This window comes from Acidovorax cavernicola, assembly GCF_003581445.1.
This window is the reverse complement of record NZ_QXMN01000019.1, coordinates 1-114,690: the sequence shown is the minus strand read 5'-3', so window position 1 is coordinate 114,690 and position 114,690 is coordinate 1. Positions and strand designations below refer to the sequence as shown.

Annotated in this window: 98 protein-coding genes (1 of these 98 only partly in view); 50 read left to right on the top strand and 48 right to left on the bottom strand. The window is 68.7% G+C overall.

What is annotated here, in order from left to right; translation table 11 throughout:
- Nucleotides 1-220 carry the 5' end (the start) of an ATP-binding protein gene (locus D3H34_RS16530; protein ID WP_119554846.1) on the bottom strand. Its footprint begins 1,574 nt before the window's first position, so 220 of the gene's 1,794 nt are visible here — the first part of the coding sequence; the start codon lies at nt 218-220; the stop codon falls past the left edge of the window.
- A gap of 395 nt (nt 221-615) precedes the next feature.
- Between D3H34_RS16530 and D3H34_RS16525 the strand changes: the two genes are divergently transcribed.
- The 4 genes from D3H34_RS16525 (at nt 616) to D3H34_RS16510 (ending at nt 4,851) form a co-directional block, all read left to right on the top strand.
- Complete coding sequence (locus tag D3H34_RS16525; protein WP_119554864.1) at nt 616-1,299, top strand: response regulator transcription factor; 684 nt, start codon at nt 616-618, stop codon at nt 1,297-1,299.
- Nucleotides 1,296-2,678, top strand: a complete 1,383-nt coding sequence (locus D3H34_RS16520) for a sensor histidine kinase (RefSeq protein WP_119554843.1) — start codon at nt 1,296-1,298, stop codon at nt 2,676-2,678. Before D3H34_RS16525 ends, D3H34_RS16520 begins: the two co-directional genes overlap by 4 nt.
- Nucleotides 2,679-2,816: 138 nt before the next feature.
- On the top strand, nt 2,817-3,305 hold the full coding sequence (locus tag D3H34_RS16515; protein WP_119554841.1) for a tripartite tricarboxylate transporter TctB family protein: 489 nt from the start codon (nt 2,817-2,819) through the stop codon (nt 3,303-3,305).
- A 34-nt stretch (nt 3,306-3,339) separates the two neighbouring features.
- On the top strand, nt 3,340-4,851 hold the full coding sequence (locus D3H34_RS16510; protein WP_119554839.1) for a tripartite tricarboxylate transporter permease: 1,512 nt from the start codon (nt 3,340-3,342) through the stop codon (nt 4,849-4,851).
- 27 nt (nt 4,852-4,878) lie between these two features.
- On the opposite strand, the gene D3H34_RS16505 is transcribed toward D3H34_RS16510, so the two are convergent.
- Nucleotides 4,879-5,391: a bacteriohemerythrin gene (locus D3H34_RS16505; protein ID WP_119554837.1), complete on the bottom strand. Its 513-nt coding sequence runs from the start codon at nt 5,389-5,391 to the stop codon at nt 4,879-4,881.
- A gap of 118 nt (nt 5,392-5,509) precedes the next feature.
- Between D3H34_RS16505 and D3H34_RS16500 the strand changes: the two genes are divergently transcribed.
- From D3H34_RS16500 to D3H34_RS16465, 8 genes are all read left to right on the top strand, one after another.
- Nucleotides 5,510-5,932, top strand: a complete 423-nt coding sequence (locus D3H34_RS16500; RefSeq protein ID WP_119554835.1) for a YbaN family protein — start codon at nt 5,510-5,512, stop codon at nt 5,930-5,932.
- Nucleotides 5,933-6,082: 150 nt separating this feature from the next.
- Nucleotides 6,083-6,583, top strand: a complete 501-nt coding sequence (locus D3H34_RS16495; protein ID WP_286185813.1) for a sigma-70 family RNA polymerase sigma factor — start codon at nt 6,083-6,085, stop codon at nt 6,581-6,583.
- Complete coding sequence (locus tag D3H34_RS16490; RefSeq protein ID WP_167481224.1) at nt 6,580-7,563, top strand: FecR domain-containing protein; 984 nt, start codon at nt 6,580-6,582, stop codon at nt 7,561-7,563. Before D3H34_RS16495 ends, D3H34_RS16490 begins: the two co-directional genes overlap by 4 nt.
- Before the next feature lie 99 nt (nt 7,564-7,662).
- A complete protein-coding gene (locus tag D3H34_RS16485) occupies nt 7,663-10,227 on the top strand; it encodes a TonB-dependent siderophore receptor (protein ID WP_119554829.1) in 2,565 nt (854 codons plus the stop codon).
- A gap of 26 nt (nt 10,228-10,253) precedes the next feature.
- Nucleotides 10,254-10,592 carry a DUF3649 domain-containing protein gene (locus D3H34_RS16480; protein WP_286185811.1) on the top strand — a complete coding sequence of 113 codons (339 nt, stop codon included), beginning with the start codon at nt 10,254-10,256 and terminating at the stop codon, nt 10,590-10,592.
- Nucleotides 10,589-12,253: a PepSY-associated TM helix domain-containing protein gene (locus tag D3H34_RS16475; protein ID WP_119554827.1), complete on the top strand. Its 1,665-nt coding sequence runs from the start codon at nt 10,589-10,591 to the stop codon at nt 12,251-12,253. Before D3H34_RS16480 ends, D3H34_RS16475 begins: the two co-directional genes overlap by 4 nt.
- Nucleotides 12,250-12,582, top strand: coding sequence for a DUF3325 domain-containing protein (locus D3H34_RS16470; protein ID WP_119554825.1), 333 nt, complete (start codon nt 12,250-12,252; stop codon nt 12,580-12,582). Before D3H34_RS16475 ends, D3H34_RS16470 begins: the two co-directional genes overlap by 4 nt.
- A gap of 53 nt (nt 12,583-12,635) precedes the next feature.
- Nucleotides 12,636-13,445 carry a DUF4198 domain-containing protein gene (locus D3H34_RS16465; protein ID WP_119554823.1) on the top strand — a complete coding sequence of 270 codons (810 nt, stop codon included), beginning with the start codon at nt 12,636-12,638 and terminating at the stop codon, nt 13,443-13,445.
- A gap of 95 nt (nt 13,446-13,540) precedes the next feature.
- On the opposite strand, the gene D3H34_RS16460 is transcribed toward D3H34_RS16465, so the two are convergent.
- The gene (locus D3H34_RS16460; RefSeq protein ID WP_119554821.1) at nt 13,541-13,963 is read right to left on the bottom strand and encodes an outer membrane protein assembly factor BamE; all 423 of its coding nucleotides are present in this window, start codon (nt 13,961-13,963) and stop codon (nt 13,541-13,543) included.
- Nucleotides 13,964-13,992: 29 nt separating this feature from the next.
- Nucleotides 13,993-15,456, bottom strand: a complete 1,464-nt coding sequence (locus D3H34_RS34710; protein WP_119554819.1) for a YadA family autotransporter adhesin — start codon at nt 15,454-15,456, stop codon at nt 13,993-13,995.
- Nucleotides 15,457-15,623: 167 nt separating this feature from the next.
- On the opposite strand from D3H34_RS34710, the gene D3H34_RS16450 reads away from it, so the two are divergent.
- Complete coding sequence (locus D3H34_RS16450; RefSeq protein ID WP_119554817.1) at nt 15,624-16,016, top strand: carboxymuconolactone decarboxylase family protein; 393 nt, start codon at nt 15,624-15,626, stop codon at nt 16,014-16,016.
- 6 nt (nt 16,017-16,022) lie between these two features.
- Here D3H34_RS16450 and putA read toward each other — a convergent pair whose 3' ends face one another.
- Nucleotides 16,023-19,763, bottom strand: coding sequence for a trifunctional transcriptional regulator/proline dehydrogenase/L-glutamate gamma-semialdehyde dehydrogenase (gene putA / locus D3H34_RS16445; RefSeq protein WP_119554815.1), 3,741 nt, complete (start codon nt 19,761-19,763; stop codon nt 16,023-16,025).
- A gap of 160 nt (nt 19,764-19,923) precedes the next feature.
- Between putA and D3H34_RS34705 the strand changes: the two genes are divergently transcribed.
- From D3H34_RS34705 to D3H34_RS16425, 4 genes are read left to right on the top strand one after another with little or no spacing between them, the layout of a single operon-like run.
- Nucleotides 19,924-20,529: a helix-turn-helix domain-containing protein gene (locus D3H34_RS34705; protein WP_286185808.1), complete on the top strand. Its 606-nt coding sequence runs from the start codon at nt 19,924-19,926 to the stop codon at nt 20,527-20,529.
- A 2-nt stretch (nt 20,530-20,531) separates the two neighbouring features.
- A complete protein-coding gene (locus D3H34_RS34700) occupies nt 20,532-21,077 on the top strand; it encodes a GNAT family N-acetyltransferase (RefSeq protein ID WP_286185807.1) in 546 nt (181 codons plus the stop codon).
- Nucleotides 21,074-21,856 (top strand): class I SAM-dependent methyltransferase, encoded by a 783-nt coding sequence (locus D3H34_RS16430; protein WP_119554810.1) that lies wholly within the window; start codon nt 21,074-21,076, stop codon nt 21,854-21,856. The genes D3H34_RS34700 and D3H34_RS16430 overlap by 4 nt, the downstream gene beginning before the upstream one ends.
- Nucleotides 21,857-21,900: 44 nt before the next feature.
- A complete protein-coding gene (locus tag D3H34_RS16425) occupies nt 21,901-22,284 on the top strand; it encodes a PaaI family thioesterase (protein WP_119554808.1) in 384 nt (127 codons plus the stop codon).
- A gap of 7 nt (nt 22,285-22,291) precedes the next feature.
- Here the strand turns inward: D3H34_RS16425 and D3H34_RS16420 are convergent, their stop codons facing one another.
- Entirely contained in the window at nt 22,292-23,266 is a 975-nt protein-coding gene (locus D3H34_RS16420; protein WP_119554806.1) for a DMT family transporter, read from the bottom strand.
- A 142-nt stretch (nt 23,267-23,408) separates the two neighbouring features.
- On the opposite strand from D3H34_RS16420, the gene D3H34_RS16415 reads away from it, so the two are divergent.
- The 4 genes from D3H34_RS16415 (at nt 23,409) to D3H34_RS16400 (ending at nt 31,152) form a co-directional block, all read left to right on the top strand.
- Entirely contained in the window at nt 23,409-24,287 is an 879-nt protein-coding gene (locus tag D3H34_RS16415) for a LysR family transcriptional regulator (protein WP_119554804.1), read from the top strand.
- Between the two features lie 69 nt (nt 24,288-24,356).
- The gene (locus D3H34_RS16410; protein ID WP_119554802.1) at nt 24,357-29,141 is read left to right on the top strand and encodes a CapA family protein; all 4,785 of its coding nucleotides are present in this window, start codon (nt 24,357-24,359) and stop codon (nt 29,139-29,141) included.
- Complete coding sequence (locus D3H34_RS16405; protein ID WP_119554800.1) at nt 29,138-30,100, top strand: alpha/beta hydrolase family protein; 963 nt, start codon at nt 29,138-29,140, stop codon at nt 30,098-30,100. Before D3H34_RS16410 ends, D3H34_RS16405 begins: the two co-directional genes overlap by 4 nt.
- Before the next feature lie 32 nt (nt 30,101-30,132).
- Nucleotides 30,133-31,152 carry an aldose epimerase family protein gene (locus D3H34_RS16400; RefSeq protein WP_434057695.1) on the top strand — a complete coding sequence of 340 codons (1,020 nt, stop codon included), beginning with the start codon at nt 30,133-30,135 and terminating at the stop codon, nt 31,150-31,152.
- Nucleotides 31,153-31,173: 21 nt separating this feature from the next.
- Here D3H34_RS16400 and D3H34_RS16395 read toward each other — a convergent pair whose 3' ends face one another.
- The 6 genes from D3H34_RS16395 to D3H34_RS16370 all read right to left on the bottom strand — a co-directional run bounded on the left by D3H34_RS16395 (nt 31,174) and on the right by D3H34_RS16370 (nt 38,859).
- Complete coding sequence (locus tag D3H34_RS16395; RefSeq protein WP_286185804.1) at nt 31,174-32,112, bottom strand: SMP-30/gluconolactonase/LRE family protein; 939 nt, start codon at nt 32,110-32,112, stop codon at nt 31,174-31,176.
- 210 nt (nt 32,113-32,322) lie between these two features.
- Entirely contained in the window at nt 32,323-32,589 is a 267-nt protein-coding gene (locus tag D3H34_RS16390; protein ID WP_119554796.1) for a hypothetical protein, read from the bottom strand.
- Between the two features lie 166 nt (nt 32,590-32,755).
- Nucleotides 32,756-33,250, bottom strand: coding sequence for a hypothetical protein (locus tag D3H34_RS16385; RefSeq protein WP_119554794.1), 495 nt, complete (start codon nt 33,248-33,250; stop codon nt 32,756-32,758).
- Nucleotides 33,251-33,324: 74 nt separating this feature from the next.
- Nucleotides 33,325-33,741, bottom strand: a complete 417-nt coding sequence (locus tag D3H34_RS16380; protein ID WP_119554792.1) for a hypothetical protein — start codon at nt 33,739-33,741, stop codon at nt 33,325-33,327.
- A 210-nt stretch (nt 33,742-33,951) separates the two neighbouring features.
- On the bottom strand, nt 33,952-36,519 hold the full coding sequence (gene cphA / locus D3H34_RS16375) for a cyanophycin synthetase (RefSeq protein WP_119554790.1): 2,568 nt from the start codon (nt 36,517-36,519) through the stop codon (nt 33,952-33,954).
- Between the two features lie 87 nt (nt 36,520-36,606).
- The gene (locus tag D3H34_RS16370; protein WP_286185803.1) at nt 36,607-38,859 is read right to left on the bottom strand and encodes a cyanophycin synthetase; all 2,253 of its coding nucleotides are present in this window, start codon (nt 38,857-38,859) and stop codon (nt 36,607-36,609) included.
- A 139-nt stretch (nt 38,860-38,998) separates the two neighbouring features.
- Here D3H34_RS16370 and D3H34_RS16365 point away from each other — a divergent pair, with 139 nt between their 5' ends.
- Complete coding sequence (locus tag D3H34_RS16365; RefSeq protein ID WP_119554786.1) at nt 38,999-41,287, top strand: cyanophycin metabolism-associated ABC transporter; 2,289 nt, start codon at nt 38,999-39,001, stop codon at nt 41,285-41,287.
- Nucleotides 41,287-41,769 (top strand): cyanophycin metabolism-associated DUF1854 family protein, encoded by a 483-nt coding sequence (locus D3H34_RS16360; protein ID WP_119554784.1) that lies wholly within the window; start codon nt 41,287-41,289, stop codon nt 41,767-41,769. The genes D3H34_RS16365 and D3H34_RS16360 overlap by 1 nt, the downstream gene beginning before the upstream one ends.
- Nucleotides 41,770-41,779: 10 nt before the next feature.
- On the opposite strand, the gene D3H34_RS16355 is transcribed toward D3H34_RS16360, so the two are convergent.
- Genes D3H34_RS16355 through D3H34_RS16345 form a run of 3 tightly spaced genes read right to left on the bottom strand, consistent with a single transcriptional unit; the run spans nt 41,780 to nt 45,539 of the window.
- Nucleotides 41,780-42,478 (bottom strand): hypothetical protein, encoded by a 699-nt coding sequence (locus D3H34_RS16355; protein ID WP_286185802.1) that lies wholly within the window; start codon nt 42,476-42,478, stop codon nt 41,780-41,782.
- An 8-nt stretch (nt 42,479-42,486) separates the two neighbouring features.
- Nucleotides 42,487-44,016 (bottom strand): alkaline phosphatase, encoded by a 1,530-nt coding sequence (locus tag D3H34_RS16350; protein ID WP_286185801.1) that lies wholly within the window; start codon nt 44,014-44,016, stop codon nt 42,487-42,489.
- Between the two features lie 44 nt (nt 44,017-44,060).
- Nucleotides 44,061-45,539, bottom strand: a complete 1,479-nt coding sequence (locus tag D3H34_RS16345; RefSeq protein WP_119554777.1) for an alkaline phosphatase — start codon at nt 45,537-45,539, stop codon at nt 44,061-44,063.
- 299 nt (nt 45,540-45,838) lie between these two features.
- On the opposite strand from D3H34_RS16345, the gene queC reads away from it, so the two are divergent.
- Nucleotides 45,839-46,552 (top strand): 7-cyano-7-deazaguanine synthase QueC, encoded by a 714-nt coding sequence (gene queC / locus D3H34_RS16340; protein WP_119554775.1) that lies wholly within the window; start codon nt 45,839-45,841, stop codon nt 46,550-46,552.
- Here the strand turns inward: queC and D3H34_RS16335 are convergent.
- Both D3H34_RS16335 and D3H34_RS16330 read right to left on the bottom strand, forming a co-directional pair.
- Nucleotides 46,534-48,351 carry an ABC transporter ATP-binding protein/permease gene (locus D3H34_RS16335; RefSeq protein ID WP_119554773.1) on the bottom strand — a complete coding sequence of 606 codons (1,818 nt, stop codon included), beginning with the start codon at nt 48,349-48,351 and terminating at the stop codon, nt 46,534-46,536. The two genes, queC and D3H34_RS16335, sit on opposite strands and share 19 nt — an antisense overlap.
- A 124-nt stretch (nt 48,352-48,475) precedes the next feature.
- Nucleotides 48,476-49,036: a phosphonate degradation HD-domain oxygenase gene (locus D3H34_RS16330; protein WP_119554771.1), complete on the bottom strand. Its 561-nt coding sequence runs from the start codon at nt 49,034-49,036 to the stop codon at nt 48,476-48,478.
- 206 nt (nt 49,037-49,242) lie between these two features.
- Here D3H34_RS16330 and D3H34_RS16325 point away from each other — a divergent pair, with 206 nt between their 5' ends.
- The 6 genes from D3H34_RS16325 to D3H34_RS34695 all read left to right on the top strand — a co-directional run bounded on the left by D3H34_RS16325 (nt 49,243) and on the right by D3H34_RS34695 (nt 55,311).
- The gene (locus tag D3H34_RS16325) at nt 49,243-50,277 is read left to right on the top strand and encodes a putative 2-aminoethylphosphonate ABC transporter substrate-binding protein (RefSeq protein ID WP_119554769.1); all 1,035 of its coding nucleotides are present in this window, start codon (nt 49,243-49,245) and stop codon (nt 50,275-50,277) included.
- 22 nt (nt 50,278-50,299) lie between these two features.
- On the top strand, nt 50,300-51,373 hold the full coding sequence (locus D3H34_RS16320; RefSeq protein WP_119554767.1) for an ABC transporter ATP-binding protein: 1,074 nt from the start codon (nt 50,300-50,302) through the stop codon (nt 51,371-51,373).
- Between the two features lie 2 nt (nt 51,374-51,375).
- Nucleotides 51,376-53,091, top strand: coding sequence for a putative 2-aminoethylphosphonate ABC transporter permease subunit (locus D3H34_RS16315; protein WP_119554765.1), 1,716 nt, complete (start codon nt 51,376-51,378; stop codon nt 53,089-53,091).
- A gap of 17 nt (nt 53,092-53,108) precedes the next feature.
- Nucleotides 53,109-54,224, top strand: a complete 1,116-nt coding sequence (locus D3H34_RS16310) for a TIGR03364 family FAD-dependent oxidoreductase (RefSeq protein ID WP_119554858.1) — start codon at nt 53,109-53,111, stop codon at nt 54,222-54,224.
- 37 nt (nt 54,225-54,261) lie between these two features.
- A complete protein-coding gene (phnX, locus tag D3H34_RS16305) occupies nt 54,262-55,092 on the top strand; it encodes a phosphonoacetaldehyde hydrolase (protein WP_119554763.1) in 831 nt (276 codons plus the stop codon).
- An 84-nt stretch (nt 55,093-55,176) separates the two neighbouring features.
- Nucleotides 55,177-55,311 (top strand): hypothetical protein, encoded by a 135-nt coding sequence (locus D3H34_RS34695; RefSeq protein WP_286185798.1) that lies wholly within the window; start codon nt 55,177-55,179, stop codon nt 55,309-55,311.
- Nucleotides 55,312-55,326: 15 nt separating this feature from the next.
- On the opposite strand, the gene D3H34_RS16300 is transcribed toward D3H34_RS34695, so the two are convergent.
- Nucleotides 55,327-57,480 carry a tripartite tricarboxylate transporter substrate-binding protein gene (locus tag D3H34_RS16300; RefSeq protein WP_119554761.1) on the bottom strand — a complete coding sequence of 718 codons (2,154 nt, stop codon included), beginning with the start codon at nt 57,478-57,480 and terminating at the stop codon, nt 55,327-55,329.
- A complete protein-coding gene (locus D3H34_RS16295; protein WP_119554760.1) occupies nt 57,480-57,929 on the bottom strand; it encodes a GNAT family N-acetyltransferase in 450 nt (149 codons plus the stop codon). The genes D3H34_RS16300 and D3H34_RS16295 overlap by 1 nt, the downstream gene beginning before the upstream one ends.
- A gap of 103 nt (nt 57,930-58,032) precedes the next feature.
- Here D3H34_RS16295 and D3H34_RS16290 point away from each other — a divergent pair, with 103 nt between their 5' ends.
- Nucleotides 58,033-59,298, top strand: coding sequence for an MFS transporter (locus D3H34_RS16290; RefSeq protein ID WP_119554758.1), 1,266 nt, complete (start codon nt 58,033-58,035; stop codon nt 59,296-59,298).
- A gap of 399 nt (nt 59,299-59,697) precedes the next feature.
- Here the strand turns inward: D3H34_RS16290 and D3H34_RS16280 are convergent, their stop codons facing one another.
- From D3H34_RS16280 to D3H34_RS16275, 3 genes are all read right to left on the bottom strand, one after another.
- Complete coding sequence (locus D3H34_RS16280) at nt 59,698-60,132, bottom strand: hypothetical protein (RefSeq protein WP_147400456.1); 435 nt, start codon at nt 60,130-60,132, stop codon at nt 59,698-59,700.
- Between the two features lie 72 nt (nt 60,133-60,204).
- Nucleotides 60,205-61,839, bottom strand: coding sequence for a WD40/YVTN/BNR-like repeat-containing protein (locus D3H34_RS33995; protein WP_147400455.1), 1,635 nt, complete (start codon nt 61,837-61,839; stop codon nt 60,205-60,207).
- A 121-nt stretch (nt 61,840-61,960) separates the two neighbouring features.
- Nucleotides 61,961-62,344: an energy transducer TonB gene (locus D3H34_RS16275; RefSeq protein WP_286185796.1), complete on the bottom strand. Its 384-nt coding sequence runs from the start codon at nt 62,342-62,344 to the stop codon at nt 61,961-61,963.
- A gap of 265 nt (nt 62,345-62,609) precedes the next feature.
- On the opposite strand from D3H34_RS16275, the gene D3H34_RS16270 reads away from it, so the two are divergent.
- Nucleotides 62,610-62,996, top strand: a complete 387-nt coding sequence (locus D3H34_RS16270) for a tripartite tricarboxylate transporter TctB family protein (protein WP_119554749.1) — start codon at nt 62,610-62,612, stop codon at nt 62,994-62,996.
- A gap of 10 nt (nt 62,997-63,006) precedes the next feature.
- The gene (locus D3H34_RS16265; RefSeq protein ID WP_119554747.1) at nt 63,007-64,530 is read left to right on the top strand and encodes a tripartite tricarboxylate transporter permease; all 1,524 of its coding nucleotides are present in this window, start codon (nt 63,007-63,009) and stop codon (nt 64,528-64,530) included.
- 60 nt (nt 64,531-64,590) lie between these two features.
- Here D3H34_RS16265 and D3H34_RS16260 read toward each other — a convergent pair whose 3' ends face one another.
- A complete protein-coding gene (locus D3H34_RS16260; protein ID WP_119554745.1) occupies nt 64,591-66,009 on the bottom strand; it encodes an aminotransferase-like domain-containing protein in 1,419 nt (472 codons plus the stop codon).
- A gap of 122 nt (nt 66,010-66,131) precedes the next feature.
- Here D3H34_RS16260 and D3H34_RS16255 point away from each other — a divergent pair, with 122 nt between their 5' ends.
- The 3 genes from D3H34_RS16255 to D3H34_RS16245 are packed head-to-tail and all read left to right on the top strand — an operon-like array spanning nt 66,132 to nt 68,348.
- Nucleotides 66,132-66,320 (top strand): DUF2970 domain-containing protein, encoded by a 189-nt coding sequence (locus D3H34_RS16255; protein WP_119554743.1) that lies wholly within the window; start codon nt 66,132-66,134, stop codon nt 66,318-66,320.
- Nucleotides 66,320-67,042: a c-type cytochrome gene (locus tag D3H34_RS16250; RefSeq protein WP_286185795.1), complete on the top strand. Its 723-nt coding sequence runs from the start codon at nt 66,320-66,322 to the stop codon at nt 67,040-67,042. Before D3H34_RS16255 ends, D3H34_RS16250 begins: the two co-directional genes overlap by 1 nt.
- A 7-nt stretch (nt 67,043-67,049) precedes the next feature.
- Nucleotides 67,050-68,348 carry a c-type cytochrome gene (locus D3H34_RS16245; protein WP_119554741.1) on the top strand — a complete coding sequence of 433 codons (1,299 nt, stop codon included), beginning with the start codon at nt 67,050-67,052 and terminating at the stop codon, nt 68,346-68,348.
- A 37-nt stretch (nt 68,349-68,385) separates the two neighbouring features.
- Here the strand turns inward: D3H34_RS16245 and D3H34_RS16240 are convergent, their stop codons facing one another.
- The 21 genes from D3H34_RS16240 to gspG form a co-directional block, all read right to left on the bottom strand.
- The gene (locus D3H34_RS16240) at nt 68,386-70,395 is read right to left on the bottom strand and encodes a lipoxygenase family protein (protein ID WP_119554738.1); all 2,010 of its coding nucleotides are present in this window, start codon (nt 70,393-70,395) and stop codon (nt 68,386-68,388) included.
- 183 nt (nt 70,396-70,578) lie between these two features.
- Nucleotides 70,579-72,018, bottom strand: coding sequence for an 8-oxoguanine deaminase (locus D3H34_RS16235; protein WP_119554736.1), 1,440 nt, complete (start codon nt 72,016-72,018; stop codon nt 70,579-70,581).
- Nucleotides 72,015-73,430 carry a nucleobase:cation symporter-2 family protein gene (locus D3H34_RS16230; RefSeq protein WP_119554734.1) on the bottom strand — a complete coding sequence of 472 codons (1,416 nt, stop codon included), beginning with the start codon at nt 73,428-73,430 and terminating at the stop codon, nt 72,015-72,017. Before D3H34_RS16230 ends, D3H34_RS16235 begins: the two co-directional genes overlap by 4 nt.
- 118 nt (nt 73,431-73,548) lie before the next feature.
- On the bottom strand, nt 73,549-74,451 hold the full coding sequence (locus tag D3H34_RS16225) for a LysR substrate-binding domain-containing protein (protein ID WP_119554732.1): 903 nt from the start codon (nt 74,449-74,451) through the stop codon (nt 73,549-73,551).
- Nucleotides 74,452-74,499: 48 nt separating this feature from the next.
- Entirely contained in the window at nt 74,500-76,761 is a 2,262-nt protein-coding gene (locus D3H34_RS16220; protein WP_119554730.1) for a phosphocholine-specific phospholipase C, read from the bottom strand.
- A gap of 26 nt (nt 76,762-76,787) precedes the next feature.
- Entirely contained in the window at nt 76,788-79,022 is a 2,235-nt protein-coding gene (locus tag D3H34_RS16215; RefSeq protein WP_119554852.1) for a phosphocholine-specific phospholipase C, read from the bottom strand.
- Between the two features lie 32 nt (nt 79,023-79,054).
- Nucleotides 79,055-79,243 carry a hypothetical protein gene (locus D3H34_RS16210; RefSeq protein ID WP_205736735.1) on the bottom strand — a complete coding sequence of 63 codons (189 nt, stop codon included), beginning with the start codon at nt 79,241-79,243 and terminating at the stop codon, nt 79,055-79,057.
- 49 nt (nt 79,244-79,292) lie between these two features.
- Nucleotides 79,293-81,353, bottom strand: coding sequence for a LamG-like jellyroll fold domain-containing protein (locus D3H34_RS16205; protein ID WP_119554728.1), 2,061 nt, complete (start codon nt 81,351-81,353; stop codon nt 79,293-79,295).
- A gap of 240 nt (nt 81,354-81,593) precedes the next feature.
- Nucleotides 81,594-82,493, bottom strand: coding sequence for a 5'-nucleotidase (locus D3H34_RS16200; protein ID WP_119554726.1), 900 nt, complete (start codon nt 82,491-82,493; stop codon nt 81,594-81,596).
- A 25-nt stretch (nt 82,494-82,518) separates the two neighbouring features.
- A complete protein-coding gene (locus D3H34_RS16195; protein ID WP_119554724.1) occupies nt 82,519-83,112 on the bottom strand; it encodes a DUF7822 domain-containing protein in 594 nt (197 codons plus the stop codon).
- 12 nt (nt 83,113-83,124) lie between these two features.
- On the bottom strand, nt 83,125-84,366 hold the full coding sequence (gene gspF, locus D3H34_RS16190; RefSeq protein ID WP_119554721.1) for a type II secretion system inner membrane protein GspF: 1,242 nt from the start codon (nt 84,364-84,366) through the stop codon (nt 83,125-83,127).
- A 9-nt stretch (nt 84,367-84,375) separates the two neighbouring features.
- Nucleotides 84,376-85,767, bottom strand: coding sequence for a GspE/PulE family protein (locus tag D3H34_RS16185; protein WP_119554719.1), 1,392 nt, complete (start codon nt 85,765-85,767; stop codon nt 84,376-84,378).
- A 23-nt stretch (nt 85,768-85,790) separates the two neighbouring features.
- The gene (gene gspD / locus D3H34_RS16180; RefSeq protein ID WP_119554717.1) at nt 85,791-88,130 is read right to left on the bottom strand and encodes a type II secretion system secretin GspD; all 2,340 of its coding nucleotides are present in this window, start codon (nt 88,128-88,130) and stop codon (nt 85,791-85,793) included.
- Nucleotides 88,131-88,137: 7 nt separating this feature from the next.
- A complete protein-coding gene (gene gspN, locus D3H34_RS16175) occupies nt 88,138-88,941 on the bottom strand; it encodes a type II secretion system protein N (protein ID WP_119554715.1) in 804 nt (267 codons plus the stop codon).
- A gap of 20 nt (nt 88,942-88,961) precedes the next feature.
- Nucleotides 88,962-89,513, bottom strand: a complete 552-nt coding sequence (locus D3H34_RS16170; RefSeq protein WP_119554713.1) for a type II secretion system protein M — start codon at nt 89,511-89,513, stop codon at nt 88,962-88,964.
- The gene (gene gspL / locus D3H34_RS16165; RefSeq protein WP_119554711.1) at nt 89,510-90,721 is read right to left on the bottom strand and encodes a type II secretion system protein GspL; all 1,212 of its coding nucleotides are present in this window, start codon (nt 90,719-90,721) and stop codon (nt 89,510-89,512) included. The genes D3H34_RS16170 and gspL overlap by 4 nt, the downstream gene beginning before the upstream one ends.
- A gap of 129 nt (nt 90,722-90,850) precedes the next feature.
- Entirely contained in the window at nt 90,851-91,885 is a 1,035-nt protein-coding gene (gspK, locus tag D3H34_RS16160; RefSeq protein WP_119554709.1) for a type II secretion system minor pseudopilin GspK, read from the bottom strand.
- The gene (locus D3H34_RS16155; protein ID WP_119554707.1) at nt 91,882-92,580 is read right to left on the bottom strand and encodes a PulJ/GspJ family protein; all 699 of its coding nucleotides are present in this window, start codon (nt 92,578-92,580) and stop codon (nt 91,882-91,884) included. The genes gspK and D3H34_RS16155 overlap by 4 nt, the downstream gene beginning before the upstream one ends.
- Nucleotides 92,580-92,960: a type II secretion system minor pseudopilin GspI gene (gspI, locus tag D3H34_RS16150; RefSeq protein ID WP_119554705.1), complete on the bottom strand. Its 381-nt coding sequence runs from the start codon at nt 92,958-92,960 to the stop codon at nt 92,580-92,582. The genes D3H34_RS16155 and gspI overlap by 1 nt, the downstream gene beginning before the upstream one ends.
- A complete protein-coding gene (locus tag D3H34_RS16145) occupies nt 92,957-93,463 on the bottom strand; it encodes a prepilin-type N-terminal cleavage/methylation domain-containing protein (protein ID WP_119554704.1) in 507 nt (168 codons plus the stop codon). Before D3H34_RS16145 ends, gspI begins: the two co-directional genes overlap by 4 nt.
- Nucleotides 93,438-93,878 (bottom strand): type II secretion system major pseudopilin GspG, encoded by a 441-nt coding sequence (gene gspG / locus D3H34_RS16140; RefSeq protein ID WP_119554702.1) that lies wholly within the window; start codon nt 93,876-93,878, stop codon nt 93,438-93,440. The genes D3H34_RS16145 and gspG overlap by 26 nt, the downstream gene beginning before the upstream one ends.
- A gap of 50 nt (nt 93,879-93,928) precedes the next feature.
- Here gspG and D3H34_RS16135 point away from each other — a divergent pair, with 50 nt between their 5' ends.
- Nucleotides 93,929-94,546, top strand: coding sequence for a type II secretion system protein N (locus D3H34_RS16135; protein ID WP_119554700.1), 618 nt, complete (start codon nt 93,929-93,931; stop codon nt 94,544-94,546).
- A gap of 36 nt (nt 94,547-94,582) precedes the next feature.
- Here D3H34_RS16135 and ilvA read toward each other — a convergent pair whose 3' ends face one another.
- Nucleotides 94,583-96,169: a threonine ammonia-lyase, biosynthetic gene (ilvA, locus tag D3H34_RS16130; protein WP_119554698.1), complete on the bottom strand. Its 1,587-nt coding sequence runs from the start codon at nt 96,167-96,169 to the stop codon at nt 94,583-94,585.
- 263 nt (nt 96,170-96,432) lie between these two features.
- Between ilvA and D3H34_RS16125 the strand changes: the two genes are divergently transcribed.
- Nucleotides 96,433-96,882 carry an OsmC family protein gene (locus D3H34_RS16125; protein ID WP_012746235.1) on the top strand — a complete coding sequence of 150 codons (450 nt, stop codon included), beginning with the start codon at nt 96,433-96,435 and terminating at the stop codon, nt 96,880-96,882.
- Nucleotides 96,883-96,908: 26 nt separating this feature from the next.
- Here the strand turns inward: D3H34_RS16125 and coq7 are convergent, their stop codons facing one another.
- Nucleotides 96,909-97,538: a 2-polyprenyl-3-methyl-6-methoxy-1,4-benzoquinone monooxygenase gene (gene coq7 / locus D3H34_RS16120; RefSeq protein ID WP_119554696.1), complete on the bottom strand. Its 630-nt coding sequence runs from the start codon at nt 97,536-97,538 to the stop codon at nt 96,909-96,911.
- Nucleotides 97,539-97,820: 282 nt separating this feature from the next.
- Here coq7 and D3H34_RS16115 point away from each other — a divergent pair, with 282 nt between their 5' ends.
- From D3H34_RS16115 to ygiD, 8 genes are all read left to right on the top strand, one after another.
- Nucleotides 97,821-99,065, top strand: a complete 1,245-nt coding sequence (locus D3H34_RS16115) for a porin (protein ID WP_119554694.1) — start codon at nt 97,821-97,823, stop codon at nt 99,063-99,065.
- A gap of 185 nt (nt 99,066-99,250) precedes the next feature.
- Nucleotides 99,251-100,231, top strand: a complete 981-nt coding sequence (locus D3H34_RS16110) for an ABC transporter permease (protein WP_119554692.1) — start codon at nt 99,251-99,253, stop codon at nt 100,229-100,231.
- A 1-nt stretch (nt 100,232) separates the two neighbouring features.
- Nucleotides 100,233-101,507: a M20 aminoacylase family protein gene (locus D3H34_RS16105; RefSeq protein ID WP_119554690.1), complete on the top strand. Its 1,275-nt coding sequence runs from the start codon at nt 100,233-100,235 to the stop codon at nt 101,505-101,507.
- A 34-nt stretch (nt 101,508-101,541) separates the two neighbouring features.
- A complete protein-coding gene (locus D3H34_RS16100) occupies nt 101,542-103,122 on the top strand; it encodes an ABC transporter substrate-binding protein (RefSeq protein WP_119554689.1) in 1,581 nt (526 codons plus the stop codon).
- 166 nt (nt 103,123-103,288) lie between these two features.
- Nucleotides 103,289-104,200 (top strand): ABC transporter permease, encoded by a 912-nt coding sequence (locus D3H34_RS16095; protein ID WP_119554687.1) that lies wholly within the window; start codon nt 103,289-103,291, stop codon nt 104,198-104,200.
- A 13-nt stretch (nt 104,201-104,213) separates the two neighbouring features.
- Nucleotides 104,214-105,284, top strand: coding sequence for an ABC transporter ATP-binding protein (locus D3H34_RS16090; protein ID WP_119554685.1), 1,071 nt, complete (start codon nt 104,214-104,216; stop codon nt 105,282-105,284).
- On the top strand, nt 105,281-106,318 hold the full coding sequence (locus D3H34_RS16085) for an ABC transporter ATP-binding protein (RefSeq protein WP_119554683.1): 1,038 nt from the start codon (nt 105,281-105,283) through the stop codon (nt 106,316-106,318). The genes D3H34_RS16090 and D3H34_RS16085 overlap by 4 nt, the downstream gene beginning before the upstream one ends.
- 106 nt (nt 106,319-106,424) lie before the next feature.
- A complete protein-coding gene (gene ygiD / locus D3H34_RS16080) occupies nt 106,425-107,345 on the top strand; it encodes a 4,5-DOPA-extradiol-dioxygenase (RefSeq protein ID WP_119554681.1) in 921 nt (306 codons plus the stop codon).
- Between the two features lie 21 nt (nt 107,346-107,366).
- On the opposite strand, the gene zwf is transcribed toward ygiD, so the two are convergent.
- Nucleotides 107,367-108,839 (bottom strand): glucose-6-phosphate dehydrogenase, encoded by a 1,473-nt coding sequence (zwf, locus tag D3H34_RS16075; protein ID WP_119554679.1) that lies wholly within the window; start codon nt 108,837-108,839, stop codon nt 107,367-107,369.
- Between the two features lie 171 nt (nt 108,840-109,010).
- On the opposite strand from zwf, the gene D3H34_RS16070 reads away from it, so the two are divergent.
- From D3H34_RS16070 to D3H34_RS16055, 4 genes are read left to right on the top strand one after another with little or no spacing between them, the layout of a single operon-like run.
- Complete coding sequence (locus D3H34_RS16070) at nt 109,011-110,021, top strand: ABC transporter substrate-binding protein (protein ID WP_119554677.1); 1,011 nt, start codon at nt 109,011-109,013, stop codon at nt 110,019-110,021.
- Entirely contained in the window at nt 110,022-112,301 is a 2,280-nt protein-coding gene (locus D3H34_RS16065; RefSeq protein ID WP_205736734.1) for an ABC transporter permease, read from the top strand.
- Between the two features lie 55 nt (nt 112,302-112,356).
- Nucleotides 112,357-113,397 (top strand): ABC transporter ATP-binding protein, encoded by a 1,041-nt coding sequence (locus D3H34_RS16060; RefSeq protein ID WP_119554675.1) that lies wholly within the window; start codon nt 112,357-112,359, stop codon nt 113,395-113,397.
- Nucleotides 113,398-113,409: 12 nt separating this feature from the next.
- Nucleotides 113,410-114,072: an HAD family hydrolase gene (locus D3H34_RS16055; RefSeq protein ID WP_119554673.1), complete on the top strand. Its 663-nt coding sequence runs from the start codon at nt 113,410-113,412 to the stop codon at nt 114,070-114,072.
- On the opposite strand, the gene D3H34_RS16050 is transcribed toward D3H34_RS16055, so the two are convergent.
- Complete coding sequence (locus D3H34_RS16050) at nt 114,018-114,686, bottom strand: lipocalin family protein (protein WP_119554670.1); 669 nt, start codon at nt 114,684-114,686, stop codon at nt 114,018-114,020. The two genes, D3H34_RS16055 and D3H34_RS16050, sit on opposite strands and share 55 nt — an antisense overlap.
- Nucleotides 114,687-114,690: the final 4 nt, after the last annotated feature.

The window sequence follows — 114,690 nt, the reverse complement described above, 5'->3', positions numbered from 1 at the left end:
GGCAGAACAGGTTGACCGGCAACTGCACCGCGAGCAGCACCGGCACGCGCCAATCCTGGAACTGAAGATAGACGACAGGCGCGACCAGCGCCAGGAACGCCAGCCGCGCTGCGAAGTTGGACGGATAGTTCGCGTAGATCGCTGCCACGCGCCGCTGCAGCACGCGCAGTGTCAGCGTATCGGCGGCAGGGTCTGCAGCGGGTGGTGCGGCAACGCTCATTGCCGCATCAGGCTGTGCGCAAGGGCATCGAACAAGATGATCGCCTCGGGGAGTGTCGACGGGGGTGTCGGGCGAGGATGCTACAGCGATTGCATAGGCGTTGTAGCGTGACTTCGTTGGTTTGCTCCTGTCATCCCCGAGCATGGGCCGCCCAGCTCCTGTGTCGTTGCGTAGACAGCGGTCTCAAGTGCTTGCGGGCATCCCGCAGGGAGACGGGCGCGCGCCCTTCATGGACAAATGGTAATGAAGCGGGGTCCTTCCCCGCTTCCACCTGGGCTAGGATTTGCGCTACAGCCCCCTGCGTTCCAGCGGGCACAACGCGAGTCCAAGAGCACAGCCATCCATGGGTATTTCTTGTCGTGGCCGTACCGACTGACGTGCTCGGCCCCACCGTCATCTGGAACTGCCTCATCGTCGAGGACGATGCCGACAACGCGCGCTACATCGCCGAAGGCTTCCGTTCGCTCGGCCATGTGGCGGTGATCAGCCGCGACGGCGCGGATGCGTTCGCGCGCGCCACGGGCGAGACCTGGGACCTCGTCATCCTCGACCGCATGCTGCCCCACGGCGTGGACGGCCTGTCGATCCTGGCCGCGATGCGCGCCCTCGGCAGGAAGACGCCGGTGCTGCTGCTCAGCGCGTTGAGCGCGCTCGACGAGCGCGTGCGCGGGCTCAAGGCCGGCGGCGACGACTACCTGGCCAAGCCCTTCGCTTTCTCCGAGCTCGCGGCGCGCGCCGAGGCGCTGGTACGGCGCTCGCGCACGGGGCCGGAGATCCGCACGCTGCAGGTGGCCGACCTCACGCTCGACCTGGCGCGCCGCCACGTGGAGCGCGGCGGCCGGCCCATCGCGCTGCAGCCGCGCGAGTTCAGGCTGCTGGCCTATCTCATGATGCATCCGGGGCAGGTGGTCACGCGCACCATGCTGCTCGAGGCCGTGTGGGACTACCAGTTCGACCCGCAGACCAACGTCATCGACGTGCAGGTGAGCCGCCTGCGCGGCAAGCTCGACGCGGGCGGCGCGCCGACCTTGATCCACACCGTGCGCGGCGTGGGCTACACGCTGGCAGCGCCGCAATGATCAAGGCCCTGCGCCAGTTGTGGCGCTCGGTCGGCTTCCGGCTCGCCTTCTACTACGGCCTGCTGGTGGCCATCACCATGCTCGCTGCCCTGGCGATCGTCTACATGCAGACCGTGGGCGTGCTGCAGCAGCGCATGGTGCGGCAGGTGGGCGCCAGCATGCAGCAGCTGATGGTGCGCTACGAAGCGCGCGGCGCCGACGGCGTGGCGGGCGAGATCGGCAACGCGCTGTCCGACGGCCGCAACTCGGACAACGAGATCTACCTGCTCACCGACCGCGAAGGCCACAGGCGCGCGGGCAACCTCGACCAGATGCCCTCGCTGGCGCCCGATGCCGGCGACGGCGTGCACCGCCGCGTGGTGCGCGCGGGCCAGACCGTCATCGCCTACCTCGTGATGCGTCCGCTGCCCGACGGCGGCATGCTCGTGGTGGGGCACGACCTGCGCGACCAGGAATCGATCGAATCGCTGGTGGCGAGCGCCAGCGCGGCGGCGGGCATCGTGGCGGTGCTGCTGCTGATCGGCGGCACCTTCGTGTTCCGTCAGGAGCTGGAGCGCAGCGTGGGCGCGGTGCGGCGCACGGCCGCGCGCATCGCGGCGGGCGAGCTGCAGGAGCGCGTGGCGCCATCCGGGCAGGAGGACGAGTTCGCGCTGCTGGAGCACGACATCAACGCGATGCTCGACCGCATCCAGTCGCTGATGGACGGCGTGCGCCATGTGTCCAACACCATCGCGCACGACCTGCGCACCCCGCTCACGCGCGTGCTGGTGCGCCTGCGCGCGGTGGAGGCGGGGCTCGACGGCGCGAACGCGCCACAGCGCGAATCCGTGGCCACCGCCATCCGCGAACTGGAAGAGTTGGCGGTGATGTTCGAGAAGCTGCTGCAGATCGCCGAGGTCGAGGCCGGTGCGCGGCGCCAGCAGTTCGCGCCGGTGGCGCTGCATGTCATTGCCGACGACGTGGCGGAGCTGTACGAGGCGGTGGCCGAGGCGCAGGGCATCGCGTTGCTGCGCGAGCCCACCGACCATGCCGTCGCGCTGGGCGACCGCGACCTGCTCGCGGGCGCGGCGGCGAACCTGCTCGACAACGCACTGAAGTACGCGGGCAACAGCCGTGCCGGTGCCACCGTGCGCATCGGCACCTGCACGGTCGACGGGCGCGCGCAGCTCTTCGTGCAGGACGACGGGCCCGGCATTCCGAGCGCCGCGTACGAACACCTCGGCGAACGTTTCTACCGGCTGGACCGCAGCACGCCGGGCCATGGCCTGGGGCTTGCGAGCGTGCAGGCGGTGGTGGCGCTGCATGGCGGGCGCCTGCGGTTCGACGACGCCCGCCCGGGTCTGTGCGCCTGCATCGACCTGCCGGTCGCGGACAGCTGAGCCGCTCCTTCGCGGATTCGTCGCGCCTCGAACATTGCCAAACGGCAATGCTTTGTTCATACACACCGCGGCGCTGAATTCCTAGGATCGCTGGCGCACAACCTGTGCCGATCAACGCAGTTCCAGGAGACATCAACGGTGAGAATCAAGAGTCAGAGAGACTTCTGCTCGGGCGTGCTTTTCAGCGCCTTCGGCGTGGCCTTCGCATGGGGCGCCACGACCTACAACGTGGGCACCGGCGCCCGCATGGGCCCCGGCTATTTCCCGCTGATCGTGGGCATCCTCATCGCCTTCATGGGCGTGCTGATCACGTTCAAGGCGCTCACGGTCGAGACCGACGACGGCGAGCCCGTCGGGCGCATCGCATGGAAGCCACTGCTGTTCATCATCGGCGCCAACCTCGTCTTCGGCATCCTGCTTGGCGGCCTGCCGAGCATCGGCCTGCCGTCGATGGGGCTCATCGTTGCGATCTATGCGCTGACCTTCATCGCGAGCCTGGCGGGCGACAGCTTCGGATGGAAGGGCGTGACCCTGCTCGCGACGGTGCTCGCGCTGGGCAGCTACCTGGCCTTCGTGGTGGCGCTGAAGCTGCAGTTCCAGGTGTGGCCCACCTTCATCGCCGGCTGACCCGCGCAGAACAACAAGAAATCCAAAGAAAACAATGGACCTGATTACCAATCTCTCGATCGGCTTCGGCGTGGCCTTCACCGCGCAGAACCTCGTCTATGCCTTCGTGGGCTGCCTGCTGGGCACGCTGATCGGCGTGCTGCCGGGCATCGGCCCGGTCGCGACCATCGCGATGCTGCTGCCCGCCACGTACGCGCTGCCGCCTGTGTCGGCGCTGATCATGCTGGCCGGTATCTACTACGGCGCGCAATACGGTGGCTCGACCACCGCGATTCTGGTGAACCTGCCGGGCGAATCGTCGTCGGTGGTCACGGTGATCGACGGCTACCAGATGGCCCGCAAAGGGAGGGCCGGACCAGCGCTCGCCGCAGCCGGCCTGGGCTCGTTCTTCGCAGGCTGCGTGGGCACGCTGATCCTTGCTGCGTTCGCGCCGCCGCTGACCGAGCTGGCTTTCAAGTTCGGACCCGCCGAGTACTTCTCGCTGATGATCCTGGGCCTGATCGGCGCCGTGGTGCTGGCCTCGGGCTCGCTGCTCAAGGCCATCACGATGATCCTGCTCGGGCTGGCACTGGGTCTGGTGGGCACCGACGTGAACTCCGGCGTGGCGCGCTACAGCTTCGACATTCCCGAGCTGACCGACGGCATCGGCTTCATCGCCATCGCGATGGGCGTGTTCGGCTACGGCGAGATCATCGCCAACCTCGCGGTGCCCGAGCATGAGCGCGAGGTGTTCACCGCCAAGGTCAAGGGCCTGTGGCCCACCAAGGAAGACTTCCGGCGCATGACGCCCGCCGTGCTGCGCGGCACGGCGCTGGGTTCCGCGCTGGGCATCCTGCCGGGCGGCGGCGCGCTGCTGTCGGCCTTCGCGGCCTACACCATCGAGAAGCGGATCAAGCTCAAGCAGGGCGAAGTGCCTTTCGGCAAGGGCAACATCCGTGGCGTGGCGGGGCCGGAGTCGGCCAACAACGCTGGCGCGCAGACCTCGTTCATTCCGCTGCTGACGCTGGGCATTCCGCCCAACGCGGTGATGGCGCTGATGGTGGGTGCGATGACCATCCACAACATCCAGCCCGGCCCGCAGGTGATGACCAGCAACCCCGAACTCTTCTGGGGCCTGATCGCCTCGATGTGGATCGGCAACCTGATGCTCATCGTGCTCAACCTGCCGATGATCGGCATCTGGATCAAGCTGCTGACCATTCCCTACAAGTGGCTCTTTCCATCGATCGTGCTGTTCTGCGCGGTGGGCGTGTACTCCGAGAACAACAACACCTTCGACGTGTGGATGGTCGCGATCTTCGGCATCGTGGGCTACCTGTTCCTCAAGCTGAAGTGCGAGCCCGCGCCGCTGCTGCTGGGCTTCATCCTGGGGCCGATGATGGAAGAGAACCTGCGCCGCGCATTGCTGCTGTCGCGTGGCGACTGGAGCGTGTTCGTCATGCGGCCGCTGTCGGCGGGGCTGCTGGCCGCGGCGGTGTTGCTGCTCATCGTGGTGCTGCTGCCTTCGGTGAAGGCCAAGCGCGAAGAAGCCTTCGTCGAGGACTGACGACGCAACGTGACGCCACCGCGCGCGTCACCCGCCGAACAACCGCCGCATCCACCCCAGCTTGACCTGCCCCGCGGCGCCGCCTTGCTGCACCGCCTGGCGGACCTGGGCGTGGACGAGGTGTTCGGCCGACACATCGTTCGTTCGCAGGTGCGCCTTCACGGTCGGCACATACGCGCCGTCTTCGTGGCGGATGTGATTGAAGAGCCACCGCGAGAGCATGTCGTGCAGCTCCCCCAGCACCTCTTCGCCGCACTCGAAGCGCGCGCGGAACTCGGTGACGCGGCGCACGAAGATCTCGTGCACCTTCCTGTGCGGGCCGGTGAAGGGGTAGCCCGCGTCCTCGATCATGGCCTCCTCGAACGCGAAGTGCGAGGCGGTGTAGTCGATGGTCTCCTCGATGATCCGGCCCACGACCTTGCGGTCGTTGGTGCGCCGGGCGTCGTCCAGGGCATTGATGTACTGGACGATGCGCTGGTGCTGCGTGTCGATCTCATGGATGCCCGTATTGAGTTCGCTCTTCCATACAAGGTGCGCCATGATCTTCAGAACTTTGCAGATGGATGTAAAAGTCCAGTATCGGCAGCCCCCGCTGCTGCGCACTTGATCTGAATCAAGCGCGTCCGTGGGGCGACAGAGAAAGAAAGACAATCGGCCCGTGACCCCCGCCGAAGATCCGCAGAACCCGCCCGCTGTCGAGCCGCGGCCCTTGCCGCTGCTCGTGCGCTGGTTGCTGCTGGTCTTTGCCGCGCTGTGCCTGGTGCTGGCTGCCATCGGCGTGGTCGCGCCCGGCATGCCGACCACGGTCTTCGTGCTGATGGCCGCATGGGCCGCCGCGCGCAGCTCGCCGCGACTGCATCGATGGCTGCTGAACCACCGGCTCTTCGGTCCGCTGCTGCGCAACTGGGAGAACGGCCGCACCGTCAGCCGCCGCGCCAAGTGGAGTGCCACCGCGGCGATGGCGTTCTGCGCGGTCGTGATTCTGTTCACCGCGCACAAGCCGTGGCTCGCAGGCGTTGCCATCGGCTCGATGGCCGTCGTGCTGGCGTGGCTGTGGCGGCGCCCGGAACCGAGGGGCTGAGCGGCGACGCGGGGCGTTTCCGGCCTGTCAGCTGCAACGGGCCGCTCGCGTGGGTGCAGGGGAGGGTGGCGATAGAATGAGAACCAATCTCATTTGAAGCCTCGGCCCATGTCTGCGTCCGCCCCCTCGAATCCTGGAAGCCCGCATCCAGTGCACGTGCTGTATGTGGAGCATCGGGACTGGCTGCAGCGCTGGCTGTGGCGTCGCCTGGGCTGTGCCAACCAAGCGGCGGATCTCTCTCATGACACCTTCGTGCGGGTGCTCGTGTCCGATACGCGGGAGGAGATCCGCGAGCCGCGCGCCTTTCTCACCACGCTGGCGCAGCGCGTGCTCGCCAGCTTCTGGCGACGGCGCAGCCTGGAACAGGCCTGGCTGGAGGCGCTGGCTCACGAACCTCCGGACCTCGTCCCGTCCGCCGAAGACCATGCGCTGGTGCGCGAGGCCGTCGAACGCTTCGACCGGATGCTCGATGGCCTGCCCCGGCGCAGCAAGCAGATCTTTCTCATGAACCGGCTCGAGGGCCACACGCATGCGGCCATCGCGGCCCAGCTCGGTCTTTCAGTGGCGACGATCGAGCGCCATGTGCGGCAGGCCTACATCCATTGCATGGCCGCGGACCTGTCCCTCGATCGGGAGGACAGGGTCTGGTGAGCGCGGTAGCGAGCCGCGCCGCGCTCATTCAGGCGGAACTGCGGCAGGCGATCGACTGGCGCATCCGACTGGATTCGGGCAACGCCACCCCGGACGATCTCGCGGCGCTCGAACGCTGGCTGGCCGCGGACCCGAAGCATCGTGCGGCCTGGGAACGCATCGAGGCCACCTTCATGCGCCCGGCGCGTGACATCCTGGACGCCGAGCGGCAACACGCGGGCATGCTGGCGGCGAGCCGGCATGCCCTGACGCGGCCGCCGGTGTCGCGCCGCAAGCTGGTCGGCGGCGCCGCCGGGCTGGTGCTTGGTGTCGGCGCGACGGCGCTCGTGAACCGCCTGACGCCGGTGTCGACGCTGCTGGCCGAGCTGCGCACGGGCACGCACGAACGCCGCGCTGTCGCCCTGGCCGATGGCACCGAACTGATGCTGGACGCGCGATCCGCCGTCGACAGCGACATGGCTGGCGACGAGCGCCGCTTGCGATTGCTCGGCGGACAGGTGGCCCTGCGGATCGCGCCGGACCGGCAGCGGCCGTTCGTCATCCGGACATCGCACGGCGCCATCGAAGCCACGCACGGCCATCTCACCGTGCAGCAGTCGGAGCGCTTCACGCGGGTCGCGGTGCTCGAGCGCCAGGCCGCCGTACTCACCGGAGAGGGCCTGCGCCGCACCCTCGGGCCAGGTGAATCGGTGAAGTTCGAACGCAATCTCGTCGGCACCCAGGTCTCCGACGCGGCCGCACGCAGTGCCTGGACCGATGGCGTGCTCGACGTGAGCGACGAACCGCTGGGCGAGGTGATCGAGGCATTGCGCTCGTACACGGCGGGCCTGATCCGCATCTCGCCGGAGGCGGGGACGCTGCGTGTCTTCGGCGTGTTCATGCTCGACGACCCGCTGCGTGCGCTGCGCAGCCTGGGCGACACCCTGCCCATCGCGATCCGCCGCGTGGGGCCGTGGCTGACGCTGATCGACAAGCGCTGACCCTGAGGAACCACTGATTTGTAAAGACGTGAGGGGTTCCTCGGCCCTCGCGCGACATGTCTCGGAAACGCCATCAACGCATCCGAGGAATATCTCTCCGTGGTCTTTGCCCGTCCCTCCTTCCTGTCACCCGCCTTCACGCTTTCCACCGTCGCGATCGCCCTTGCCGGTTCGATCGCCATGGCCGCGGCGCATGCGCAGCAGCCCGTCTCTTCCGCGCCGCAGATCTTTCGAATTCCCGCGGGCACCCTCGAGGTCACGCTGCGCAGGATCGCGCGCGAATCGGGCCGCGGCATCTCGGCCGACCCGGCGCTGCTGGCCGACAAGCGCGCCCGCGCCCTCGAAGGCAGCTTCACGCCCGAGCAGGCCGCGCAGCGCGTGCTCGAGGGCAGCGACCTGACCCTCGTCGTCACGCCCGGCGGCGACTGGTCGCTGCGCGCTGCGCCCGCGCCTGCGTCGACCGGCGCGGCCGTGTCCTCCGCGCCCGGCGGCAACCTGGCGACGGTCACGGTCACGGCGGCGAGCGAGCCACCCGCCTACATGGCCGACCGCCCGACCAGCATCGCGACCAAGACGGACATGCTGCCGCGCCTGACGCCCTTCTCGGTCGACCAGGTGAGCGAGGAAATGATCCAGGAGCGTGGCGACGCCAACATCTTCACCACGCTGGAAGGGTTTGCCGGCCTGACGACCAACAGCTCCAACAGCGACGCCGGCGGGGGGCACAGCCGTGCGATCCAGATCCGCGGCTTTTCGAACGGGCAGACACTGGTCAACGGAATTCCTTCGTACGGCAACTCCGCCGGCCTCATCCGCAGCACTGACAGCCTGGAGTCGGTGGAACTGCTGCGTGGCCCGGCGGGGCTCTACTACGGGGCGGCTGAACCCGGTGGTGTCATCAGCTACAACTACAAGCGACCGAAGCAGACGCCGGCCTACGTGTTGCGAACCGACATGGACAACAAGGGGTCCTATGGCGGCATGGCCGACATGACCGGGCCGCTCGATGCCGAAGGCACTCTCCTCTATCGGCTGGTGGGCAGCTACAGGCACCGCAAGGATGACCAGGACCATGTGTGGGCCGCACCGCGCAGCCTGATGGCGGCGCTGAGCTACAAGCCCGACCGGCGCTTCAGCACCACGCTGACCTATGAGCGCTCGAAGGCCACGTCGGTTCCCGAACAGGAAAACAACTTCCGCATTGCTGCAAAGGGTCCACTGAACGGCCAGTACTACCCGGTGTCAAAGGAGTTCTTCTGGGGCAGTCTCAACGACCGCGTCACCCGCGAGACGGACACTCTGATCTGGGACGCCACATGGTCCTCGTCCGAAGCGCTCAAGATACGCGGCGGCCTCAACTACCAGGACTATGCGCAGTCATGGCAGAACACCCGGGTGCGCAATCCGCAGAACGGACCCAACCAGTGGGGCGAAGTGAGCCGATACGTGAGCGGGCGCAGGGAAGAAGGCCGCAGCTATTCGGGCTCGCTGGACATCAGCGGCACGGTGCGGCACGGCAGCTGGCGCAACGACTGGCTGGCCGGCTTCGGCTTCGGGCATTCAGAAAGCAATGCGAGCGGGCGGCAGGTCGCCAACCAGTCGGTCAGTGGCAGCGGCGCGTTCCCGGTGACGCCCCTGAACATCTATCGACCGGCCTACAGCGACTACCTCTACGGCTTTCGCATCTGGGACGATCCACTGGTTCCGATCGCCACGCGCAACGATCGCAGTTTCTACCTGCAGGACATGCTGCACCTGCCGAACGGCCGGACACGGCTGATGCTCGGCATGGGCTGGTCGCGCTACCAGAGCGAACCTCTGACCGGCGCTGCAACCAAGGCGGACAAGTGGTCGCCGCGCCTGGCTGCGATGCACGACATCACGGACGCCACCACCGTGTACGCGAGCTACGGCGAGTCCTTCGTTCCGCAAGGCAGCCTCAGCTACCTGGACACCGGTGGCAACTACATCACCGCTCCCGTGGAAGGGGTGCAGTACGAAGTCGGGGTCAAGCACGACCTGTTCGGCGGTGCGGCGATGCTGACCGGCGCGCTGTTCCGCGTCGACAAGAAGAACGCCGCCACCGAACTCGACGGCCTGGAGTGCGCGCCCGGCCAGCCCGCGGTGCGCACGGCAACGCCCCCACTGGCGGGCGACCAGTGCTATTCGCTCGCGGGCCTCACGCGCGCGCAAGGCTTGGAGCTGCGCCTGTCCGGGCAGATCACGGACGGCTGGACCGCGCAGATCGGCTACTCCTACACCGACGCGAAGTACCTGGAGACCTCGACCCGGGCGAACATCGGGCGCACGGTCGAGTACACGCCCAAGCACAACCTGTCGGTGTGGAACAAGTTCCGCGTGCATCGCAGCGCCGAACTCGGCGAGTTCCACCTGGGCTTGGGACTGCGCGCCTGGTCGAAGGCGCACAGCGCCTGGACCGGCAATGCCGCGCGCGCCACAACCAACTGGAATCCGGGCTACGGCCTGGTCGATCTCGCCTTCTTCTGGGACAAGCCGCTGGCCGGCGGCAAGAAGCTCAAGCTGTCGCTGAACGTCAGCAACGCCTTCAACAAGCAGTACTACGAGCGCCGGCGATTCCCGCCGGAGACGATGCTCTACGGCGACGAACGGCGCGTCTCGCTGGCCGCCCAACTGGCGTTCTAGGACACATGAAGGAAGAGGGAAACACCATGCAAGATCAGTCCGGCGCCATGGCGCCCAGCCGAAAGCCGGAAGTCCCGGTGCGCTACTTCTGGGCCGTCGCATCCCGCGCGATCGCTGCCGTCGGTGGCGGCTATGGACTGTCCGCGAGCGTGGCGGCGGCGCTGAGCATCTTCTTGCCCCTGGCGGGGATGGACCGCGCGAATGCGGTGATGACGGCGACGATGCTCGCGTTCGTCGCGCATGCGGTGGCAGCCCTGTGGGCGTTCGGTTGCGCGACCGCGCTGCGTGCCTGGCTGGGGATCGTGCTGCCGGCAGTGGTGCTGGGCCTGCCCGCCTGGTTCTTCGCATCGAGGGTCGCGGCATGAGGCCCGACGCCAAACCCGAGGGTCTGCGGCAGTCGATGTCGTGGCTCCACACCTGGAGCGGCCTGCTGCTCGGCTGGCTGCTCTACGCGGTCTTCTTCACCGGGACGTTGAGCTATTTCCTCGACGAGATCAACGTGTGGATGAAGCCGGAGCTGCATCGCTCCGTGCCGGATGCGCGGACCCCCGAGCGCGCGCTCGAAGGCATGCAGCGCCTGGCGTCCGACGCCACGACCTGGACGCTGGTGCTGCCCGGCGAGCGCCAGACCGCCGTCTCGGCGAGCTGGCGCGCGCCGGGTGCGGCGCCGGGACGCGCCGGCGTCCAGCGGGCCGAACTCGACGCGGCCACCGGCGAGAAGATCGAGACCCGTGCCACGCGCGGCGGCAGCTTCCTCTACCGGTTCCACTTCGAGCTGCATGGGTTGCCCCGGGTCTGGGCGCGCTGGATCGTGGGCGTCGCCACCATGGTCATGCTGGTGGCCATCCTGAGCGGGGTGATCACGCACAAGAAGATCTTCACCGACTTCTTCACCTTCAGGCCCGGCAAGGGGCAGCGCTCATGGCTCGACGCCCACAACGCGACGGCGGTGCTGGCGTTGCCCTTTCACCTGATGATCACCTTCAGCGGCTTGCTGCTGCTCATGTTCATGCTCATGCCCTGGGGCATCCAGGCCGCCTACAAGGGCGACACGCAGGCCTACCAGGCGGAACGCCGTGCAGCGGGCGGTGGTGGCGGCGGCGCAGCCCCGCAACGCGCCGGCCGAAACGACGCAGGCGCGGCCGCGATGGCGCCCCTGGCGCCGATGCTCGAAGAGGCCGCGCGCCGGTGGCCTGAGCACGGCGTCGGCACCATCGTCGTCAACCAGCCGGGCACCGCTCGAGCCACGGTCGAACTGCGTGAACAAGGCGGGCGCAGCATCGTGAACCGGGGCGCCGGCGAGCGCCTCGTGTTCGATGGCGTCAGTGGGCGCCTGCGCGAATCGCCATCGGTCGTCGCGCCCTCCGCCGCCAACGCGGTCTACAACGTGCTGACCGCGCCGCACCTGGGCCGATTCGCCGGACCGGCGCTGCGCTGGCTGCTGTTTCTCTCCGGCGTCGTCGGCACGGTGATGGCCGCGACCGGCATGGTGCTGTGGGTCGTCAAGCGGCTGCCGGAACGCCGCAAGCGGGGCCGCACGCCATTCGGGCACCGTGTCGTCGAACTGCTGAATGTCGGTTCCATCGCGGGGCTGTCGGTTGCCACGGCCTCGTATTTCTGGTTCAACCGCCTGCTCCCTGCGGACCTCGCGGCGCGGTCCGACTGGGAGATCCGGGGGTTCTTCGCCGTGTGGCTGCTCTGCCTCGTGCATCCCCTGCTGCGTGCGCACAAGCGCGCCTGGCTGGAACAGATGACGGTGGCGGCGGTGCTGTTCATCGGCCTGCCGCTGCTCAATGCCTGGACCGGCGGCGCGGGCCTGCCGCTGAGCATCGCGCGCAGTCAGTGGAGCATCGCGGGCTTCGACCTGGCCGTGCTGGTCCTGGGCGCCCTCCATGCCGTGATCGCGTGGCGGCTGTGGCGCTCGCCGGCGGTCGCCACGCCCCGGCCCGCTTCGCGCGCGGCCTCCGCCGGTGGCGCCGGCGTCGGGGTCCGGCCGATCGCCCAGGCACCGGAGCAGAAGGCATGAACGCGTGGATCGCATTCGCACTCGGCTTGCCGGGCTTCGCGGCCTTGGGCATGGCGATGGAGCGTCATCAAGACGAGCTTTTCGCACGCCCGCTGTCCGACGCCCGGCGATGGCTGTGCCGTCTTGCTGGCGCAGCGCTGCTGTGCGCATCGCTCGGCGCCTGCATCGCGGCCTGGAGCGTCTCGGTCGGCATCCTGGCATGGGCCGGCGCATTGACCGGCGCGTCGATGAGCGTCGGCACGATCCTCACCTACCGTCCGCGCTGGTTGCTGCCGTTGTCGTTCTCGGCCGGCATCGTCGCTTCGTGCGCCTGGGCGTTCGGCCTGTAGCTGCGACCGGTCGGCCGCGCCATCGATCACTCACCCTCTTCAAGACACATCTCATGATTCGTTTTTTCCATCGCCGAACGCTGGCGCTCGCCGTCGGCGCCTTGCTCTCGCTCAGCGCGCAGGCACATCGCTCGTTCCTTGTGCCGTCGTCGACCGTGCTGTCGTCCACGCCCAACCAATGGGTGTCCGTGGATGCGGCGCGCGGCAACGACCTCTTCTTTTTCAACCACAACGCGATGCCGCTCGAAGGCCTGGCCATCACCGCGCCTGATGGCCAGTCCGTCTCGCCGGCGAAACTGGAACGCTTTCGCCATCGCGCGGTCTTCGATTGGCAGTTGACGCAGCCCGGCACCTGGCGCGCCGCCGTCGTCGAGGAAGGCCTGCGTGCCCAATGGGAAGAGGGCGGCAAGCCCAGGCGCTGGTCGGGCGCCCCAGCCAAGTTCGCCGAGGCCGTGCCCGCGGACGCCGCCAAGCTGCAGGTCAACGAAGTGCAGTCGCGCGTGGAGACCTTCGTCACCATGGGGGCGCCGACGCCGCTCGCGCAGACCGGCCGCGGCCTGGAGGCGCACTACCAGCCGCATCCCAACGACCTGACCGCTGGACAGCCCTCGACCCTCACGCTGGTGCTCGACGGCAAGCCCGCGGCAGGCGTGAAGGTCACCATCGTGCCCGGTGGCATCCGGTACCGCAACGACACGCAGCAGATCGAACAGGTCACGGATTCGCAAGGGCGGATCGTGGTCCGCTGGCCGGCGGCAGGCCTCTATTGGCTCAGCGCCAGCCAGCGCGGCGACAGCACGATGGCGCCTGCCAGGCAGCGGCACATCAGCTATGTCGCCACGCTGGAAGTGATGCCGGAGTAGACCGGCACAGCACGCCTGGCGTATCGACCGCGAGGACGCCTTCCGAAGAAACCCCTTCAGGTTCGCGATCCTGGCCTTCTTGACATGGGCGTCGCTCAGCCCTTCTTCACCAGCTCCGCGCAGATCGCCGGGTTCCAATGGAAGCCGCGCGCCTTGTAGTTCGTGTCGAAGATCACTTTGTAGCGGCAACTCGTCACCGCACCGCCCGAGGGGAAGTGGAAGACGTAGTCCCACTCGCGCACGGCCGCCATGCCTTCGTCGAAGTGCGGGCGGCCGATGAGGGCGTAGAGCTGGTCCTTGGTGGCACCGGGGCTGATGGCGCGCAGGTTGTCGCGGTTCGGAAAACTGCCTTCGGTCTGCCAGGTCTGCTGCCGGTCGGCGCCGGGCCAGACCAGTTCGGCGGCCTTGCCGTCGTTGTCGATGCCGCGGCTCACGTACGAGGTGCAGCCGGTGAGCGCGAGCAGGGCGGCAGCGCCGAGCAGGGCGGCGCCGTGTGCGCGGGAGGAGGTGCGTGTCATGAGAGAAGAATTCCTGTGGTTCATGCGGCTCACCACTGGAAGCCCGCGCCGGCCGAGACGCCGACGTTGCCGCGCGAGTTGGCCGAGCCGGTGAACTTCATCACCCACTTGCCGTTGTCCGAGATGCTCGAGAAGCCGACCGCGATCGCGCTCTGGCCTTCGTAGCCCGCCACGCCGGCCGCGACCATGTTCTTGCCGGGCATGTAGGCCTGCGGCATGCCGGCCATCGCCATCGCACCCGCGGTGCCGGCGTTGGCGTCGCGCTGGTTGCGGCGGATCGCATCGCGCCACTGCGTGTTCTGTGCGTTCAGCTGGTTGACGTTGACCGCATCGGTGCCGGCCACGCCGGGCGCCACGTTGGACACGGTGGTGCCGTTCGGTGCCTGCCCGTTGCCCAGCACGATCTGGTTGTGGTTCACGCTGCCGTCCACGTTGGTGACGTAGTTGACCGCGCCGGCCTGCACCGCCTGCAGCTGCCGCACGTTGACCGCGTCGGTCGCCTGCGTGCCGCCTGCCACGTTGGTGATCTGCCGTTCGCCGCCCGCGCTGCCGACGGAGACCGCGCCCTGCGTCGAGCCCACGGCGACGTTCGAGAAGCGTTCCTTCTGGCCGTTCATGCCCGCGCGATCGGCAACCGCGCCGGCGCCCAGCGCCACGCCGTTGACCGTGCTGGCCGTCGCGCCGGTGCCGATGGCGACGGCCGATGCGGCCGACGCCGTGCTCTGCCGGCCCATGGCCACGGCCGACTCGGCGTTCGCGGTGGCGCGGTCGCCCACGGCCACGGCGCTGTCGGCCAGTGCCTGCGTGTTCGCACCCAGCGCGGCGGCGTTGATGCCGTCGGCAATCGCCTTGTCGCCGGCCGCCAGGCTGCTCTTCTTGCGCGCCTGCGTGTTGGCGCCCAGCGCGGTGGAGTTGATGTCGCTCGCGGTGGCGCGGTCGCCCGCCGCGAGGCTGCTGGTGGCCACCGCGGTGGTGTTGGCGCCGATGGCGGTGGCGTTGGTGCCGAAGGCCTGTGCCACGTTGCCCACGGCCGTGCTGCTGACGCCCGCGGCCACGGTGGTGGAACCGATGGCGGTGGCATAGGTTTCGGTCGCCTTCGCGTCGGAGCCCGCCGCCACGCTGCCGAAGCCGGTGGCCTTGGCGGCGGTGCCGCCGAGCAGCAGCGCGTCGCCGCCGAGGTTGCCGTTCACCATGCCCTGCAAGGCTGCGGCATCGGGGCCGCCGTTCACGGGGTCGGTCGGTACGCCGTTGATGAGCGCGAAGCCCCCGCTGCCGTTGGGCACCTGGCAGGACCAGGTGGGACCGGCGCCGCCCGAGCTGCACACCGCGCCCGAGCCGGTGGTGTAGCTGGTGCCGCCGAGGGTCACGTCGGCCCACGCGGCCGGGCCTGCGAGGCCGGCTGCCAGTGCGAGCACGGCGCCCGCGGTTTTTTTCTTCTTGTGGCCGAATGCGGCGCGCGCACCGACCCCCACGTGCTGGATGACGTGTTCCATGGTTCTCTTCTCCCTGAGATGGCGCCTGATGGCGCCTTGATGTGTGACGCTTCGACTGTATGAATCGCAGGGCGCGAGAACCTAGGACGTAATTCACAATAAATATGAACGCCCCGAAAGCAATTGTTGCTTTGCTGCGCGCATTCACACTTCACGCAGGAGATCGAATGAAACCCCATCCCATCGAGCACGCAGACGCCTCCGACGAGGTCCGCGCGGTGTTCGACGACATCAAGGCCACGCGCAACGTGCCCGACGTCAACAACTTCTGGAAGTACCTGGCCAACGACCCGGCCACGCTCAAGCGCACCTGGGCCAGCCTCAAGGAGGTGATGGCGCCGGGCGCGCTCGACCCGGTGGTGAAGGAAATGATCTACCTGGCGGTGAGCGTCACCAACAACTGCGGCTACTGCATCGCGAGCCACCACGCGGGCGCGGAGAAGGCCGGCATGACGCCGGCCATGTTCGCGGAGCTGATGGCGGTGGTCGGCATGGCGAACGAAACGAACAGGCTGGTCAACGGCTACCGCGTGCCCATCGACCCCGCGTTCGATCGTTGAGCCCGCTCAGCCGATCGTCATCAGGCTCGCGTTGCCGCCCGCCGCAGCGGTGTTGACGCTGAGTGCGCGTTCCAGCACCAGGCTTTCGAGCGGGATGTCCGTGTCGCCCGGCGCAAGGCCGCGCACGCCGACGATCGGACCGGGTCGCGCCGCCACCTGTTGCAGCACCTGCGCGAGATGGCCTGCGTCGCCGTGGTGCAGCACGGCATCGAAGACCACGGTGGGCGCGCGCCAGTCGTTGGCGAGTGCGACCGCGTGGCGTGCGGCGTCGGGCAGCGCGGCCAGCAGCGCGTGCGCGCCGGGCGCATCGGCCGGCCAGATGGCGGTGCTGCCGACCGACAGCACGGCCGCCAGTTGCACGAGCCGGTCGGCCTCCGCATCGGCGAGGCACAGCACTGCTTCGCGCGGCTGCAGCGTGTAGACGTTGCGCTCGCCGGTGGGGCCGGCCAACGTGCGCGCGCGGCCCACGGGCGCCAGGCCCGCGAAGCGGCGGCACTGTGCGGCGAGCGCGTCGCGGCCGGTGTCGCGCGCCCAGCCCTCGAGCGCCGCGAGGCCGCCGGAAGGTGCAACAGGCTGGTCGTCGGTCACTGCGCGCGCGAGCACGTCGTCGGGCCGCGCCGACAGCAGGCGCGCCATGTACAGCGGCCCGCCGGCCTTCGGCCCGGTGCCCGACAGGCCTTCGCCGCCGAAGGGCTGCACGCCCACCACGGCGCCGACCATGTTGCGGTTCACATAGACATTGCCGGCCTGCGCCTGCGACACCACCTGCGCGATGGTCTCGTCGATGCGCGTGTGCACGCCCAGCGTGAGGCCGTAGCCGGTGCCGTTGATCTGGCCGATGAGCGCGCCCAGGTCGCGGCGGCGGTAGCGCAGCAGGTGCAGCACGGGGCCGAACACCTCGCGCTGCAGCTCGCCCAGATGGTCGAGCTCGATCAGCGTGGGCAGCACGAAGGTGCCGTGGCGCGTGTCGTGGCCGAACTCGCGGCCCTGGCGGAACACGCGACGTCCGCGTCCGCGCATGCCGGCGATGTGGCGCTCGATGCCGTCGCGCGCCTCGTCGTCGATGACGGGGCCCACGTCCACCGCGAGCCGCGCGGGGTTGCCGATGCAGCTCTCGGCCATCGCGCCCTGCAGCATCGCGACGAGGCGGTCGGCCGCTTCTTCCTGCACGCACAGCACGCGCAGCGCCGAGCAGCGCTGGCCCGCGCTGTCGAAGGCCGAGGCCATCACGTCGGCCACCACCTGCTCCACGAGCGCGGACGAGTCGACGATCATCGCGTTCTGCCCGCCGGTCTCGGCGATCAGCGGCACCGGCGCGCCATGCGCACCGAGGCGTGTCGACAAGGTCTTCTGCAGGATGCGTGCGACCTCGGTCGAGCCCGTGAACATCGCGCCCTGCACGCGCGCGTCGCCGACCAGCGCGGCACCGACGGTCTCGCCGCGCCCTGGCAGCAGCTGCACCGCCGCGCGCGGCACGCCGGCCTCCCACAGCAGTCGCACTGCCTCGGCCGCGACCAGCGGCGTCTGCTCGGCAGGCTTGGCCAGCACCGGGTTGCCGGCCGCGAGCGCGGCGGCCACCTGGCCGGTGAAGATCGCGAGCGGAAAGTTCCACGGGCTGATGCACACCACCGGCCCGAGCGGGCGGTGCGTGTCGTTGGCGAACGCTGTGCGCGCCTGCGCCGCGTAGTAGCGCAGGAAGTCGACCGCCTCGCGCACTTCGGCGATGGCGTTGGCGCCGCTCTTGCCGGCCTCGCGCATCAGGAGGCCGAGCAGGCGTGGCTGCTGCGCTTCGAGCAAGGCGGCGGCGCGGTCGAGCGCGGCGGCGCGTTCCGTCGGCGGCGTGGCGGCCCAGTCGGCGGCGATGCCTTCGGCCTGCGCGATGGCCGAGGTCACGTCGCCCGGCACAGCGTCCTGCACCTGGCCGACGAGGTCGCGGCGGTCGGCGGGGTTGCGCACCTCGGCCCAGGTGCGGGCGGCTTCGTCTTCGGGCTTCGGCGCGGCGAGCATCGGCGCGGCGCGCCAGGGTTCGGTCGCGCTGGCCTGCAGCACGGTGGCCAGGGCGTGCAGCGTGTCTTCGCTCGCGAGGTCGAGGCCCTGCGAGTTCGCGCGCTGCGCGCCGTAGAGCGCGGCCGGCAGCGCAATGGCCGGATGCGGCAGACCCGGTGCGCCTTCTTCCGAAGCCATGCGCTCGACTGTCGCGACCGGGTCTTCCACCAGCGTGTCGAGCGGAATCGACGCATCGGCGATGCGGTTCACGAACGAGGTGTTCGCGCCGTTCTCCAGCAGCCGGCGCACGAGGTAGGCCAGCAGCGTCTCGTGCGTGCCCACGGGCGCGTAGATGCGGCAGGGCCGCCCGAGCGGGCCCACCACCTGCTCGTACAGCGGCTCGCCCATGCCGTGCAGGCACTGGAACTCGTACTGGCCCGGCGTGTAGCGCGCCGGGGCGGCCATCGTGTGGATCGCGGCCAGCGTGTGGGCGTTGTGCGTGGCGAACTGCGGGTACACCGCATCGGGCGCGTCGAGCAGGCGGCGCGCGCACGCGAGGTACGACACGTCGGTGTAGGCCTTGCGCGTGTAGACCGGGTAGCCGGCCAGGCCGTCGAGCTGCGCGCGCTTGATCTCGCTGTCCCAGTAGGCGCCCTTCACCAGGCGCACCATGAGCCGGTGGCCGCTGCGGCGCGCGAGGTCGATCACCCAGTCGATGACGAAAGGGCAGCGCTTCTGGTAGCCCTGCACCACGAAGCCGATGCCGTTCCAGCCCGCCAGCGCGGGCTCGAAGCACAGGCGCTCCAGCAGGTCGAGCGAGAGTTCGAGCCGGTCGGCCTCTTCCGCGTCGATGTTCAGGCCGATGTCGTACTGCAGCGCCAGCAGCGCGAGGTCGCGCAGCACCGGGTACAGCTCGGCCATCACGCGCGCGTACTGCGCGCGGCTGTAGCGCGGGTGCAGCGCCGACAGCTTGATCGAGATGCCCGGCCCTTCGTACACGCCGCGCCCGGCCGAGGCGCGGCCGATGGCGTGGATGGCGTCTTCGTACGCGGCGCGGTAGCGGCGTGCGTCGTCGGCGGTGAGCGCGGCCTCGCCGAGCATGTCGTACGAATAGCGGAAGCCCTGCGCTTCGAGCGTGCGCGCATGCGCCAGCGCCTGGCCGATGGTTTCGCCGGTGACGAACTGCTCGCCCATCATGCGCATCGCCATGTCCACGCCCTTGCGGATCAGCGGCTCGCCGCCCTTGCCGATCAGCCGTGTGAGCGTGGCCGACAGGCCCGTCTCGCTGTGCGTGGCGACCAGCTTGCCGGTGAGCAGCAGGCCCCAGGTGGCGGCGTTGACGAACACCGAGGGGCTGTGCCCCGCATGCGCCTGCCACTGGCCCTGCGCGATCTTGTCGCGGATGAGCGCGTCGCGCGTGTCGGCATCGGGAATGCGCAGCAGCGCCTCGGCCAGGCACATCAGCGCCACGCCTTCCTGCGACGACAGCGCGTACTCCTGCAGCAGGCCTTGCACGAGGCCCGAGCGGCCGCCGCCGTGCTTGCGCTGGCGCAGCTGGTGGGCGATGCGATGGGCGAGGGCGTGCGCTTCGGTGGCCTTGTCGGCCGGCAGCCGGGCCTGGTCGAGCAGCGGCGCCAGCGCCTCGGATTCGGGCGGGCGGCAGGCGGCCGTGATGCGGGTGCGCAGCGCGGAAGGCGCGGCGGGGCCGTCGGCGAAGGTGGCGAAACGCGAGGGCAGGGGGGCAGGGTCGTTGGCGCTCATGGTGCGTCGGTGGTGGTGATGTGTTGGATGATTTCAGCGAATTGCATGAATATTTCTCCAAAGAACAAGCACTGCGTCGAGTAAATCTCCGTTGCGGCGAGATCGGGACTTTCCGTGCAGGGTTGACCGAATTTCTATTTCAATGGATATTTCATCCAATATGAAAGAAGAATCCACTTCGCCGACCAGCCTCAACGACCGCATCGCCCAGCGTGTGCGCGCCCTGCGCGCGGCGCGCGACCTCTCGCTCGACGCCCTGGCCACGCACTGCGGCGTGAGCCGCTCCATGATCTCTCTGATCGAGCGCGGCGAGAGCAGTCCGACGGCCGTGCTGCTCGAAAAACTCGCGACCGGCCTGGGCGTGCCGCTGGCCTCGCTGTTCGAGCCCGACGCGCCGGCCGCCAGCCCGGTGTCCCGCCGCGCCGACCAGCTCGAATGGCGCGATCCGCATTCGGGCTACGTGCGCCGCAACGTCTCGGCCGGCGGCGAAACCTCGCCGATCCAGATCGTCGAGGTGCTGTTTCCGCCCGGCGCGCGCGTGGCCTACGAAACCGCCGCGCGCGAGCCGCGCATCCACCAGCAGGTGTGGGTGCTCGAAGGCTGCATCGAACTTGCCGTGGGCGACACGCAGCACCGGCTCGAGGCCGGCGACTGCCTGGCGCTCGTGCTCGACCAGCCCATGAGTTACCACAACCCCACCCGCGAGACGGCGCGCTACGCGGTCGTCATCACCAGCGCACCCGCTCACGCATCGAACAGGAAATGACCATGACTGCCACCACAACCACCCCGCGCCTGCGCGCCCTCTCCACCGTGACCGAGGCCGAGCTGAACGCCCTGGCCGACGTGCTCATCGACTGCGTCGAAGGCGGCGCCTCGGTGAGTTTCATGCAGCCGCTCACGCCCGAGCGCGCGCGTGCCTTCTGGCGCCAGGTGGCCGAAGGCGTGGCGCGCGGCGAACGCGAGCTGCTGGTGACCGAGGACGACGAAGGCATCGTCGGCACGGTGCAGCTGGTGCTGGCGCAGCCCGAGAACCAGCCGCACCGCGGCGAGGTCGCGAAGATGCTGGTGCACCGCCGCGCGCGCCGCCGCGGCCTGGGCGAGCTGCTGATGAAAGGCGCAGAGCAGCGCGCACGCGACCACGGCAAGACCTTGCTCGTGCTCGACACCTCCGGCGCCGAAGCCGAGCGGCTGTACACCCGCTGCGGCTGGCAGCGCGTGGGCACGATCCCCGGCTACGCGCTGCTGCCGGACGGCACGCCGTGCGGCACCACCTACTTCTATCGCGCGCTCGACGGCGCGACCGCTGCATGAGCGACTTCGACGACCTGCTGCGCGAGGCGCAACAGCGCCCGCTGACCGGCTGGGATCTGTCGTGCGACGGCCGCATCGTCACCACGCCCGCGCCCTGGCAGTTCGAAGCCGAGGTCGACCGGCTGGCCCGACGCTCGCCCGACCTGCTCGACATGGGCACCGGCGGGGGTGAATGGCTGAGCCAACTGCCGCACCGGCCCGCGCGAACCGTGGCCACCGAGGGCTGGGCGCCGAACGTCGGCATCGCGCGCGAGCGGCTGGCGCCGCTGGGCATCGAGGTGGTCGAGGTCGAGGGCGCCGACGACAACGCGCTGCAGGCGGACGACGGCAGCGCGCAACCGAGGCTGCCGTTCGGCGATGCGTCGTTCCACCTGGTCGTCAACCGCCACGAATCCTTCGCGGCGCGCGAGGTGCAGCGCATCCTCATGCCGGGCGGGCACTTCCTCACGCAGCAGGTCGCGTCGGATTTCAACGCCGGCTTCCATGCACTGCTGGGGCTGCCGTGGACCGAGCCGCCGCGCTGGCAGCTCGACACCGCGACCGCGCAACTGGCACGGGCCGGTCTGCGCGTGCTGCAGGGCGAGGAGGGCGCGGAGCGGCTGCGCTTTGCCGACGTCGGCGCCTTCGCTTGGTACTTGCTGCAGGTGCCGTACGTGTGCCCGGACTTTCGCATCGACACCTGCCGCGCGGCGCTGGCGCGGCTGCATGCGCGCATCGCGCAGGGCGAGCCGCTCGAGGTGCGGCAGGCGCTGTTCCGGCTGGTGGCCATGCGGCCTTAGGCGGAGCGGTCTACAGTCGGCGAGCCCTTTCATTCCGCATCGCCATGAAACATCCCTTCGCCGAACTGATCGACCTGCACTGCGAGCAAGCCACCGCGGGCGCCAGCACCATGACGCTGGTCGTCGCGCCGCAGCACCTGAACCCGCACGAGGTGGTGCACGGCGCCGTGCTCTATGCGCTGGCCGACACGGGCATGGGCACGGCGCTGTATCCCACGCTCGAGGCGGGCGAGATCTGCGCCACCATCGAGATCAAGATGAACTACTTCAAGCCCGTGTTCGAAGGCAAGGTCGTCTGCAAGACCACGATGCTCAACCGGGGCCGCACCGTCGCCAACCTGGAGTCGCGGCTGTACGTGGGCGACGTCCTCGTGGGACATGCGAACGGCAACTACGCGATCTTCCGCCGCAATCGCACGGAAGGTTGAGTGCCCTTCAGGGCGTGACGCCGCAGGTGCGCTGGCCCGGCGCGGGCGTTCGCACCTGAGCATCCGGCGCTGCAGCGTGACGGGCCGCCGTCACGTGCAACAGCAAGGCCACCACCACCATCGCCACGCCGACGATCTCGTGGGTTGCGGGCGGCTTGCCCAGCGCCACGCTCATCAGCAGCGCCGACACCGGCACGAAGTTCAGGAAGGCCGTGCCCGTGACCGTGCCGAGCGAGCGCACGCCGTGGTTGAAGGCCAGCACCGCGAGCGCCGAGGGCACCAGCCCGACGTACAGCAGCACCTGCCACGACAGGCGCAGCCCCTGCGCATCGGGCGCGGGTGAAGCGCCCAGCGCGGTCATGCCGACGGCGACCACCAGCAGCAGCGGCCACGAGGCCAGCACCGTGAGCGCGGTGTATTCCACCGTGTCGAGCGTGGGAAAGCGCGCTGCGCCGCGCGTGTAGAACACCCAGCCCAGCGTGCCGACGAAGGCGACGGCGTCGCCGAACAGCGTGTCGCGCGAGAGCGCCGCGCCGCCGGGCGACAGCAGCCCGGCCACCGTCGCCACGCCGGCCAGCGCCAGCGCGGCGGTCCACAGCGTCGTGCGCGTGGGGCGCACGCCGTCGAGCCACCAGCGCAGCAGCTGCGTGGTGATCGGCGTGGTCGCGATCAGCACCGCGCCGTGCGAAGGCACCGAGTGCGAGAGCCCGACGAACAGCAGGATGCTGAACACGCCGAAACCCGCAAAGCCGTGCAGCGCCAGCGGCACCGCGTGCAGCCGCAGCTTGCGCCAGCCGTGCGCGCCGCGCAGGCCCAGCAGCGCGGCGAACACCAGCGCCGACAGGGTGTAACGGATGAGCGTGAGCCACACGGGCGCCACGTGGTGCAGCGCGCCCTTGCCGACGAGGAACAGGCTGCCCCAGCTGGCGGTGGCGAACAGCAGGGCGGCGATGCCCGGCAGGCGTGAGGAAGGGGAGGACACGGGAAGACCTTTCAGGAAACAGAGGGAGTGCGTGACCTGGAGGATGGGGACTGCCCGCCGCGAAGACCATTCGTTTCTTTGGACAGGGGCTTCCGAAAAAGCGAACGGACCGCCGCGCCGCACGCGCTCACAATCCGCCGTCATGGAGCTGTATCAACTGAAGACCTTCGTCGCCATCGCGAAGGAGGGCAACCTGACCCGCGCCGCCGAGCGCGTGTTCACCAGCGCCCCGGCCGCCAGCGCGCAGCTCAAGGCGCTGGAAGACGAACTGGGCGTGCGCCTGTTCGAGCGCACGCCGCGCGGCATGTCGCCCACCGCGGCCGGCCGGCGCCTGCTCGAGGAAGCCGAGCGCACGCTGGCCTCGGCGATGCGCATGCAATCGGCCGCCGACCAGCTGCGCGGCGCGGCGCAGGGCGTGGTGCGCTTCGGCACGGTGGTCGACCCCGTGGCGCTGCGGCTGGGCAGCGTGCTGGTCACGCTGGCGCAACAGCATCCGCAGGTCACGCTGCAGCTGAAGCAGGGGCTGTCGTACGAAACGCTCGCGGCCGTGCAGCGTGGCGAACTCGACTGCGCCTACGTGCTCAGCGATGCCGAGCGGCTCGAAGGCTTCGAGCTGCGGCGCCTGGGCGTGGTCGACCTGGCCGTGGGTCTGCCGCTGGCCGTGGCGCAGGCGCACCCCGAGCTCACGCTCGACCAGCTCACCGAACTGACCTGGGTCGGCACGCCGCCTTCGTGCATCCTGCGCGCACACCTGGAGAAACTGTTCGCCGCGGCCGGGCGCGACTACCGCCAGGGCATCACCGCCGACGGCGAGAGCGCCATCCGCAGCATGGTCGCCAGCGGCATGGGCGCCGGCCTGATGCGGCTGGACCAGGCCGAGCAGGGTGAGCGCCAGGGCGAACTCGCGATCTGGAACGGCTGGCGCTCGCACACCTGGCTGTGCTGGGTCGCGCCGGCCGGCGGCCAGCGTTCGGCGGCGGTCGAGGCCGTGCGCGGCGCGGTGTTCGACGCCTGGGCCTGACCTGAACCGGAGGCGCTCCGGATTTCCGCAGTGGCAGGCCGTGCCGGGGCCTGTCATCATTCGCGGCGCATGAAACACGATCCCGTTCTTCTCGACGACTTGTTGAACCGCGCCAGGCAGGCCCTGGCCACACCGGACGGGGCGCTGCCCCCGGCCACCCCCGCCACCGACGAAGCCGGCTGCGTGGTGTTCCTCGCGATGGGCGAGGGCGAAAGCCGCGCACGCGTCGTCATGGGGCGCGGCCCCGACACCGAAGCTGCCTGGCAGTCCGCCGCCGAGGCCCTGGCCGCGAAGGCCAAGCGCGCCGAGCGGCCCGCGCAGCGGCTGCGCGCGGAGATCGTCGAGCGCGCCGTGCCGATGACCTGGGGCGAGCTGAAGGCGCGGCTGGCGCAGACCAAGCGCAACTACTTCAACGAAGGCATCGCGTTCGACGCGCGCTTCGAGACCGCGCTGCTCGCGCAGGAGATGCACGGCAGCGCCGTGCTCTACAACGGCACGCTGGACCATGCCGATCCCAACAGCGGCAACCTGCGCACCCACACCAAGCGCCGCTTCGGCGACGAGCGCGATTTCCCCACCGACGACGCCGCGCCCGTGTGGTGCTTCACCACGCGCGCCGTGTATGTCGATGCCGAGGGCGCCTGGCCGCTCACGGCCGAAGGGCAGGCCGCGGGCTTTCGCACGCTCACCGACTGGAACGCGACGCAGGTGCGCGCGCTGGTCGATTCCGCGAGCGACTACCTGGCCGAGCAGGTCAAGCCCACGGGCGAGTTCCACTACGGCTGGTTCCCGTGCTTCGACCGCGCGATTCCCACCTACAACACGCTGCGCCACGCCAGCTCCACCTACGCGATGCTCGAAGGCTGGGAGCTCACGCGCAGCGACACGCAGAAGGCCGCCATCGACCGCGCGCTGACCTTCCTGAGCCAGCGGCTGATCCGGCGCGCCACCTTGGCCGACGGCACGCAGGCCGCGTTCCTGGTCGACATCGGCAACGAGATCAAGCTCGGCGGCAACGCCGTGTGCCTGCTGGCGCTGGTGAAGTACACCGAGCTCACCGGCGATGCGCAGTACCAGCCGCTGATGGAGCAGCTCGCGCTCGGCATCCGTTCCATGCAGGACGCGCAGACCGGCCGCTTCGTGCACGTGCTCAACCACCCGGGGCTCGACGTGAAGGAGCCCTACCGCATCATCTACTACGACGGCGAGGCGGCCTTCGGGCTGATGCGGCTGTACGGCCTCACGCGCGACGCGCGCTGGCTGGCGGTGGTCGAGAAGGCCTTCGAGCACTTCATCGCGGCGGGCCATTGGCGCGCGCATGACCACTGGCTGAGCTACTGCGTCAACGAGCTCACGCGCTTCAGGCCCGAAACGCGCTACTACCAATTCGGCCTGCAGAACATGGCGGGCCACCTGGACTTCGTGCTGGAACGCATCACCACCTTCCCCACGCTGCTCGAACTGATGATGGCCGCGCGCGAAATGGTGCTGCGGCTCGAAGCCGACCCGGCGCTGCGCCCGCTGCTGGCGGGGCTCGATCGTCACAAGTTCGACCGCGCGCTGGAGCATCGCGCGCGCTACCTCGCCAACGGCCACTTCTGGCCCGAACTGGCGATGTTCTTCCGCAATCCGAACCGCATCGCGGGCTCGTTCTTCATCAAGCACCACAGCTTCCGCGTGCGCATCGACGACGTGGAGCACTACCTGTCGGGCTATGTGGCGTACCACCGGCTGCTCGAAGCGCGCGAGGCGCAGCAACAGAGTGCGCAGCTTTCGCAAGAGGTGACCGAGCCCACCGCGCAGCGCGGCGCCGAGGGCGTTGTGCTCTGGGGCGGCGACGTGAACCTGGGCCGCCGCCAGCACTACCGCATGCATGAGCTGGGTGGCCCAGCCCGCATGCTCGGCGACATCCCCGCGCTGCGCGAAGCCGACCTGCGCATCGTGAACCTCGAATGCGTGGTCGCCACCACGGGCGAGCAGGGCGTCGAGAAGGACGAGGGCGGCCCTTACTACTACCGCGCGCGGCCCGAGATGCTGTCGGTGCTGACCGAGGCCGGCATCGACATGGTCGCCACCGCCAACAACCACAGCGGCGACTACGGTCCTGAAGCACTGCTGGAGCAGCACGGGCTGCTGAACGCCGCCGCCATCGCCTTCGCCGGCACCGGGCCCGATCTGGATTCGGCGCTGCGCCCCGCCTTCCGCCAGGCCGGCGGGCTGCGCGTGGCGCTGTTCTCGCTCGACGCCACGCAGCCGCGCTTCGCCGCCACCGCGCAGCGCCCCGGCGCGGCCTGGTTGTCGCTGGACGACCCCGATGCGTGGCGCGCCACGCTCACGCCGCGCATCGCCGCCGCGCGTCAGGAGGCCGATGTGGTGCTCGTCGCCGTGCACTGGGGCGAGAACCTGGAGACCGCACCCTCGCGCGCCGAGATCGCCGCCGGCCATGCCATCGTCGAGGCCGGCGCCGATGCGGTGCTCGGCACCTCGGCCCACGTGCTGCAGGGCATCGAGGTCTATCAGGGCCGGCCGATCCTGCACGACGCGGGCGACCTGCTGTTCGACGCGATCCGCGGCGACCTCGGGGACTCGGGCGTGTTCTCGCTGCGCCTGGGGTCGCACGGCGTCGAAGAGGTGGTGTTCACGCCGGTGGGCGCGGGCTTCGGCTTTTCGCAGCAGCGCGAGGGCGAGGAGGCGCAAGCCGCGAGCGCGCGCTTCGCCGAACTGTGCCGCGCGCTCGGCACCGAGATGACGGCGCGAGACGATGGACGCTGCGCACTGCAGCTGTCGCCACCCGCGCGCACCGCGCCGGCCGGCCGACCGCCGATGGCTGCGCTGTCGGCCTCGCGCCCGCCCGCGCTGGTCGGCCCGGTGCTCGCGCCGCGGCCCGAGTGGTCGGTCGATGCCGTGCCCGAGGACGCGCAGATGCGCCCGCTGCAGATCGGCCCGCTGCGCCTGGTGGGCATCCGTTGCGCGCCGACGCAGATCGTCGGGCGCCGGCTGCTGTGGGTCGAGTCGTTCTGGACCGTCGATGCACCGGTGAGCGCCGACCTGCGCGTGCAGTTCCGCGCACTGGCGATGCGCAGCACCACCATGCCGCCGTGGGGCGAAGCCATGGACCACGACCCCTGCGACTGGATGTGGCCCACCAGCCGCTGGACGCCGGGGCGCATCTACCGCGACCGCTACGGCCTGCGCGCGCCGCGCCTGGGCCTGCTCGAGAACGATGTGCTGCAGATCGAAGTGCGCCTGCGCGGCGAGCTGCCCGACCTGCCGGGGGCACGCCGGCTGCCCGTGTGGTGCGGCCTGCGCGTGCCGAAGTTTCCGACGCCGTTGCCCGAGCGCCCCGTGCCCGTGCTCGCGGCGCTGCGCCCCGGTGCGCCGGCACAACCGTCGCCCGTGTGGACCGCCGACGAACTGCAGCGCGTCACCGGCGGGCAGTGGCTGGTGCCGCCGCCGGCGGGCTGGTTCGTGAACGCGGTGGTGCGCGGACCCGCGCACATGGCGCTGCTGCCGAAACCGGCGCTGTTCATCGCGTCGGACTACCGCACGCTCGCCAGGCACGAGAACTACAGCAAGCCGCGCGCCGACAACCCCGACCGCCACCACGATGTGCCCGTGCTGCAGCACGCGCTCGCGGGCGCCGTGGTCGCGCAGCCGGTGGAAGGGCTGGCTCCTTCCTTTCCGCTGCTGCAGGTGGACGACCCGATCCGCGCCATGATCCACCTGGGCGTGGCCGCGCGCGCGCGCTTCCAGGGGCGCGTGGTGGGCGTGACCGGCACGGTCGGCAAGTCGTCCACCATCGCCATGGTGCGCGACCTGCTGCCCGAGGCGGCGCGCGTGCACACCACCATCGACAACTACAACTCGCGCGTGGGCGTGCCGGCGATGCTCGCCAACCTCGCGGCCGATGCCGACGTGTGCGTGCTCGAGATGGCGCAGAGCGCGCTGTGGATGGACCGGGGCCCGATCTCGCTGCTGGCGCGCCCGCACGTGGCCATCCTCACCGAGATCGGCCTGTCGCAGACCCGCCAGACCGCCACGCTGGAACAGACCGCCGAGTTCAAGGCCCGCATCTTCCTGGGGCTGGAGCCCGGCGGCGTGGCCATCGTGCCCGACCACATTCCCTGCCTGATGCAGGTGGTGCGGGCCGCCGCGCGCACGGCGGGTGCGATCTGGGTGGTGGGCAGCGGACCCGACGCCAACATCCGCGTCGTCGACACCCGGCCTGAGGCCGACGGCGGCTGCCGCGTGCGCATCGCGCTGCCGGGGCGCACGGTGGAGTACCTGTTCCCGATCGCCAGTGCAGGGCTCGTGCGCAACTCGACGCTGGCCTTCGCCGCGCTGCTGGCCATGGGCTTCGACGCCGAGGCCGCGTGCGCGCGCATGCCCTCCGTGCGCCTGCCGTCTTCGGTGATGCAGGTGAGCGCGCTGCGCACACAGGGCGGCGTGCAGGTCACGCTGATCGACGACAGCTGGAACGCCGAGGTCATGTCGATGCGCAACGCGATGGAGTTCGTGCGCACCTACCAGCGCGCCACGCACGGGCCGGTGACGCGCAAGATCGGCGTGCTCGGCCGCATCATCAACCTCGACAAGGAAGCCGAGGCCATGCACCGCAGCCTCGCCGCGCCGCTGCTGGCCTCGGGCATCCAGCACCTCGTGACGCACGGCGCCGAGATGCGCTGGCTGCGCGAGGAGGTTCCGGCCGAACTGCTCGGCCCGCACTTCGAGGACGCAACGCAGCTCACCGGCTACCTCGGCGATTTCCTGCGCGACGGCGACCTGGTGCTGGTGAAGGGCGATCGCCAGCAGTCGGACTTCGGTCTCATCTCCGAGCTGCTGCAGAAGCTATGAGTCCGCGCGCGCGCCTGGCCTGCCTGCTGCTCACCGGTGTGATCGCGTTCGTGCAGACGGCCTGTGCGCAGCGCGCCGATGCACCGAAGGCGCCACCCGTCCGAGAGCCGGCGGCGTCGGCCTCGGCCGACGGCGCGCTGCTGCACTGGAACCAGCCCGCGGTGCGCGCCAACTGCCCCGACCGGCCCGGCTTCCTGTGGGTGCAGGCGGTCGAGGGGCCGTCGTGCATCCGCTACTTTGCGAGCCGCGACATCGACGATGCGCGCATCGCCATCGTGCAGTTCTCGGGCGACCGCGACAGCGTGATGAACCAGTCGCCCACGCGCATTCCGGGCAACACCGAGCCGCTGCGCACGCTCGACGCGCAGGCCGCCAGCGACCGCGCGGGCGTGCCGTGGATCTTCATGGCGCGGCCCGGCACCTACGGCTCGTCGGGAGATCACCGCCGGCGGCGCGAGGCGGTGGAGTTTCATGCGCTCGACGCGGCGCTGGAGGCGCTGATGCAGCGCCACCGGCTGCAGCGCGTGGTGCTCCTCGGCCACAGCGGCGGTGCCACGGCCGGTGCCGCGCTGCTCACGCTCGGGCGCACGCGCGTGGCCTGCGCGGTGCTCACCTCGGGCGCGTTCGATCTGCTGGAGCGTGCGCGGCTGCTCGGCCGCTCGAAAGACGGGCGCACCGACACCACCGGCAGTTCGCAGGTCTACGACCCGCTGGACCATGTGACCGGCATTGCGCGCGACCCGCAGCGGCGCATCGTGCTCATCGGCAACCCCGACGACCGCAACACGCCATTCGCGCTGCAGCAACGTTTTGCCGATGCGGTGCGCAAGGCGGGCCACCGCGTCGAGGTGATGACGCATGCCGCCGAGCCGCCGACCTTCCACGACCTCACGGACCGCATCGGCCTGCGCACCGCATCGCAGTGCGCGCGCGAGGCGCTGCAGGCGCAAGCCCGGTGACCGAACCCATCACCTCGCGCTCCTGTGGCCGCATGCCCGACGGCCGCGCCGTCACCGAATACACGCTCGACAACGGCCTCGGCCTGCGCCTGAGCGCGATCAACCTCGGTGGCATCGTCACCGCGCTGCACGTGCCCGACCGGCAGGGGCGCAGCGTGAATGTGGTGCTCGGCCTGCCGTCGCTGGCCGACTACCTGAAGCCGCATCCGCACTTCGGCACCATCGTCGGCCGCTACGCCAACCGCATCGCGGCGGGCCGCTTCACGCTCGACGGCGTGGCACACCAGCTGGGCCTGAACGACGGCGTGAATTCGCTGCACGGCGGCGCTACGGGGTTCGGCAAGCGCTACTGGGAGATCGTGCCGGTGCCGGGCGAGTTCGCCCTCGAACTGCGCTACACCAGCGCCGACGGCGAAGAGGGCTATCCCGGCGAGGTGCGACTCGCGGTGCGCTACACGCTGAGCGCCACGGCCAACACCTGGCGCATCGACTACCGCGCCACCACCGACCGCCCCACGGTGCTCAACCTGAGCCACCACGACTACTTCAACCTCGCGGGCAGCGGCTCGGTGATGGACCATGTGCTGACGCTTCCCGCGAGCCGCTACTGCCCGGTGGACGACACGCTCATTCCGCTCGGGTTGGCCGAGGTGACCGGCACGCCCTTCGATTTCCGCACACCGACGCGCATCGGCGAGCGCATCCGCGACAGCCACGAACAGCTGGTGCGCGCCCAAGGCTACGACCACAACTGGGTGATCGATCGCAGCACCGGTGCGGGTCTGGCGCTCGCCGCGCGCCTCACTCACGAAGCGTCGGGTCGCGTGATGGAAGTGCACACGAGCGAGCCCGGCGTGCAGTTCTATTCAGGCAACTTTCTCGACGGCAGCCTGCGCGGCAGCGCCGGTGTGCCGCTGGCGCGAGGCGACGGCCTGTGCCTGGAGACGCAGCACTTTCCCGATGCGCCGAACCAGCCGGAGTTTCCGTCGACCGTGCTGCGACCGGGCGAGGTGTTCGCCAGCACGACCGAGCATCGCTTCGGCGCTGACTGAAGCGGGTGCTCGAGTGCCGTCTCAGCCTGCGAACAACGCGGCGGGAATGCCCGGACTGTCGATGCGCACCGAGAAGAGCCCGCCGGCCAGTGGTTCGCTCTGGAGTTGTTCTTCGGTGCGGCTGTTGCGCGCCGTCGAGATGTAGAGCGTGCGCAGGTCCGGGCCGCCGAAGGCGCAGTCGGTCACGTTGCTCACGGGCAGCGCAATGCGGGCCAGCTCGGCGGCGTTCACCGGGTCGTGGCAGGTGACGCACGCGCCGTCCCAATGCGCGATCCACAAGCGGCCGGCTGCGTCGGTGGTCATGCCGTCGGGCAGGCCGTCGCCCTTGGGGAAGCGGTGCCACTCGCGCCGGTTCGACACCGCGCCGGCGTCCATGTCGAAGTCGTAGGCGTACAGCTTGTTGATGGCCGTGTTGTTGAAGTACATGGTGCGGCCGTCGCCAGACCATGTCGGTCCGTTGGTCACCTCGAAGCCGTCGTCGTGCCTCGTGCAGCGGCCGTCGGCATCGAAGCGGTAGAGCGCGCCGGTGGGCGCCTTGCAGTCGAAGTCCATGCTGCCGGCCCAGAAGCGACCGCGGCTGTCGCACTTGCCGTCGTTGAAGCGGTTGCCGGTGCGCTCGGGTTCGGGCTGGTGCAGGTAGCGCGGCTTCGTGGTGTCGCCGGGCGCGGTGGTGTCGAACAGCGCGAAGCCGCGGCGCAGTGTGAGGAACAGGCCGGTCGCCGAGGCGCGCTCGGCGATGGCGGTGATCTCTTCGTCGAAGTGCCAGGTGCGTTGCGCACCGGTGGCAGGGTCGTAGCGGAAGAGGCGCGGCTGGAGGATGTCGATCCAGTACAGGGCCTGTTCGCGCGCCGACCACAGCGTGCCTTCGCCGAGGTCGGCGGCGGCGGGCCAGATGCATTCGGGGGTGCCGAGCACGCGAGGGGTTGCGAGCGGGGCGGGGGCGTTTGTCTCTTGGGTCACTTGTTCTTTCCTGGATGTCGCCTTGACGCGAGGGATCGTATCGTGGACCTCGTTCGGTCCGCGCGGTCCCTCATGCAGGCCTTCCATGGCGCAGCCGGGCAGCGACGTCCGACCGATGGCCCGCACGGCGGCGGCTCGGTCGTTGGATATGGCGATGGGGAAGCGAAAGAAGCGGGCCCGGGTACCGGGCCGCCAGGAGACAGGACAGGCTCAGGAAGCGGCGTTGCCCGATTCGAGCTCGGTGACTTGCAGCGACAGGTCGAACAGCTTGGACTTGCTGGCGTAGTAGCGGTCAAGGCGCCACTCCTTCAGGATGTCCATCGCGAGCTGGAAGCTCTTGTAGTCGAGGCTGTAGAGCGTGATCAGCTCGAAGCTGCGTTCGGCTTCGAGCGCCAGGACGAGTTGGGCAAGGATCTTGGCCGATTCGTTGGCCGGGTCCGTTTCAATGAATCGGCGAGCGACCTTGATGGCATTCATGGGAAAGTGTTCCTTGGTTGGCAGGGACCGGGAACTATAGCTAGCACATGCCTGTATTTTGTGACGATTTGATGACAAAAGAGGGCATCGCCACGGAAACGCCCGTCGGTGTTATCACCGAGGCCATCAAGGCCACCAACGCGTTTCCGGGGCGTGGCGCCTCAACTCATTGCACAGGCACCGGACGGGGGCGCGGCATGGGCATCGGCATCGGTTCCGCGGGCATCGGCGCCGGCATCGGGGCCACCATCGGCGGAGGCAACGAAGAGGCCGGCACGTTCACCACGCGGGTCGAGACCGACTCGCGGATCACGCCGCCGCCCATCACGCTGCCGTCGACATTGCTGCGGATGTTGCCTGCGCTGCCCAGCACGCGGGCTTCGCAGTCGGCGCGCTCGGCGGGCGGCTGCAGGCCGCAACGCGCCACGGCGTTGGCGCGGTAGTCGGGCGCGGAGGTGAGGCCGCCGCGTGCCGCAGCCTGGCGCGCGGCGCCGGCTTCGCGGATGCAGGCGGCGCGGTCCTGCTGGTTGTGGCCGCAGACCGCCAGCTCCTGCTGGTAGGTGCTGCCGCCGTCGCCACGTGCGGCTATGGCGATGGTGGTGGTGGCCAGCCCGCTGAGCGCGAGCAGGGCGAAGATCATCGAACGCGCATTGTTTGGCATGGTGTGCTCCTTGGCGTATCGGAAGAAAAAACGGAATCGTTGAACCGCTCGCGTACGACCGGGTTCGGGTTCGGTCAGCGCGCAGGCTGCACGGGCTGCGGCGGCAGCGGGGTGACGGTTTCGCGGATCACGCCGCCGCCCATCACGCTGCCTTCGGTGGAAGTGGTCGCACCGCCTCGGATGCGCGCTTCGCAATCGGCGCGGTCGGCAGCGGGTTGCTCGCGGCAGCGTGCGAGTGCGTTGGCGTCTTCGCGCGCCGCGCTGGGCGTGGTCAGGCCTTGACGGCCCGCTTCCTGGCGCGCGGCACCGGCTTCGCGCAGGCAGGCCGCGCGGTCTTGCTGCACGCCGTCGCAGGTGGCGCGTTCCTTCTGCATGCGGGCATCGCTGCCGGGGGCCTGCGCCGAAGCCATCGGCGCGCCGGCCATGAAGAAGCCGCCGACCGCCACGAGGGCAGCCGTCGACAGCGTGGAACGGAGGAAATGAGTCGTCATCGGGGCTCCTGGCTGAAGAGGTGCGCCGTGCGAACGAAAACAGAAGACAAAAGAACGCAGGGCGCGACCGGTGTCCCAGTGTGGGCTGGCCGGTGGCGTCGGGCTGTGGGACAAGCCGCACGCCGTGGAGCGGGCCGGACGCGCCCCTGCGTGTGGGACACGTCCGTCAGCGCGGGGAAGGCCTGCTTCCCGCGCTGCGATGCCGGGAGATCAGCCCTGCGCGATGCGCTGCGCGAGGTGCGCCAGCGCCTCTTCGACCTGGTCGACGAGGATGAGCGACAGGTCGCCCGGTTGCAGCCGCGCGAGCGCGGTGTCGATGGCGACGAACTCGCCGCGGATCTCGTCGATCTGGCGCGTGCGCGATGCGCCCTGCAGGCCCTGGCGCAGCAGCGCCATGACCTCGCCGTCGGCACGGCCGCGCTGCGCCGCGTCCTGGTACAGGATCACGTCGTCGAAGGCCTGGCCGAGGATGGCGGTCTGGTCGCGGATGTCGGAATCTCGCCGGTCGCCCGCGCCGCTGATGACCACCGAGCGCTTCTTGGCGGGCATGGTGTCCACCGCCGACACCAGCGCCTTCATGGCGTCGGTGTTGTGGCCGTAGTCGGCGATCACGGTGGCGCCGCGGTAGTCCATGACGTTGAAGCGCCCGGGCACGCCGGCCGCGTCGTTCATGAAGCTCGAGAGGCCGCTGCGGATGGTGTCCCAGTCCAGGCCCACGGCCCACGCGGCGGCCACCGAGGCCATCACGTTGTCGACCTGGAAACCGATGGAGCCGCCGCGCGTGATCGGCACGTCGCGCAGCGCGATGCGCTCGCGCCATGAGCCTTCGGCGGCCACCAGCGTGTCCTGGTCGACGTACACGGTGCGCTTGCCCTGCGCGCGGTGCGTGGCCATCACCGGGTGCATGCGGTCGGCGGTGAAGAAGATGACGTTGCCGGGGCAGCCGGTGGCCATGGCGGCGACGTTCACGTCGGCCGCGTTGAGCACCGCGTAGCCATCGGGGGCCACGTTGCGCACGATCACGCGCTTGAGCACCGCCAGGTCTTCCACCGTGGTGATGTAGTTCAGGCCCAGGTGGTCGCCGCTGCCGATGTTGGTGACCACGGCCACCTCGCAGCGGTCGAAGCCCAGGCCCTCGCGCAGCACGCCGCCACGGGCCACTTCGAACACGGCCGCGTCGACGTCGGGGTGCATCAGCACGTTGCGCGCGCTCTTGGGGCCGCTGCAGTCGCCGCTGTCGGTCTGGCGGCCGTTGACGTACACGCCGTCGGTGTTCGTCATGCCGGTGCGCAGGCCGCTGGAGGCAATGATGTGGTTGATCAGGCGCGCGGTGGTGGTCTTGCCGTTGGTGCCGGTGACGGCCACCACGGGAATGCGGCCGTCGTCGCCGGGGGCGAACAGCGTGTCCATCACCGCCTCGCCGACCGCGCGGCCGCGGCCGAATGAGGGCGAGATGTGCATGCGCAGGCCGGGTGCGGCGTTCACCTCGACCACGCCGCCGTGCTGTTCCTCGAGCGGGCGCAGCACGTTCTCGCAGACCATGTCGACGCCGCAGATGTGCAGGCCGACCATCTGCGCCGCATCGACGGCGCGCGCGGCCACTTCGGGGTGCACGGTGTCCGTCACGTCGGTGGCGGTGCCGCCGGTCGAGAGGTTGGCGTTGTTGCGCAGCACCACGCGCTGGCCGAGCTCGGGCACGCTCTCGGGCGTGAGGCCCTGCGACTCGAGGCGGCCGATGGCGATGTCGTCCAGGCGGATCTTGGTGAGCGAGGTGGCGTGGCCCTCGCCGCGGCGCGGGTCGAGGTTCACGGTATCGACCAGTTGGCGCACCGTGGAGCTGCCGTCGCCGATCACCTGCGGCGGATCGCGCCGCGCGGCGGCCACGAGGCGGTCGCCCACCACCAGCAGGCGGAAGTCGAAACCGGGCAAAAATTTCTCGACCATCACCTCGCCGTACACGGCGGCCGAGTCGTAGGCCGAGACCAGTTGTTCGCGCGTGGTGATGTTCACCGTCACGCCCTTGCCCTGGTTGCCGTCCTGCGGCTTGACCACGACCGGCAGGCCGATTTCTTCGGCAGCAGCCCAGCCGTCGTCGGCACTGGTGACGGGGCGGCCCAGCGGCACCGGAACGCCGGCGGCGTTCAGCAGCTGCTTGGTGAGTTCCTTGTCCTGCGCGATCGATTCGGCCACGCCGCTGGTGCTGTCGATCTCGGCGGCCTGGATGCGGCGCTGCTTGGAGCCCCAGCCGAACTGCACCAGGCTGCCGCTGGTGAGGCGGCGGTACGGAATGCCGCGCGCCACGGCGGCGTCGACGATGGAGCCGGTGCTCGGGCCCAGGCGCTCGGATTCGTCGAGGTCGCGCAGTTCGGTGATGGCGGCGTCGGCGTCGAAGGGGGTGTCGGCCAGCGCGGCCTGGATCAGTTCCTCGGCCAGGGCCAGCGCGCGGCGGCCCACGTCTTCCTCGGTGTACTGCACGGTGACCTGGTAGATGCCTTCTTCCGTCGTCGGTGCGGTGTTGCCGAAGTTGACGGCGCAGCCGGCCTGCGCCTGCAGCGCCACGGCGGCGTTCTCGAGCACGTGGGCCAGCGCCAGCGGCTGGCCGAGCACCATCGGGTGCAGCTCGCCGATGGTCGGGAAGCGGGCGCGCAGGCGGGCTTCGAAACCGTCGAGCTTGCCGACGGCGTTCTCGTCGCCTTCGCAGGCCACGACGGCCTCGATGGTGGTGTGGCGGCTCCAGAGATTGGGGCCGCGCAGGGCGCGGATGCGGTTGACTTTCATGGGGCTACGGCACGGGGTGCGCGGTTGCGATGTTCTTGCGGCGTGGCGTGAGGGCCGGCCCCGCGGGTGGCGGGGCGGCGCATCGGGTCAGGCCAGTTGGAGTTGTTGCTGCTGGGGCGAAAGCGGCGAGGCCTGCGACAGCTGCAGCGAGGCCAGGGCCGCCTGCAGGTCGGCTTCGAAGGCTTCGACGCCGGCACCGATCAGGTTGAGCGGAATGCCCATGGCCCAGGCAGCGGCCACGGCGGCCAGCAGGCTTTCGAGGCTCACGCCCACGTGGGTCGCGCGCCAGATGGTCAGTCGGCCGAGGCCGGGCAGGAACGATTCGCTCGTGCCATTGGCCAGCACCACGCGGTCCTGGCGCACCAGCACGGCCTTGCCGCCGGCGGCCTGGTGCGCGGCGAACGCGGCGGCCTGCGGGTCGGCACCGTAGAGGATGACGTCGCCGTCGCACAGCGGCGCGAGGGCGGCGATGCGCGGTTCGCCGGCGTTCAGCACGGCCGTGCCTTCGCCCAGCACCACGTCGACCTGGGTGCGCAGCACCTTGACCATCTGGTCGCTCTCGGTGATGTCGTAGTCGGCCAGGGCTTCGCAGCCTTCGAGGTCGGTCACGATGCCGACTTCGCAGCGGTCGTAGGCCAGGCCGTCGCGCAGGATGGTTTCGGCGCCGTTCTCGATCACCACGGCTTCGACCGCGCGGTTCACGAGCAGGCGGTGGCCGGCGTCCCAGTTGGCGCTGTCGCGTGCGTCGACGCGGCGGCGCTCCAGGAACAGGCCGTCGCGGCAGGCCAGGCCGGTGTGGCGTCCGCCCAGGTTGATGAGCCAGGCCACGAGGCGCGCCAGCACGGCGGTGTCGCGCGAGCCGGCTACGCCCACCACGGGGATGCGGCCGGGTGCGTCGTTCGGGAACAGGTGGTCGCAGATCGCGCGGCCCACGGGGCGCGGCGAACCGATGGCCGGCTTCAGGTGCATCAGCAGGCCGGGGCCGGCGTTGACTTCGACGATCGCGCCGCCCTGCGGGCCCAGCGGCTTGGAGATGTCCTGCGCGACCATGTCGATGCCCGCGATGTCCAGGCCGACCACGCGGGCGGCCAGCACGGCGGCATGCGCCACCTCGGGATGCACCTGGTCGGTGCAGTCGTAGGCCATGTTGCCGTTGCGCTGGATCGTGACCACGCGGCCGGCGGCGGGCACCGAGGCGCCGTCCAGGTCCTGGCGCTTGAGTTCGAGCTGCAGCTTGGCGTCGGTGGCCAGCACGATCGTGTCGAGCGGGAATTCTTCCTCGGCGCCGCGGCGCGGGTCGCTGTTGAGCTGCTTGTCGATCAGGTCGGCCACGCTGCTCGTGCCGTCGCCGGTCACGGTGATGATCTCGCCGCGCGCGGCCGCCACCACCTCGCCGCCCACCACCAGCAGGCGGTGTTCGTGGCCGCGGATGAAGCGCTCGACCATCACGTCGCTGCCCTCGGGCTCGGCGACCGCGAAGGCGGCCATGATTTCCTCGCGCGTGGTGAGTTCGAGCGACACGCCGCGGCCGTGGTTGGCGTCCGACGGTTTCACGACCACGGGCAGGCCGATGTCCTCGGCGGCTTCCCAGGCTTCTTCGGGCGACTCGACCACCTGGCCGTGCGGCACGGGCACGCCGCAGCTGGCGAGCAGGGACTTGGTCAGTTCCTTGTCGCTGGCGATCGATTCGCCGATGGCGCTGGTGTAGTCGGTCTCGGCGGTCCAGATGCGCTGCTGGTTGGCGCCGTAGCCCAGCTGCACCAGGTTGCCGCTGTTCAGGCGCATGTGCGGAATGCCGCGGTCGGTGGCGGCGGTCACGATGGCCGCGGTGCTGGGGCCGAGGTAGCAGTCTTCGACCTTGGCCTTGACCGCGTCGACCGCGGTCTGCACGTCGGCGGCGGTGAACGGGTCGTTGTTGATGGCCGCCATCAGCAGGCGGTGGCCCTCGGCCAGCGCCACGCGGGCGACCTGCTCGTCACGGGCGCGGAACACCATGCGGTACACGCCGTGCTCCGAGGTGCTGCGCGTCTGGCCGAAGCCGGTCGGCATGCCGGCCAGGTTCAAGAGCTCGATCACGACGTGCTCCAGCACGTGGCCCGACCAGGTGCCTTCGGTGAGGCGCTGGATGAAGCCGCCGCGCTCGCCCACGCCGCAGTGGTGCTCGATGAGCGCCGGCAGCAGGGTGGTCAGCCGGTCGGTGAAGCCGTCGATCTTGTTGGAGGGGAAGTCCTCGAGCTTGCCCAGGTCGAGCCAGACTTCGAGCACCGGACGGTAGGTCCAGAGGTTGGGACCGCGCAAATAGTTGATGCGCAGCAATTGGATGTCGTCGAAACGGGTCATGCAAACGTTCGATGTGCTTTGGCCGAGCACCACGGCGCCTTCAAGCGCACCCATGGCGATCGGTCAGAATCGGCGCCCGACCAAGGACGCCATGACGCGGTCCCTGCGGCCCGCGACGGGCAAGAGTCAAATAAACACAATGCAACATCACGATCCAGTCGGCGCCCAGGTGGGCGAAACGGAGGCGGTCTCAGGCGTGCTGAAAAGCCGACTCGCAGGCGCTGAAAACGTTTTGGTAACACTTGCGGTTGACCTCGACGACCAACTTCGTTTCGCCACGGGCCTCGTCGCCCTGACCGACCGGCGGCTCGTGGCCCTGGAGCCGGGCGGCGAGTGGCGTGAGTGGCCACTCACCGATCATGCCTTGGAAATGCGTCTTTCCGACCATGCAGGCGTCGGAACCCTCGACCTCATCGGGCCCGCCGGACAGCTCGCCCGCTGGCGCTACACCCTGGCCGGGCAGCCGGCGGCGCTGAAGCTGCTCAAGCTTTTCGGCCAGCGTGCCGCCCCCTTTGTCGCGAAGGCGACAGAAGAAGTGCCCGAACTTCTCGATGCCGACGGCACTGACACCGAGCTCCAGACCCCGCCTTCGACCTGGGTGCTCCTGCGCCTGGGCCGCTTCGCCGGGCCGTACCGCAAGCAGCTGATCCTCGGGTTTTTCCTGACCCTGATCTCCACGGCCGCCACGCTGGTGCCGCCGTACCTGACCATCCCGCTGATGGACGACATCCTGATCCCGTTCCAGAACGGGCAGAAGATCGACTCCGGCCGGGTCGGCCTGTACCTGGGCGGGCTGCTGCTCGCGGCGCTGGTCGGCTGGGGGCTCGGGTGGGCGCGCACCTACCTGCTGGCGCTGGTGTCGGAGCGCATCGGCGCCGACCTGCGTACCACCACCTACGAGCACCTGCTGACCCTGCCGCTGGACTACTTCGGCGGCAAGCGCACCGGCGACCTGATGGCGCGCATCGGCTCGGAAACCGACCGCATCAACGTCTTCCTGTCGCTGCACGCGCTCGATTTCGCCAACGACGTGCTGATGATCGTCATGACGGCGGCCATCCTCATCTCCATCAATCCGCTGCTGGCCGTGGTCACGCTGGTGCCGCTGCCCTTCATCGCCTGGATGATCCACGTCGTGCGCGACCGCCTGCGCACGGGCTTCGAGAAGATCGACCGCGTCTGGTCCGAAGTGACCAACGTGCTGGCCGACACCATCCCCGGCATCCGCGTGGTCAAGGCTTTCGCGCAGGAGCGCCGCGAGGCCGAGCGCTTCCGCGTTGCCAACGCCTACAACCTGCAGGTCAACGACAAGCTCAACCGCACCTGGTCGCTGTTCACGCCGACCGTGTCGCTGCTCACCGAAATCGGCCTGCTCGTGGTCTGGGCCTTCGGCATCTGGCAGGTGGCGCGCGGCAGCATCACGGTGGGCGTGCTCACCGCCTTCATCGCCTACATCGGCCGCTTCTACACGCGGCTCGATTCGATGAGCCGCATCGTCTCGGTCACGCAGAAGGCCGCGGCCGGCGCCAAGCGCATCTTCGACATCCTGGACCACGTGAGCAACGTGCCCGAGCCCGCCAACCCCGTGAAGGTGGAGCGCGTGCAGGGCCGCATCGAGATGAGCGGGCTGGGCTTTCGCTACGGCTCGCGCGCGGTGATCCACGACCTCGACCTGCGCATCGAGCCCGGCGAGATGATCGGCCTCGTGGGCCACAGCGGCTCGGGCAAGAGCACGCTGGTCAACCTGATCTGCCGCTTCTACGACGTGACCGACGGCGCCATCAAGGTCGACGGCACCGACATCCGCCGCTTCGCCGTGGCCGACTACCGCCGCCACGTGGGGCTGGTGCTGCAGGAGCCCTTCCTGTTCTTCGGCACCATCGCGCAGAACATCGCCTACGGCAAGCCCGACGCCACGCGCGAAGAGGTGGTGGCCGCGGCCCGCGCGGCCCACGCGCACGACTTCATCCTGCGCCTGCCGCACGGCTACGACTCGCTGGTCGGCGAGCGTGGACAGGGCCTGTCGGGCGGCGAGCGCCAGCGCATCAGCATCGCGCGGGCGCTGCTGATCGACCCGCGCATCCTGATCCTCGACGAGGCCACCTCGGCCGTGGACACCGAGACCGAGAAGGAAATCCAGAAGGCGCTCGACAACCTCGTGCAGGGCCGCACCACCATCGCCATCGCGCACCGCCTGTCGACGCTGCGCAAGGCCGACCGGCTCGTGGTCATGGACCGCGGCGAGGTGGTCGAGGTCGGCCCGCACGACGCGCTCATGGCCAAACAGGGCGCCTACTGGCGCCTGTACCAGGCGCAGCTGCGCCAGGGCGACGAAGACGATGTGAGCGAGGGCGCGGCCGACGAGCGCGCCAGCGCGCAGGCGCCGCTGGCCGTGAGCCATGCGGCCCATCCGGCGGGAGACGCATGATGACGACGAGCACCACCAGCCCCGACTTCCAGCTGTCGCGCGACACCTTCGGTCGCCTCGTGCTGACCGATGCCGAGGGCGAACACCATGTCGGCGTCACGCCCGTGCGCGCCTTTCCGCTGAGCGCGCCCAACGAGGGCGTGTCGCTCGTCGGCAGCGAAGGCCGCGAACTCGTGTGGGTCGACCGCGTCGACCAGCTGCCCGCGCCCGTGCAGGCACTGCTGACCGAAGAACTCGCGGTGCGCGACTTTGCGCCGACGCTGCTGAAGCTGCACGGCGTGTCCAGCTTCGGCGTGCCCAGCACCTGGACCGTGAGCACCGACCGCGGCGACACCAGCTTCGTGCTCAAGGCCGAGGAAGACATCCGCCGGCTCGAAGGCGGCGCACTGCTCATCGCGAGCGCGCATGGCGTGCAGTTCCGCATCCCCGATGCGAAGGCGCTCGACCGCGCTTCGCGCAAGCTGCTCGAGCGCTTCCTCTGACGGAATCCGGTCAGTCGAGCAGGTCTGAGTAGTCGCCTCGCGCGTAGCTCTCGACCTGCTGCCACGGCAGCGCCTTCGGCGCGGCGATGGCCGAGGCCGTCATCACGTTGAGCGAGGTGCCGTGCGCATCGCGCTGCTCGATCTTGCGGGCATAGCGGCCCGCCACGTCCCAGTCGACGCGCAGCGTGCGTTCGCCTTGCGGCAGCTCGTAGCGCTGCACGCCGCCGCGCGCCGCGCCGAGCGCCTTCATGCGCGGCAGGCTGGCGGGATCGATGAGCCAGTAGGCGTTGGCCCACGAGCCGCTGTAGCCGACGTTGCCGTAGTTGGCCACGTCCACCTCGATCACCTTGCGCTGCTGGCGCAGCACCATGTTCACCTGCACCTTGCCGGCCGCATCGCGGCGCAGCCACAGCGGCGCGGCCGTGTTGTCGGCGTGCGCGTGGCCGATGTGCACCTTGCCTTCGCCGGCTTCGTGGTCATGGTCGGCACGCAGCGCGGCCGGCAGCTCGCGCTCGATCCACACCGTGCCCGCGCGGCGGAACATGCGGTCGGCGTAGCGGCTTTCGCGCTGCACGCCGTCCTTGCCGATCGACATCACGTGGTGCGTGATGCGCAGGTTCTGGTCGGGCGCGGCGGTATCGCCTGCCGCGCTGGCCGCCAGCGGCAGGGCAGCAAGAGCCGCAACCGTCAGCAACGTCTTGAGCGTCATGGCAGTGCTCACAGTCCAGCCGCTTCCTTGACCTTGTTGAACACCTTGATGTTCTCCACGGTGCCCTTGAAGATCTTCGCGCCCGCGCCGCCCGCGAACAGCATCACGTCGCCGCCGCCGTGGGTTTCCGAACCCGGCGAGCCCAGGTTGATGCCGACTTCCTGCAGGAAGTTGTCGTCGGTGGTGTCCATGGTGGTCTGGTCGTCGCGCACGTCGCTGCGTGCCGGCGCGATCCACGGCTTGTTGCCGTCTTCCGGGTTGACCTGGCTGGAGGCCGTTGCGTTGGGCCGGCCGCCGTTGCCGAACACCAGCGTGGTGTAGGGCTTGCCGTCCGCCGCCTTCGACGGTTTGCCGTCGGCGTAGCCGTTGACCTTGCCCAGGATCGGGTTGCCGATCTTCGGATAGCCGTTGAAGGCGATCGCGTGGTCGTGGTCGGCCGTGACCACCACCAGCGTGTTCTTCAGGCCCGGGTCCTTCTTGTTCATGTAGTCGAGCGCGGTCTGGATGGCCGTGTCGAAGGCCAGCGTGTCTTCCAGCGCGCGCTTGGCGTTGGTGCCGTGCAGCGCGTGGTCGATGCGCCCGCCCTCCACCATCAGGAAGAAGCCCTTGTCGTTCTTGCTGAGCACGCCCAGGGCCTTCTCGGTCATCTCCGACAGGCTGGGCTGGTCGAGGTTCTGTTTCACGCGGTCCAGCTCGTAGGCCATCTCGCTCGGCGTGAACAGGCCCAGCAGCTTGCCCGTGGCGCCAGCATCGAGGGCGCGCAGCTTGGTGCCGGTGTCGACATAGGTGTAGCCCTTGGCCTGCATCGCGGCCACGAGGTTGACGCCGTCGGTGCGCTTGCTGCCCGCCAGGACCGTGGTCGGCAGGTAGTTGCGCTGGCCGCCGCCCATGAGCACGTCGACACCGTCGAGCAGCTTCGGGTTGTAGTTGGCATGGCCCGGCACGCTCTGCTCGGCGATGGTGTTGTAGCCGTTGCGGTTGCAGATGTGCGCGTAGGTGGTGGCCGGCGTGGCGTGGCCGACGCGCGTGGTCGACACGGCACCCACCGCGCGGCCCTTGGCCTTGGCGAGTTCGAGCAGCGTCTCGGCGGCCTTGCCGTTGGTCGGCGGGCAGGTGGTGTTCTCGCCGTTGATGTACTGCGTGCCGGTGCTGTCGACGGCGACGGTGTCGCTGGACATCGAGATCACCTCGTTGCGCATCTTCACGCCGGTCATGTAGGCGGCCATCGACGGGGCGCTGTCGGTGGTCTGGCCGTCGAGCGAGAAGGTCTTCACGCGCGCCGCATACGGCAGCGACTGCATGGTGAGATTCGCGCGCTCGGGGCTCACCAGCGAGCCGGGCTTGGCGGCCAGTTGCTTCTCGCCCTTGTAGATGCGCGCGGCGGTGACGGTGACGGGGCCCATGCCGTCGCCGAGGAAGAAGATGACGTTCTTGGCTTCGCCGGCGGCGTTTGCGCCCGTGGCGAGGGTGCCGGCGGCGGCGCAGACGAGCGCTGCGGCCAGGCGGGAGGCACGAATGGTGCGAATGGTGCGGTTCATGGTCGTGTGCATGGTTGTGTTCGTCCGTGCGTGGTTGCCGCCCCTCACAGGCCGACCGCCTTCTTGATCAGTCCGAACACGTCGGTGTTGGTGATCACGCCCGAGAAGTTGTCGGCGCCCAGGCCTTGCGCGCCGAGGAACACGTCGGCACCGCCGTGGGTTTCGGAGTCGCTGGCCGGGTCCATCGGCACCACGGCTTCCTGCTGGTAGCCGGGCAGTTCCAGGTCCGACTCGTTGATCGCTGCGTCTAGCGCGGTGCGCGCGCTGCGTTTCGGACCGTTGCCGAATCCGATGATGGTGTACGGCTTGCCGTTCACGTCCTTGCTGGTCTTGCTGGTGTCGACGTAGTCCTTCACCAGGCCGAGCACGCCCGGCTTGCCGGCCTCGGTCTTGCCGGTGCGCGCGGCATAGCCGTTGAGTTGCAGCGTGTGGTCATGGTCGGCGGTGACCACCACCAGCGTGTTCTTCAGGCCCGGGTCGATGGCCTTCATCTTCTCCAGCGCCAGCTTGATGGCATCGTCGAAGGCTCCGGTGTCCTGCAACGCGCGGCGCGCGTTGGTGGCGTGCAGCGCATGGTCGATGCGACCGCCTTCCACCATCAGGAAGAAGCCCTTCTTGCGCGCAGCCAGTGCGTCGATGGCCTTGCCGGTCATTTCGGCCAGGCTCGGCTCCTCGGTCGGCTTGCGGTCCAGGTCGTAGGCCATGTGGCTCTTGGTGAAGAGGCCGGCGATCTTGGTGCTGCCGTCGGTGGGCAGCTTGTCGAACTCGCTCTTGTTGGCAGCGTAGCTGTACTTGGCGGTCTTCAGCTCGGCGATCAGGTTGCGCTTGTCGGTGCGCTTGCCGCCGTCTTCCTTGGTGTTGAAGTAGTCCGTGCCGCCGCCGAAGAACACGTCGATGCCGTCTCCCAGCTTGGCGTTGTAGCCAGCGCCGCCCGGCACCAGCGCCGCGGCGATGGTGTTCTCGGCGTCGCGGTGGCACACGTGCGAGTACGTGGCGGCGGGCGTGGCGTGCGTGATGCGCGTGGTGGTCACCACGCCGGTGGCGTAGCCCTTGGCCTTGCTCTGCTCCAGCAGCGTTTCCACGGCCTGGCCGTTGCCCGAGGGGCAGGTGCTGTCGAAGTTGAGGTGGTAGGCCTTGCCCGCGGCGTCGGTGGCCTTGGTGTCCGGGCTCATCGAGATGACCTCGTTGTTCATCTTCACGCCGGTCATGTAGGCCGACATCGAGGGGGCGCTGTCGGTCACCTGCGCGTCGTTCGAGTAGGTGTGGACGAAGGCCGTCTCGGGCAGCGTGTCGATCGTGAGGTCGCCGTCCTCGCCGACCTTGTAGATGCGCGCGGCGGTCAGCGTGGTGATGCCCATGCCGTCACCCAGGAAGAAGAGGATGTTCTTCTGTGCCTGCGCGGCCGGCGGCGTGGTGAGGGGTGGAATGATCGGCAGCGTCTGGCTGCCGTTGTTGCTGCCGCCGCAGGCGGACAGCATCAGTGAAGCGCCCAGCAGCGCCGGGGCGATCAAGCGGTGATTCATGCAACGGACTCCCTCGAAGGTCTTGACGTTCGACGCGCGTGCTGCGCATCGACTCAGGGAGTGCAATCTAGGGATGTCAGGTGACTTGGCCGTGACGATGCGGGCCGTACGCGAAAGTTCAGTCCGTGTTTCTGGATCGGTTGTCTTCGGCGTGTCACGTTCCTGCGCCGGCCGTCCGCTCTCAAGTGCGCCTCATGCGAAAAGGCACCTGACGGTCATGCGTGGCATCGCTGCGACGCCGGGCCGATCGGCTGCGAAAATCGCCCATTTGGACTCCGGCGGCCCCGCCGTTGACGGACATGCCCCTGCACACCACCGCCCTCGTTCTGTTTTCCGGCGGCCAGGACTCGGCCACCTGCCTGGCCGAGGCCCTGTCCAAGTACCAGCGTGTCGAAACCCTGGGTTTCGACTACGGCCAGCGCCACCGCGTCGAACTCGACGTGCGCGGCACCGTGCTCGCGAAGATGCGTGAGCGCTTTCCCGAGTGGGCGCCGCGCCTGGGCGAAGACCACGTGCTCACGCTGGCCGCGCTGGCGCAGCTTGGCGGCTCTTCGCTCACCGAGGAAGTCGCCTTCGCCATGCAGGCCGACGGCCTGCCCAACACCTTCGTGCCGGGGCGCAACCTGCTGTTCCTCACGCTCGCGGGCGCGCTGGCCTACCGGCGCGGGCTGCAGGTGATCGTCACCGGCGTGTGCGAGACCGACTTCTCGGGCTATCCCGACTGCCGCGACGACACCATGAAGGCCATGCAACTGGCGCTATCGCTCGGCCTGGAGCGCCGCCTCGTGATCGAGACGCCGCTCATGTGGATCGACAAGGCCGAGACCTGGGCACTGGCGCACCGGCTGGGCGGTCAGCCCCTGGTCGACCTGATCGTGGAAGAAACCCACACCTGCTACCTCGGCGACCGCGAACACCGCCAGGCCTGGGGCTACGGCTGCGGCGAATGCCCGGCCTGCGACCTGCGCAAGAAGGGCTGGGCGCGTTATTCAGGTCAGGCCGCTGCGGGCTGAGCCGCACCGGCATCGATCCGGTAGCGGGCGCCACCGCTCGCGCCTTCCCTCGCGCTTTCTTCCTGCGGCACCAGCGTCCACCGCTGGCCGTGGAAATCGCCCACGGATGGGCGATGTGCAATCGACACCATCGCGCCGCCGCCCGCACGGACCGTGTCGGCGAGCCGCTGGTAGAGCACGCCTTCGGCCTTGGCGTCGAGCGCGCTGGTGACCTCGTCGGCGAACAGCCAAGCCGGCTTCTTCAGCAGCACGCGTGCGATGGCCAGCCGCTGCTGTTCGCCGCCCGAGAGCTTCTGGCTCCAGGCATCGCTGTCGTCGAGCCGGCCCACCAGGTCGGGCAGGAGCGCATCGGTCAGGGCCTGGCGCAGCTGTTCGTCGCTGAAGCCCGCGGCCGGGTGCGGGTAGGCGAGCGCCTCGCGCAGCTTGCCGTCGGGCAGGTAGGGGCGCTGCGGCATGAAGACCGCATCGGTCGGTGCCTGCACCTTGCCGCTCGCGAACGGCCAGATGCCCGCGAAGGTGCGAAACAGCGTCGACTTGCCGCTGCCCGAAGGGCCTTGCAGCAGCACGCTGTCGCCGGGATGCACCGCCAGCGCGGCGCCGGCCAGCAAGGGCGTGCCGTCGGGCAGCGCGACCGTGAGGTCTGTGGTGCGGAGCGCGGCGGCGTTGTCCTCGCGCCGCAGCGCGTCTTCGCGCGTGCGCTCGGCATGGGCGCGCATCGCGTCGTCGAAGCTGATCAGGCGGTCGGTGGTGGCGCGCCAGACGGCCACGCGGTCGTAGTTGGCGACGAACCAGCTCAGCGACTCCTGCACCTTGTCGAAGGCCGACGAGATCTGGATCAGCGCGCCCAGCTGGATGGCGCCGCTGAAGAAGCGCGGCGCCGACACGAGGAACGGAAAGATCACCGACGCCTGCCCGAACATCGCGGTGAAGGTGACAAGGTTCTTCTGCTGCTTGATCAGCTGCAGGTAGTTGCGCAGCACCGTGCTGAAGCGCGTGTCGAGCTGGCCGCGCTCCACGGTCTCGCCGCGGTCCAGCGCGATGGCTTCGCTGTACTCGCGCACGCGCACCAGGTGGTGGCGGAAGTCGGCCTCGAAGCGCTGCTGGCGGAAGTTCAGGCCGATCAGCGGCCGGCCGATGTAGTGCGTGATGACCGTGCCGACCACGCAGTAGACCAGCGCCAGCCACACCATCGAGCCGGCGACTTGGTAGGTGCTGCCGCCCAGCGACAGATCGAAGGTGCCCGACAGGCCCCACAGGATGCCGATGAAGCTCAGCAGCGTGACCACCGCGTTCAGGATTTCCATCGACAGCGTCATCGTGGCGTTGGTGAACATCTGCATGTCCTCCTGGATGCGCTGGTCGGGGTTGTCGGGCGTGGCGCCGTCGGCGTGCGCGTAGCGCGCCAGCTCCAGGTGATAGAAGGTCCGATCGGCCATCCAGCGGCCCAGGTAGTGGCGGGTCATCCAGGAACGCCAGCGCAGTTGCAGCAGTTGCGTCACATAGAACTTGGCCACCTGGATCGCGATGTTGAAGAAGGCCAGCCAGGCGAACACGCGGATCTCGCGCCAGAAGACCACCGCGTCCTTGTTCTGCAGCCCGTCATAGAAGCGCCCGTACCACTGGTTGAAGAGCACCAGCGCATACACATACGCCAGGTTCAGCGCGACGATGCCCGCGAACATGAGGCGGGCCCGCCATTTTTCTTCCGAGCTGAAGTAGGGGGCCGCGAGCCGCAGCACACGGCGCAGGACCTGGACGAACGCGCCGGCTCGCGCCGCAACGGTGGGTTTGGATGACATGCGGATTTCCTCGCAGGCGCGGATGCGCCGGACCTCGTGAGGAATCCATAGTAGACAAATGTTTCTTAAACGGGGCTGAAAGCAGGCCCCGCCACCTGTCGTGCTACTTGCCCCCCTTGGGCCCTCAGCGCAGCATCACGCGCGCAGCCGTCGCCAGGAAATGCGCGAGCGGCGGCGTCTTCAGCCCCTCCGCCTTGGCCTCTTCGTCCCACAACCGCAGCCGCACCGCGTCGCCCGACCACGGCAGGCCGGCAAAGCGCTGCGCCGCTTCGTCGTCCATCACGCCGCCCTGCAGTGCCAGGCTGCGTACCGAATCGGGCGAGAGCTTCGAGAAGTACGCCGGCCGCGTCGCGCACAGGTAGCGCTTGGCGTCCACGTGCAGGCGGATCGGCTCGCGCACCGCCACGTCGAAGGCGCCGCGCAGCAGCGGCAGCGCGATGTACTGGTGGCGATCGTCAATGCCCAGTTCGGTGGGCGAAGCCGAGAGCGTCTGGTGCTCGGCGATCAGCAGGTGCCCCAGGTCGTGCAGCAATGCAGCTGTCACGAGCGTGTCGCCGGCCCCGGCCTGTTCGGCCAGCCAGGCGCATTGCAACGCGTGTTCGAGCTGCGACACCGGCTCGCCCGCATAGGCCAGCGCGCCCCGTTCGGCGAACAGGCGAGCGATCTCGGCGAGGTCGAGTGTCATGGAATTGCAAAAGGAACCGGTGCGACAGCCTCCACAGGCTCGTGCCGCGCGATGACAGCCGTGTGACGAAATTGCAAACGCCGTGGGGCGGGTGTGGCCGTGTGACAAACCTTTGTCACATAGCGCTGCGAGCATCGCTGCGTTCACGGCCCAGGCCGTGTTTTCTTTTTGCGTACATCGCCAGTTCTCACACCGAGGGATTTCCCATGCTGCGTCGTCATCTCCGTTGGGCCGCCGTGCCCGCTGCCCTGTTCTCGCTGGCCTTCGCCGCATCGGCCCAGGGCCGCACCGAGTTGCTGGTCTACACCGCGCTCGAAGCCGACCAGGTGCAGGCCTACAAGGCCGCCTTCGAAAAGGAGAACCCGGCCATCGAACTGAAGTTCGTGCGCGACTCCACCGGCATCGTCACCGCCAAGCTGCTGGCCGAAAAGGCCAACCCGCAGGCCGACGTGGTGTGGGGCCTAGCCGCCACCTCGCTGATGCTGCTGGACAAGGAAGGCATGCTCCAGCCCTACGCCCCCAAGGGCCTGGACGCCATCAAGCCCACCATGCGCGACACGGCCAATCCGCCCAAGTGGGTCGGCATGGACGTGTGGTCGTCGGCCATCTGCTTCAACACCGCCGAAGCCACGAAGAAGAACCTGCCCAAGCCCACCAGCTGGGCCGACCTGACCAACCCGGTCTACAAGGGCCAGATCACCATGCCCAACCCGGCCGCCTCGGGCACCGGCTACCTGATGGTGTCGGGCTGGATCCAGATGATGGGTGAAGACAAGGCGTGGAAGTACATGGACGCGCTGCACCAGAACATTGGCGTCTACAGCCTGTCGGGCAGCAAGCCCTGCCGCCAGGCCGGCGCCGGCGAGTTCGCGCTGGGAATGTCGTTCGAATACCGCGCCAACAAGACCAAGCGCGAGGGCGCGCCCATCGACATCGTGCTGCCCAAGGAAGGCCTGGGCTGGGACATGGAAGCCACCGGCATCATCAAGACCAGCAAGAAGCAGGACGCCGCCAAGGCCTTGGCCGACTGGGCTGTGACGAAGCAGGCCAACGAGCTGTACGCGAAGAACTTCGCGGTGCTCGCGCTGCCGGGCATCCAGGAAAAGCTCGAGTTCGTGCCGGGCGATGTCGAGAAGCTGCTGGCCAAGAACGACTTCAACTGGGCTGCCGCGAACCGCGACCGCATCCTGACGGAATGGTCCAAGCGCTACGACGCCAAGGCCGAAAAGAAACCCATGTGACCGGGGTTTCGGGTAGCCGCACATGACCAGCTTTCTTTCTCTTCGCGGCATCGGCAAGTCCTTTGGCGCCACGCGCGTGCTCGACGGCATCGACCTGGACATCGAGCCCGGCGAGTTCGTCTGCCTGCTCGGCCCTTCGGGCTGCGGCAAGACCACGCTGCTGCGCATCGTGTGCGGCATCGAACGCGCTGACAGCGGGCAGATCCTGCTCGGCGGCCAGGACATCGCGGGCCTGCCGCCCGCGGCGCGCGGCTTCGGCGTGGTGTTCCAGTCGTATGCGCTGTTCCCCAACCTCACGGCGGCGCAGAACATCGCCTACGGCCTGCACCCCACGGGCGCGCTGGCCCGTGAGATGGCCAAGCGTTCGCGCGAAATGCTCGACCTCGTCGGCCTCGCGGCGCATGCTGACAAGTATCCCGTGCAGCTGTCGGGCGGCCAGCAGCAGCGCATCGCGCTGGCGCGCGCCCTGGCGCCCAACCCGCGCCTGCTGCTGCTCGACGAGCCGCTCTCCGCGCTCGACGCGCAGGTGCGTGCCACGCTGCGCAGCGAGATCCGCGCGCTGCAAAAGCGCCTGGGCATCGTGACCATCATGGTCACGCACGACCAGGAAGAAGCGCTCTCGATGGCCGACCGCGTGGTGCTGATGCACAACGGCCGCATCGAGCAGGCCGGCACGCCCGACGAGCTGTACCGCCAGCCGCGCACCCGCTTCGTCGCGGGCTTCGTGGGCCGCATGAACATGCTGCCCGCCACCGTGCTGGCCGACGGCAAGGTGCGCGTGCGCGACGCCGAACTGTTCTGCCAACCGGCCGCCCTGAGCGCGGGCACGCAGGCCACGGTCGGCATCCGCCCGGAGCATGTGGTGGTCAAGCGCTTCGGTGCCGAACTCGGCGCCAACAGCTTCGCGGCGCGCCTGCTCGACACCGAGTTCTTCGGCAACCGCACCTCGGCCCGCCTGGCCTGCGAGCCGCTGGGCATCGAGATCGAGGCCGAGCTGCCCGCCGACGCGCGCATCGGTGGCGAAGAGCCGCTGGTGCCCAGCAGCATGGTGCACATCCAGCTGCCGCTGCACGCGCTGTCCGTTCTGACGCATTGAGCATGAGCAGTTCTCCCGACGCCATCGCCGTGCGGCCGGTGGCGATGCCGCGTGCCGGCCATTTCGACCGCGAACGCTGGCTCACCGGCGCCGCCGTGCTGCTGGTCGTGGCGCTGCTGGTCGTGATCGTCGCGCTCCCCGTGGGCGCGCTGGTCGGCCAGAGCTTCTATGACCGCGCCGGCGCGTTCGTCGGCCTGAGCAACTTCGCGCGCTACCTCGAGAGTCCGGCGCTGGTGCAGTCGGCGTTCAACAGCGTCGCGCTCGCCGTCGTCAGCGCCGTGCTGTGCACCGCCATCGCCTACGTGTATGCCTACGGCCTCACGCTCTCGTGCATGCCGGCCAAGGGGCTGCTGCGCGCCGTGGCGCTCATGCCGCTGCTCGCGCCCTCGCTGCTGCCGGCCATCAGCCTGATCTACCTGTTCGGCAACCAGGGCCTGTTCAAGGGGCTGCTGGGTGACCTGTCGATCTACGGCCCGCTGGGCATCGTGCTCGGCTCGGTGTTCTGGACGCTGCCGCATGCGCTGCTGATCCTCACCACCGCCATGGCCACGTCCGACGGGCGCCTGTACGAGGCCGCGCAGACGCTGGGCGCTTCGCGCTGGCGCATCTTCCGCACCGTCACGCTGCCCTCGTCGCGCTACGGCCTCATCGTGGCCGCGATGGTCGTGTTCGTGCTCGTCATCACCGACTTCGGCGTGCCCAAGGTCGTGGGCGGCCAGACCGGCGTGCTCGCGACCGACATCTACAAGCAGGTGGTCGGGCAGCAGAACTTCCAGATGGGCGCCGTGGTCGGCCTCGTGCTGCTGATTCCGGCGGTGCTGTCCTTCCTCGTCGAGCGGCGCGTGCGTCGCAAGCAGGCCGCGGCGCTGTCGGCGCGTGCCACGCCCTACCAGCCTGAACCCGTGAAGTCGCGCGACCGTGCGCTGCTCGTGTTCTGCACGCTCACCGCCATCGCCATCGTCGTGATGATCGGCATGGCCGTGTTCGCATCGCTGGCCAGCTACTGGCCCTACAAGCTCGCACCGTCGCTGAAGAACTACGACTTCAGCAACATGGACGGCGGCGGCTGGGGCAGCTACGGCAACTCGCTGCGGCTGGCGCTGTGCGCGGCCGTGGCGGGCGCGCTCGCCACCTTCGTGTCGGCCTACTTCGTGGAGAAGCCGCGCCACTTCGGCCTGCTGCGCGAGCTGCTGAACCTGCTGGCCAACCTGCCGCTCGCGGTGCCGGGGCTGGTGCTCGGCGTGGGCTACATCTTCTTCTTCAACTCGGGCTCGAACCCGCTGCACGGCCTGTACGGCAGCATGGCGATCCTGGTGATCTGTACCGTGGCGCACTTCTTCTCGGTGGCGCACCTCACCTCGCTCACGGCGCTGCGCCAGCTGGACCGCGAGTACGAGCTGGTGTCGGAGTCGATGGGCGTGCCGTTCTGGCACACGCTGTGGCGCGTGCACCTGCCGGTGGCGCTGCCCACGGTGCTCAACGTGGCCGGCTACTTCTTCGTCAACGCGATGACCACCGTGTCGGCCGTCGTGTTCCTCTACTCGCCGCAGACCACGCTGGCGGCCATCGCCGTGCTCAACATGGACGACGCCGGCGACGTGGCACCCGCCGCCGCCATGGCCTCGCTCATCATGCTCACGGCCGCCGTCGGCCGCGGACTGTTCGCGCTGGCCGGGCACTGGGCATTGAAGCGAACGCAGGCCTGGAGACAGCGATAGTGAGCCCCAGCATGTCCGTGGACAACTTCGATGTGATCGTGGTCGGTGCCGGCATCGTCGGCCTGGCCCATGCCTACACCGCCGCGCAGCGTGGCCTGCGCGTGTGCGTGGTCGAGCGCGATGCGGCCTGCCTCGGCGCGTCGATCCGCAACTTCGGCTTCATCACCGTCACCGGCCAGGCGCCGGGCGACATGTGGCGCCGCGCGATGCACTCGCGCGACGTGTGGCAGGCCATTGCACCGCAGGCCGGCATCGACATCGTGCACCGCCACCTCTGGCTCGCGGCCTGGCGCCCCGAGGCGCATGCCGTGCTCGAAGCCTTCCTGCGCACGCCGATGGCGCAGGACTGCGCGCTCATCGACGCCGCCGACGCGCAGGACCGGGCGCCCGGGCTCAACCTCGCGCAGGCGCGCTCGGTGCTGTTCAGTCCGCACGAGCTGCGCGTCGAATCGCGTACGGCCGTCGGCCTGCTCGCACGCTGGCTGGCCGAGGTGCATGGCGTCGTGTTCCGCTTCGGCGAAACCGTGCACGAGGTGGAAACCCCGCGCGTGCGCACCTCGCGCGGCACCCTGCGCGGCGAGCGCGTGGTGGTCTGCACCAACACCGAGCTGCACGGCCTCTTTGCGGGACGCATCGCTACGCACGACCTCACGCTGTGCCGCCTGCAGATGCTGCGCGTGCAGCCCGAAGCAGGCTTTCTTCTGCCGGGCGCGGTGATGACCGACCTGAGCCTGGTGCGCTACGAGGGCTACAGCGGCCTGCCCGAGGCGGTGGCGCTGCGCGAGCGGCTGATGCAGGAAGAGCGTGCCTCGCTCGATCACGGCATCCACCTCATCGTGGTGCAAAGCGCCGACGGCTCGCTGGTGGTGGGCGATTCGCACCACTACGGCGACGCGCCCGAACCCTTCGCCAGCGAGGCCGTCGACCAGCTCATCCTGCGCCACCTGCGCAGCACGCTCAACCTCGAAAGCGCGCAGGTCACCGAACGCTGGACCGGCGTATACCCGTCGTCGAAGACCACGCCCTGCGTGATCGACGCACCCGACGACGCGACGCGCGTGGTGCTGGTCACCAGCGGCAGCGGCGCCAGCACGGGCTTCGGCATTGCCGCGGACGTGTTCGACGCGTGGTGAGCACCGCGACCTTCTTCACCTTCTTTCTTCCGTCGCCATGAACGCGCATCACCATTCCAAGCTGCAGGCCGTCGTCTTCGACTGGGCCGGCACCATCCTCGACTTCGGCTCCTGCGCCCCGATGGGCGCCTTCGTGAAGCTGTTCGAACAGTTCGGCATCGACATCACCATCGACGAGGCACGTGCCCCAATGGGCATGGCCAAGTGGGACCACATCAAGGCGCTGGGCACGCAGCCGCGCATCGCGGCGCAGTGGGAGGCAAGGCACGGCCATGCCTTCAGCGACGCCGACGTCGATCGCCTCTACGAGGTGTTCACGCCGATGAACGCGGCCAGCGTGCGCGACCACACCGACTTCATTCCGGGCGCCCTCGAGGCCGTCAACGCGGCGCGCGAACGCGGGCTGAAGATCGGCTCCACCACCGGCTACAACCGGCCGATCATGGACGTCGTCACGCCGCTCGCCGCGGCCGGCGGCTACGAACCCGACAACCTCGTGTGCGCCGGCGACCTCGCGGCCGGGCGCCCGTCGCCGCTCATGATGTACCGCTGCTTCGCCGACCTCGGCGTGTGGCCGCCGCACACCGTCGTCAAGGTCGACGACACCGGCGTGGGCCTGCAGGAAGGCCTTAACGCGGGCACCTGGGCGGTCGGCGTGTCGGTCAGCGGCAATGTCAACGGCCTCACGCTGGCCGAGTGGCAGGCGCTCGACGCCGACGGGCAGCAGGCACGCCGCGCCCGCGCCACCGCCGAGCTGGAAGCCGCTGGCGCGCACTACGTGATCGACAGCGTGGCCGACCTGCCGAACGTGCTGGAAGACATCGAGCGCCGCCTGCAGGCCGGCGAGCGTCCGGCTGCAGGCCTCTGAAGCGAAGAAACGCTCGCTTCACCGACGACGGCTGCCGCTGTCGTCCGACTTGACGCGCAACCTCGCAGGTTTAGCCTGCTTCGCATGCGAAGCACAGCCCTTGTTCTTCTGGTCTGTCTCGGCCTGCTGACAGCGGCCTGCGACGGCAAGCGCAAGCCCGGCATTCCGGTGCCCAAGGCTTCGGTGAGCGTCGTGGTGTCCGCGTTGTCCGTGGGCTGACCGGCAGCCCGCTCCTCAACGCGCCGGCGGCGTTGCGGCCGGTGCCGAGAGTGCGCGTGCCCAGCGTTCGCGCTCTTCGTGTTCGAGGGCCAGCAGCGCTTCCGGTGAGCCGCCTCCGCCGACGACCTGCATCTCCTGCAGTTGCTTTTGCACTTCGGGCCTGGCCAGCACCTGGTCCACCGCTTCCTGCAAGGTGCGATTGGATGCGGCATCCGAATTCGCCGGCGCCCAGAGGCTGAAGCGGTCGTACGCCGTGTAGCCGTCCAGCGGCGCGCTGGACGCCAGCGTCGGCCATGTCGCGCCCTCGAAGCTTTGCGGATGCGCTGCATCGGCCGTGGTACCCAGTACACGCAACTGGCCGCGCCGCACGGCGACCGCCACGCCGTTCACGGGCGCGAACAGCAGGTCTGCCGCATGCGCCTTGGTGATGACGTCCGAGTCCGGGTACATGCCCTGGAAGACCACGCGCTGCACATCGACGCCGCTCAGTGCGCGGAACTGGCCGAAGGCCAGGTGCCCGGTCCAGCCGTCGTCGCCCGTGCCGATGCGCAGGCTGCCGGGGTGCGCCCGCGCGTAGGCGAGCAGGTCGTCGGTGCTGTGAATGCCCAGTGTGTCGGCCTTGGTGCTGTCGATGGCCAGCACCAGCGGCTCCGACGTCCACAGGGTGACGGGGCGAAGGGCATGCATCAGCGCATCGATCGGCGCCGGTTGGTGCACGCCCTCGATCCCGCCGCGTGGCAGCCGCAGTGCGGCGAGCAGCACCTTCGTGTCACCGCCTTGTGTCATCAGCCGGCGGTAGTCGGCCTCGGTCGCCTTCGACACATGATCGACCTGCACGCTGCGTCCCAGCAGGTTGGGCAGGTGGCTGGCCAGCATTCCGGCGTAGTGGCTGGTGCGGCCTCCGGGGGGAACCAGCACGGTGACCTGCAGCGCGGGGTCGGGCACGGGGGCAAGCCATTGCCCCGCGTCGTTCAGCAGGCCGAAGCGCGGCGCCCACTGTCCGCCGGTGGAGGCGTTGCGCACCACGGCTTCGGCCACCCAATACCGACCCACGCGCTGGAGTTTGCGGATGATCGGCTGGCTGTCCTGCCAGCCGGGTGGGCGCCAGTCCTGCGGGAACAGGCCCGTGACCACGGCGTAGCCATGACGGAACGGGCGCGCGGCCTCGAATTGCGGCGCGATCGCCCAGTTGCCTTGTGCGTCCTGGTAGCCCCATCGGCCGGTGTCCGTTTTCTTGACCGGGCGCAGCGCAACGCCGGCAGGGCCGCCGCGCAGCCGTTGCCAGCGGCACTCGACCGGCGCGCGCGTGGTGAGGATCGCCGGCCCGGTGGCGGTGCACAGGCGGATGCGGCGCTGGGCTGTCGCGTCGGGCAACTCGCCGAAGATGAATGGAATCACCATGCGCCCTTGGGCGTCGATCAGGCCCGTGCCGGTGGAGCCGGGCGTAGGCAGCAGCCGTCTGTAGCGCATCCATTGCACGGTCGCGGTATCGCGTTGCGGTGTCGGCTGTGTGCGCCACCGTCCTTGCGCATCGCGCAAGCCGAGTTGCCCGAGCACCGTGTCCACGTGCAGGTCGGGTGGGGCCTGCGCGGATTCGCCCTGCATCAGGTACGAGAGGGCCGCGGAGGATTCGACGGACGATGTGACCTGGCCGTCGCAGCTCAGGGGCGGCACGGCCCACCGGCCTTGCGCATCGAGGCGCCCGTAGGCCGTGGTGCTTTGCAGCCTGCCCCCGGGCTTGCGTTCGACCAGCCACACCTTGTGCAAGGGTTGGTGTGCGGTGTTGATGGCGATCCGTTCGAGCCACACGACCTGCCAACGGCCGTCGCAGAAGCTGCGGGCCGCCGGTGAGAGGAAAAGGGCGCGCCCCTCGAGCGTGTCGAACAGCGCGGGCGGGCGCTCGCTGTCTTGACCGGAATTCAGGCTCAGCCAGCGCGACCGTGCCATCAGCTCGGGAGCCATGCCCAGGGTGAAGGCGAAGATGTCTTCCCACGGCGGTGCCGCTTGCGCATCCACCGGCTGGAATTGCCACGCAGGCTGCATCGGCAACGCGCGCTCGGGGTTGCTGTACAGCGACTGGTAACTCGGCGGCGCCGCGTGGGCCGAAGACAGGCCGATGCCGAGCCACAGCAGGGCTGCCAGGAGGAGCAGACGAGGCAGGCGCTTCATCAAAGGTGGTACTCCAGCACCTCGTCGCCCGCGGCATCGAATTCGCCCGTGGGTTTCCAGCCCAGGCGTCGATAGAACCCGTGCGAACGAACTGCCGGGTCGGGCGAGCAGCCGAGGAAGAGCCGCTGGAAGCCGAGTCTTTTGAACTCATCGACCATCAGCGCGAGCAGCGCCTTGCCGATGCCCTGGCCTTCATGCGCGGGCAGCAGTGCCAGCACGGCGATCTCGCCGGTGTCGCGCGCGCCGAAGCAATAGCCAACCAGCTCGTCGTCGACCTGCGCGACGTAGCCGGGCAGGGAGCCGTCGGCGATGCCGGCCTGCCAGCTTTCGAGGGTGATGCCGAGCGCCTCCAGTGCGTCGACCGAGAAGGCGTTCTCTCGTGTCCTGCCTCGCAGATCGAGGCACGCGGGCGTGTCTTCGGGAATGGCTTGTCGGTAGATGGTATTCATGCGTTCGGTCCTCCCAGGCTGCAGGGCGCGCGCAGCGCGCAACGCGGCCTTCCGCGAGAATGCCACACGGCATGCGCCGCCCCTTCCAGGCGTGGAGACAAGAATGAAGACCACAGAGACAGCCCCCGTCCATCAGCCCGACTCGCGCTATGCCATGGTGCGACTGGCGCTCACGCTGCTGATCATGACGGTCGGCAGCAGCGGCATGTACGTGGTGTCGGTGATGTTGCCCGCCGTGCAGGCCGAGTTCGGCATCGCGCGCGCCGATGCCTCCATGCCCTACACGCTCCTGATGCTGGGCTTCGGCTTCGGCGGCGTGCTCATGGGCAAGCTGGCCGACCGCATCGGCGTGATGAAGCCGCTCCTGATGGGCTCGGTCTTTCTTGCCGCGGGCTACATCGCCACGGGCATGTCGCAAGGCATCGTGTCCTTCACCATCGCGCAGGCGCTGCTGGTCGGTCTGCTCGGCAGTTCGGTGGCCTTTGCGCCGCTGGTGGCCGACACCTCGCTGTGGTTCGTCAAGCGGCGCGGCATCGCGGTGGCCGTGTGCGCCAGCGGCAACTACCTGGCGGGCGCCGTGTGGCCACCCATCGCGCAGCACTTCGTCGAACAGGTGGGTTGGCGCCAGACCTACATCGGCATGGGCATCTTCTGCGGCGTGACGATGGCGCTGCTCGCGCTGTTCTTCCGCGCGCGGCCGCCCGCGCTGGTCGACGTGGCACCCGTGTCGCAGGTGGCGGGCAGCACCGTGGTGCGCGACATGACGCGCCCCTTCGGGTTGAGCATGGGCGCGGCGCAGAGCCTGCTGTGCATCGCGGGCGTGGCTTGCTGCGTGGCGATGGCGATGCCGCAGGTGCACATCGTCGCCTACTGCGGCGACCTGGGCTACGGCCCGGCGCAGGGCGCGATGATGCTGTCGCTGATGCTGGGCTTCGGCATCGTGAGCCGGCTGGTGTCGGGCGCCATCTGCGACCGCATCGGCGGGCTGCGCACGCTGCTGCTGGGCGGCGTGCTGCAGTGCGTGGCGCTGCTGCTGTTCCTGCCCTTCGACGGGCTGGTGCCGCTGTATGTGATCTCGGCGCTGTTCGGCCTGTTCCAGGGCGGCATCGTGCCCTCGTACGCGATCATCGTGCGCGAGCACTTCCCGCCCAAGGAAGCCGGCGCACGCGTGGGCACGGTGCTGATGTTCACGCTGTTCGGCATGGCGCTGGGCGGCTGGATGTCAGGCAAGGTGTTCGACCTGACGGGCAGCTACCACGCGGCCTTTCTGAACGGCATCGGATGGAACCTGGTGAACGTGAGCATCGCGAGCTTCCTGCTGTGGCGGGTGAGTCGGATGCGGCGGGGTGGGGTGGCGGTGGCGGCTTGAGAGCGCGGTAGCCTCTTCCGTCTCATGACACGGAAGGGATTCGATGTAAGGCTGTCTTACGCCAGTGCGAGGAAGACTCCGGTAGCGACAAGCAGAGTCCCGATCAGGCCTATGCCTGCCCAATAGATGCACGCATCGCGTCTCGCGCACTTCTTACATGCCCGGGCCAGCGTGGCGGGTCCTGGACCACCGGCAACGCGGATTTGAACGGACTGCATGGGACCAAGGTCCGTTCCGCATCGAAAGCAGTTCCACGACGAGCTCATTTGCTGCGCCTTGCGGTGGTTGTACCTGTCCCAAGTGAACGCACCCAAGGCCAGTGCGATCAGGAGCGCGAGGAGGATCTGATTCGCATCCATGCGAGCGGCGCCGCTGATTGATTGCTGTAGTCGATCAACTTCACCGGGAGTCCGGATTGAAGAGCGCAGCGAGGAAGCGTCGAATCAATCGGTGAATCTCGATGTACAAGAAGATTGCGAACGCGGCGACACAGAGTGCGGTGCCACCTTCGGTGGGTCCGAACATCAGTACCAACAGGCCGATGACGAACAGTCCGATGCATGCAAAACGAAAACCTTTGCGAGTTGCCCGATCACTCTCCGCCTTCTTTTCAGCCTCTTTGTGGGCGTGCTGCACTTGGGCTCCAACGTCGGCCGCTGTCGCTCGGATTTCGTCGCGAATCCCACTCGGGTTGCGTCCGCTCAGAACGATGCGAAGCGCATTGCCTGCTTCCTCCGAGAGGCTGTCGCCACGGGTGACGAGGAGATACGAGAGCTCCTCATCAGTCATCTTGGAGTAGCGATCGAGAAAGTACGCCGTTTGTGCTTCTTCCAATTCAAAGCTCCTTGCTTGAGTCGGCGCCATTGGCACGCTTCAGTTTTGCGGTTTCAAATCAGGTGATAGGGACTATGGCAGGACTCGTTCCGCGTTCCAGGTCTTGCCACCATCCTGTGAGACCATGAACCGGCCGTTCGCGCCGGCATAGCCGATTTTCTCTGTACCACCCAGCGCGATAAGGGTGCCGCCGATAGTCTTTGGTGAACCAGCCAGGGACCAAGTACGACCGGCATCGTTGGTTCTCCAGATGGACTGTCTATTCAACTCCGGATCAAGAGCCGCAATGGAGTCGGTACGAACAACATACCCAACTTTCTCCGAGACAAATAGCAGACCGCCGTTTGCCCAGTTCAGATCTCCTCGTCTCTCCCAGCTCTTGCCATCGTTGTCGGTCGTTGTGAAGTACATGCCCGTCAACGGAATGCCGCCAAAACGACCGATGCTTCCATCATTCAAAGAAGCCCAGTTGGAGGGGGTGTTTTCGTCGCCTGACGAAACATCCTTCCAGATCGGATCTGCGCTGCTGTATTTCAGAATCTCTGTCTTGCTCTGAAACGCGCCCGTGGCGAGAAGCACTTGGCCAACTGCTTCGAGAACATATCCACGCACGTCATACATTGGATTCACAAATAGTGCACGGGGTTTGGAGAACTGCTCCTTCAAAGGGCGGTCTGCCGAGGCGCCGATAGAAAGGCCAAGGAATCGATCGCTCGTTTGGAGAACGACCAGTACATCTGCGCTACCTGGCAATGCCCCAATGTGAATGACAGAGGAGTCCGTTGTCGGCAATGGGATCGACTCCCAGCTGCCCGTGGGTGTGCGGCGCACCATCAAGATTCCATCGTCGGAGCCCGCATACATTTCGCCGCCAAGGCCCACATGCAGAGATCGAATCGGCAGTGAAGTAGGTGTCTGCTGAAATGTCCAGGCTCCTTGCTTGCTTCGCACCGCAATTTGCCCGAACGACTCTCCAAACAGTACGCTTCCATCGGGTTGCAACTGCGGTGATGCCACTCGCATGGTCAACCCCAGCGATTCGTCATGGGCCTTGCGACGAGCGCGAAGCCGATCACCATCGTTCCATGCCAAGACCGGCCGCAAACTCAATTGATCACGCAGTGTCGGATTGAGGCGCCGAAGAATTGTTTGCCTGTCAAAAGGCGCGTCAGGAGCGATGCCCCAACGGAACTCTCGTGAGTTCACTGGATAGTGCTTGCGTACGTATGTGATCGTGCCGAGGTCAGTCAGCTGGCCAGCTGCGATTGCGAATGCAGGAAATGTATTGGAGGCATCGGCGCTGCTTATGAGAGTCATGACGGCTGACGATGAACTCTCGACGCCGTGGATTTCATATGTTCCCGGGGACAGTGCTCCTAGAAACAAGCTGTGGTTCTCGATGAGTTCGGAGCGATTCGAAAGCCATGTCTTTTCCGAAGTCTCCAGGTTCTTGACCTGGAGTCTGGCCCACTGACCGAAGAACGTGGAGATCCCTGCTCGATTGGATGTCATCTTCACAGAGACCACGCCCTGCGCAGGCGCCAACTGCAGCGAGCTGGGTGCATTCTTTGCTCGCTCTTCAGGCGATACCTGAGGTATGGCACATCCGCTCAATAGAAGCGCGGCTGTCAACCATGGTGCGATTGCAAGGCGAAGCAATGAGCCTCTCGGGTTGCTGGCTTGCGGCTGTCGAGTGAAGTTGAACATTGTCCTATCAAGGCCGAAGCCCTTGCTTGTTTCGAAGTCGGCCTAAAAAATGCGGAGCCGGCCGGTGTGAATGGACGATTGCAGGCTGAAAAGGCATCTGCCCAGGGCCTACCTACCACCGCTAATTCATCGTCGGCTGCTGCGGCGGCGACGTGATGAAGAACCGGATCGGCACTTCCCGCCACACCACCGTGCCGTCGTCCGGCGTCGGCTTGAAGCGCCACTTGCGCACGGTCTCCAGCGCCGAGCGGTCGAGCCGCGCGTGGCCGCTCGACTGCTTCACTTCCACGCTCGCGGGCAGGCCGTCGGGCGTGGTCCGCACGCGCAGCAGCACGGTGCCCTGCTCGCCGTTCGTGCGCGATTCGGCCGGGTAGGGCGCGTTCGGGTTGGGCGGCTGTGGCGTCCACTCGCCGGGGGCCGGAGGTGCCGCGCAGGCGGTCAGCAGCATGGCGGTGAGGGCGCCCGCAAGGAGCGCGCATCGGGGAACGGGGCGTGGTGTCTTCATTGTTGTGTTGTCCTGCATGCCTTCGGGGAGCGGCCCGGGCATTGTGACCCGTCCGCGTTCGGCGCCTCCCTGCCCGGTACGTAGTTCCCCTCGCAGCCCGGTCAGATTCCGATCAGCTTCCAAAAAGAGCATCGATCCGTCCGGTGGCTCCTGCCGGACGGAGACACGCCCGCACCGGTTTTCATGGGTCGCGGGCGCATTCGAATCACATCACATCGTGAGCGCGTGAATGAAAAATAGAAACTTGGCCAGAGGTCTGTTCCTCATGGCCATTGCATTGGCCTTCGGCCTGACCGGGCTGCAGTATCCGATCGGCGATCTCAGCCGGGCGGGGCCGGGCCTGTTCCCCGTCATGGTGAGCGGCCTGCTGCTGCTGATCGGCGCGGCCACGGTGGTCCGCTCGTTCGTGGTGGCGCCGGTGGCGCTGAACCTGAACTTCAAGAACATCGCGATCATCCTCTCGAGCCTGTGCGGCTTCGCGCTGATCTCGATGTACGTGAACATGGTCGTGGGCATCGTCTTCATGGTGTTCTGCTCGTCCTTCGCGGGCAGCGCCCCTTCGTGGGTGCGCAGCCTGAAGATCTCCGCCGGCCTGGTCGCGATGGCCTTCGCGCTGCAGAAGCTGCTCGGCCTGAACCTGCCGCTCTTCTGAGGCCACGACCATGACGGAAGTCCTGAACAACCTGGCGTTCGGTTTCTCGCACGCCCTGACGCTCAACAACCTGATGTACTGCGCCATCGGCTGCACGGTGGGCACGCTGGTTGGCCTGCTGCCGGGCCTGGGGCCGCTGGCCACCATCAGCCTGCTGCTGCCGCTGACGTATTCGATTCCCACCACCGGCGCGCTCATCATGCTGGCCGGCATCTACTACGGCGCGCAGTACGGCGACAGCGTGAGCGCGATCACGATGAAGATCCCGCATGCGAGCAGCATCGTGGCCTGCATCGACGGCTATGCGATGACGCTCAAGGGCAAGACGGGGCTGGCGCTGTTCACGGCCGGCTTCTCCAGCTTCATCGGCGGCACGGTCGCGATCCTGGTGCTGTCGTTCCTGGCGCCGGTGCTGGGCGAAGTGGCCTTCCTGTTCGGCCCGGCGGACTACGTCGCGATGATGCTGGTGGGCTTCGTGTGCGTGAGCTTCGTGACCACGGGCAGCCTGTTGAACGGCCTGGCGATGTGCATGATCGGCGTGCTGCTGGGCACCATCGGCACCGACGTGAACAGCGGCATGGCGCGCTTCACGATGGACATGCCTTTCCTGACCGATGGCGTGGGCATCGTGAGCATCGCGCTGGGCTGCTTCGGCATCGCCGAGATCACGAAGAACCTCGACTCGCGCGAGGAGCGCTCGCCCTTCAACGGCAAGATCAACCTCATCCCGACCTGGGCGGAGTTCAAGCGGATCATCCCCAGCGCGCTGCGCGGCAGCGTGGTGGGTTCGTTCCTGGGCATCCTGCCCGGCGGCGGCCCGACGATCGCGCAGTTCGCGGCGTATGCGCTGGACAAGAAGGTCAGCAAGTACAAGGACGAGATCGGCACCGGCTGCATCGAAGGCGTGGCCGGCCAGGCGGCGGCCGACGAAGCCGCGGCGCGCACGAGCTTCATTCCGCTGATGAGCATCGGCATTCCCGAGAACGCGGTCATGGCGCTGATGCTGGCGGCCTTCATCATCAAGGGCATCCAGCCGGGCCCGAACATGATCGCCAGCCACCCCGAGCTGTTCTGGGGCCTGGTGGCCAGCATGTGGATCGGCAACGTGTTCCTGCTGGTGCTGAACGTGCCGCTGGTGCGCTACTGGCTCTCGGTGTTCAAGATCCCGTACAGCGTGCTGTTCCCGTCGATCCTGTTCTTCTGCTGCATCGGCACCTACAGCGTGAACAACAACCTGCAGGATGTGTTCATCACCGCCGCGTTCGGCTTCATGGGCTACATGTTCATGCGGCTGGAGCTCGACGCCGCGCCGCTCATGCTGGGCTTCATCCTCGGGCCGATGCTCGAGGAGAACTTCCGCCGTGCGATGCTGCTGAGCCGCGGCAGCTTCGGCGCTTTCGTCTCGCGGCCCATCAGCGGCACCTTGCTGGGCCTGATCGCGATCTTCGTGCTGTGGCAGCTCGTGGCGTTCGTGCTGCAGGCGCGCAGGAAGAACGGGGCGTCGGCGCCGGTGGCGCTGGAACCGCAGGAATAAAAACGCAACCTGCCTGAACGACGCCCGCCTGACGCCCGCCTTTTGGCGGGCGTTGCCGTTTCAGGCGGCGTCCGCCACCAGCCGACCCAGCGTCTGCAGGGCCTGCTCGCTGTGCGCGTCCCAATCGTGGCCGTAGTTCAGCCGCAGGCAGTTGGCGAAGGCGCGCGTGGCCGAGAAGATCGGGCCCGGCGCAACGCTGATGCCGCGCTCCAGCGCCTGGCGATGGATTTCCAACGCACTCACCTGTGGCGGCAGCTCGACCCACAGGAAGTACCCGCCCAGCGGTCGCGTGGCGCGCGTGCCCGCCGGAAAGTAGTGCCCCACGGCCTGCGCGAAGCTGGCCTGCTGCATCGCCAGCGTCTGGCGCAGCTTGCGCAGGTGCTTGTCGAAGCCGCCTTTCTCGAGGTAGTCGGCCAGCGCCAGTTGCGCGGGCACCGAGGTGCTGAGCGTGGTCGTGAGCTTCTGGCGCGCCACCTTGCGCGCGAAGCGCCCGGCCGAGGCCCAGCCGATGCGGTAGCCGGGCGCGAGGCTCTTCGAGAACGACGAGCAGTGCAGCACCAGCCCCTGCGTGTCGAAGGCCTTGGCCGGCGGCGGGCGGCGCTCGCCGAAGTACAGCTCGGCGTACACGTCGTCCTCGATCAGTGGCAGGTCATGGTGCGCGAGCAGTTCCACCAGCGCCTTCTTCTTCGCATCGGGCATCAGGCTGCCCAGCGGGTTCTGGAAGGTGGTCATGAGCCAGCAGGCCGTGGGCTTGTGCGCGGCAATGGCCTGCGCCAGTGCGTCGAGGTCGATGCCTTCGCCCGGATGCGTCGGCACCTCGATGGCGCGCAGGCCCATGCGTTCGAGCGCCTGCAACGCGGCGTAGAAGGTGGGCGACTCCACGATCACCGCGTCGCCCGGCCGCGTCACGGCCGAGAGGCAGAGGTTGAGCGCTTCGAGTGCGCCGTTGGTGACGACGATCTCTTCGGCCGGCACGGGCAGGCCGTCGGCCAGGTAGCGCAGCGCGATCTGCCGGCGCAGCGCCGCGCTGCCGGGCGTGAGGTCGTCCACCGTGCGCCACGGGTCGAGCGACTTGGCGCTGGCGGCCATGAACTGGCCCAGCCGCGCCAGCGGAAACAGCAGCGGGCTCGGAAAGGCCGAGCCGAAGGGCACGACCTGGCGCGACATGCTGGCTTCGAGGATGTCGAACACCTGATCGCTCACTTCCAGCGCGCGCGGGCCTTCGGCCGGGCGCGAAGTGAGGGTGGTCTCGGGCGGCGCGTCGCGCAGGCCGCCGCCGGCCACGTAGTAGCCCGAGCGGTCGCGCGCGCGCACCAGGCCGCGCGCTTCCAGCAGGTAGTAGGCTTGGAACACGGTGGAGGCGCTCACGCCGCGGCTGCTGCCCGTGTGGCGCACGGAGGGCAGGCGGTCGCCGGTCTTGAGGGTGCCGTTGCGGATCGAGGCCTCGATGCCGGCGGCCAGGGCTTCGTAGCGTTTCATCGGGGCTTCATCGGGGGCTGCATCGGTGGGCCGTTGTCATTCGCGGGGACTCTAATCTGATATGGTGAATCGAGCTGGATCTGCATCTGTTTTTTTTGACCCGTTTGCGCGACAGTGGACCCATGTTCAATCTGATGCGCGCGGTGCGCGCCGTACTCTGGAGCTTCATCGGGCTGGGCGGCCGTCGCGCCGACGCCGACAAGCGGACCGCCCAGTTGGGCATCCTGCCGCTGATCGGCGTGGGCCTGTGCATGGTCCTGGTGCTGATCGCGGGCCTGATGGCCCTGGCGCATTTCGCGGCCGGCACGTGATGAAGGCTGTGTTCCACCGTGCAGCGCTGGCCCTGGCGCTGCTGCTGCCGCTCGGCCCCGTCGCCGTGCACGCCGCGACCACCGTGCCCGACACCATCGAGCAGCGCGTGGCCGCCTGCATCGCCTGCCACGGGCGCGAGGGCGCGACCACCAACGCCGGTTTCTTCCCGCGCCTGGCGGGCAAGCCGGCGGGCTACCTGTTCAATCAGCTCGTGAGTTTTCGCGACGGGCGCCGCTTCAACAGCGACATGACCTACATGGTCCAGCACCTGTCGGACGACTACCTGCGCGAGATGGCCGAGTACTTCGCGAACCTGTCGCTGCCGTACCCGGCGGTCCCGTCGCAGAGCGACGCCACGCCCGAGCAGCTGCGCCGCGGGCGCCAGCTGGCGCTCGAAGGCGACGCGGCGCGCAACATCCCGGCCTGCGTGCAATGCCACGGCGCGGCGCTCACGGGCGTGCAGCCGGCCATTCCGGGCCTGCTGGGCCTGCCGCGCCTGTACGTGTCGTCGCAGCTCGGCGCCTGGCTCACCAAGGAGCGCCATGCGCCCGCGCCCGACTGCATGGCGCAGATCGGCCAGCGCATGACCACCGCCGACATCAACGCCGTGGCCAGCTGGCTGGCCGTGCAACCGATGCCGGCCGACACCCGCCCGGCGGCCTCGCTGCCCGCGCCGCTGCCCGTCACCTGCGGCGGCATGCCGACAGCAGCGAAACCGTGAGAACCCGATGACCTCGCGACTGAGATTCCTTGGCTGGACCCTGCTGGGCCTGGTCACCCTGGCGGCCGTGGGGGCCGGCGTCGTGCTCGCGCTGAACCTGCGCGGCGAAGACCCGCTGCCCGAGCGCGCCGAAGCCTTCGAGGCCACGCCGCAACTCGTCGAGCGCGGGCGCTACCTCGCGCTGGCGGGCAACTGCGCGGGCTGCCACACCACGCGCGGCGGCCAGCCTTACGCGGGCGGCGTGCCGCTGGAAACGCCGTTCGGCACCATCTACGCGACCAACCTCACGCCCGACCCGACGCACGGCATCGGCGGCTGGAGCAGCGCGCACTTCTGGCGTGCCATGCACAACGGCCGCAGCAAGGACGGGCGCCTGCTGTACCCGGCCTTCCCGTACCCGAACTTCACGCAGGTCACGCGCGAAGACTCGGACGCCCTCTACGCCTACCTGCGCAGCGTGGCGCCCGCCGACACCGAGAACAAGGCGCACCGGCTGCGCTTCCCGTACGACACGCAGGCCGCGCTTGCGGTGTGGCGCGCGCTTTCGTTCAAGCCGCAGCCCTTCGTGGCGAACGCGAACAAGCCGGCCGAATGGAACCGCGGCGCCTACCTGGTGGGCGGCCTGGGCCATTGCATCGCCTGCCACGGCACCCGCAACTCGCTGGGCGCGACCGAGACCCAGCTCGGCCTGTCGGGCGGACTCATCGCGGTGGAGAACTGGTACGCGCCCTCGCTGGCCGATCCGCATGAAGCGGGTGTAGCCGATTGGCCCGCGGCCGACGTCGTGGCGCTGCTGAAGACCGGCACCGCCCCGCGCGGCTCGGTGATGGGCCCGATGGCCGACGTCGTGTTCCGCAGCACGCAGTACCTGAGCGACGCCGATCTGGGCGCGATGGCGATCTACCTGAAAGACCTGCCCGAAGCCGTGAAGCAGGAGGCGTCCGAAGAGAAGAAGGCGCCCACCGCGCCGGTGCGGCGCGACGCCGGCGCGATGGTGCGCGGCGCGAAGATCTACGACCAGCGCTGCGCCTACTGCCACGGCGACCAGGGCCAGGGCGCGGCCGGTGCGTATCCGCCGCTCGCGGGCAACCGCGCGGTGACGATGGCGCAGCCCACCAACCTGATCCAGGTGGTCGCGCACGGCGGCTTCCTGCCCGCGACGGCCGGCAACCCGCGCCCCTACGGCATGCCGCCGTTCGGCCATGCGCTCGATGCCACCGAGGTGGCTGAGGTGCTGACCTACATCCGCGGCGCGTGGGGCAACAACGCCGCGCCGGTCACGCAGCTGGACACGATGCGCCGCTGAGCGGCGCCTGTACCAGCAACCGGCCGCAGCGCCGTCTTCAGATGTTCGTGCTCGACGGGATGCGGCTGGGCAGCAGGTGCTCGTACGGCCGCGTGCGCGTGGTGTTGCGCTGGCGGATGGTGGCCTCGATGCCGGCCAGCGCGTTGCGAAAGCGCTCCAGCGGCCCGCCCTGCGCGGCGATGGCCGGATCGAGCAGCACCGGCAGGTGCGGGAACACGTTGTCCTTGTACTCGCCCAGCGGCCGGTAGTACACGCCGCCCAGGATGTGGAACAGCAGGATCTGCTCCTGCGCCGCCAGCCGCGACGGCAGCATCTGCGACCAGCTCGCTTCGCTCTGGCCCGCGGTGCCCGTCGGCGCGGGCACGCCGCCCGCGCCCGCGCTGAAGGGCGCATAGGTCATCACCGAATACTGCGGGAAGTTCACCGCCGCATGCTGCGCGCTGGCGTTGAAGATGATCGCGGTCAGCACCTCGACCAGCTGCGTGCGCGTGGTGATCGGGCGGAAGCCGTGCACCTTGCCGCTGGTCGCGAGCTCGGTGGCCCAGGCCTTGAGTTCGTAGTCGCCGGTGACGTCGCCGTCGCTCAGGTAGTAGGCCGCCACGTAGTCGCCGACCCATTGCGCGATGGCGTTCCACACCAGCAGCGCGTCGTCGCGGTACGGGTAGTCGGGCAGCGCCGCCGCGTCGTCCACGCCGCGCGTGCGCAGGTCGTTGGGCAGCACCATGCGCTCGTAGAAGTCGTAGGCCAGCCGGTCGCGCCCGCATTGCTGCTGCAGCGTCTCGATGGGCGCGGTGAGGATCACATCGCCCGTGGTCAGCGGCGCCATGATGATCAGCGTCGCCGCCTCGTTGATGAACATCGCGCCTTCCAGGTGCGGCGACAGCAGCCGGCTCAGCGGATGCGCGGTGGCCAGCTGGCGCTGCGTGGCCATCGCGAAGGCCTCCGACATCAGGTGCGTGCGGCCGAGGTGCACGAACATCTCGTGGTAGTTGAAGTCCGCCACCTGCACGGCGGTCTTGGCCGACTGCCAGGCCCAGTAGGCCCCGGTGTCGGCGGTGTCGTCCACGCGCAGGAAGATCGGGCTCAGCGCCGGGTCCTGCCCGCACTGGATCGCCACCGGCACCAGCGAGCGGCCGGTCTTGGGCCGCGCGAACAGGGCGATGGGCGCGTGGATGTAGGCCGTGCCCGTGAGCGGCTTGCTCACCGGCCCGATGGGCGCCATGTCGCCCAGGCCTTCGTAGTCGAGCAGGTAGAGCCGGCCCGACGCGGCCGCCTCGGCGAGGCTGTCGTTGGCACCCATCACCTGGCGGTACTGCGCGTCGCCCAGCGGGAACTTCGTGGGCAGCGTTGTCGCGCGCTGCAGCAGCATCGGGTTGGGCCCGGCCACGCGCATGGCCGCGAACAGGTCGTTGTCGTGCAGCAGCTGCGAGAGGGCCGGCTTCTCGATGGTGACGAACAGCGCGTCGTACTGCGCCACCGTCTTCGGCCCGCTCAGCGCGCCCAGCGGGCCTTGCGACAGCAGGTCGTGGTGGATCTGCTTCAGTTGCGTGGCGATGTCGCCCGCCGTGCCCGTGAGCGTGCCCAGCAGGGCCAGCGCCGCAGCGGGCAGCGTCGCCAGCCCGCCGTTGGCGGACAGCAGCTGGTCGAAGCTGGCCTGCAGTCCCGCCAGGCGCGTGCGCAGGTTGTCCAGCGACTGCAGGCTGCCCGAGGCCAGCGCGCTGGTGGCGAACGAGGCCGCGAAATTGGTGACGGCCTCCAGGGCCTTGGCAATCGTCTTGAGCTGGTGCTCCAGCGCCGGCAACTCGGTCGGCGGCACCACCGCGCCCATCGGCACGCCAGCCAGGTTGATGTGCGATTCGGTCCAGACATAGGCCGCCTGCCGTCCCACCAGTTCGAGCCGTCGCAAGGTGGCGCTGATCGGGTCGATCTTCTGCGGCAGCGTGGGCTTGAGCACCGGCAGGGCCGCCGAGGCGGTGGAGGTCTTGCCGGCCAGCAGGCCCAGGCCGCCCGCCGAGGCGGACCATTTGAGGATGTCTCTGCGCTTCATCGGTAAATCCCTGTCGTTATGAATCTTGGGAAGGCCGACGGGATGTCCCGCCACCAAATAGAACGCTCGTTCTTTTTCGTGGGCGGATTCTGCGGAGGGGCTCCGGCGTTGGCAATGAGGGTTGCTGCCTACCCCGAAGGTGCTCAAAAAAAGAGCGCCCCCGGCGCGGCCGGGGACAGGGGCTCAGGCCGTGTGCGGATGCCGCGCCGACTCGTACAGCGTGCGCGCCAGATCGCGGTGCGTCGCCAGCAGCGGTGCCAGTTCGACGCCGGTGAAGCGACCGTCGCGGATGCGAACCACGCCGTCGATCACGCTCAGCGAGGCCGCCACCGGCGTGCAGAACACCAGCGCCGCGACCGGGTCGTGCCAGGCGCCCGCGTGGTCCACGCCGCGCACGTCGAAGGCCACGAGGTCGGCCGACATGCCCGGCGCCAGCGCGCCGATGTCGTCGCGCCCGAGCACGCGGGCACCGCCGATGGTGGCGATCTCCAGTGCTTCGCGCGCGGTCATGGCAGCGGGGCCGTAGCCCACGCGCTGCAGCAACATGGCCTGGCGTGCTTCGCCCAGCATGTGCGCGCCGTCGTTCGACGCGCTGCCGTCCACGCCCAGGCCCACGGGCACGCCCGCGCGCCGCATCGCCCCGACGGGTGCGATGCCCGAAGCCAACCGCATGTTCGAGCAGGGGCAGTGCGCCACGCCGGTGCCGGTGCGCCCGAAGAGCGCGATGCCGGCGTCGTCGAGCTTCACGCAGTGTGCGTGCCACACGTCGTGGCCGACCCAGCCCAGGTCTTCGGCGTACTCGGCCGGCGTCATGCCGAACTTCTCGCGCGAGTAGGCCACGTCGTTGTCGTTCTCTGCCAGGTGCGTGTGCAGCGACACGCCGCGTTCGCGCGCCAATTCGGCCGACAGCCGCATCAGGTCGCGCGACACCGAGAACGGCGAACAGGGCGCGAGTACGATGCGGCGCATCGAGTGGCGCGCCGGGTTGTGCCAGCGGTCGATGAGCCGCTCGCTGTCGCGCAGGATCGCGGCCTCGGTCTCCACCACCTCGTCGGGTGGCAGGCCGCCGGCGCTGCGGCCCACGCTCATGCTGCCGCGCGCCGCATGGAAGCGCATGCCCATGGCGTCGGCCGCCTCGATCGAATCGTCGAGCCGCGCGCCGTTGGGGAACAGGTAGAGGTGGTCGCTGGTGGTGGTGCAGCCCGAGCGCATCAGCTCGGCCATGGCGGTCTGCGTCGACACGCGGATCATCTCGGGCGTGAGCCGCGCCCACAGCAGGTACAGGTTCGTGAGCCAGCCGAAGAGCTCGGCGTCCTGCGCCTCGGGCACGGCGCGCGTGAGGCTCTGGTACATGTGGTGGTGCGTGTTGACCAGCCCCGGCATCACGACATGGCCGTGCATGTCGATGGTTTCGGCCTGGCCGTTGCGCAGCGCGTCGAGGTAGTGAAGCGGCAGCTCGGCCGTGGCGCCGACCCACGCGATGGCGGGGCCGTCCATCACCACGGCGCCATCGGCGATCTCGCGCCGCGCGGCGTCCATGGTGACGAGCACGTCGGCGTGCCGGACGATCAGCAGCCGCTGCTGCGATGGAGAAATTGGGGAAGAGGAAGTCTGGAGGGTCATTCGGTTCCGTGCGAGGTGCGCGCCGCCATCGCGAAGGAGCGTTCCTTCGACAGCACGCCGTTGTAGAAAAGATTGAGCAGCACCGCGGCCAGCGTGCCCAGCACGATGCCGCTGTGCGTCAGCGGATGGGTCCAGGCGGGAAAGTGCTGGAAGAAGTTCGGCGACAGCGTCGGGACGAGGCCCAGGCCGATGGAAATGGCGATCACATACAGCGCATGGCGGTTGTGCGCATAGTCGATCGTGCCTAGGATGCGCACGCCCGTGGCCGCCACCATGCCGAACATCACGATGCCCGCGCCGCCGAGCACGAACTGCGGCACCGAGGCCACGATGTGCGCGACCTTCGGAAAGAGCGCCAGCGCGATCAGCATCAGGCCACCACCGGCCGCCACGTAGCGCGAGCGCACGCCCGTCACCGTGACCAGTCCCACGTTCTGCGAGAACGAGGTGTAGGGGAAGGTGTTGAACACGCCGCCGATGACCGTGCCCAGCCCGTCGGCGCGCAGGCCGCGTGTGAGCGCGTCGGTGGTCACCTTGCGGCCGGTGATTTCGCCCAGTGCGAGGAACATGCCGGTGGACTCGACCAGCGTGATCAGCATCACGATGCACATCGAGGCGATGGCCGTGAGCTCGAAGCGCGGCAGGCCGAAGTGAAAGGGCGTGGTCAAGGCGACCCAGCCTGCTTCCTCGAGCCCGTCGAAGTGCATGCGCCCGAGCGCCAGCGACACGCCCACGCCGAACACGATGCCCAGCAGCACCGCGATGTTGGCGATGAGCCCTTTGCCGAAGCGCGTGATCGCGATGATCACCGCCAGCACCGCCGCGGCAATGGCCAGGTTCGCCGGATCGCCGTAGGCCGGGTTGGCCACCGCGTGCGCCACGCCGTCGATCATGCGGGTCGCGGTGGGCTGGCCGCCCGCGGCCCAGTTGATGGCCACGCCCGTGAGCGACACGCCGATCAGCGTGATGACCGTGCCCGTGACGAGCGGCGGAAACACGCCCAGCACCCGCCCCATGAGCGGCGCGACGAGCATGCCGAACACGCCCGCCACGATGGTCGCGCCGTAGATCGCGGGCAGCCCGAGCGAGGGGTCCATGCCGATGGCGATCATCGGCCCGACCGCCGCGAAGGTCACGCCCATCATCACCGGCATGCGGATGCCGAAGCGCCAGAAGCCGATGGCCTGCACCAGCGTGGCGATGCCCGCGGCAAAGAGGTCGGCGTTGATGAGGAACGCGATGTCGGCCTTCGAGAGGCCGAGCGCACCGCCCACGATGAGCGGCACCGCCACCGTGCCCGCGTACATCACGAGCACGTGCTGCAGGCTCAAGGCGCCGCAACGGGCGAGCGGAAGCTTCTGGTCGACCCCTTCGCCGTCTCCTGCGGGGGTCTTTTTATCGTTCGAGGACATGGGAACCTTTCCTGCCGATGAACCGGCGCGGCAGTCTAGGAGCGATGTCTTCGCGCATGCAAAGTCAATAAATGACGCGCCCTGTGCACAAAAAGTGGACGGTCGGCCAGGGGCCGTTTCAGGGCGCCAGCAGGTCGTCCAGGCAGGCCACGACGTGGTTCGCGAACAGCTCGGCCGCGGCACTCGGCGCCTGGGCGGCGCGGGTCTCGAGCGTGAGTGTCTGGGCGTCCAGCGTGGTGTCGCGCAGCGGCACGAAGACCAGCGTGCCGTCGTTGCGCTCCTCGTCCACGTCCAGTCGGTTGAGCAGCGTGATGCCGGCGCCGTCGCGCACCAGCCGGCGCATCAGCGCCGTGGACGTGGTCTCGACCACCGGCGACACGCGGATGGCCGAGCGCTCGAACGCCGCGTCGAGGATCGGCCGGATCGACAGCGAGGGCGCGGGCAGGATCAGCGGGTAGCCCACGCACTCGGCCAGCACGGCGGTCGCATGTGCCGTGAGCGGATGGCCCGGCGGCACCACCGCACCGATCGGCCACTCGCTGCTGAACAGCGTGCGGAAGCCGGCCGTGCCAGGCACGTCGTAGGCCAGTGCCAGGTCGGCATCGCCTTCGGCCACGCTGCGCAGCACGGCCGCGATGGGCAGGCCGAGCAGCTTCAGCTGGATGCCGGGGTGCGCGGCGCGAAAGCGCTGCACCACGGCCGGCAGGAAGGCGTCGGCCAGGCCGGCCGTGGTGGCCAGCGTGACCTCGCCCTGGCGCAGGCCGCGCACGTCCTCGATGCGCTGGCGCACGAGATCGAACTCGCGTAGCGTGCCGCGCGCATGGGCCAGCACGATTTCGCCCACGGGCGTGAGCTTGAGCGTGTTGTGGATGCGCTCGAACAGCGGCGCGCCCAGTTCTTCCTCGAGGTTCAGGATCTGCCGGTTGACGGCCGTGGGCACCACGTGCAGCTGCTCGGCCGCCTTGCGGATCGAGCCCGCGCGGACCACCTCGACGAAGTACCGAATGACCTTGGCGTGCATGAATTCCCCCGCGCCGCTGGCGGGCGCGGGGGGATCATGCATGCGTCCTCAGAGGTCGGGCAAGCCCATCGCCGGATCGCTGACCGTGTGCTTGCCGGTTTCCACGCGGCCGGCAAAGCGGCGGTAGTAGGCCGGGTCGGCATCGCAGGTGACGGCGAAGTCGTACCACTGGCCGCTGGCGGCGAGCTCCCAGTGCTGCTCGGACTGCGCACTGCCGTTCACCGTCGCGGTCCACGGGCCGTCGTCGCGGTAGGCCTTGGCGCGCACCGTGAACTTGCAGGCGGCCTTGCCGTCGTTGCGCATCTGCAGGTAGACGTTGCCGTTGGCGATGTCGTAGCACACGCGCACTTCGGGCGCGGCCACGCCGCCCGCGCGCAGACGGCCGAGGTCGCCCTTGAAGTGGCGGTGGTAGCCGTTGGGGCCGAGCACCCACAGGTCGTAGAAGCCGCTGTTGTCGGTCGCCGCGGCCCAGCTGTCGTCCAGCGTCTTGCCGGCTTCGACCATGTAGCGGCGCGGCAGGCGATCGAGGTTGAGCTTGTCGTACACGTGGAACACCGCGGCGGCCTTGCCGGTGTTCGAGAAGATCAGCTTCACGGTGCCGGTGAGCGCGTCGGCCCGAGCGCTCGTGTGCAGCTCGTAGGGCAGGGCGCGCGAAGGCCGCGTGCCGGTGGCCTGGCGCGGCAACTGCGGATCGGCGGGCGGCGCGATGGGCGGCCGCTTCTTGCCGCCTGCGTCGAACTCCTGCGTGGCTCTCAACGCTTCGGCGTCAGTCCGGCTCTGTTTGCCCGCGAGCTGGGGCAGGGCTTCGGTGTTCGGCGTGGCGAAGTTGAAGGCGCTCGTGAGGTCGCCGCACACCGCGCGGCGGAACGGCGAGATGTTCGGCTCCTTCACGCCGAAGCGCGTTTCAAGGAATTGCAGCACCGAGGTGTGGTCGAAGGCCTGCGAGCTCACCCAGCCGCCGCGGCTCCAGGGAGAGATCACATACAGCGGCACGCGCGGGCCGGGGCCGAACACGCGGTTGTCGGGCTTGGGCTGCGAGGTGCTGCCATCGGGCGCCGGTTGCGTGAAGTACTCGTGCTTCAGGTCGTCGGCGGCCAGTGTGGTCTTGCCGGCCGGCGTCAGGTCGGGGTTGAGCGACGGGGCCGACGGTGAGGGCACATGGTCGAAGTAACCGTCGTTCTCGTCGAAGTTGACGAGCAGCACGGTCTTGCTCCAGACCTCGGGCACGGCGGTGAGCGCATCCAGTATTTCCTGAATGAACCACGCGCCCTGCACCGGGCTGGACGGGCCCGGGTGCTCGCAGTAGGCGGAGGGCGCGTTGATCCAGCTCACTTGCGGCAGGCGGCCGGCCTTGATGTCGCGACGGAACGCATCCAGGTAGTCCTCCGGCTTGTCGCCGGGCAGCGTGTTGGCGATGCCCTTGTAGAGCGGATTGCCCGGGTTGTCGCTGGCCGCGTCGTAGGCGTGAAAGGGGAGTGTCTGGCCGGTGTCGGAAAAGGGCGCCTTGTAGTAGCCGCTCGTCACCGGGTAGGGCGACGCGCGGTTGGCGCGACGGAACTGGCGGAATGCGCCGAGCATGTTGTCGCCCCATTCGTCGGGCATGTTCTGGTAGCAGATCCAGCTCACGCCGGCGTCTTCGAGCCGCTCGGCATAGGTCTTCCACGTGTAGCCGGTGTCGACCTTGCTGGGGGTGGCGTCCAGCCAGTCCCACTCGTTGGTGACGAAGGCCACGCCCTGCGCGGTCGGGCCGTTGGTGCCGGTGATGTGGAACGAGCGGTTCGCGTCGGTGCCGGTGTGCATCGCGCAGTGGTACGCGTCGCACAGCGTGAAGGCATCGGCCAGCGCGAACTGGAACGGGATCTCGGTCTGCTTGTGGTAGCCCATGGCCTTGGGCGTCTTGTAGCGCGCCCATTCGTGCATGCGGCCGCCGCCCCAGGCCTTCTGGCTGTCGTCCCAGTCGTGCGGCGTGCCGCCGTCGCGCTGCGCATTGCCCTTGCGGCTGTCGAAGTGGTAAGGCGGGATCACCTTGCCGCTGGCATCGCTTTGCTGCCAGACGTTGAGGCCCTTGGGCAGTGGAATTCCGAAGCGGTCGCCGAAGCCACGCACCCCGGCGAGGGTGCCGAAGTAGTGGTCGAACGAGCGGTTCTCCTGCATCAGGATCACGACGTGTTCGACGTCCTTGATCGTGCCGGTCTTGTTGTTGGCCGGAATGGCCAGTGCGCGGCGGATGCTCGGCGGAAAGGCCGAGAGAGCGAGCGCGGCGGCACCGGTGGTGGCGGTGCCGGTGAGGAAGTTGCGACGGGAAGTCATGGCGTGGTGATGTCTTCGTGCCACGCTCAGGCGCCGGTCGTGCCCATGGCCGGGTCGCTCACCGAGTGCCGGCCGGTTTCCACGCGACCCGCGAAGCGGCGGTAGAAGCTGGTGTCGGCATCGCAGGTCACCTCGAAGTCGTACCAGGCGCCGCTGGCGGCCAGGTCCCAGTGCTGCTCGGCGGTGGTGCCGCCGGCCACGGTCGCGGTCCATGGGCCGTCGGTGCGGTAGGCCTTGGGGCGCACCGTGAACTTGCAGGCGGTGCGACCGCCGTTGAGCATCTGCAGGTAGACGTTGCCGTTGGCGATGTCGTAGCACACGCGCACTTCGGGGTTGGGCGCATCGCCGGCGCGCAGGCTGTTCAGGTCGCCGCGGAAATGCCGGTGGAAGCCGTTGGGGCCGAGCACCCACAGGTCGTAGAAGCCGGTGTTGTCGACCATCGCGTTCCAGGTGTCGTCCAGCGTCTTGCCGGCCTCGACCATGTAGCGGCGCGGCAGGCGCTCGAGGTTGAGCTTGTCGTACACGTGGAAGACGGCCGCGGCCTTGCCGGTGTTGGCGAACAGCAGCCGCACCTTGCCGCTGGTGGCGTCGTTGCGCGCGCTCACGTGCAGTTCGTACGGCAGCGCGCGCGAGGGGCGCGTGCCGGCGGCCTGGCGGGGCAGCTGCGGATCGGTGGGCAGCGGCACCGCCGCGCGCTTGGTCTTGCCGTCGGCCTCGAACTCCTGCGACTTGCTCTGCTGGTTGGCCTCGTCCAGGGTCTTGCGTCCGGCCAGCTGGGGCAGTGCCTCGTTGTTCGGGTTGGCGAAGTTGAAGGCGCTGGTCATGTCGCCGCACACGGCGCGGCGGAACGGGCTGATGTTGGGCTCCGCGACCCCGAAGCGCGCCTCGACGAAGCGCAGCACCGAGGTGTGGTCGAAGGCCTGCGAGTTCACCCAGCCGCCGCGGCTCCAGGGCGAGACCACGTACATGGGCACGCGCTTGCCCGGGCCGAAGACCTTGCCGTCCGGCGGATAGTTCGCCTGGCGGCTGGTGCCGGGCGGCGCCGGGTAGTTGTGGTACTCGAAGGCGACCTGCGCATCGCTGAGCGTGGTCTTGCCGGCAGCGGTGCCGTCGGGGTTGATCGAAGGAGCGGAGGGCGAGGGGTAGTGATCGAAGAAGCCGTCGTTCTCGTCGAAGTTGATGAACAGCACCGTCTTGCTCCACACCTCGGGCACGGCGGTCAGCGCGTCCATCACCTGCTGGATGTACCAGGCGCCCTGCACGGGGCTCGATGGCCCGGGGTGCTCGGAGTAGGTGGCGGGCGCGACGATCCACGACACCTGCGGCAGCTTGCCGTTCTTCACGTCGTTGCGGAAGGTGTTGAGGTACTCCTCCACGTTGGCGCCGGGCATGGTGTTGGCGATGCCCTTGTACAGCGGGTTGCCGGCGTCGTCGCTGGCCGGGTCGTAGGCTGGCACGGTGCCGGTGTTCGTGACCGGCTTGCCCGAGGCCTCGCTGGCCTGGCGGTACTGCTTGAAGCCGGTGAGCGGGTTGTCGCCGAAGTTGTCGCGCATGTTTTCATACACGATCCAGCTCACGCCGGCCGCCTGCAGGCGCTCGGGAAAGGTCTTCCACTCATAGCCGCTGGTCGAGGGCGGGGTGTAGCTGTCGTCCCACTCGTTGGTGACCGTGGCCACGCCGGCGCCGGTCGGGCCGTTGCTGCCGGCCCAGGCGAACATGCGGTTGGAGTTGGTGCCCGCGTGCATGCTGCAGTGGTAGCCGTCGCACAGCGTGAAGGCATTGGCCAGCGCCATCTGGTAGGGCAGCTCCGCTTCCTTGTAGTAGCCCATGGACAGCGTGCTCTTGTAGCGCGGCCACTGGTAGTTGCAGTTGCGGCCGCCGTCCCAGGCGTTCTGGCCGTCGCTCCAGTCGTGCGGCGTCTGTCCCGAGCGCAGCGCGTTGCCCTTGGTCTGGTCCAGGTGGTAGGGCGGGATGACGTCGCCGCTGCCGTCGCCCTGCTGCCAGACGCTGCGCCCGTTGGGCAGCGGAATGGTGAAGCGATCGCCGAAGCCGCGCACGCCCATCAGCGTGCCGAAGTAGTGGTCGAACGAGCGGTTCTCCTGCATCAGGATGACGATGTGCTCGACGTCCTTGATGGTGCCGGTCTTGTTGTTGGCGGGAATGGCGAGCGCGCGGCGGATGCTCGGCGGGAAGGCCGAGAGCGCGAGGGCGGCGGCGCCGGTGGTGGCGGTGCCCGTGAGGAATTTGCGGCGTGAATTCATGGTCTTGTCGTGGCGTGTCATGAAGTCGCGGGTCACGGTGCGCAGCGCATCTCGGGCTTCACGCCGGTTTCGGGCTGGGGTTGCGGGGGCGTCGTGCCGGTGCCGGGCGGAAAGCCGGGGAAGCCACCGCCGCCGTTGTCGCTGCCGCCGCAGGCGGACAGCGTGCAGGCCAGGATGAATGCGGCCAGCAGGCGCGTGGGGAGTGAAGCTTGGAGCAACATGGGGTGATCCTCTTTGTGATGTCGTGGAGATCGGGGTGATCGAAAGTGGTCAGGGCGCGAGCGCCGACAGCGGCTGGCCCGACGTGTAGATGGCCGTGAGTTCTTCGGCCGTGAGTGCGCGGTTCCAGATCGCGAAGTCGTTGAAGTCCATCGCGCCACGCGGCGAAGCCGACCAGCGCTGGTAGTACAGGCCGGTGGCGTCCTCGTTGAGCGCAAGGCCCTTGCCAAGTCCGCCGAGCGCGGCGACCAGTGCGCTCGAGAGCGCGACGCTGCCGGTCTGCGTGCCCTTCACCGGGTCGAACACATAGCCGTTCATGTTCTTGCCCGCCTTGTCGACGACCATCGCGACGTAGGCCCAGCGGCCCGCGCTCAGGAAGTGCTTGCCGCTGATTTCGCCGCGCCCGCTGCCGGTACCGGTGTTGAAGCGCAGCTCGCAGTTGCTGAACAAGCCGAGCGCGAGGCCCGCGTTGTTGCCGCTGTCGTAGTTCTTGTTGGCGATGACCGATGCGCCGTTGCTCACGCCCTGACTGCAGGTGGCGTCGGTGCGCAGCCAGAAGCCGAAGGTGAAGGCGGTCACTGCCGGCGCGGAGGTCACGTCGCGCGTCTGCAGCAGCTTGTAGCCGGCCATGCCGCTCGCGTTCTTGATGCGGCTGTCCACACGCAGCGCCTGGACGCGATAGGGCGGCTGGAAGTTGTCGTCGGCCACGAGCGAACCGCCATCGGCATCCGCGGCCATGGGCGCGAGCGTCGCGGTCCCGTTGACGTCCAGGGCCGGCAGTGCATCGAGCGGGAAGAGGTTGAGCAGGCCGACCTTCACATAGGCGATCTGCGCGGAGATCGAGACGCTCGCGCCGCCGGCCGCAACCGTGTACTGGAACGCGTAGAGGCCGTCGGCCGCGGCCTTCACGGGGTCGGTGTAGCGCGTGGCGCCGGCCGGCAGCGTGGCGATCGGCTGGCCGTCGCGCAGCACCTGCACGGGGCCACCCAGGTCGCCCGCGAGCGTCCACGAGAGTTCGATGCTGCTGCGGTCGGCGCTGGTGCGGGCCGCGAGTTGCTGCACGGCGGTGGTGGCCTGCAGGGCCTGGCCGTTGAAGTTGTAGGCCGCGGTGGCGGGCAGTGCGCCCAGGTGTCGCAGCACGGTGGGCGCGATGTCGGTCGCGGCGGCCGACTGGCGCAGGGCGTTGTCGTCGGCCGGCGAAGCGGCGCCGACGGCGGGCAGTGCGGGCAGGGTCTTGTTGCTGGCGATGAAGACCGTCTTGTTGTCGATGTCCTTCAGGCTGGTCACGCCGCCGAAGGCGTCGAGGCCGTGGCCGGTCGTGAGGATCACGAGCCAGTCTTCCTTCGCATCGTTGGCGGTGCGCTGCGCGATGCGCGTGAGCAGTTGGCCGACGGCGGTGGCGGTGTCGGAGACGGCGCGCTGGTAGGCGTCGCTGCGCAGGCCGTTGGTTGCCGCGGCGGCGGGCGCGCTGTACTGCGCCACCAGCAGGTCGTAGCCCGCGCCGATGAGGCGCGTGGTGTTGGCGGTCACGCAGGCATCGGCGCCGGCGCAATCGACGGCAGTGTCGAGCGTGCCGGTTTCCGCGAGCAGCAGGTTCGGATAGAGCGTGTTGGCGGTGACCGATGCGGTGAGATAGTTCGCGTCCTTCTTCTGCTTCGCGAAGGCGAAGACCGAAGGTGCGAGCTTCACGTCGATGCGCTGGTCCACGGTGTCGGCGCGCACGGCGTGACGGGGCACCCAGGTGCCGGTCAGCAGCGTGGCCCAGCCGGGGCCGTCGGTGGTGGGCTGCTCGCTGAGCGCGCCATCGGTGCCGCCGGTCCATGCGGGAGCGAGCTGCAGCGACTGCAGCGCGGCCGGCACTTTCTTCTGCGCGATGGCTTCGCGCAGGGCCGCGTGCGTGAGTCCGTCGATCTCGACGATCAGCGCCTTGGGGCCGCTCTTGCCTTCGTTGGGCGTGCTGGCCGGCGGTGGCGTGGGGTTGCCGCCGGTGATCGGCGGAAACGCGACGCCACCGCCGCCTCCACCGCCGCAGGCCGCGAGCGCGGCGGAAATCGCAAGGGGCAACAGCCAGCGCGCGAGGGGCGCGGCGTGCGTGAAAGAGGTCGGACGCATCGGAAAAGCCGTTCGGTTCTTGTTGTCTGTCGGAGGGAGGTGAAAGGCCGGTGCGAAAAAAAAAGTGCCACGAAGGCACCGCGCACCAGACAGGCGACAAGACTAGGGAGAACCCGTTACTCGGCAGTGAACGAGCGATGACAGTGGGACGAAACGCGTGTGACAACGCACCACCCCCGCAGGGGTGCGCGATGCGAAAACGGTGGTGGCGGGTGCGGCGCGCGCGGTGCGCCGCTGCGCTCAGGACTCGTTGCTGATGCCGCTGGCCACGTGCCCCGCAGGCACATGCCGCGAGGCCGCGTCGACGTGGCCGGTCTGGTCGTCGAAGAAGAAGTCGGGCTCGAACTCGCGCAGGAACTCGCCCTTGGGCAGACCGCCGAGGAACATCGCTTCGTCGACGCGGATGTTCCACTTCATGAGCGTGCGGATCGCGCGTTCGTGCGCTGGCGCACTGCGCGCCGTAACCAGCGCGGTGCGGATGCGCATCTGTGCATTGCCCGCCATCTGCAGCCGGTGCAGCGCCATCAGCAGTGGCTTGAACGGGCCTTCGGGCAGCGGCAGGTCGGCCTTGCTGAGTTCGTGCGCCTGGAAGGCGTCGAGGCCTTCGGCCTGGAACACGCGCTCGGCTTCATCGCTGAACAGCACCGCATCGCCGTCGAAGGCGATGCGCACTTCGTTGGGCCACGCGTCGCTGGCCTTGACCGATTCGACCAGCACGCGCGCGGCCGGAAAGCCCGCCACGAGCGCCTCGCGCACGTCCTGCGCGTTGACCGACAGGAACAGGTGCGCGCGCAGCGGACGCAGGTAGCCGAAGGGCGGGCGGCCCTGGGTGAACACGCCGCGCTGCAGCTTGATGTCGGCCGCCGCGCTCGACTTGAAGATGCGCATGCCCGACACCGGATCGTTGCGCGAAAGAATGACCACCTCGACGCGCTGCACGCCGTCGTCGTTGAAGCGCAGCAGCTTGCGGATCAGCGAATACGCAATGCCGGGCGCCGCGGGCACGTCGATGCGGTCCAGCTGCAGCTTCATGTAACCCTCGTTGTCGCCGGCCTCGAAGATGCGGTTCTCTTCTTCGAGGTTGAACAGGGCGCGCGAGGAGATCGCGACCACGAGTTTGTCTTCGAGGGTGACTGGCATGGCTTGATGCGTTTCGGTCGGCGGTTCAGGCGTCGTCGTCGGTGGACGCTGCGTTGAGCGAGAAGTAGAGCGTATCCGACCAGTAGCCCAGGCCCAGGTCGCGCAGCGGCGCCTGGATGCTTTCCTGCGCCGGCGTGAAGACACGGTCCCAGAAGGTTTTCTTCTGCGGGACCAGGCGCGCCAGTGCGGCTTCAATCTCGGCGTCGATGGTCTGCACGCCCTGCAGCAGGCTCGCCGCCTGTGTCTCGAGCGACTCATCGCTCATGGTGAGGACCTCGGCACACTCCAGGAAGAGGTAGCCGTTGCGGTCGACGTGACGGTTCAGGAAGTCGAGCGCCTGGTCGCGCATCGGTGCGATGGCGGGGTGGTCGATGCGGGCCAGGAACTGTTCGAGCCGGTCGAGGCCCGGCCCGGCGCGGCCCACGAGTGCCGTGGGTTCAGGCATGGACCAGATCAGCGAGGGGCAGCGTTGCACGTCGACCGACACCAGCAGCCGGTAGACCAGCGGGATGTTGTAGGAGCACTCCGAGAGGCCCTTGAGCTGCCCCGCATCGCTGCCGCTTGCCGCACTGGCACCCGGAACAAAAGGGCTGGCGAACAGGTAGCTCCGATTGGCCATGCGAGGCTCCCGCTATTTGACGAACTGGTTCAGCTGGATGATCGGCAGCATCACGGCCAGCACGATGAGCATCACCACGCCGCCCATGGCGACGATGAGCAGCGGCTCCAGGATGGTGGCCAGGTGCATCGCGCGGCGCTGCACTTCGGCGCCCAGCTGGTTGGCGGCGCGCTGCAGCATCACGGGCAGCGTGCCGGTCTGCTCGCCCAGGCGTGCGAACATCGACACCAGCCCCGGGAAGCGTTTTTTCTGTGCCAGCGCGGAGGCCAGCGGCGCGCCTTCGCGCACCAGCACCAGCGCGTCGAGCGCGTCGGCGCGCATGGCACGGTTGCTCAGCGTTTCGGAGGCCGCTTGCAGCGCGCGCAGGATCGGCACGCCGGCCGTGGCCAGCATGGCGAGCGTGCTCGCGAAGCGCGCCGCGTTGTAGCCGCGCGCGAGCTTGCCGACCAGCGGCAGCTTGAGCCAGGCGGCATCGAACTTCAGGCGGAAGGCTTCCTGCGCCAGCGCGATGCGCGCACCGATGGCCGCGAGCACCACGGCGCCCAGCATCCACCAGCCGTAGTTGCGCACGGCCGCGCTCAGCGACAGCATCACGGTGGTGAGGAAGGGCAGCGAGCGCTTGGTGCCCGCGAACACCTGCGCCACCTGCGGCACCACGTAGCTCACGAGGAAGATCACGATCACGATCGCCACCAGCGTGACGATGGCCGGGTACAGCGCGGCGCCGATCAGCTTCTGCTGCAGCACCTGGCGTTCTTCGAGGTCGTCGGCCAGGCGTTCGAGCACGAGGCCGAGGTTGCCGCTTTGCTCGCCGGCGCCGATCACGGCGGTGTAGATGGGCGAGAACTCGCGCGGGTGCGCCGACAGCGCGCGTGCGAAGGGCGAGCCCGCGTTGACCTCGGCACGCAGCGAGGCGACGAGGTTGCGTTGCGGTTCCGATTCGGCTTCGTCGGTGAGCGCCGTGAGCGCGCGCTCCAGCGGCAGGCCAGCGGAGATGAGGCCGGCGAGCTGACGAGTCCACACCGCGAGGTTCGTCGAATTGAAGACCCGCTTGCCGCCGCCGAGCCAGCGCGTGAGCGCGTTGCTCGCACCGCCGCCACCGCCGGCCGCGTCGCTGCCGACCGGCTTGACCGACAGCGGAATGAGCGCCTGCGCCCGCAGCAGGCCGCGCGCGGCGCGCGCGGTGTCGGCCTCGAGCACGCCTTCGCGCGACTGGCCGCTGGCATCGATGGCTTCGAAGGAATAGGCGGGCATGTCGGCTCGCTACTCGCGGGTGACGCGCAAGAGTTCGGCGCGCGAAGTGATGCCGGCCTGCACCAGCCGTTCGCCGTCTTCGCGCATCGAGCGCAGGCCGCCGCGCGCGCCGGCTTCGAACAGCGCGCTCTCCGCGGCCTTGCCGTGGATCAGCGCCTGCACGTCGTCGTCGGCCACCAGCAGCTCGAAGATGCCGGTGCGGCCCTGGTAGCCGGTCTGGCCGCAGGCGTCGCAGCCCGCGCCGCCGCAGGCCGTGCAGACCTTGCGCACGAGGCGCTGGGCCAGCACGCCGAGCAGCGACGAGCTCAGCAGGAAGGGTTCCACGCCCATGTCGGTCAGTCGCGTGACGGCGCTGACCGAGTCGTTGGTGTGCAGCGTGGCCAGCACGAGGTGGCCGGTGAGCGAGGCCTGGATGGCGATCTGCGCGGTCTCGAAGTCGCGGATCTCGCCGATCATGATCACGTCGGGGTCCTGCCGCAGGATGGCGCGCAGGGCCTTGGCGAAGGTGAGTTCGATCTTGGCGTTGATCTGCGTCTGGCCCACGCCCGGCAGCTCGTACTCGATCGGGTCTTCCACCGTCATGATGTTGCTGCGGCTCGCGTCGAGCCGGGCCAGCGCGGCGTACAGCGTGGTGGTCTTGCCCGAGCCGGTGGGCCCGGTCACGAGGATGATGCCGTGCGGCTGCGCAATGAGCTTCTCGAAGCGTTCCAGCGAGTCGCCCTGCATGCCCACCGATTCGAGCGTGAGCTTCGATTCGCTCTTGTCCAAGAGGCGCAGCACGGCGCGTTCGCCATGCGCGCTGGGCAGCGTCGACACCCGCACGTCGACTGCGCGCGTGCCGATGCGCAGCGAGATGCGCCCGTCCTGCGGCAGCCGCTTCTCGGAGATGTCGAGGTCGGCCATGATCTTCAGGCGCGAGATCAGCGCGGCATGCAGCGCGCGGTTGGGCTGCACCACCTCGCGCAGCGTGCCGTCGATGCGAAAGCGCACGGACGAGGTGCGTTCGTAGGGCTCGATGTGGATGTCGCTGGCGCCGTCGCGCGCGGCCTGCGTGAGCAGCGCGTTCAGCATGCGGATGATGGGCGCGTCGCCGGCGCTGGCCAGCAGGTCTTCGACCGCGGGCAGCTCCTGCATCATGCGCGAGAGGTCGGCGTCGTTCTGCACTTCGCTGACCACCGCGGCGGCGCTCGATTCGCCTTGTGCGTAGGCGGCGCTGATGCGTTGGGCGAGCGGCCCGTCGTCGAGCAACTCGAAGGCCTGCACGCCGTACTTGCGGGTCACTTCACCGACCGCGCTGCGCGCCGGGTGGGAAGACATCCATAGCGTGTGGCGGCCGTCGTCCGCTTCTTCGAGCAGCAGTTGCTGGCTGCGTGCGAACGCGTAGGGCAGGGGGTAGCGCATGGGTGGCGTGTGCGTGGCGGTGCTCAGGGCAGCTCGCGCGAGCTGGTCGGATCGGCCGTGGGCGGCAGCGCGCCGCGCAGCGGGCTGGGCGCGAGCCGGCGGTTGTCGGTGGCGGGGCGCGGCGGCGGGATGAGCTGCGTGCCTTCCATGCGGGTCTCGCCGGCTTTCTTGCCGCTGTCGGTGTTGTTGCTGTTGAGGCGGTTGATGCGCACCAGCGGCGCCTCGGGCAGCACGGGCGCCGAGTCGACACCGCGCAGCATGATGTTGTCGGTGTTCGGCTGCGTGCGCTGCTGCATGCCGCGGATCTCGTCGTAGCGGTCGTAGGCGAAAGCCTCGGTCGTGGCGCCGTCGCGCATCACGGCGGGGCGCAGGAACATCATGAGGTTGCTCTTGTCGCGCGTGCGCACCTCGTTCTTGAACAGGTTGCCCAGCACCGGGATGTCGCCCGCCACCGGCACCTTCTCGACCGTGTTGCCGTAGTTGTCCGACAGCAGGCCGCCGAGCATCACGAGGCCGCCGTCTTCCACCAGCACGCTCGATTCGATGGAGCGCTTGTTGGTGGTCGGGCCGTTGACGTCCTTGACCGTGTTCTGGTCGACCGTCGAGGTCTCCTGGAAGATGGTCATCTTCACGGTGCCGTTCTCGTTGATGGTCGGGCGCACGCGCAGCGTGAGGCCCACGTCCTTGCGCTCCACCGTGGTGAACGGGTTGATGCCGACCGAACCCGAGGTGCTGGCGTACTGGCCGGTCACGAAGGGCACGTTCTGGCCGATGACGATCTTGGCTTCCTCGTTGTCCAGCGTGAGCAGGTTGGGCGTGGACAGCACGTTGGCGTCGCCGTCGCTGTTGAAGAAGTTGGCGATGGCGCCCAGGATGTACTGGCCGCCGATCTTGCCGGCGATGCCCAGGTTCAGGCCGGTGGAGGGCCGCACGCCGGCCACGTCGCGCGTGGCCAGGGCCTGCGTCAGCGCCAGGATGTTGGCGCTGGCCAGGCTGGAGTTGGTGCCGATGACGGCGTTGTTGCCCAGCGCGCTTTGCCACTGCACGCCGAAGTTGGCGGCCTTCTTGGCGCTGACCTCGACGATGAGCGCCTCGATCATCACCTGCGCGCGGCGGCCGTCGAGCTTGTCGATCACGGCGCGCATCTGGCGGTACTGCGGCTCGGGCGCGGTGATGATGAGCGAGTTGGTGCTCGGGTCGGCCTGGATCTGGCCGCCGGTGGACGGCTGGTTGGCGTTGTTCAGCGGCGCGTTGGCCGCGGCAGAACCACCGCCCTGGGTGTTGTTGCCGCCGAAGCTGGTCTGCGTCATCGGCATGCTGGCGGGCGGCACCGACGAACCGGCGCTGCCCTGGGCCCCGGGCGCGCCCGGCACCTGCGATTGCTGCTGGCTCGCGGCCATGGCCGCGCGCAGCGTGGCCGCCAGGCGCACCGCATCGGCGTTCTTCAGGTAGACCACATAGATGTTGCCGGCCGCGCCGTTGCTGCTTTCCGCCGGCGCACGGTCGAGCTTCTCGACCAGCGTGCGCACGAGCTGCGCGCGCGCCGGGTTGGCGGCGCGAAGGATCAGCGAGTTGCTGCGCGGGTCGGCCATCAGCGTGGTGCGGAACGACGCGTCGGCCGCACCCGGCGCGGCGCCTGGCGCGCCCGTGGCACCACCGCCGTCGACCAGCCGCGTGACCAGCGGCACCATGTCGGTGGCCACCGAGTGCTTGAGCTGGATGACCTCGATGTCGGACGCGTTGGGCACGTCGAGCGACGCGATGATGCGCGCCAGCCGGCGCATGTTGTCCGCGTAGTCGGTGATCACGAGCGAGTTGTTGCCCGGGTTCACGTTGATGGTGTTGTTCGGCGGGATCAGCGGGCGCAGCACCGGCAGCAGGCTGTTGGCCGACTCGTAGTTCAGCCGGAAGATCTGCGTGACGATCTGGTTGCCCGCGGCCGAGCTGGCACCGCTGATGGAGGTGTTGACGGTGCTGGTCTGCAGCTTGGCGTCGGCCTCGGGCACGACCTTGTACAGGCCGTCGGCCTCGACCACCGCGAAGCCCTGCAGGCGCAGCGCGGCGGCGAACTGGTTGAAGGCCGCGGCCGGCTGCAGCGGCCGGTCGGTGACCAGGTTCATGGTGCCCTTCACGCGCGGATCGACCACCACGTCGCGACCGGTGACCACGGCCATGGTGCGCGCCACGGCTTCGATGTCGGCGGCGGCGAAGTTGAGCGTGATCGGTTCGCCGCGCCGCGGGGCGTCGCCGGTCTGCGCATAGGCGGCCGGCAGGACCGGCACGAACGACGCGGCAATCAGCAGGCGTACCGCCAGCGCGATGAGGCCGGGGCGGGCGCCGGACGAGGACAGAGGCTTCTTCATGGTCGGATCAACCCAGGGTGATGATCGAGCGCGCACCGTCGCGCCGCCCGATGATGTTCAACAAATTGGAAAGTGCGTCTTCGCGGCCCGGTGCCGCGCTGGCTTCGCCGTTGAAGCGCAACGCGGTGCCGCTCCAGTCGCCGCTGCCGTTCAGTTCGAGGCTGCCTTCGCGCGTGCTCAGCAGCAAGGTGGGGCGCGTGCCGCCTTCGAGCGACAGGCGGTAGCTGCCCATCGGCCGCAGGGTCGACAGGCTGGAGGACACATCGGTGGCGTCGAGCGTGGCCTGGCCCGCGATGCGCAGCGCGGGGCCGTCCCACTGCATCGCGAAGGCGCGGGTGTTCAGGTCGAGCGCGCCTTCGAGCTTGAGGGTGTTCCAGGGCGCACCCAGGCCAGTGAGCAGCGTGGCGGGCCAGCGCGAGCGGGCGTCCTGCCATTCGAGTTGCAGGCCGTTGGCGCGCGGGCTGGCGCGCAGGCCCAGGGGCTGCGCCGCGCAGCAGGAGAGGTCCAGGCGCGCCGAGAGGCCGCGCCAGTTCGGCCACATGCGCCAGTTCAGGAGGCCGGGCAGCGACACGGCCTGTGTGCCGCCGGCGCCGCTGGCGAACACGACGGCGGCGGTGCCGTTCCAGACCGTGCCGCGTGGGTTGACCAGCAGCAGGCGGCCCTGCGTCCAGCCCGACAGCGCCGATGCGAGCCAGCGCGCCGGCGCGAACAGCACGACCGCGACCAGCACGCCGGTGGCGGCGCCGAGCACGGCCCAGCGCCAGCTGCCGCGGCGCGGCTGGAGATCGGGGACCGGGGGGCGTCTCGCCATGCCGTGCGGTGCGTGCTGCTTCAGCGCGGGGCGGGCAACGCCATCACGAGCGTGCCGTCCCAGCGGGGTTGCGGAGGTTGGTCGGGCGTGGCGGGCGCGGGCTTGGCGCCCGGCGGCGGCGGTGCGACGGGGGCGCGCGTCAGGTGCACTTCGCGCGGCACCGCATGGGCATTGCCGCGCGCCTGTGCGATCCATTGCGCCAGGCCCTGGGCGGGCGCGCCGCGCAACGTGACGGTGGCGGCACCGTCGCCGCCGGCCGTCATGAGCTGGGCGTTGGCAACGCCCAGGCCGTCGCGCACCGAGGTCTCGAGCGCGCGCAGTGCATCGTCGCGCGCCAGGCGGGGTTGCGACTGCAGCGCCTTCGCGCGGTTCTGCAAGGTGGCCATCTGCTGCAGCTCGGCGTCGAGCCGTGCGTGTTCGGCCGGTGCCGCGGCCAGCGTGCGCAGCGCGGGGGCGAGCGCGATCCACCAGAGCAAGGCCAGTGCCACCAGCGCGATGGCGGCGATCACCATGCGGCGCTCGCGCATCCCGAGGACGGCCCAGCGGGCCTTGAGTTGTTCGCTGAAGTTCATCGGTTGGCCTCGGCCTGCACCAGCAGCAGATCGCCCTCGGTGCGCACCTGGTAGCCGCGCGGCGACAGCGCGCTGGTGATCTGCGTGACCTCCTGCGGCTGCAGTCCGAGGCCGCGCAGGCGCAACTGGCCGGCGCTGAAGTCGATGGCGCTGGGGGAGCGCCCCGCAGGCAAGGTGGCGGCGATGGCGCCGACCATGGGTTCGAAATCGCTCGGGGCCACGTCGCCCACGGCCTGCTGCAGCGCGGCGACCTCGCGGCCCATCTGCAGCGGCGCGTCGACCACGATCTTCACCGAGGGGAAGGTCTGCGTCAGGATGGCGCGCGTGGCCTGGCGCTTGGACTCGAGCGCGTTGCGCTCCTTCCAGGCCCAGGCGTTCAGGCCGATCAATTGAGTCAGCAGCAGCACCACGACGCCCCAGCGCGCGGCGCGCCATTCGGGCGCGAAGCGCAGCGCCTGCAGCACCGAGGCGAACTTCTTGCCGGCGCGCGCGCGGCCCGTCACGGCGAGGTCGAACTGCGCGAGCTCCCAGGGCGTGCGCGTGGCGTGCAGCCAGCGCTGCGGCGCCTGCACGATCGGCACGCGGCGTTGCAGCAGGTGCTCGGCCGCTTCGGCGACGGCGGGCTCGGTGCTGATCACGGCGGTGTCCAGCGGCAAGCCGTTCGACAGGGCCAGTCCCGCACCGGCCAGCGGCAGCGAGACCACGCCGTCGCTGTCGCAGACCGTGAGCTGCGGCGCCTCGGGCTCGCCTGTGACCAGCAGCAGCGGCGGCGCGTCGACCGGCTGCGGCGTGAATTCGGGAACGATGCGCACGACGCGCCGGCCGGCGGCTTCGAGCCCCTGCACGACGCTGCGCAGCCAGATGCGGTTGCAGGCCACGACCCATACCGGCTCGCCGGCCTTGGCGTCGGGCGCGAGCGCGAAGTGCAGGGTTTCCGGTTCGTCGAGCAGGTGTTCTTCGAGCAGGCCGTCGAGCACGGCGCGCAGCTTCGAGGTGCTGCCCATGCTGCCCTTGGGCAGCGTGACGCGGTGCCACGACAGCGCCGCGGACGGGATGCCGAGCGTGACCTCGGGGCTCGACGGCAGCAGCGTGAGCAGCGCACGGCCCTGGTCGCGCAGGGCGATGCCGTCCTCACCGGCCTGGGCCCAGTCGTACTCGCCCGCGGCATCGGCCGGAGGGAGGGGGGCAATGAGCAGCAACGGGGTCATGTGGGGATGTCGGAAAAGCCGGTGATTGTAGGAGGGTGGCTTACAAGTTGTTGCTATTGTTTGTATAGCATACCTTGCAGAGACTACGTGCGTTTGACGGTGTTTTGATCAGACAAAAGTAAACGGGACTCAGGGTTTTGCCGGGGGCGTGGTGGCGCCGGCGCCACGGGTGCGCCAGACGGTGGTGACGGCCAGGCCCTTGCGAAGGAGCAGCGAGTGTTCCTCGACCCAGGTGCGATCGAGCCGCAACCGGCCGTACACCTCGAAATACTGGGTGCCCACGCCGTGCTGGGCCGCGTTGAAGCGCGAGCCGCCGCTGGGCAGGCCGGCGTTGGCCTCCTCGATGTTCTTGAAGAAGGAGCGCGTGCGCCGCTCCACGAGCTGGCGCGCGCTGGCGATGCCCAGCGACTCGACGCTCGCGCTGATGGCCTCGGCGCTGGCCGTGTTGAGGTTGAGCGTGGTGCGCTCCGGCAGGATCGTCACGTAGGGCTCGAGCGCGGCAGCGGTGGCGGGCGAGAGGCCGAGCCACACCAGTTGCGAGACTTCCTGCGGCATCAGCGGCGCGGCGCCGGTGTCGGCGCTGGCATCGGCACCACCGCTGCCGCCACCGCTGGAGGCAGCGTCGACGCTGCCGGTGGCGAGCGCGCTCGCGAGCCGCGTGGTCATCTGTGTGAGCTCCCCCGCTGGCAGGCCGAGCAGGTTGAAGAGGCGGGTGAAGGTGGCGACGCTGGCTGGCACCGGCTTGCCGGCGTCTACCAGCGACAGCACGTTGAGCTTGGACTGCGCGTCGACGATGCGGCCCGACAGGAAGGCATCGGGCAGGCCTTCGAGGTTGTCGCTCGCCACGTTCTTCTCGGCCGAGAGGAAGCTGGTGAGGCGCGCCTCCTCGAGCGGCACGGCCCACGGTTCGCCGAGGTGGTCGGGGCCGCCGGCGCGGCCGTCCTCGCCCAGGATCAGGCGCGACCAGTCGAGCGCGCCGATCAGCACCCAGGCCGCCTGCACGCGCGCACGCTCGGCGCCTTCGACCTCGGCGGCGCGCCACTGCTGCCAGAGCGCGGCGGCGGAGAAGGTGGCGACCAGCATCACGGTCAGCATGGCGGCGAGCAGCGCGGCGCCGCGTTGGCGATGTGCGCCCGCCGTGCGATGGGCTCGTGGAGCGGTCACGAGCGCGGCCCCCCGAGCGTCGGCCGGACCCAGTCGCGCGTGAGCGTGCCCGAGAGCCCGTCGCCGGGCGGCAGGGTCAGCACCAGCCGCACGCCGTCGGGCATGGCGATCAGTGCGCCGGCCGGGTTGGCCGGGTTCGCCGCCGCGACCGGCAGCGGCTCTGCCGGCACCCAGATGTTGTTGCGGAAGTACGCGAGCTGCCAGCTGTTGACCGGCATCAGCGCGACGTCGGTGGCGCCGCCGGCAGGCGCGGCGCCGTCCTGCGCCCAGGAGGCTGCGAGGTTCCAGGCCTGCACCCATTCGCCGCGCGTGGTGAAGGGTGCCGACTGCCAACGCCGCCAGCGCGTGCCGTCGGCGCCGGGGCGCAGCGTCCAGGCGACGACCTGCACGGTCGGCGTGCTGGTGTCGCTGCCGCGGCGCGTCATGCGCAGCACGCGGCCATCCCAGTCGATCGGGCGGGTCTGCGCGAGCAGGGTGATGGCATCGAGGTCGGCGCTCCATTGCGCGAGCGTGGCCTGCAGCGTGAGCACCGCGTCGGCGCGCAGCTGGTTGTGCGTGGTGGCGCGCGACATGTTGTCCAGGCCGCGCCAGCTCACCAGCGCGAGCAGCGCCATCACGGCGATGGCGACCAGCAGCTCGATCAGCGTGAAGCCGCTGAGGCCGTGTGCGCGCGAAGGCTTGCGGTTTCGCCTCATCAGACGCGTCCCACCACGGTCGAAACGCGCAGCAACGGCGCACTGCCTTCGTCGCGCACCTGCACGTCCACGCGCCGGAAGTTCGGGTTGAGCGTGGGCACGGTCGTGGTCGTCACGAGGAAGGTGAGGCCGGCCTGCAGGCAGATCGAGCCCGAGTCGCCGATGGCCGGCATCTGCCGCGACAGGCGTGCCTTGGCCAGTTCGTTCTCGGCGCACATGCCGGCGAGCACGAGATCGGACTGGCGCTGCGCATTGCGCGTGAGCGACATCGTGGCCTGCGAGCCGGCGGCAAGCGCGAGCGCGACGATGCCCAGCGCGATCAGCACCTCGACCAGCGTGAAGCCGCGGAGGGAGCCTGCGCGCTGCGGTGGCCGTCTCATGGCACGGCGAACACGGTGAAGGGCCGCAGCCCGTCGGTGGCGACCCGCAGCACGCGCGCGGGCGGGCCTTCGCTGTGGAGCATGACCTGCTGCGCGGGGATGATCGGATCGGGCCCGAGCTGCAGCGCCGCCACGGGCGTGCCGCCGGCCAGCGCGGCCTGGGCCGTGATGCCCGCGTGGGTCCAGCCGGTGGGCAAGGCGTCTGCGGGCAGGCCATCGAAGACGAAGCCGCCGCCGTCGACCTGGCGCCAGCGCACCATGACGCCACTGGCGCGCGATTGGGCACGGGCCGATTCGAGCAGGGCGGCCAGGCGGTCGGCCTCGCGGTCGAGCGCTGCGGCGTTGGTGTCGCGCATCGCGAAGCTCACGCTGGCGGTCGCGATGGCGATGATCGCGATCACCACGATCAGCTCCAGCAGCGTGAAGCCGCCCACCGCGCGAGGCGACGGCGACGGAACGCGATCGGGGGCGATGCGCTTACTGCCAGCTGCCGATGTCGGCATTCTTGCCCTCGCCGCCGCTCTGTCCGTCGGCGCCGAAGGAGAGCACATCGATTTCGCCCTTGATGCCGGGGTTCATGTACTGGTAGGGGTGGCCCCACGGGTCGTTGGGCAGCTTCTCGACGTAGGGCTTCCAGTTGGGCGCGGCCGGGCCTGCGGTGGGGCGGGTCAGCAGCGCCTGCAGGCCCTGCTCGGACGTCGGGTAGCGCTGGTTGTCGAGGCGGTACAGCTTGAGCGCCTGCATCAGGTTGTTGATGTCGGTGCGGGCGGCGGTGACGCGGGCATCGTCCGCGCGCTCGATCACGTTCGGCACGATCAGCGCAGCGAGCACGCCGATGATGACAAGCACCACCATGAGTTCGATCAGCGTGAAGCCGCGCTGTGCGGTGCGGGAGACGGAACGAATGATTTTGTTCATAGCTTGCGGGGACATGAGACGGTAGGCGCGCTGCATGATAATCCGCGGCCATGACAAGTCCTTACTCTGCGGCCCGCTGGCATGCCCCACTTGCAACGACGGGGCTTTGGGCGTTGGCCGCAGGCGCCGCGGTGTTCTGGGCGCTGCGACTGGCTTCGCCGGCCGACGCCGTGGCGGCAGCCGCCGCGATGCCGCGCGCACCGGTCGCGGCCGATGCCGAGGCGGTGGCCCGCTTGCTGGGCGTGGTCACGGTGACGTCCAACGCCCCCGTGGCGCCGGAGGCCGCGAGCCGCTTCGCGCTGTCGGGCGTGGTGGCGGACCCGTCGAACCAGGGGGCGGCGCTGATCTCCATCGATGGCAAGCCGCCGCGGCCGTTCCGCGTGGGCTCGAAGGTCGGCGAGAGCTATGTGCTGCAGTCGGTGGGTGTGCGGGCGGCCACGCTCGGTGTCCAGCTCAACGGGCCCGCGGCCTTCACGCTGCAACTGCCGGTGCGTGCGCCGCTGAGCATGGGGCTTCCGACGCAGCCCGCCGGCGTGCCGGTGGTTTCGTCACCTGCGCCGGCCGGGCCGTTGCCGGCCACGATGCCGGCGGTGGTGATGCCGCCGCAGCAGCAACAACCGTCGGCATCGGCGGAGCCACCACCGCAGGCCCAGGCCCCTGCGCAGTAAGCGCAGCGGCTTCTTTTTCTACTTTCTTCTCTTCTCTCAGGCCTGGAGGAACAGGCGGTAGGCCGGGTTGGCCGTTTCCTCGACGCAGGGGTAGCCCAGGGTTTCGAGGAAGCTGTCGAACGCGGCCGACTCTTCGGCCGGCACCTGCAGGCCCACGAGGATGCGTCCGTAGTCGGCGCCCTGGTTGCGGTAGTGGAACAGGCTGATGTTCCAGTTCGGCCGCATCAGGCTCAGGAACTTCAGCAACGCACCGGGACGCTCGGGGAACACGAAACGCAGCAGGCGCTCGTCGTGCGCCAGCCCCGTGCGGCCGCCCACCAGGTGGCGCAGATGCTCCTTGGCGAGTTCGTCGTGCGTGAGGTCGAGCGCGTCGAAGCCGTGTTCGATGAAGACATCCGCGATGGTGGTCGACTCGCCGCGCGCGGAGGTCGTGAGGCCGACGAACACGTGTGCCTTGGCGGCGTCGCTGATGCGGTAGTTGAACTCGGTCACGTTGCGCGGCGCGCCGCCCGCGGGCAGTTCGCTGATGAGTTCGCAGAAACGGCGGAAGCTGCCGCGCTCTTCGGGGATGGTCACGGCGAACAGCGCCTCGCGCTCCTCGCCGACCTCGGCCCGCTCGGCCACAAAGCGCAGCCGGTCGAAGTTCATGTTGGCACCGCACAGGATCGCCGCGTAGGTCTCGCCCTGGCGACCATGCTCGGCCGCGTACTGCTTGATGGCCGCCACGGCCAGTGCACCGGCCGGCTCGACGATGCTGCGCGTATCGACGAACACGTCCTTGATGGCGGCGCACACGGCATCGGTGTCGACCGAGATGTAGCCGTCGACCAGGTTCTGCGCGATGCGGAAGGTTTCCTCGCCGACCAGCTTGACGGCCGTGCCGTCGGAGAACAGTCCCACGTCGGGCAGGTTCACGCGCTGGTGCGCGGCGACCGATTGCATCATGGCGTCCGAGTCGTTCATCTGAACGCCGATCACCTTGACCTCGGGCCGCACCGCCTTGATGTAGTTGGCCACGCCGGAGATCAGCCCGCCGCCGCCGATCGCCACGAACACCGCATCGAGCGGTCCCTGGTGCTGGCGCAGGATTTCCATGGCGATGGTGCCCTGGCCCGCGATGACGTCGGGGTCGTCGAACGGGTGCACGAAGGTCAGGTTCTGCTGCGTCTGCAATTCGAGCGCATGCAGGTAGGCGTCGGAATAGCTGTCGCCGTGCAGCACGATCTCGCCGCCGAAACCACGCACGGCATCGATCTTCACTTGCGGGGTGGTCACGGGCATCACGATCACCGCGCGTGTGCCGAGCTTGCGTGCACCGAGCGCCACGCCTTGCGCATGATTGCCGGCCGATGCGCAAATCACACCGCTCGCCAATTGCGCCTTGCTCAAGTGCGCCATCTTGTTATAGGCACCGCGCAGTTTGAAACTGAAGACGGGTTGCTGGTCTTCGCGCTTGAGCAGCACGGTATTGCCGAGCCGCTCGCTGAGCGCGCGCGCCTTCTCCAGCGCTGACTCCACTGCGACGTCATAGACCCGCGCGTTGAGGATTTTTCTGAGGTAGTCGGCGGGCGTGAGCGCCAGGGCGGATGCGTCGGGCACGGCTTTTTCCAGGGGAGTGTTCATGAGCAAGCCGACGATGATAAGAGGCTCGGGTGCAGGGGCGCGCACAAAGAAAAAAGCCCCGAGTCTTGCGACTCGGGGCTAAATCCACCAATTGGAAGGGTGGAGGAGACAACTCGGTGCACACCATGAAGTGCGCAGCAATGAAATAGAGTATACCCACCCTTTGTTGCGACGCAACAAGCAGGCGACGCTTTTCCCACACACAACCCGATGTTGGCGTGCACTTTTGCGCACCAATTCACCCCAATTGGAAATGAAACACCATGGAATGCACAGTTAGTTGGACCGGTGATGCAGGCACCCGATCGGCCATGGGCTTCGTGGCCGAGACCGGCAGCGGCCATGTCCTGATGATGGACGGTGCTCCGGATGCGGCCAAGCCCGAGAACGGCGGCCAGAACCTGGCTGCGAGGCCGATGGAGACGGTGCTCGCGGGCACCGGAGGCTGCACGGCCTATGACGTGGTGCTCATATTGAAGAGGGGGCGTCATCGCGTCGAGCGCTGCAGTGTCAAGCTGACCAGCGAGCGCGCGGAAAAGGATCCTAAGGTCTTTACGAAGATCCACATGCACTTCACCGTGGCGGGCAAGGGAATTCCGGCCGCCGCTGTGGAGCGGGCGATCGCTCTGAGCCATGAAACCTATTGCTCGGCCAGCATCATGCTGGCGAAGACCGCGGAAATCACGACCAGCTTCGACCTGATCGAGACCTGAAAACGCCGCGTGGCGGCGTCTGAGGCCTAAATGCGGTGCGCGACGGTCGTCATGACCCGCGATGCCAGGCGCATCAGGGCCTTGGCCGGAGCAGGCAACTCCGCCGCGCCTGCGTCGACGGCTTGTGTCGCATGGCGAGCTTCGTCGATCTTCATCTGCTCGACCACGGCGCGGGAGGCGTGATCGGTCGGCGGCAGGCGGCCCAGGTGGCTTTCAAGGTGCGCTTCCACCTGGCGCTCGGTTTCAGCGACAAAGCCGAGACTCAAGGGATCGCCCAGGCGCCCGGCGATCAGGCCGAGGCCGAAGGCGCCTGCATACCAGAGCGGATTCAGGATGGACGGGCGGGCACCCAGATCGTCCAGCCGTTGGCGGGTCCAGGCCAGATGATCGGTTTCTTCATGCGCGGCTTCCAGGAAGTGGGCGCGCAAAGCCGGGTCGCTGGCCACGGCGGCCTGGGCGGTGTACAGCGCCTGTGCGCACACTTCGCCGACGTGGTTCACGCGCATCAATGCGCCGGCTTCGCGGCGTTCCGATTCGCTCAATTCACCTTGCGGTTGGATCGCAGGAGGAAGCGCTCGAGTGGCGTGAGATCGGGCAAAAAGCGTGCGCAAAGCCGCGTCGGCGGCAGTCAGGGCTGGGTCGAGCAAGGCGGTCATGCGCCTATTTGAACCCACCTGCCGGACGATGCAAGGCGGCCACATTTTGTTTCACATCGTGGTAAGGCGGCCTGTCTAAGTCCTTTGTTGCACGACTGCAACGAAACACACGGGGCTTCCCACATTTAGGGCGATTTGTTTTGCCCTGCCGCATCGGCTCTGGTGCAATAGCAACAACTTCCCAAAAGGAGGTTGGCCCGGGGTCCGGTGGGAGCACAAAAGTGCCAGTCACGGTGAGCCCTTCGCACCGGAGCCCTATGTTTAACCTTGGAGAAACTTGCAATGAAAAAATCTCTAGTTGCTCTGGCTGCCCTGGCTGTCGCCGGTGTTGCCTCGGCTCAGTCGTCCGTCACGCTGTTCGGTGTGGTCGACGCGTCGATCAGCGGCTACTCGTCCACCTCGCGTGACCTGAACGGCGCCACGTTCCTGAACCCGTTCTATCTGAACAAGGGCAGCGTCAAGGCAAGCCGTCGTGAACTGGCTAACTCGGGCTACAACTCCAGCCGTCTGGGCTTCCGTGGTACGGAAGACCTCGGTGGTGGCCTGGCAGCCAGCTTCTGGCTCGAAGCTCCGATCAAGAACGACGACGGTTCTGAAGGTGTTGCAACGTTCGCACGTCGCTCGACCGTGAGCCTGTCCGGCGGTTTCGGTGAAATCCGTCTGGGCCGTGACTACACCCCGACGTTCTGGAACGACACCGTGTTCGATCCGTTCGGCACCAACGGTGTTGGCACCAACCTGATCTCGACGGCCAACGGCGGCTTCGGCGGCTTCGGTTCGCCCGCAGCTTCGGTCGGTTCGTTCACCAACGTTGGCACGAGCAACTACGTCCGCGCTAGCAACACCATCGGCTACTTCCTGCCGCCGAACCTGGGTGGTTTCTACGGTCAAGTGCAGTACGGCTTCGCTGAGAAGACCAAGTACAGCCCTGGCCTGGCAACGCCTGATGTGGCTAACAGCCAGCGTCAAGGTCGTTACGTCGGCGGCCGCTTCGGCTACGCCAACGGCCCCCTGGACGTTGCTCTGGCTTACGGCAGCAGCACCGTGGGTGACCAGTTCTACGTTGGCACGACCACCAAGGTCAACACGCTGAACCTGGGCGCTTCGTACGACTTCGGTCCCGTGAAGCTGTTCGGTGAACTGTCGCGCGCCAAGAACAAGATTGACTACGAAGTCACTCCGTTCGCTGGTGGCCGTCCCGACATCGACCTGACCGGTTACCTGCTCGGCGTGACCGTGCCGGTCGGTGCTGGCCTGATCCGCGCTTCGTACTCGAGCGTCAAGTACGACCTGAACCAGCCTGACGTGCTGTTCCAGCCGCGCGTGGCTGACCCGAAGGCCAACAAGCTGGCTATCGGCTACGTGCACAACCTGTCGAAGCGCACGGCTCTGTACGCTACCGTTGCTCGCGTGAGCAACAAGAACGGTGCAGCTCTGACCGTCGGCGGCCCGGCTTTCGTGACCACGGGTGGCTTCACCCCGAAGACCTCGACCGGCTACGACTTCGGTATCCGTCACGCTTTCTAATTTGATGCTGGCGTAAGCCAGCTTCGAATCGAAAGACTGAAAGCCACCCGGCGCAAGCCGGGTGGCTTTTTCTTTTTGGGGCGCGCGTGTTCTCACTCGTAAAAATTGCGCCTCCACCCCCGGGGAACCCCCGTGCGGGCACGCTGTTTGCACTGCTAGCATGCCGCGATCACTTTTGTTGCTGAATGACTGCCTTTGTACTGCGCCGCCTGATCCAGGCCGTGATCGTCATGATCGCGGTTGCGTTCATTGCCTTCCTCCTCTTTCAATATGTCGGCGACCCGGTGGTGTTCCTGCTGGGGCAGGACGCCAAGCCCGACCAGATCCGCGAAATGCGCGCCGCATTGGGGCTCGACCGACCCTTCTTCGTGCAGTTCTGGCACTTCCTCGTCAACGCTGCACAGGGCGAATTCGGGCTGAGCCTGCGTCAAGGTGCCAAGGTGTCGCGTCTGATCGGCGAACGCTTCCCGGCCACGCTCGAACTGGCGCTCGTGGCCGCATTGCTGGCCCTGCTGATCGGCATTCCGATGGGTGTGTACACCGCCCTGCGCCGTGGCTCCTTCATGAGCCAGGTGTTCATGACCGTGTCGCTGCTCGGCGTGTCGCTGCCCACCTTCCTGATCGGCATCCTGCTGATCCTCGTCTTCGCCGTGACGCTGGGCTGGTTCCCGAGCTTCGGGCGCGGCGACACCGTGCAGTTCGGCTGGTGGACCAGCGGTCTCTTCAAAGCCGACGGCTGGCATCACATCGTGCTGCCGGCGGTGACGCTGGCGATCTTCCAGCTCACGCTGATCATGCGGCTGGTGCGCGCTGAGATGCTCGAGGTGCTGCGCACCGACTACATCAAGTTCGCGCGTGCACGGGGCCTGTCGAACCGCGCGATCCACTTCGGTCACGCGCTCAAGAACACGCTGGTGCCAGTCATGACGATTACCGGCCTGCAGCTCGGCGGCCTGATCGCCTTCGCGATCATCACCGAGTCGGTGTTCCAGTGGCCCGGCATGGGCCTGCTCTTCATCCAGGCCGTGACCTTCGCGGACATCCCGGTGATGGCTGCCTACCTGTGCTTGATCGCGCTGATCTTCGTGGTGATCAACCTCGTGGTCGACCTGTTGTACTTCGTTGTCGATCCGCGGCTGCGCGTGGGCAAGGCGGGAGGCCATTGAGGTGACCACCGCAACAGCTGCCGCAACGCCGCGTCTGCAGGCCTCCGGCCGGGCCTTCGCGCACATCGCCAGCTTCTATCCCGAGATCACGGCCTTTCGCCGTGACCTGCACGCCAACCCCGAGCTCGGCTTCGAAGAGGTCTACACCTCAGGCCGCGTGCGCGAGGCGTTGCGTGCCTGCGGCGTGGACGAGGTCCACGAAGGCATCGGCAAGACCGGCGTGGTGGGCGTCATCCGCGGCAAGTCGACGGCCAGCGGCCGCATGATCGGCCTGCGCGCCGACATGGACGCGCTGCCCATGCGCGAGGACAACGACTTCGGCTGGCGCTCCGCTCACGACGGCCTGATGCACGGCTGCGGCCACGATGGCCACACCGCCATGCTGGTCGGCGCCGCGCGCTACCTGGCCGAGACGCGCGACTTCGACGGTACCGCTGTGCTGATCTTCCAGCCGGGCGAAGAAGGCCTGGCCGGTGCACGCGTGATGATCGAAGACGGCCTGTTCGATCGCTTTCCAGTGAATGCCGTGTATGCGATGCACAACTGGCCCGCGATGCCGGCCGGTACCGTGGGCATCAACCGCGGTGCCATGATGGCCGCGGCCGACCGCGTGACCATCGAGATCAAGGGCAAGGGCGGCCACGGCGCGCATGCCTACCAGACCATCGACCCGGTGGTGGTCGCCGCGCACATCATCACCGCGGCCCAGACCATCGTGTCGCGCAGTGTGCGTCCCATCGATGCGGCGGTCGTCAGCATCTGCGCGGTGCAGGCCGGCGACCTGGGCGCGATGAGCGTGATCCCGGGCGAAGCCACGCTGGTCGGCACGGTGCGCACCTTCAGTGCGCGCGTGCAGGCCCAGGTCGAGCAGCGCCTGAGCGAGCTGTGCACGGCCATCGCCAGTGGGTTCGGTGCCACCGCCACCATCAAGTACGAGCGCATCTACCCGGCCACCATCAACACCGCGCCCGAAGCGATGTTCGCGGCCGACGTGGCGCAGGCGCTGGTCGGTGCGAAGAACGTCGATCGCAACATGGAGCCCAGCATGGGCGCGGAAGACTTCTCCTTCATGCTGCAGAAGAAGGCCGGCGCTTATCTGCGCATCGGCCAAGACGTGCGTCACGGCGCCTTCCTGCACAACAGTCGCTACGACTTCAACGACGAGATCCTGCCGCTGGGCGCCGCATTGCATGCGGGCCTGATCGAGCAGGGCATGCCGCTTGCCGCCACCCGCGGTACGCAGCCAGAGCAAGCAGCCGCCACCGCGGCGTCTTGATGTGTTTTTTGATCCCAACCCGAGGAGTGTTCCCATGAGTTTCAAGAAGAAGGCGGCCGCGGTCGCAGCCCTGTGCGCCCTGAGCGCTGCCAGCATGGTCGCGAGCGCGCAGACCATCCGGATCGCGAACCAGGGCGATGCCCTGTCGCTCGATCCGCACTCGCTCAACGAGTCGCTGCAACTGAGCGTCACCGCCAACGTCTATGAAACTCTCGTGGGCCGCAACAAGGACTTGAGCCTGGCGCCGCTGCTGGCCACGAGCTGGAAGCAGACTTCGCCGAACGTGTGGCGCTTCGAGCTGCGCAAGGGCGTCGTGTTCCATGACGGCACGCCGTTCTCCGCCGACGACGTGGTCTTCAGCTTCGCGCGCGCGCAGGGCGACGGCTCCGACATGAAGGCCACGCTCAGCGACATCAAGGCCGTGCGCAAGGTCGGTGACCTCGCCGTCGAGATCGAGACCAACGGCCCGTTCCCCATCCTGCCCGACGTGATCTCGCTCACGATGATCATGAGCAAGAAGTGGTGCGAGGAGAACCAGGCCACCAAGCCGGTCGACCGTCGCAAGGGCATCGAGAACACGGCCTCGTTCAAGGCCAACGGCACCGGCCCGTTCCGCGTGCGCGAGCGCCAGCCGAACGTGCGCACGGTGTTCACGCGCAACGGCACCTACTGGGGCAAGATCGACGGCAACGCGCAAGAGGTTGTCTTCACGCCCATCGCCAACCCCGCGACCCGCGTGGCCGCGCTGGTCTCCGGCGAAGTCGACGTGATGGAGCCTGTGCCCGTGCAGGACATCGCGCGCATCAACGCCGCGCCCAACGCCCGCGTCATCACCGGCCCCGAGATGCGCACCATCTTCCTGGGCATGGACCAGAAGCGCGACGAGCTGCAGTACTCGAACGTGAAGGGCAAGAACCCGTTCAAGGACAAGCGTGTCCGACAGGCCTTCTACCAGGCCATCGACATCGCCGGCATCCAGCGCACCGTGATGCGCGGTGCCTCCAAGCCCACCGCGCTGCTCGTCGGCCCAGGCATCAACGGCTGGAGCGCGGACCAGGACAAGCGCCTTCCCTTCGACGTCGATGCCGCCAAGAAGCTGCTGACCGAAGCCGGCTACCCGAACGGCTTCGAGGTGTCGATGAACTGCCCGAACGACCGCTACGTGAACGACGGCCAGATCTGCCAGAGCGTGGCCGCCAACCTGGCGAAGATCGGCGTGAAGATCAACCTCGTGGCCGAGACCAAGGGCACCTACTTCCCGAAGGTGCTGCGCCGCGACACCAGCTTCTACATGCTGGGATGGACGCCGACCACCTACGACTCGCACAACGCACTGAGCTCGCTGACCTCCTGCCCCGACGACAAGGGCACCGGCCAGTTCAACCTGGGCGCCTACTGCAACCCGAAGCTGGACGAGCTGACCAAGAAGATCCAGTCCGAGTCGGACAAGGCCAAGCGCAACGAGATGATCAAGGAAGCCTTCAAGATCCACTCGGACGACGTCGGCCACCTGCCGCTGCATCAGCAGTCGCTGGCCTGGGGCGTGAGCAAGAAGGTCGAGCTGGTGCAACTGGCCGACAACTTCATGTACTTCAAGTGGATGAGCATCAAGTAAATCGACCGTGGGCCGCTGCCTGAGCGGCCCGACCATGGGCCCGCTTCTTGCGGGCCCATTCTTTTTCCGCTTGCCTCACGATGAGAAATAACCCCCACGCTCCCCTTGCTGCGCAAGGTCCGCTGCCCCCCGAGGGGGCCGCTTTTCATCTTGGGGCGGCCCGACGATGAAAACAACCCTTGCCCGCTGGCTCGACAGCGACGTCGGCTACAGCTTTCGCACCTCGCCGGTCGCGATCGCCGCCGCCGTCATTGCGCTGGTGTGCGTCTTCTGTTCGGTGTTTGCCGGATGGGTGTCGCCGCACAATCCCTTCGACCTCGCCACCCTTGAACTCGGCGACGCACGCCTGCCGCCGGCCTGGAGTGCCGAAGGCTCCACCAAGTACCTGCTCGGCACCGACGACCAGGGCCGCGACATCCTCTCGGCCGTGATCTACGGCGCGCGCATCTCGCTGATCGTCGGCGTGGTGTCGGTGGTGCTGTCGGTCGCCGTCGGCGTGGTGCTCGGCCTGCTGGCCGGCTTCTTCGGCGGCTGGCTCGACTCCTTCCTCATGCGCGTGTGCGACGTGATGCTGTCGTTCCCGCCGATCCTGGTGGCGCTGCTCATCGCCGGCGTCGGTCGCGCGCTCTTCCCGAGTGCGCACGAATCGCTGGCCTTCGGCGTGCTGATCATTTCGATCTCGCTCACGGGCTGGGTGCAGTACGCGCGCACGGTGCGCGGCTCCACGCTGGTGGAGCGCAACAAGGAATACGTGCAGGCCGCGCGCGTGACCGGCGTGGCACCGCTGCGCATCATGCTGCGTCACGTGCTGCCGAACGTGATGGGGCCGGTGATGGTGCTGGCCACCATCCAGGTCGCGACCGCGATCATCACCGAGGCCACGCTGTCCTTCCTGGGCGTCGGCGTGCCGCCGACCTCGCCGTCGCTGGGCACGCTCATCAGCATCGGCAACCAGTACCTGTTTTCCGGCGAATGGTGGATCACGGTGTTCCCGGGCCTGATGCTGGTGCTCATTGCACTCAGCGTGAACCTGCTCGGCGACTGGCTGCGCGACGCATTGAATCCGCGTCTGCGATGAGAAAGAGAACGCCATGAGCTTGTTGCAAGTCAAAGACCTCGTCGTCGAATTCCCCAACCGCCGCGGCACGCTGCGCGCGCTCGACCGCATTTCCTTCGACATCGCGCCCGGAGAAATCCTCGGCGTGGTGGGCGAATCGGGCGCGGGCAAGTCGCTCACGGGCGCGGCCATCATCGGCCTGCTCGAACCGCCGGGCCGCGTGGCCGGCGGCGAGATCGTGCTCGAGGGCCAGCGCATCGACAACCTCGGCTTCGAGGCGATGCGCCCCATCCGCGGCCGCAAGATCGGCGCGATCTTCCAGGATCCGCTGACCTCGCTGAACCCGCTGTACACCGTGGGCCGGCAACTGGTCGAGACCATTCGCACCCATTTGCCCGTGACCGAGGCCGAGGCACGCAAGCGCGCCATCGGCCTGCTGCAGGACACCGGCATTCCTGCCGCCGAGCAGCGCATCGACCACTTTCCGCACCAGTTCTCGGGCGGCATGCGCCAGCGCGTGGTGATTGCCCTGGCACTCGCCGCCGAGCCCAAGCTCATCGTGGCCGACGAACCGACCACCGCGCTCGACGTGTCGATCCAGGCGCAGATCATCCAGCTGCTCAAGCAGGTCTGCAAGGAACGCGGCGCGGCAGTGATGCTCATCACGCACGACATGGGCGTGATCGCAGAGACCTGCGATCGCGTGGCCGTGATGTACGCCGGCCGCATCGCCGAGATCGGCCCGGTGCACGAGGTGATCCATCAGCCTGCACACCCCTACACCTCGGGCCTGATGGCGTCGATTCCCGACATGACCAGCGACCGCGAACGGCTCAACCAGATCGACGGCGCCATGCCGCGGCTCAACGCCATTCCGACCGGCTGTGCCTACAACCCGCGCTGCCCGCGTACCTTCGCGCGCTGCCTGACCGAACGTCCCGAGTTGATGCACGCGGGCGCCACGCGCGCCGCCTGCTGGCTGCACGACGCCGCCGACCCGCATGCGGGGCAGGCCGAGATCGCCGCGAAACATCACGACGCGCTGGCAGGGGGCGAGCGCGCCACGCCCGAAGCGGCCGAACCCCTCGCGGAGGTGATCCGATGAGTGCCGTGATCGAACCCCGCAAGGATGCACCGGCAACGGCCGGCGAACCGCTCGTGGTCGCGCACGACCTCGCGCGCACCTTTGACGTGTCGCCGCCCTGGCTCAACCGCGTGCTCGAACGCAAGCCGCGCGTGCTGCTGCACGCGGTCGACGGCGTGAGCTTCTCCATCGAGCGCGGCAAGACGCTGGCGCTGGTCGGCGAATCGGGCTGTGGCAAGAGTACCGTGGCACGGTTGCTGGTCGGGCTGTACGCGCCGACGCGCGGCGGCCTGCAGTTCGACGGGCAGGACGCGCACGCCGCGTTCAAGACACCCGAAGGCCGGCAGCTGCGCCGCCGCATCCAGATGATCTTCCAGGACCCCTACGCGAGCCTCAACCCGCGCTGGATCGTCGAGGACATCATCGGCGAGCCGCTGCGCGAGCACGGCATCCTGAGCGACAAGGCCGCGCTGCGCGCGCGCGTGGGCGAACTGCTGCAGTCGGTCGGCCTTTCGCCGCTGGACATGAGCAAGTACCCGCACCAGTTCTCGGGCGGCCAGCGCCAGCGCATCTCCATTGCGCGCGCGCTCGCCACGCAGCCCGAGTTCCTCGTGTGCGACGAGCCCACCTCGGCGCTCGACGTGAGCGTGCAGGCGCAGGTGCTCAACATCATGAAAGACCTGCAGCGCGAGCAGGGCCTGACCTACCTCTTCATCTCGCACAACCTCGCGGTGGTGCGCCACGTGGCCGACCAGGTCGGGGTGATGTACCTGGGCCGACTGGTCGAGGTGGCGGACAAGCAGAAGCTCTTCGAGGCGCCGCAGCATCCGTACACGCGCATGCTGCTCGATGCGATCCCGCAGATGAAGCACACCGGCCGCGCCCGCACGCCGGTGCAGGGCGAGGTGCCGAATCCGCTGAACCCGCCGACCGGCTGCGCCTTTCATCCGCGCTGCCCGCACGCCAATGCGCGCTGCTCGTCGGAGCGGCCGAAGCTGTCGAGCCTGAAGGGCGTGCAGGTGGCCTGCCATGCGGTGGAGGAAGGCCGGATCTGACGGTCGTTCGTGTACGCGGACGGGAGAGATGGACTGAAGTGTGCGTAAAGGCACCGCCGCGCTGCTGGACATGAGGCAGAGTCCGGCGGTTGTCCCGAACGAAACCATGACACCTCCGACGATCCCTTCCCCTTGGGCGACCCGCCTGCTCGGCCGCCGCGGCTTCCTCATGGGCTCGGCGCTGGGCGCGACGGCCGCGCTGGCGTCGATGGCCGAGATCGCGCAGGCGGCCGGCGCTTCACCTGCGCGCCGTATGCCCGTCATCTTCATCGGCCACGGTTCGCCGATGAATGCGCTCGCGGACAACGCCTTCACGCGCCGCCTCGCTGCCTGGGGCCGCGAGCTGCCGCGCCCGACGGCCATCCTCAGCGTGTCGGCGCACTGGCTCAGTCGGGGCGCGACCGGTGTCACGGTGCAGACGCGGCCCAAGACGATCCACGATTTCGGTGGCTTTCCGCAGGCGCTGTTCGACATCGAATACCCGGCGCCGGGCCATCCCGCGCTCGCGCGCGAAGCGGTTGGCGCCGTCAAGCAAACGCCGGTGATCGCCACCGAGCAATGGGGGGTGGACCACGGCACCTGGACCGTGCTGAAGCACCTGTATCCGAAGGCCGACGTGCCGGTCTTCCAGCTGAGCATCGACTACGACAAGCCGGCGGCCTTCCACCATGCGGTGGGGCGCGACCTCGCGGCGTTGCGCGACCAGGGCGTGCTCGTGATGGGCAGCGGCAACGTGGTCCACAACCTGCGCGCCACCGACCGCGGCACGCCCGACGGGTTGAAGGCCAGCCGCCCCTGGGCGCAGTCTTTCGACGATGCGGTGAAGGCCGCGCTGGCCGGCCGCGATGACCGCGCGCTCATCGGCTATGAAAAGCTCGAAGGGGCGTCGATCGCCGTGGCCACGCCGGACCACTACTTTCCCTTCCTGTATGCCCTGGGCGCCGCGGCGCCGGGCGAGCGTGCGAAGACGGTCTACGAAGGCTTCCAGTCGGGCACGCTCGGCATGCGCTGTCTTCAGTTCGGCTGACGCCAGCGCAGTCCCGGCGTTCTACTGTTCTTCGCCCCAGGCGAAGCCGTCGCGCGCGATCATGGCGCTCGACGCGCTGGGGCCCCAGGTGCCGGCCGCATAGGGGCGCGGGCCGCCGTCGGATTCCCAGGAGTCGATGAGCGGCTCGACCCAGCGCCAGGCTTCTTCCTGCTCGTCACTGCGCACGAACAGGTTGAGGCGGCCGTCGATCACGTCGAGCAGCAGGCGTTCGTAGGCGCCCACGCGCTCGGCGCCGAAGCGCTTGTCGAAGTCGAGGTCGAGCTGCACCGGCGCCAGTTGGGCGGCACTGGCGTGGCCGTTGCCGCCGCGCTGGCGGTTGTCCTGCGCCTGCGCGAGCATGTGCAGTTCCAGGCCGTCCTTCGGCTGCAGGTTGATCACCAGCTTGTTGACGTTGCCCGCGGGCGCGCGGTAGATCGCGTGCGGCGTGGGGCGGAAGTTGACCTCGATGCGCGCGTCGCGCGAGGCCAGCCGCTTGCCGGTGCGGATGTAGAAGGGCACGCCGGCCCAGCGCCAGTTGGCGATCTCGGTGCGCAGTGCCACGAAGGTTTCGGTGCGGCTTTCGGGCGGCACGCCGGGCTCGTCGCGGTAGCCCGGCACGCGTTCGCCATAGGCCGTGCCGGCCGTGTACTGGCCGCGCACCGCGTGCAGGCCGAGCGTCTCGGGCGTCCAGGGCTTGAGCGCGCGCAGCACCTTGAGCTTTTCGTCGCGGATGGCGTCGGCGTGCGCGTTGATCGGCGGCTCCATGGCCACGGCGCACAGCAGCTGCAGCGCGTGGTTCTGCACCATGTCGCGCAGCGCGCCGGTCTGGTCGTAGAAGGCGCCGCGCTTTTCCACGCCCAGGTCCTCGGCCATGGTGATCTGGATGTTGGCGATGTGCTCGCGGCGCCAGATGGGCTCGAACAGCGCGTTGCCGAAGCGCATCGCGAACAGGTTCTGCACCGAGGGCTTGCCCAGGTAGTGGTCGATGCGGAAGATCTGCCGCTCCTCGAGCACCTTGCCCACGGCGCTGTTGATGGCGCGGTTGGAGGCCAGGTCGTGGCCCAGCGGCTTCTCGAGCACGACGCGGGTGCGCGGGCCGTTGAGCCCGGCGGCGGCGATCTGCTCGACCACCTGGGTGAAGAGTGCGGGCGCGGTGGCCACGTACATCACGACCGTCTTGGCATCGCGCTGCTTCAGCAGCTCGGCCAGGCTCGCGTAGTCGGCGGGCTTGGACAGGTCCATGCGCAGGTAGTGCAGCATGGACGCGAACTTCTTGAACTCCTCGGGCGAGGGGCGCTTGGCGCCCTCGACGGCGCTGAAGCGCGACTGGATCAGCTCGCGGTACTGGTCGTCCGACAGGTCGTCGCGCGCGACGCCGACGATGCGTCCGTCCTGCGGCAGGCTGCCGTGCCTGAAGGCCTGGAACAGCGCGGGCATCAGCTTGCGCCACGCAAGGTCGCCAGTACCGCCGAACAGAACGAGATCGAAGCTCATGAGAACACTTTCCTTTGTCTGAGTGCCGGGCAGGCCATCTGCCTGGAAGCGTCCGGGCATCGCGGGACGCCAGTCGCGATGGTACTTCTACCGATTCGGCACACCTGTACTAAAGCTACGCTGCCCCATGGCCGCGAGGCCTTTTTTTATTGCCGAGGCAGGGGAATACCAATGAAGAAGCTTTTCACGGCAGCCGCGCTGCTGGGTCTGTCGGCCGCCGCATCGGCGCAGACCGTCAACGTCATCTGCTCGGTGCAGGCCGAGTGGTGCAACGTCATCTCGACCGTGTACGCGCGCACCACGGGCGTGCGGATCAACATGGCGCTCAAGGGCTCGGGCGAGGCGCTGGCCCAGCTCATCGCCGAGAAGGACAACCCCAAGACCGACGTCTGGTTCGGCGGCACGGGCGATCCGCACCTGCAGGCGGCCGAGCAGGGCCTCACGCTCGAATACAAGTCGCCCACGCTGCCGCAGCTGCATGCCTGGGCGCAGCAGCAGGCCAAGCAGTCGGGCTACAAGACCGTGGGCATCTACTCCGGCCCGCTGGGCTTCGGCTACAACCCCGAGCTGCTCGCCAAGAAGAAGCTGCCCGTGCCCAAGACCTGGGCCGACCTGCTCAAGCCCGAATACAAGGGCGACATCCAGGTGGCCAACCCCGCATCGAGCGGCACGGCCTACACCATGATCGCGACGCTGGTGCAGCTCATGGGCGAGGACAAGGCCTTCGACTACCTCAAGGCGCTGCACAAGAACGTGGGTCAGTACACCCGTTCGGGCACCGGCCCGATCAAGGCGGTGGCGCGCGGCGAAACGGCCGTGTCGATCAGCTTCGTGCATGACGGCCCGGGCGAGAAGATGCAGGGCTTCCCGGTCGAGACCATCACGCCCGCCGACGGCACCGGCGCGGAGATCGGCTCCATGAGCATCATCAAGGGCGCGCGCAACCTCGACGCCGCCAAGAAGTTCTACGAATGGGCGCTGACGCCTGCCGCGCAGGAGCTGGGTGCCGCCAACAAGCAGTTCCAGCTGCCGAGCAACGCCACCGCCAAGCTCGACCCGCGCATTCCTGACTTCAAGAAGATCAAGTTCATCAACTACGACTACGCCAAGTACGGCGCCAGTGCCGAGCGCCGCCGCCTGATCGCGCGCTGGGAAAAAGACGTCAATTCGCTGCCGCGCTAAGTGGAAGCGCGCGCTATCGACGCTGCCGGCGCGCCGGCCAATCCTGCGTCTCTCGCCGCCGCGCGGCGTGCCCGGCGCTGGATCTGGGCCTGGGTCGCGCTGGGCTTCGCGGCCTACCTCGTGTTGCCCTGGTATGCGATCCAGGATGCGACCTGGTACGAAGCCGTTCCGCAGGTCTTCGGGCAGGCGGAGGGCGCCAACGGCCTGATGCAGGCGGCCACGCAAGGCCGCAGCTGGCTCTTCATCGGGCTGGCCGGGCTGGTGCTGTGCGCCGTGGGCGCGGCCTTGCCGGCCGGCAAGGCGCAGGGGCGCTGGCTGCTGGCGGGCGGCGCGATCGGCGCCATCGGCCTGGCCGTGGCGGGCTTCACCATCGGGGCGCGGGGCTGGAGCGTTGCCGCGCTCAACACGCAGTTCGGCGAGCTGGCCGTCAACCAGTTCGGCATCGGCGCGGGCGGCTTCGTGGCGCTCACGGCGCTCACGTTGCTGGCGGCCTTCGGCATCGCGCGGCTGGGCCTGTTCAAGGGTGACCTCTTCGTGGCGGCCGCGGTGGTCGGCTGCGGCGTGCTGATGGCGTTGTTCATCGCCTATCCGGTGAGCCGGGCGCTGTCGGGCGCCTTCTTCAACGAAGACGGGCAGTGGTCGATTTCGGCCTTCGTGGCGCGCGTGTTCACCGAGCGCATCTGGGGCCTGGGCTGCCTGTCGGGCGGGGTGCGCTGCGGCGTGGCCTGGAACACGCTGGTGCTGGCGCTGCTCACGGCGGCCGGCACCACCTTCCTGGGCACGCTGATGGCGCTGATGGCCGAGCGTGGCAGCCGGCGCGGGCAGGGCGTGCTGCGGGTGCTGGCGCTGTTGCCGATCATCACGCCGCCCTTCGTCGTCGGCCTGGGCCTGATCCTGCTGTTCGGCCGCGCGGGCATCGTCAACCAGGTGCTCGAAAGCCTGTTCGGCATCGAGCCGACGCGCTGGTTCTACGGCATGCCGGGCGTGCTGGTGGCGCAACTCTTCGCCTTCACGCCCATCGCCTTCATGATCATGCGCGGCGTGGTGCAGGGCATCGCGCCCAGCCTGGAAGAAGCCGCGCAGATGCTGCGCGCCGACCGGCGCCGCGCCTTCTTCACCGTGACGCTGCCGCTGCTCAAGCCCGGGCTGGCCAACGCCTTCCTCGTCGGCTTCATCGAGAGCATTGCCGACTTCGGCAACCCGGTGGTGGTGGGCGGCCAGTTCTCGGTGCTGTCGACCGACATCTTCTTTGCCATCGTCGGCGCACAGTACGACCAGGGCCGTGCGGCCTCGCTGGCCTGGGTGCTCACGCTGTTCGCGCTCGGCGTGTTCGCATTGCAGCGCGGCCTGCTGGGCAAGCAGAACTACACCACCGTGAGCGGCAAGGGCGATGCCGGCATCGCGATGCCGCTGCCCGACGGCGTGCGCCGCACCATCCAGTGCATCGCGCTGCCGTGGATCGCCTTCACCGCCGTGGTCTACCTGTTCGCCTTCGCGGGCGGTTTCGTGCAGACCTGGGGGCGCGACTACAGCTTCACGCTCAACCATTTCAAGAGCGCCTTCGCGCTGGAGTGGGGCCAGTTCGGGCTGGTGTGGGCCGGCACCGCGTGGAACTCGCTGATCACCACGCTCAAGCTGGCCGGTATCTCGGCGCCGATCACCGCGGCGCTGGGCCTGCTGATCGCGTGGCTGCTGGCGCGCAACGAGTTCAAGGGCCAGGGCGCCTTCGAGTTCGGCGCGCTGCTGGCCTTCGCCATCCCGGGCACGGTGCTCGGCGTGAGCTACATCCTGGCCTTCAACGTCCCGCCCTTCGAACTCACGGGCACGGGGCTCATCATCGTGCTGTGCTTCATGTTCCGGAACCTGCCGGTGGGCGTGCGCGCGGGCACGGCGGCCTTCAAGCAGCTCGACCGCTCGCTCGACGAAGCTTCGCTGATGCTGCGCGCCTCGACCTCGCAGACCTTGTTCAAGGTGGTGCTGCCGCTGCTCAAGCCGGCGCTGGTGGCGGCGCTGGTCTACAGCTTCGTGCGCGCCATGACGACCGTGAGCGCGGTGATCTTCCTGGTCACGGCCGAGAACGAACTGGCCACCACCTACATCATCGGCCGCGTCGGCAACGGCGACTACGGCATTGCGCTGGCGTACTGCACGGTGCTCATGGTGCTGATGTCGCTGGCCATCGCGCTGGTGCAGTTCGTGGTGGGGGAGCGCAAGCTGGGCAGACGCGGGGCGACGCCTTCGCATCAGGGACATCACAAAATGGAAAACCTCTCGGCATGAGCCGCCGGGCCGCTCCCAAGGCGAATATCGAAGTGCGGAGCACGGAGACAACTCAATGAACGGCATCGAATTCCGCAACGTCACCAAGCGCTACGGCACCGACACGAACGGCCCGATGGCCGTCAAGGGCATCAGCTTCGAGGTGCCCGTGGGCACGCTCACCACCATCCTCGGCCCCTCGGGCTGCGGCAAGACGACCACGCTGCGCATGATCGCGGGGCTCGAGTCGCCGACCTCGGGGTCGATCTTCATGGGCGGGCGCGACGTCACCACGCTGGGGCCGGGCGAGCGCAACGTGAGCATGATGTTCCAGAGCTACGCGCTTTTTCCGCACATGAACGTGATCGAGAACGTGGGCTACGGCCTGCGCATGAGCGGCGTGAAGAAGGACGAGGCCACGGTCCGCGCGCGCGAGGCGCTCAAGGGCGTGGGCCTGGTCGGCTTCGACGAGCGGCTGCCCAGCGAGCTGTCGGGCGGGCAGCAGCAGCGCGTGGCACTGGCGCGCGCGCTGGTGCTGGAGCCAGCGGTGCTGTTGTTCGACGAGCCGCTGTCCAACCTCGATGCCCGCCTGCGACGCGAAATGCGCGAGGAGATCCGCGCGCTGCAGCAGCGGCTGAAGCTCACCGTGGCCTACGTGACGCACGACCAGAGCGAGGCGCTGGCCGTGAGCGACCAGATCATCGTGATGGACCACGGCGTGATCGCCCAGCGCGGCACGCCCGAGCAGCTGTACGGCCGGCCCGAGAGCGAGTTCGTCGCCGGCTTCATGGGCGAGGCGATGGTGTTCCCGGCCGTGGCGCAGGCCGACGGCAGCGTCACGCTCGGCCCGCTGCGGCTGCAGCCGCGTTACGCGGTGGCGCCGGGTACGGTGAAGGTGGCGGTGCGGCCCGAGGCGTGGGAGATCGGCGCGGCCGACGGGGTGCCCGCCACGCTGCGCAAGGCCGCCTACCTCGGCAGCTTCTACGAATACGGCTTCGACACCACGCTGGGGCCGGTCTTCGTGGTCTCGACCGACCTGTCGCGGCCGCTGGCCGCCGGCACGCAGACGACTCTGTCGCTCGGAACCCATGGCGTGAGCGTGGTGCCCGGCGCATGAAACAATGGCGCCATGAACGTGGTTTTCGATCTTGGCGCCGTGCTGTTCGCCTGGGAGCCGACACGGCTGGTCCAGGCCCATCTTCCCTCTCACGCCCCCACTGAATCCGCTGCCGCGGCCTTGGGCCGGGCGCTTTTCCATCACGACGACTGGACCGGCTTCGACTGCGGCACCCGCACGCTGGACGATGCCATCGCCCGCATGTCGGCCCGGCTGGCCTTGCCGCCCGAGCCGCTGCACACCATGCTCGACGGACTGGGCGAGCGGCTGGAGCCGATCGCCGTCACGGTCGACATGCTTGAACAGCTCATCGCCCAGCGGGACGCCGGCCAGCCGCTGCGCCTGTACTACCTGTCGAACATGCCCGCGCCCTACGCCCGCGCGCTCGAGCGTCGGCACGCTTTCATGCGTCGCTTCGACGGCGGCGTGTTCTCGGCCGACGTCAAGTTCCTCAAGCCGGAGCGCGAGATCTATGAAGTGCTGGCCATGCGCCACGGCCTCGACCCCGAGCAGACCGTGTTCATCGACGACTCGGCCCCCAACGTCGAGATGGCCCGTGCCTTCGGGTGGCACGCCATCCATTGCACCGCGCCGGCCATGCTGCCGTCGCAGCTGCAGCGCTACCTGCCGGTGAGCACCACCTTGTCGGTGTCGAACCCCAGGCTGCGGGCGTAGTCCAGCTCGGCCTGCAGGGCGTCGTCCTCCAGGCGCGGCGCGCGCGACAGCACCCAGAGGTACTCGCGGTCGGGCGTGCCGACCAGCGCCACCTGGTAGTCGCGGTCGAGCTTCAGGATCCAGTAGTCGCCCCACACCAGCGGCAGCCAGCCCATCCAGGCGGGCGCGAAGCGCACCTGCAGCCGGCCCGCACCGGGCTGGCCCGCCACGGGCACCACCCGCGCACTGCCGATCGCCTCGTCGAAGTTGCCGTCGGCGCGCACGCAGCGGTTGCGCACCTGCACGCTGCCGTCGGGCTGCGGTGTGTATTCGGCGGTGACCGGGCCGGTGCACTGTTTCTGGAAGCGGTTGGGCAGGCGCGCCTGCTCGTGCCAGATGCCGGCGTAGCGGTGCAGGTCGACCGGCGCCACCACCTGCAGCGGCGCGCGCATCAGCGGGGCGCCGTCGGCCGGGCCGGCGGGTTGGGCGCGGGCCGTGCGCGCGGCACCCAGCGCCAGCCAGGCGGCCACGCCGCCCACCACGAAGGCCGTGGCCATGGCGCCGATGGCATGGCTGGTGCGGTGGTCGTCGAAGGGGCGGTCGACGGGGGCGGGGCGCGGATGGCGAAGGGTCATGGGG

Coding starts and splice junctions, on each gene's coding strand:
- D3H34_RS16520 (WP_119554843.1), top strand. CDS start 1,296: ATGATCAAGGCCCTGCGCCAGTTGTGGCGCTCGGTCGGCTTCCGGCTC.
- D3H34_RS16510 (WP_119554839.1), top strand. CDS start 3,340: ATGGACCTGATTACCAATCTCTCGATCGGCTTCGGCGTGGCCTTCACC.
- D3H34_RS16505 (WP_119554837.1), bottom strand. CDS start 5,391: ATGGCGCACCTTGTATGGAAGAGCGAACTCAATACGGGCATCCATGAG.
- D3H34_RS16480 (WP_286185811.1), top strand. CDS start 10,254: ATGCAAGATCAGTCCGGCGCCATGGCGCCCAGCCGAAAGCCGGAAGTC.
- D3H34_RS16475 (WP_119554827.1), top strand. CDS start 10,589: ATGAGGCCCGACGCCAAACCCGAGGGTCTGCGGCAGTCGATGTCGTGG.
- D3H34_RS16470 (WP_119554825.1), top strand. CDS start 12,250: ATGAACGCGTGGATCGCATTCGCACTCGGCTTGCCGGGCTTCGCGGCC.
- D3H34_RS16465 (WP_119554823.1), top strand. CDS start 12,636: ATGATTCGTTTTTTCCATCGCCGAACGCTGGCGCTCGCCGTCGGCGCC.
- D3H34_RS16460 (WP_119554821.1), bottom strand. CDS start 13,963: ATGACACGCACCTCCTCCCGCGCACACGGCGCCGCCCTGCTCGGCGCT.
- D3H34_RS34710 (WP_119554819.1), bottom strand. CDS start 15,456: ATGGAACACGTCATCCAGCACGTGGGGGTCGGTGCGCGCGCCGCATTC.
- D3H34_RS16450 (WP_119554817.1), top strand. CDS start 15,624: ATGAAACCCCATCCCATCGAGCACGCAGACGCCTCCGACGAGGTCCGC.
- putA (WP_119554815.1), bottom strand. CDS start 19,763: ATGAGCGCCAACGACCCTGCCCCCCTGCCCTCGCGTTTCGCCACCTTC.
- D3H34_RS34705 (WP_286185808.1), top strand. CDS start 19,924: ATGAAAGAAGAATCCACTTCGCCGACCAGCCTCAACGACCGCATCGCC.
- D3H34_RS34700 (WP_286185807.1), top strand. CDS start 20,532: ATGACTGCCACCACAACCACCCCGCGCCTGCGCGCCCTCTCCACCGTG.
- D3H34_RS16430 (WP_119554810.1), top strand. CDS start 21,074: ATGAGCGACTTCGACGACCTGCTGCGCGAGGCGCAACAGCGCCCGCTG.
- D3H34_RS16425 (WP_119554808.1), top strand. CDS start 21,901: ATGAAACATCCCTTCGCCGAACTGATCGACCTGCACTGCGAGCAAGCC.
- D3H34_RS16415 (WP_119554804.1), top strand. CDS start 23,409: ATGGAGCTGTATCAACTGAAGACCTTCGTCGCCATCGCGAAGGAGGGC.
- D3H34_RS16410 (WP_119554802.1), top strand. CDS start 24,357: ATGAAACACGATCCCGTTCTTCTCGACGACTTGTTGAACCGCGCCAGG.
- D3H34_RS16405 (WP_119554800.1), top strand. CDS start 29,138: ATGAGTCCGCGCGCGCGCCTGGCCTGCCTGCTGCTCACCGGTGTGATC.
- D3H34_RS16400 (WP_434057695.1), top strand. CDS start 30,133: ATGCCCGACGGCCGCGCCGTCACCGAATACACGCTCGACAACGGCCTC.
- D3H34_RS16390 (WP_119554796.1), bottom strand. CDS start 32,589: ATGAATGCCATCAAGGTCGCTCGCCGATTCATTGAAACGGACCCGGCC.
- D3H34_RS16385 (WP_119554794.1), bottom strand. CDS start 33,250: ATGCCAAACAATGCGCGTTCGATGATCTTCGCCCTGCTCGCGCTCAGC.
- D3H34_RS16380 (WP_119554792.1), bottom strand. CDS start 33,741: ATGACGACTCATTTCCTCCGTTCCACGCTGTCGACGGCTGCCCTCGTG.
- cphA (WP_119554790.1), bottom strand. CDS start 36,519: ATGAAAGTCAACCGCATCCGCGCCCTGCGCGGCCCCAATCTCTGGAGC.
- D3H34_RS16370 (WP_286185803.1), bottom strand. CDS start 38,859: ATGACCCGTTTCGACGACATCCAATTGCTGCGCATCAACTATTTGCGC.
- D3H34_RS16365 (WP_119554786.1), top strand. CDS start 38,999: ATGCAACATCACGATCCAGTCGGCGCCCAGGTGGGCGAAACGGAGGCG.
- D3H34_RS16360 (WP_119554784.1), top strand. CDS start 41,287: ATGACGACGAGCACCACCAGCCCCGACTTCCAGCTGTCGCGCGACACC.
- D3H34_RS16355 (WP_286185802.1), bottom strand. CDS start 42,478: ATGACGCTCAAGACGTTGCTGACGGTTGCGGCTCTTGCTGCCCTGCCG.
- D3H34_RS16350 (WP_286185801.1), bottom strand. CDS start 44,016: ATGAACCGCACCATTCGCACCATTCGTGCCTCCCGCCTGGCCGCAGCG.
- D3H34_RS16345 (WP_119554777.1), bottom strand. CDS start 45,539: ATGAATCACCGCTTGATCGCCCCGGCGCTGCTGGGCGCTTCACTGATG.
- queC (WP_119554775.1), top strand. CDS start 45,839: ATGCCCCTGCACACCACCGCCCTCGTTCTGTTTTCCGGCGGCCAGGAC.
- D3H34_RS16335 (WP_119554773.1), bottom strand. CDS start 48,351: ATGTCATCCAAACCCACCGTTGCGGCGCGAGCCGGCGCGTTCGTCCAG.
- D3H34_RS16330 (WP_119554771.1), bottom strand. CDS start 49,036: ATGACACTCGACCTCGCCGAGATCGCTCGCCTGTTCGCCGAACGGGGC.
- D3H34_RS16325 (WP_119554769.1), top strand. CDS start 49,243: ATGCTGCGTCGTCATCTCCGTTGGGCCGCCGTGCCCGCTGCCCTGTTC.
- D3H34_RS16320 (WP_119554767.1), top strand. CDS start 50,300: ATGACCAGCTTTCTTTCTCTTCGCGGCATCGGCAAGTCCTTTGGCGCC.
- D3H34_RS16315 (WP_119554765.1), top strand. CDS start 51,376: ATGAGCAGTTCTCCCGACGCCATCGCCGTGCGGCCGGTGGCGATGCCG.
- phnX (WP_119554763.1), top strand. CDS start 54,262: ATGAACGCGCATCACCATTCCAAGCTGCAGGCCGTCGTCTTCGACTGG.
- D3H34_RS34695 (WP_286185798.1), top strand. CDS start 55,177: ATGCGAAGCACAGCCCTTGTTCTTCTGGTCTGTCTCGGCCTGCTGACA.
- D3H34_RS16300 (WP_119554761.1), bottom strand. CDS start 57,480: ATGAAGCGCCTGCCTCGTCTGCTCCTCCTGGCAGCCCTGCTGTGGCTC.
- D3H34_RS16295 (WP_119554760.1), bottom strand. CDS start 57,929: ATGAATACCATCTACCGACAAGCCATTCCCGAAGACACGCCCGCGTGC.
- D3H34_RS16290 (WP_119554758.1), top strand. CDS start 58,033: ATGAAGACCACAGAGACAGCCCCCGTCCATCAGCCCGACTCGCGCTAT.
- D3H34_RS33995 (WP_147400455.1), bottom strand. CDS start 61,839: ATGTTCAACTTCACTCGACAGCCGCAAGCCAGCAACCCGAGAGGCTCA.
- D3H34_RS16275 (WP_286185796.1), bottom strand. CDS start 62,344: ATGAAGACACCACGCCCCGTTCCCCGATGCGCGCTCCTTGCGGGCGCC.
- D3H34_RS16270 (WP_119554749.1), top strand. CDS start 62,610: ATGGCCATTGCATTGGCCTTCGGCCTGACCGGGCTGCAGTATCCGATC.
- D3H34_RS16265 (WP_119554747.1), top strand. CDS start 63,007: ATGACGGAAGTCCTGAACAACCTGGCGTTCGGTTTCTCGCACGCCCTG.
- D3H34_RS16260 (WP_119554745.1), bottom strand. CDS start 66,009: ATGAAACGCTACGAAGCCCTGGCCGCCGGCATCGAGGCCTCGATCCGC.
- D3H34_RS16255 (WP_119554743.1), top strand. CDS start 66,132: ATGTTCAATCTGATGCGCGCGGTGCGCGCCGTACTCTGGAGCTTCATC.
- D3H34_RS16250 (WP_286185795.1), top strand. CDS start 66,320: ATGAAGGCTGTGTTCCACCGTGCAGCGCTGGCCCTGGCGCTGCTGCTG.
- D3H34_RS16245 (WP_119554741.1), top strand. CDS start 67,050: ATGACCTCGCGACTGAGATTCCTTGGCTGGACCCTGCTGGGCCTGGTC.
- D3H34_RS16240 (WP_119554738.1), bottom strand. CDS start 70,395: ATGAAGCGCAGAGACATCCTCAAATGGTCCGCCTCGGCGGGCGGCCTG.
- D3H34_RS16235 (WP_119554736.1), bottom strand. CDS start 72,018: ATGACCCTCCAGACTTCCTCTTCCCCAATTTCTCCATCGCAGCAGCGG.
- D3H34_RS16230 (WP_119554734.1), bottom strand. CDS start 73,430: ATGTCCTCGAACGATAAAAAGACCCCCGCAGGAGACGGCGAAGGGGTC.
- D3H34_RS16225 (WP_119554732.1), bottom strand. CDS start 74,451: ATGCACGCCAAGGTCATTCGGTACTTCGTCGAGGTGGTCCGCGCGGGC.
- D3H34_RS16220 (WP_119554730.1), bottom strand. CDS start 76,761: ATGACTTCCCGTCGCAACTTCCTCACCGGCACCGCCACCACCGGTGCC.
- D3H34_RS16215 (WP_119554852.1), bottom strand. CDS start 79,022: ATGAATTCACGCCGCAAATTCCTCACGGGCACCGCCACCACCGGCGCC.
- D3H34_RS16210 (WP_205736735.1), bottom strand. CDS start 79,243: ATGTTGCTCCAAGCTTCACTCCCCACGCGCCTGCTGGCCGCATTCATC.
- D3H34_RS16205 (WP_119554728.1), bottom strand. CDS start 81,353: ATGCGTCCGACCTCTTTCACGCACGCCGCGCCCCTCGCGCGCTGGCTG.
- D3H34_RS16200 (WP_119554726.1), bottom strand. CDS start 82,493: ATGCCAGTCACCCTCGAAGACAAACTCGTGGTCGCGATCTCCTCGCGC.
- D3H34_RS16195 (WP_119554724.1), bottom strand. CDS start 83,112: ATGGCCAATCGGAGCTACCTGTTCGCCAGCCCTTTTGTTCCGGGTGCC.
- gspF (WP_119554721.1), bottom strand. CDS start 84,366: ATGCCCGCCTATTCCTTCGAAGCCATCGATGCCAGCGGCCAGTCGCGC.
- D3H34_RS16185 (WP_119554719.1), bottom strand. CDS start 85,767: ATGCGCTACCCCCTGCCCTACGCGTTCGCACGCAGCCAGCAACTGCTG.
- gspD (WP_119554717.1), bottom strand. CDS start 88,130: ATGAAGAAGCCTCTGTCCTCGTCCGGCGCCCGCCCCGGCCTCATCGCG.
- gspN (WP_119554715.1), bottom strand. CDS start 88,941: ATGGCGAGACGCCCCCCGGTCCCCGATCTCCAGCCGCGCCGCGGCAGC.
- D3H34_RS16170 (WP_119554713.1), bottom strand. CDS start 89,513: ATGAACTTCAGCGAACAACTCAAGGCCCGCTGGGCCGTCCTCGGGATG.
- gspL (WP_119554711.1), bottom strand. CDS start 90,721: ATGACCCCGTTGCTGCTCATTGCCCCCCTCCCTCCGGCCGATGCCGCG.
- D3H34_RS16155 (WP_119554707.1), bottom strand. CDS start 92,580: ATGAGGCGAAACCGCAAGCCTTCGCGCGCACACGGCCTCAGCGGCTTC.
- gspI (WP_119554705.1), bottom strand. CDS start 92,960: ATGAGACGGCCACCGCAGCGCGCAGGCTCCCTCCGCGGCTTCACGCTG.
- D3H34_RS16145 (WP_119554704.1), bottom strand. CDS start 93,463: ATGCCGACATCGGCAGCTGGCAGTAAGCGCATCGCCCCCGATCGCGTT.
- gspG (WP_119554702.1), bottom strand. CDS start 93,878: ATGAACAAAATCATTCGTTCCGTCTCCCGCACCGCACAGCGCGGCTTC.
- D3H34_RS16135 (WP_119554700.1), top strand. CDS start 93,929: ATGACAAGTCCTTACTCTGCGGCCCGCTGGCATGCCCCACTTGCAACG.
- ilvA (WP_119554698.1), bottom strand. CDS start 96,169: ATGAACACTCCCCTGGAAAAAGCCGTGCCCGACGCATCCGCCCTGGCG.
- D3H34_RS16125 (WP_012746235.1), top strand. CDS start 96,433: ATGGAATGCACAGTTAGTTGGACCGGTGATGCAGGCACCCGATCGGCC.
- coq7 (WP_119554696.1), bottom strand. CDS start 97,538: ATGACCGCCTTGCTCGACCCAGCCCTGACTGCCGCCGACGCGGCTTTG.
- D3H34_RS16115 (WP_119554694.1), top strand. CDS start 97,821: ATGAAAAAATCTCTAGTTGCTCTGGCTGCCCTGGCTGTCGCCGGTGTT.
- D3H34_RS16110 (WP_119554692.1), top strand. CDS start 99,251: ATGACTGCCTTTGTACTGCGCCGCCTGATCCAGGCCGTGATCGTCATG.
- D3H34_RS16100 (WP_119554689.1), top strand. CDS start 101,542: ATGAGTTTCAAGAAGAAGGCGGCCGCGGTCGCAGCCCTGTGCGCCCTG.
- D3H34_RS16095 (WP_119554687.1), top strand. CDS start 103,289: ATGAAAACAACCCTTGCCCGCTGGCTCGACAGCGACGTCGGCTACAGC.
- D3H34_RS16090 (WP_119554685.1), top strand. CDS start 104,214: ATGAGCTTGTTGCAAGTCAAAGACCTCGTCGTCGAATTCCCCAACCGC.
- D3H34_RS16085 (WP_119554683.1), top strand. CDS start 105,281: ATGAGTGCCGTGATCGAACCCCGCAAGGATGCACCGGCAACGGCCGGC.
- ygiD (WP_119554681.1), top strand. CDS start 106,425: ATGACACCTCCGACGATCCCTTCCCCTTGGGCGACCCGCCTGCTCGGC.
- zwf (WP_119554679.1), bottom strand. CDS start 108,839: ATGAGCTTCGATCTCGTTCTGTTCGGCGGTACTGGCGACCTTGCGTGG.
- D3H34_RS16070 (WP_119554677.1), top strand. CDS start 109,011: ATGAAGAAGCTTTTCACGGCAGCCGCGCTGCTGGGTCTGTCGGCCGCC.
- D3H34_RS16060 (WP_119554675.1), top strand. CDS start 112,357: ATGAACGGCATCGAATTCCGCAACGTCACCAAGCGCTACGGCACCGAC.
- D3H34_RS16055 (WP_119554673.1), top strand. CDS start 113,410: ATGAACGTGGTTTTCGATCTTGGCGCCGTGCTGTTCGCCTGGGAGCCG.
- D3H34_RS16050 (WP_119554670.1), bottom strand. CDS start 114,686: ATGACCCTTCGCCATCCGCGCCCCGCCCCCGTCGACCGCCCCTTCGAC.